77 protein-coding genes and 1 tRNA gene are annotated in these 107,866 nt (G+C 37.0%); 42 read left to right on the forward strand and 36 right to left on the reverse strand.

Features of this window, described 5'->3' with window-relative positions; translation table 11 throughout:
• The first annotated feature begins 709 nt into the window (after nt 1-709).
• Both MR054_RS13280 and MR054_RS13285 read left to right on the forward strand, forming a co-directional pair.
• A complete protein-coding gene (locus MR054_RS13280; protein WP_242158317.1) occupies nt 710-2,644 on the forward strand; it encodes a DUF8202 domain-containing protein in 1,935 nt (644 codons plus the stop codon).
• A gap of 40 nt (nt 2,645-2,684) precedes the next feature.
• Nucleotides 2,685-12,521, forward strand: a complete 9,837-nt coding sequence (locus MR054_RS13285; RefSeq protein ID WP_242158318.1) for a SpvB/TcaC N-terminal domain-containing protein — start codon at nt 2,685-2,687, stop codon at nt 12,519-12,521.
• 98 nt (nt 12,522-12,619) lie between these two features.
• On the opposite strand, the gene MR054_RS13290 is transcribed toward MR054_RS13285, so the two are convergent.
• Nucleotides 12,620-12,704: transfer RNA gene (locus MR054_RS13290), tRNA-Ser, on the reverse strand.
• Between the two features lie 153 nt (nt 12,705-12,857).
• Between MR054_RS13290 and MR054_RS13295 the strand changes: the two genes are divergently transcribed.
• Nucleotides 12,858-13,487, forward strand: coding sequence for an NAD(P)H-dependent oxidoreductase (locus tag MR054_RS13295; RefSeq protein WP_242158319.1), 630 nt, complete (start codon nt 12,858-12,860; stop codon nt 13,485-13,487).
• Nucleotides 13,488-13,616: 129 nt separating this feature from the next.
• Nucleotides 13,617-14,819 carry a DegT/DnrJ/EryC1/StrS family aminotransferase gene (locus MR054_RS13300; RefSeq protein WP_242158320.1) on the forward strand — a complete coding sequence of 401 codons (1,203 nt, stop codon included), beginning with the start codon at nt 13,617-13,619 and terminating at the stop codon, nt 14,817-14,819.
• 68 nt (nt 14,820-14,887) lie between these two features.
• Here the strand turns inward: MR054_RS13300 and ribB are convergent, their stop codons facing one another.
• From ribB to tpx, 6 genes are all read right to left on the reverse strand, one after another.
• Nucleotides 14,888-16,051: a 3,4-dihydroxy-2-butanone-4-phosphate synthase gene (gene ribB / locus MR054_RS13305; RefSeq protein ID WP_420838803.1), complete on the reverse strand. Its 1,164-nt coding sequence runs from the start codon at nt 16,049-16,051 to the stop codon at nt 14,888-14,890.
• A 16-nt stretch (nt 16,052-16,067) separates the two neighbouring features.
• A complete protein-coding gene (locus MR054_RS13310) occupies nt 16,068-18,056 on the reverse strand; it encodes an LptF/LptG family permease (protein ID WP_242158321.1) in 1,989 nt (662 codons plus the stop codon).
• A gap of 164 nt (nt 18,057-18,220) precedes the next feature.
• Complete coding sequence (gene lolA1, locus MR054_RS13315) at nt 18,221-18,862, reverse strand: outer membrane lipoprotein periplasmic chaperone LolA1 (RefSeq protein WP_242086870.1); 642 nt, start codon at nt 18,860-18,862, stop codon at nt 18,221-18,223.
• 107 nt (nt 18,863-18,969) lie between these two features.
• A complete protein-coding gene (locus MR054_RS13320; RefSeq protein ID WP_242158322.1) occupies nt 18,970-21,351 on the reverse strand; it encodes a DNA translocase FtsK in 2,382 nt (793 codons plus the stop codon).
• A 105-nt stretch (nt 21,352-21,456) separates the two neighbouring features.
• The gene (locus MR054_RS13325) at nt 21,457-21,825 is read right to left on the reverse strand and encodes a diacylglycerol kinase family protein (RefSeq protein WP_242086874.1); all 369 of its coding nucleotides are present in this window, start codon (nt 21,823-21,825) and stop codon (nt 21,457-21,459) included.
• 9 nt (nt 21,826-21,834) lie between these two features.
• Nucleotides 21,835-22,338 (reverse strand): thiol peroxidase, encoded by a 504-nt coding sequence (gene tpx / locus MR054_RS13330; RefSeq protein WP_242086876.1) that lies wholly within the window; start codon nt 22,336-22,338, stop codon nt 21,835-21,837.
• Nucleotides 22,339-22,541: 203 nt separating this feature from the next.
• Between tpx and katG the strand changes: the two genes are divergently transcribed.
• A complete protein-coding gene (katG, locus tag MR054_RS13335; RefSeq protein WP_242158323.1) occupies nt 22,542-24,719 on the forward strand; it encodes a catalase/peroxidase HPI in 2,178 nt (725 codons plus the stop codon).
• A gap of 131 nt (nt 24,720-24,850) precedes the next feature.
• Here the strand turns inward: katG and MR054_RS13340 are convergent, their stop codons facing one another.
• Together MR054_RS13340 and nhaC are read right to left on the reverse strand one after the other, a co-directional pair.
• Nucleotides 24,851-25,489, reverse strand: coding sequence for a peroxiredoxin (locus tag MR054_RS13340; RefSeq protein WP_242086880.1), 639 nt, complete (start codon nt 25,487-25,489; stop codon nt 24,851-24,853).
• 106 nt (nt 25,490-25,595) lie between these two features.
• Entirely contained in the window at nt 25,596-27,068 is a 1,473-nt protein-coding gene (gene nhaC, locus MR054_RS13345; protein WP_242158324.1) for a Na+/H+ antiporter NhaC, read from the reverse strand.
• A 99-nt stretch (nt 27,069-27,167) separates the two neighbouring features.
• Between nhaC and MR054_RS13350 the strand changes: the two genes are divergently transcribed.
• A complete protein-coding gene (locus MR054_RS13350; protein ID WP_242158325.1) occupies nt 27,168-28,190 on the forward strand; it encodes a metal-dependent hydrolase in 1,023 nt (340 codons plus the stop codon).
• A 5-nt stretch (nt 28,191-28,195) separates the two neighbouring features.
• Here the strand turns inward: MR054_RS13350 and MR054_RS13355 are convergent, their stop codons facing one another.
• Nucleotides 28,196-29,428 (reverse strand): aminotransferase class I/II-fold pyridoxal phosphate-dependent enzyme, encoded by a 1,233-nt coding sequence (locus MR054_RS13355; protein WP_242158327.1) that lies wholly within the window; start codon nt 29,426-29,428, stop codon nt 28,196-28,198.
• A gap of 155 nt (nt 29,429-29,583) precedes the next feature.
• Here MR054_RS13355 and MR054_RS13360 point away from each other — a divergent pair, with 155 nt between their 5' ends.
• Both MR054_RS13360 and MR054_RS13365 read left to right on the forward strand, forming a co-directional pair.
• Entirely contained in the window at nt 29,584-30,042 is a 459-nt protein-coding gene (locus tag MR054_RS13360) for an Lrp/AsnC family transcriptional regulator (protein WP_242158383.1), read from the forward strand.
• Between the two features lie 2 nt (nt 30,043-30,044).
• Nucleotides 30,045-30,671 carry a CPBP family intramembrane glutamic endopeptidase gene (locus MR054_RS13365; protein ID WP_242158328.1) on the forward strand — a complete coding sequence of 209 codons (627 nt, stop codon included), beginning with the start codon at nt 30,045-30,047 and terminating at the stop codon, nt 30,669-30,671.
• Nucleotides 30,672-30,682: 11 nt separating this feature from the next.
• On the opposite strand, the gene MR054_RS13370 is transcribed toward MR054_RS13365, so the two are convergent.
• From MR054_RS13370 to panB, 3 genes are all read right to left on the reverse strand, one after another.
• Complete coding sequence (locus tag MR054_RS13370; RefSeq protein WP_242158330.1) at nt 30,683-31,375, reverse strand: RluA family pseudouridine synthase; 693 nt, start codon at nt 31,373-31,375, stop codon at nt 30,683-30,685.
• Between the two features lie 123 nt (nt 31,376-31,498).
• The gene (locus MR054_RS13375) at nt 31,499-32,011 is read right to left on the reverse strand and encodes a hypothetical protein (protein WP_242158332.1); all 513 of its coding nucleotides are present in this window, start codon (nt 32,009-32,011) and stop codon (nt 31,499-31,501) included.
• Between the two features lie 165 nt (nt 32,012-32,176).
• Nucleotides 32,177-32,995 carry a 3-methyl-2-oxobutanoate hydroxymethyltransferase gene (panB, locus tag MR054_RS13380; protein WP_242158334.1) on the reverse strand — a complete coding sequence of 273 codons (819 nt, stop codon included), beginning with the start codon at nt 32,993-32,995 and terminating at the stop codon, nt 32,177-32,179.
• A gap of 118 nt (nt 32,996-33,113) precedes the next feature.
• Here panB and MR054_RS13385 point away from each other — a divergent pair, with 118 nt between their 5' ends.
• The gene (locus tag MR054_RS13385) at nt 33,114-33,575 is read left to right on the forward strand and encodes a nuclear transport factor 2 family protein (RefSeq protein WP_242158336.1); all 462 of its coding nucleotides are present in this window, start codon (nt 33,114-33,116) and stop codon (nt 33,573-33,575) included.
• A 4-nt stretch (nt 33,576-33,579) separates the two neighbouring features.
• Here MR054_RS13385 and MR054_RS13390 read toward each other — a convergent pair whose 3' ends face one another.
• On the reverse strand, nt 33,580-35,004 hold the full coding sequence (locus MR054_RS13390) for an L-serine ammonia-lyase (protein ID WP_242158337.1): 1,425 nt from the start codon (nt 35,002-35,004) through the stop codon (nt 33,580-33,582).
• A 275-nt stretch (nt 35,005-35,279) separates the two neighbouring features.
• Here MR054_RS13390 and dnaK point away from each other — a divergent pair, with 275 nt between their 5' ends.
• Nucleotides 35,280-37,196 (forward strand): molecular chaperone DnaK, encoded by a 1,917-nt coding sequence (gene dnaK / locus MR054_RS13395; protein WP_242086903.1) that lies wholly within the window; start codon nt 35,280-35,282, stop codon nt 37,194-37,196.
• 129 nt (nt 37,197-37,325) lie between these two features.
• Here dnaK and MR054_RS13400 read toward each other — a convergent pair whose 3' ends face one another.
• Nucleotides 37,326-37,826: a nicotinate-nucleotide adenylyltransferase gene (locus MR054_RS13400; protein WP_242086906.1), complete on the reverse strand. Its 501-nt coding sequence runs from the start codon at nt 37,824-37,826 to the stop codon at nt 37,326-37,328.
• Nucleotides 37,827-37,955: 129 nt separating this feature from the next.
• Between MR054_RS13400 and MR054_RS13405 the strand changes: the two genes are divergently transcribed.
• The 4 genes from MR054_RS13405 (at nt 37,956) to MR054_RS13420 (ending at nt 42,437) form a co-directional block, all read left to right on the forward strand.
• The gene (locus tag MR054_RS13405) at nt 37,956-39,185 is read left to right on the forward strand and encodes a class I SAM-dependent rRNA methyltransferase (RefSeq protein WP_242158384.1); all 1,230 of its coding nucleotides are present in this window, start codon (nt 37,956-37,958) and stop codon (nt 39,183-39,185) included.
• A gap of 55 nt (nt 39,186-39,240) precedes the next feature.
• Nucleotides 39,241-40,191, forward strand: a complete 951-nt coding sequence (locus tag MR054_RS13410) for an NAD(P)H-dependent flavin oxidoreductase (protein WP_420868348.1) — start codon at nt 39,241-39,243, stop codon at nt 40,189-40,191.
• A 26-nt stretch (nt 40,192-40,217) separates the two neighbouring features.
• Entirely contained in the window at nt 40,218-40,823 is a 606-nt protein-coding gene (locus tag MR054_RS13415) for an MSMEG_1061 family FMN-dependent PPOX-type flavoprotein (protein WP_242158338.1), read from the forward strand.
• Between the two features lie 198 nt (nt 40,824-41,021).
• Entirely contained in the window at nt 41,022-42,437 is a 1,416-nt protein-coding gene (locus tag MR054_RS13420) for a fasciclin domain-containing protein (protein WP_242158339.1), read from the forward strand.
• 122 nt (nt 42,438-42,559) lie between these two features.
• Here MR054_RS13420 and MR054_RS13425 read toward each other — a convergent pair whose 3' ends face one another.
• The 3 genes from MR054_RS13425 to MR054_RS13435 all read right to left on the reverse strand — a co-directional run bounded on the left by MR054_RS13425 (nt 42,560) and on the right by MR054_RS13435 (nt 46,715).
• Complete coding sequence (locus MR054_RS13425; protein WP_242086914.1) at nt 42,560-43,600, reverse strand: GMP reductase; 1,041 nt, start codon at nt 43,598-43,600, stop codon at nt 42,560-42,562.
• An 84-nt stretch (nt 43,601-43,684) separates the two neighbouring features.
• Nucleotides 43,685-44,065, reverse strand: a complete 381-nt coding sequence (locus MR054_RS13430; RefSeq protein WP_242086916.1) for a RidA family protein — start codon at nt 44,063-44,065, stop codon at nt 43,685-43,687.
• Nucleotides 44,066-44,078: 13 nt separating this feature from the next.
• The gene (locus MR054_RS13435) at nt 44,079-46,715 is read right to left on the reverse strand and encodes a putative LPS assembly protein LptD (protein ID WP_242158386.1); all 2,637 of its coding nucleotides are present in this window, start codon (nt 46,713-46,715) and stop codon (nt 44,079-44,081) included.
• 266 nt (nt 46,716-46,981) lie between these two features.
• Between MR054_RS13435 and MR054_RS13440 the strand changes: the two genes are divergently transcribed.
• The 8 genes from MR054_RS13440 (at nt 46,982) to bshA (ending at nt 57,610) form a co-directional block, all read left to right on the forward strand.
• Nucleotides 46,982-48,082 carry an N-acetylmuramoyl-L-alanine amidase family protein gene (locus MR054_RS13440; protein WP_242158340.1) on the forward strand — a complete coding sequence of 367 codons (1,101 nt, stop codon included), beginning with the start codon at nt 46,982-46,984 and terminating at the stop codon, nt 48,080-48,082.
• 55 nt (nt 48,083-48,137) lie between these two features.
• Entirely contained in the window at nt 48,138-49,073 is a 936-nt protein-coding gene (locus MR054_RS13445) for an MlaD family protein (RefSeq protein ID WP_242158341.1), read from the forward strand.
• 6 nt (nt 49,074-49,079) lie between these two features.
• The gene (locus MR054_RS13450; RefSeq protein ID WP_242158342.1) at nt 49,080-50,393 is read left to right on the forward strand and encodes a 4Fe-4S dicluster domain-containing protein; all 1,314 of its coding nucleotides are present in this window, start codon (nt 49,080-49,082) and stop codon (nt 50,391-50,393) included.
• A 9-nt stretch (nt 50,394-50,402) separates the two neighbouring features.
• Nucleotides 50,403-51,191 carry a (Fe-S)-binding protein gene (locus MR054_RS13455; protein ID WP_242158343.1) on the forward strand — a complete coding sequence of 263 codons (789 nt, stop codon included), beginning with the start codon at nt 50,403-50,405 and terminating at the stop codon, nt 51,189-51,191.
• Between the two features lie 45 nt (nt 51,192-51,236).
• Nucleotides 51,237-51,725, forward strand: a complete 489-nt coding sequence (locus MR054_RS13460) for an ABC transporter ATPase (RefSeq protein WP_242158344.1) — start codon at nt 51,237-51,239, stop codon at nt 51,723-51,725.
• A 153-nt stretch (nt 51,726-51,878) separates the two neighbouring features.
• Nucleotides 51,879-53,102 (forward strand): phosphoserine phosphatase SerB, encoded by a 1,224-nt coding sequence (gene serB, locus MR054_RS13465; RefSeq protein ID WP_242158345.1) that lies wholly within the window; start codon nt 51,879-51,881, stop codon nt 53,100-53,102.
• A 321-nt stretch (nt 53,103-53,423) separates the two neighbouring features.
• A complete protein-coding gene (locus MR054_RS13470; RefSeq protein WP_242158346.1) occupies nt 53,424-56,381 on the forward strand; it encodes a serine hydrolase domain-containing protein in 2,958 nt (985 codons plus the stop codon).
• Nucleotides 56,382-56,473: 92 nt separating this feature from the next.
• On the forward strand, nt 56,474-57,610 hold the full coding sequence (bshA, locus tag MR054_RS13475; protein WP_242086932.1) for an N-acetyl-alpha-D-glucosaminyl L-malate synthase BshA: 1,137 nt from the start codon (nt 56,474-56,476) through the stop codon (nt 57,608-57,610).
• 63 nt (nt 57,611-57,673) lie between these two features.
• Here the strand turns inward: bshA and MR054_RS13480 are convergent, their stop codons facing one another.
• Complete coding sequence (locus MR054_RS13480) at nt 57,674-58,168, reverse strand: hypothetical protein (RefSeq protein ID WP_242086934.1); 495 nt, start codon at nt 58,166-58,168, stop codon at nt 57,674-57,676.
• Between the two features lie 148 nt (nt 58,169-58,316).
• Here MR054_RS13480 and MR054_RS13485 point away from each other — a divergent pair, with 148 nt between their 5' ends.
• Complete coding sequence (locus MR054_RS13485) at nt 58,317-61,244, forward strand: FAD-binding and (Fe-S)-binding domain-containing protein (protein WP_242158347.1); 2,928 nt, start codon at nt 58,317-58,319, stop codon at nt 61,242-61,244.
• Between the two features lie 33 nt (nt 61,245-61,277).
• Here the strand turns inward: MR054_RS13485 and MR054_RS13490 are convergent, their stop codons facing one another.
• Nucleotides 61,278-62,123, reverse strand: a complete 846-nt coding sequence (locus MR054_RS13490; protein WP_242086939.1) for a UDP-2,3-diacylglucosamine diphosphatase — start codon at nt 62,121-62,123, stop codon at nt 61,278-61,280.
• Between the two features lie 222 nt (nt 62,124-62,345).
• Here MR054_RS13490 and aroC point away from each other — a divergent pair, with 222 nt between their 5' ends.
• The 6 genes from aroC to MR054_RS13520 all read left to right on the forward strand — a co-directional run bounded on the left by aroC (nt 62,346) and on the right by MR054_RS13520 (nt 67,193).
• Nucleotides 62,346-63,407 (forward strand): chorismate synthase, encoded by a 1,062-nt coding sequence (gene aroC / locus MR054_RS13495; RefSeq protein ID WP_242158348.1) that lies wholly within the window; start codon nt 62,346-62,348, stop codon nt 63,405-63,407.
• 148 nt (nt 63,408-63,555) lie between these two features.
• On the forward strand, nt 63,556-63,861 hold the full coding sequence (locus MR054_RS13500; RefSeq protein WP_242158349.1) for a hypothetical protein: 306 nt from the start codon (nt 63,556-63,558) through the stop codon (nt 63,859-63,861).
• 3 nt (nt 63,862-63,864) lie between these two features.
• Nucleotides 63,865-64,407: an acyl-CoA thioesterase gene (locus MR054_RS13505; RefSeq protein ID WP_242158351.1), complete on the forward strand. Its 543-nt coding sequence runs from the start codon at nt 63,865-63,867 to the stop codon at nt 64,405-64,407.
• Between the two features lie 110 nt (nt 64,408-64,517).
• Nucleotides 64,518-65,843: a dicarboxylate/amino acid:cation symporter gene (locus tag MR054_RS13510; protein WP_242158352.1), complete on the forward strand. Its 1,326-nt coding sequence runs from the start codon at nt 64,518-64,520 to the stop codon at nt 65,841-65,843.
• Between the two features lie 3 nt (nt 65,844-65,846).
• Nucleotides 65,847-66,371 carry a hypothetical protein gene (locus MR054_RS13515; protein ID WP_242158353.1) on the forward strand — a complete coding sequence of 175 codons (525 nt, stop codon included), beginning with the start codon at nt 65,847-65,849 and terminating at the stop codon, nt 66,369-66,371.
• 3 nt (nt 66,372-66,374) lie between these two features.
• On the forward strand, nt 66,375-67,193 hold the full coding sequence (locus MR054_RS13520) for a sulfurtransferase (protein WP_242158354.1): 819 nt from the start codon (nt 66,375-66,377) through the stop codon (nt 67,191-67,193).
• Nucleotides 67,194-67,199: 6 nt separating this feature from the next.
• Here the strand turns inward: MR054_RS13520 and MR054_RS13525 are convergent, their stop codons facing one another.
• The 9 genes from MR054_RS13525 to uvrA all read right to left on the reverse strand — a co-directional run bounded on the left by MR054_RS13525 (nt 67,200) and on the right by uvrA (nt 82,149).
• Nucleotides 67,200-67,889, reverse strand: a complete 690-nt coding sequence (locus tag MR054_RS13525; RefSeq protein ID WP_242158355.1) for a phosphatidylethanolamine N-methyltransferase family protein — start codon at nt 67,887-67,889, stop codon at nt 67,200-67,202.
• A gap of 225 nt (nt 67,890-68,114) precedes the next feature.
• Complete coding sequence (locus MR054_RS13530; RefSeq protein ID WP_242158356.1) at nt 68,115-69,287, reverse strand: exo-alpha-sialidase; 1,173 nt, start codon at nt 69,285-69,287, stop codon at nt 68,115-68,117.
• 354 nt (nt 69,288-69,641) lie between these two features.
• Nucleotides 69,642-70,058: a thiol-disulfide oxidoreductase DCC family protein gene (locus MR054_RS13535; protein WP_242158357.1), complete on the reverse strand. Its 417-nt coding sequence runs from the start codon at nt 70,056-70,058 to the stop codon at nt 69,642-69,644.
• 105 nt (nt 70,059-70,163) lie between these two features.
• Entirely contained in the window at nt 70,164-72,329 is a 2,166-nt protein-coding gene (locus MR054_RS13540; RefSeq protein WP_242158358.1) for an endonuclease MutS2, read from the reverse strand.
• Between the two features lie 41 nt (nt 72,330-72,370).
• Nucleotides 72,371-72,847, reverse strand: coding sequence for a hypothetical protein (locus MR054_RS13545; RefSeq protein ID WP_242086962.1), 477 nt, complete (start codon nt 72,845-72,847; stop codon nt 72,371-72,373).
• Nucleotides 72,848-73,053: 206 nt separating this feature from the next.
• Nucleotides 73,054-75,468: an alpha-ketoacid dehydrogenase subunit alpha/beta gene (locus MR054_RS13550; protein WP_242158359.1), complete on the reverse strand. Its 2,415-nt coding sequence runs from the start codon at nt 75,466-75,468 to the stop codon at nt 73,054-73,056.
• A gap of 169 nt (nt 75,469-75,637) precedes the next feature.
• Nucleotides 75,638-78,472, reverse strand: a complete 2,835-nt coding sequence (locus tag MR054_RS13555; RefSeq protein WP_242158360.1) for a gluzincin family metallopeptidase — start codon at nt 78,470-78,472, stop codon at nt 75,638-75,640.
• A gap of 130 nt (nt 78,473-78,602) precedes the next feature.
• Nucleotides 78,603-79,292, reverse strand: coding sequence for an LOG family protein (locus tag MR054_RS13560; RefSeq protein WP_242086967.1), 690 nt, complete (start codon nt 79,290-79,292; stop codon nt 78,603-78,605).
• Between the two features lie 16 nt (nt 79,293-79,308).
• The gene (uvrA, locus tag MR054_RS13565) at nt 79,309-82,149 is read right to left on the reverse strand and encodes an excinuclease ABC subunit UvrA (protein ID WP_242158361.1); all 2,841 of its coding nucleotides are present in this window, start codon (nt 82,147-82,149) and stop codon (nt 79,309-79,311) included.
• A gap of 221 nt (nt 82,150-82,370) precedes the next feature.
• Here uvrA and MR054_RS13570 point away from each other — a divergent pair, with 221 nt between their 5' ends.
• Complete coding sequence (locus MR054_RS13570; RefSeq protein ID WP_242086969.1) at nt 82,371-82,895, forward strand: hypothetical protein; 525 nt, start codon at nt 82,371-82,373, stop codon at nt 82,893-82,895.
• A 73-nt stretch (nt 82,896-82,968) separates the two neighbouring features.
• Here the strand turns inward: MR054_RS13570 and MR054_RS13575 are convergent, their stop codons facing one another.
• The 3 genes from MR054_RS13575 to MR054_RS13585 form a co-directional block, all read right to left on the reverse strand.
• The gene (locus MR054_RS13575) at nt 82,969-83,682 is read right to left on the reverse strand and encodes a hypothetical protein (protein WP_242158362.1); all 714 of its coding nucleotides are present in this window, start codon (nt 83,680-83,682) and stop codon (nt 82,969-82,971) included.
• A gap of 83 nt (nt 83,683-83,765) precedes the next feature.
• A complete protein-coding gene (gene ggt / locus MR054_RS13580; protein ID WP_242158363.1) occupies nt 83,766-85,475 on the reverse strand; it encodes a gamma-glutamyltransferase in 1,710 nt (569 codons plus the stop codon).
• Nucleotides 85,472-86,074: an acyl carrier protein phosphodiesterase gene (locus MR054_RS13585; RefSeq protein ID WP_242086974.1), complete on the reverse strand. Its 603-nt coding sequence runs from the start codon at nt 86,072-86,074 to the stop codon at nt 85,472-85,474. Before MR054_RS13585 ends, ggt begins: the two co-directional genes overlap by 4 nt.
• A 174-nt stretch (nt 86,075-86,248) precedes the next feature.
• Here MR054_RS13585 and glmM point away from each other — a divergent pair, with 174 nt between their 5' ends.
• Complete coding sequence (gene glmM / locus MR054_RS13590) at nt 86,249-87,637, forward strand: phosphoglucosamine mutase (RefSeq protein ID WP_242158364.1); 1,389 nt, start codon at nt 86,249-86,251, stop codon at nt 87,635-87,637.
• A gap of 59 nt (nt 87,638-87,696) precedes the next feature.
• Here the strand turns inward: glmM and MR054_RS13595 are convergent, their stop codons facing one another.
• Complete coding sequence (locus MR054_RS13595) at nt 87,697-88,578, reverse strand: lysophospholipid acyltransferase family protein (protein ID WP_242158365.1); 882 nt, start codon at nt 88,576-88,578, stop codon at nt 87,697-87,699.
• Nucleotides 88,579-88,639: 61 nt separating this feature from the next.
• Between MR054_RS13595 and MR054_RS13600 the strand changes: the two genes are divergently transcribed.
• From MR054_RS13600 to MR054_RS13650, 11 genes are all read left to right on the forward strand, one after another.
• Nucleotides 88,640-89,290 (forward strand): rhomboid family intramembrane serine protease, encoded by a 651-nt coding sequence (locus MR054_RS13600; RefSeq protein ID WP_242158367.1) that lies wholly within the window; start codon nt 88,640-88,642, stop codon nt 89,288-89,290.
• A 176-nt stretch (nt 89,291-89,466) separates the two neighbouring features.
• On the forward strand, nt 89,467-91,917 hold the full coding sequence (gene lon, locus MR054_RS13605) for an endopeptidase La (protein ID WP_242158369.1): 2,451 nt from the start codon (nt 89,467-89,469) through the stop codon (nt 91,915-91,917).
• A gap of 193 nt (nt 91,918-92,110) precedes the next feature.
• On the forward strand, nt 92,111-93,133 hold the full coding sequence (gene porQ, locus MR054_RS13610) for a type IX secretion system protein PorQ (RefSeq protein ID WP_242158370.1): 1,023 nt from the start codon (nt 92,111-92,113) through the stop codon (nt 93,131-93,133).
• A gap of 144 nt (nt 93,134-93,277) precedes the next feature.
• The gene (gene cmk / locus MR054_RS13615; protein WP_242158371.1) at nt 93,278-93,970 is read left to right on the forward strand and encodes a (d)CMP kinase; all 693 of its coding nucleotides are present in this window, start codon (nt 93,278-93,280) and stop codon (nt 93,968-93,970) included.
• 257 nt (nt 93,971-94,227) lie between these two features.
• Nucleotides 94,228-96,072 (forward strand): 30S ribosomal protein S1, encoded by a 1,845-nt coding sequence (rpsA, locus tag MR054_RS13620; protein WP_242158372.1) that lies wholly within the window; start codon nt 94,228-94,230, stop codon nt 96,070-96,072.
• Nucleotides 96,073-96,309: 237 nt separating this feature from the next.
• The gene (gene pyrR, locus MR054_RS13625; RefSeq protein WP_242086989.1) at nt 96,310-96,849 is read left to right on the forward strand and encodes a bifunctional pyr operon transcriptional regulator/uracil phosphoribosyltransferase PyrR; all 540 of its coding nucleotides are present in this window, start codon (nt 96,310-96,312) and stop codon (nt 96,847-96,849) included.
• A 155-nt stretch (nt 96,850-97,004) separates the two neighbouring features.
• Nucleotides 97,005-97,934, forward strand: coding sequence for an aspartate carbamoyltransferase catalytic subunit (locus tag MR054_RS13630; RefSeq protein ID WP_242086991.1), 930 nt, complete (start codon nt 97,005-97,007; stop codon nt 97,932-97,934).
• Between the two features lie 3 nt (nt 97,935-97,937).
• Nucleotides 97,938-98,270: a ribonuclease Z gene (locus MR054_RS13635; RefSeq protein ID WP_242086993.1), complete on the forward strand. Its 333-nt coding sequence runs from the start codon at nt 97,938-97,940 to the stop codon at nt 98,268-98,270.
• A gap of 65 nt (nt 98,271-98,335) precedes the next feature.
• Nucleotides 98,336-99,241, forward strand: coding sequence for a ribonuclease Z (locus tag MR054_RS13640; protein WP_242086995.1), 906 nt, complete (start codon nt 98,336-98,338; stop codon nt 99,239-99,241).
• A 27-nt stretch (nt 99,242-99,268) separates the two neighbouring features.
• The gene (pdxH, locus tag MR054_RS13645; RefSeq protein WP_242086997.1) at nt 99,269-99,916 is read left to right on the forward strand and encodes a pyridoxamine 5'-phosphate oxidase; all 648 of its coding nucleotides are present in this window, start codon (nt 99,269-99,271) and stop codon (nt 99,914-99,916) included.
• A gap of 165 nt (nt 99,917-100,081) precedes the next feature.
• Nucleotides 100,082-100,576, forward strand: coding sequence for a CAP domain-containing protein (locus MR054_RS13650; RefSeq protein ID WP_242158373.1), 495 nt, complete (start codon nt 100,082-100,084; stop codon nt 100,574-100,576).
• Nucleotides 100,577-101,131: 555 nt separating this feature from the next.
• Here MR054_RS13650 and MR054_RS13655 read toward each other — a convergent pair.
• From MR054_RS13655 to MR054_RS13665, 3 genes are all read right to left on the reverse strand, one after another.
• Nucleotides 101,132-103,048 carry an OmpA family protein gene (locus tag MR054_RS13655; RefSeq protein WP_242158374.1) on the reverse strand — a complete coding sequence of 639 codons (1,917 nt, stop codon included), beginning with the start codon at nt 103,046-103,048 and terminating at the stop codon, nt 101,132-101,134.
• 15 nt (nt 103,049-103,063) lie between these two features.
• Nucleotides 103,064-103,984, reverse strand: coding sequence for a PorP/SprF family type IX secretion system membrane protein (locus tag MR054_RS13660; RefSeq protein ID WP_242087002.1), 921 nt, complete (start codon nt 103,982-103,984; stop codon nt 103,064-103,066).
• A gap of 11 nt (nt 103,985-103,995) precedes the next feature.
• The coding region (locus MR054_RS13665) for a T9SS type B sorting domain-containing protein (RefSeq protein ID WP_242158375.1) at nt 103,996-107,866 on the reverse strand (3,871 nt) is incomplete at its 5' end.

The following is a 107,866-nucleotide window of genomic DNA, read 5'->3' on the forward strand; positions in this document are numbered from 1 at the left end:
GAAGTTGGTTGAAGCAGCATAATAAGTGAAGAACCGGAAGTTATAAACTGGTAGGAACAGTTGTTATTAAAAATAAAGCCTTTTAAATCGAAAGACTGCAAGGCTATTTGCAGAGAAAGAGGCTCCGCTGAACCTTTAATTTTATCAGTGATAGCAAGGTTTTCCTATTTTTCAAGAAGCCAAAAGGTAGCTTACAGGGTAACCGCTTTTGTAAGTCAACACATACTTTTTAAGAACTTAATAACATGGTAAATATAATTATTTTTTAAAATAATTAGTGTAATTAAAAATTCAATAAATAAATATGTAATTAATTAAACGGTTAAAATCGATTAAGTCTATCATTTTTAAATACCTCACCGAGCCTGATATTACGTTTGAATTCCTCTTAGACTCTAAGAAAAATTTCATTATTAGCATACAATTTTTTATTTATATTATTGATTTTAATTTATTTATAGCACTTTTTAAGCCCTTTATAGCACTTAAATAAACCGTTTTGTCGATTATGGGTAAGATTATTACGCTTGCATGCAAATATTTGTTACATTAAGTAGTTCATTTTCTTACCCTTATCTACAAATGAATATAGGTGTTTGTTTGGCGAAAACACTTAATTTTTCAGTTTTTTATCTCTTCCTACTTCTAATTTATTATACGGCAAATTCTAATATTAAATGTATTTGATTGTCGATTAATCCATAAGGTCATGAAATTTCAATTTTGTATCTATATTATTTCATTGCTGACACTTTGCTGCCGGGGACAATCAGATACCCAGCTTAAATTTCATCTTACAATAGAACGCCTGAATTCCTTTGAATTAGAACAAACAAAAAAAGATTCAACAAAAAATAATAAGGCTATTAGTGAAGCCTTCATGAACTTTAATCCCGTTATTTCTTTAAAGAATCCAAATAGTAATTTCCAAATTTTTAGCGATGTTGGTGACCTTTCACAGGTTACAATTTTTACAGTTTATCAATCAAAAAATATTTCTGGAAGCGAGGAATTATGGGGTATATATAATCAGGAATCGAAAATTACATTAACCACAAAAGATATTTCCTACGACGATAAAAAGTTAAGTTTTGAAGAAGGGATCAGTAGGGCACCTGTTCTCAATACCTACGTTCAATCTTACGGCAAAAGGAATGATAGTGTTGGTACAGGGAAACCGTATGTAAGTATTGGAACTTTTTCCGGTAATGATACAAAGGCGTTTCAAGGCGATTTGGCCGAAGTTTTGCTGTTTAACTGTCTTATAAGTGGTGAAAACAGGCAAACCATTGAGACGTACTTGGGATTAAAATATGGTATTACCTTGCATAATGGTATGGATTATATGTCTTCATATAAAAAGGAAATTTATGATATCGATCACAACCAAAATTATAGAAGTCGGATTGCCGGAATTGGGCGTGATGATATCACAGGATTGAACCAAAAACAATCGCGTAGTTCAGAGGAATCAGCTATGATTACCATTGGAATAGGGACGTTGGCATCCTCGAATAAGAAAAATGAAGAAAACATTACTAATGGTTGCTATTTGATTTGGGGTGATAATAATAAGGGGTCGGAAATAGTGGAAACCTCGAATTCCGGTTCATCTATACCAACTATGGATCGTGTATGGAATATTCAGGCTACAGGGGAACTAATTTCTGATTTAAGTACGAGTCTGGAATTGGATGTCTCCCAACTTAAAGATGCCAATAAAAATGATGACAACACCTATTTACTGGTAATTGACCGTAGTGGAAAGGCAACATTTCTTCCGGAAAACACCGAATATTTTGAGGCTGGTGAATCAACAGACGAAACCGTTTCTTTTAATGGATTGCATTGGGATACCGATAGTTCTGGTAGTGACGTTTTTACCTTTGGATTGAAAAAACCATTAGTAGCATCTTTGGAAACCTTCGAAGCCATTAACTGTGAAACGGGAAAAGGAAGATTAACCTTTAGCACCTCAGGTGGATTGCCACCCTATGAATATCAATTGGTGGAATCAAATTTTGTAAAAACGAGCTGGAACAGTACCCAGAATAAATTTCCCGAGCATATTTTGGATGATCTCTCTGAAGGCGAATATGTATTGGAGGTGACTGACAAAGCCGGGAATCAAACAGAAACCAATTATAACTTTGAAGCTCCTGAACCCATAAATATCGATATGGGTGCAGATAAAGAGATTCCCTGGGATACCAGAGAAATTACTCTTGATGCCACAATTAACTCAGAGGATAACATTACTTATAAATGGACCTCTGATAATGGGTTCTATAGTAATCAACCGAGTATTACAATAAGTGAACCGGGAGTTTACACGATAATCCTTACTTCGAGTCGGGGCTGTAAAGCGATAGATTCGATTAAAATCACTGAAAATAATATAACTGCCTTAAAAATATTCCCAAATCAGTCAAAAGACGGCTATTTTCATATTAAAATGAATCTTAAAGATCCTCAAAAAGTCTCAGTTTTTGTGTTTGATATGTTAGGAAGAAAAATTTCAACATTTAATTATACCGGGAAATCCTATTATGAAATAAAAGAATTCATTCCTACCTCTGGTGTTTATAACGTCATGATTCAGGCTAAAAATTTAAAAGCCAATAAAAAGTTGATAGTAGAATGACCATTGCAACCGAAATAGTATCTGATAACGAATCTAGATTATGAAGAAAAAGTACTATATATTTATGTTTTTCGGTATATTGTTTAATCTGGGGGTTCTCAAAGTGTTCTCCTTGGCTCATACTTTTTATCCCGTTGAACCAATTGCGCCATTGGAATGGTTTTATCCTTCGTCAGAACGGGAAGGCTATATAGGAGTTTTTAAAAATCTCCCACTAGACGATCCTTCCGATAACGTATTTACTGTATTCATAAAAGATTTACCCAAAGAAAATGTTGCGGTTTGGTTAACCTATGAGCTATATGGGATTGCTGATTATACTGGAATTTCACACAGTATTAATGACCAACTTGCTACAGGTGGAAGATTTGTTAGTACTTCAAATTATTGGCAACCTCAAAAGGAACGCATTAAAAAAGAATGGCTAAAGTCCGGAGAAAATCTAATAAGATTTACACTCCCTCAACAGTCAGGTTATAGCTATAAGATCCGGAAACTGGGTATTAAAATTAGAGCGATGGATACTGAAAACAGAACCATCGTAATTAATCAACCTGTTGATCGTATTTGTTCTAAAGATCAAGCCTATCTACAAGGTTTTTTAACCGGTAGAAATAGTGAAAAAGCTAAACTTTATATTGAAGGGGAGACAGTGCCTTTAATGTCTTCAGGATTTGAAACAGTTTTAAAAACACCGGATTCAGAACAAGTTTGGAGTACCATAGTAAAGGCCATTTTTCCAGATGGTGAAACTCTGGAAAAGCAGGTAACTTTTGAAAATTCCAACCGTTATAACCTGGCGAATAACATAGGTCTGCGAACATTTAAAACGAGAACAAATCGGTATATACCGGGAAAAACCTTTAATCTTGAATTGGCAGGAACCGAAGTTTCTCTTGGACCAAAAGCTTTCAGTCACTCCAAAGATTTGTCTATTCTTGCTTTAAGGGACGTAGATTATCCCTCATTGAACGCCAATATTAGAAATGTTACCAAAACCCATAATGGCTATAGATTTTTACCTTATGGAGCGACTCTAAAAGAAAAGGCAGTCATTTCAATGGGATATGATAAGCTCAAAATTCCCGATGGGTATACAGAAAATGATATACGAACTTTTTATTTTGATAATGAACTCAAAAAATGGATCGCACTAAAAAAGGTTGGATTGGATCAGGAGCGCCAGCGTATCATTTCTGAAACACATCAATTTACCGATATGATCAATGGCGTGCTAATAGTTCCGAATGCGCCTGAGACTTTAGGTTACATCCCCACAACTATGCAGAACATGAATGTGGCAAATCCTTCAATTGAGGTAAATACAATAGAACCTCCTCAGGCTAATGCCATGGGAACTGCAACACTGTCGTACCCCATTGAAATTCCGGAAGGACGTCAAGGGATTCAACCAGAAATTAATTTACAATATAGCAGTGATGGAGGTAATAATTGGCTTGGGCTAGGTTGGGATTTACAAATGGGTAGTGTAACCATTGAAACGCGCTGGGGTGTCCCTCGCTATTTGAATGATAAGGAATCGGAAACCTATTTGCTGAATGGAGAGCAACTTTGGCCGGTGGCTCATCGTAATGAATTTGTGGCAAGAACACCGGAAAAACGATTCTATAAACGTGTGGAAGGTGATTTCTCTAAAATAATTCGTCATGGCGATAATCCAACCAATTATTGGTGGGAGGTAACCAGTAAATCAGGAATACGTTTTTCTTATGGCGGTGCTTCCAAATTGGCTGGAATAGATCCAAATGCGGTATTAAGAGATGCTGATAACAACATTGCGAAATGGGCTTTGGTGGAAATGCGGGATTTAAATGGGAATTTTTGTAAATATGAGTATAGTAAAGTTCAGGATCCCGGTGTTTCCCGGGGCACTGTTCAGGGATACAATATTTATCTCAATAAAATAACCTATACTGGATTTGAGACCTCAGCAGGTAATTATGAAGTCGATTTTATAAGAGACCGGCAATTGGGGGAAGACCTCCGGAAAGATGTGTCGATAGACGCTTTACTAGGTTTTAAAATGGTTACCGCTGATTTACTTCGTAGGATTGAAATATATTTTAAAGGTGAAAAGATCCGTAGCTACGAACTCAATTATGTCGAAGGAGCCTTTTTTAAAACATTATTAAATCGAATAACCCAATTGGATGCCTCGGATAATGTTTTTAATCATCACGAATTTACTTATTACGACGATGTTAACTCTGAAAATGGATATGATCCGTATCTGCCGGATTCAAATTGGGAGGGGCCTGATGATGACGTACCCGGAAATAGGTTTCTTGATAAATCTTCTATGTTGGGTGGCTCAAGATCTGTAGGTGGAGGATTTGGAATGGCTGTTACAGTTGGACCTTTTGACGGATTGCTGTTTACTAAGGATAATACGGCCGGGGCAAATGTAGGGGCCAACCTTTCAAGATTTAACGGCTTGATTGCCTTCGTTGATATTAACGGGGACGGACTTGACGATAAGGTTTTTAAATCAAAATCTAATGCCGGGCTCTTTTTCCGACCAAATTTATCGGATAAACAAGGAAATATTGTTTTTGGTGAACCCATAGAAATATCCGGGGTTTCGGATTTTGAAGTGGGTTGGAACAATAGTGTGAACAGGGGGATAGAATCGAATTTTATTGTTCGGGCAGCCAAAGATAATGCTATTAGTACAAATGTTACCAACACTTACTTTGCTGATGTTAATGGAGATAAGTTGATGGATATTGTTAAAAGAGGAACCGTATATTTTAACCATTTAGTAAATGGGGTACCAACGTTTTCAACAACAAGTGCGGGTACGCCAAGCCCAATTTTTGCCAATAATGCCATTGATGGCGATATTGTGGAACCGGAGACTGACGAAGAAAAACAGAAGAAAATTGACGACAATCCACTGCATGATGTTATTCGGGTTTGGGAAGCACCTTACACAGGAATTGTAAATGTTTATGCACCCGTATCACTACTAAAACCTGAGGATCCTGCTGTAGTGGGTACTGAGGATGGGGTTCGCGTTGCTATTCAGCATAATGGTGCAGAACTTTGGAGTAAAATAATTAGTCCTGAGGATCTTAATCAACATCTTCCTGCTAGTGTTGCTGCCATCTCTATAACCGCAGGTGACCGAATTTATTTCAGAGTTCAATCTATCGAGAACGGTACTAATGATCAGGTGATCTGGAAACCCATAATTACTTATTTAAATTTTGGTTCACAACGCATGGATGCCAATAATCTGCCGGTTTTTCAGTTCAATTCCTATAAAGATTTTTTAATATCGGCACCCATGTCGATTGGTATGCCAATTGATGGAACGATAACCATAGAGGGCAGCTTAACAAAACCTCAGACATCCGATAATATGATATTGGAGATTGTTAAAGAAGGTAAGGGCACTGCCGAAGTGAGTACTTTAACCATTACCAAAGCGCCTATTTTAGCTCGGAAATGTAAAATAATTTTAAATGGATTAGAACATGTACTTCCTACCACTCGAGGAACGGAAAACGATGCTGCTACTGAACTAAATAAGGAAATTAACAAAATAACAGGTTACCGATCTACAGTTTCGGACAATGTCATCACTATAACCTCAGATTATTATAGAAGTGAAATTGATATGGAATTTGATCCCTACAGAGCTCCTAGTATGAAAGCGGAAGCCAAAACTACAGTTCAAGGGGAGAATGGCGATCGTAAAGTTTTTAAGCATCTGGATTTAGAATGGAATGATGTAGAGATGAATACTGATATTACCTTAGAAAATGTTAACGTAGAAAAGGATGATGATTTATTTTTCAGATTAATATCTGATACGGACCTTCCATGGCCTGAATTAGAATGGCATCCCAGAGTGTTTTATACGGCATCATCAGATCCGGATTTTGCGGAGGTGACTGACGATGAAGGCAACCCGCTTTTGGAATATTTCCCTGTTGTTGATCAGAGTATTTATAATAGGAGTATTAGTCCTACGGGATCCTGGAAAACAGTGCAAAAAGACACAATTAACGTTTTACCAAAATTACCTTTTGATATCATAATCCATTCAGATGATATTACAGTGGATGATAATGAAAATGAGATCATTTTCACTATCAAAAAGGCAAACGAGTTGGTTTACAAGGAAGAAAAAGAAGTGGTATTTGTCCCAATTCCCTTCAACGGATTAGATGCTTACAGGGTAGAATTACCTGACGATTTTTCCTCAAAAGAATTGATAGTTGATGATAACGAAGAATACTTTTTCGATTTCTACTTAAAAAATACAAAAGTGGCATTAAGTATGGTGCCTTCAGAGGTTGAATTAACTATTAAGGATAAAGTCATTCCAATTACTGCAGGAATTCATACCATCAGGGCAGATGAACCTATTTTCGGTTGTATGTATAGAGGCTGGGGACAATTTGCATATAATGGTAATCGTGACCGTGGCAAGAAAACCATAAATGAAAAGGATCTGAAATTTGATGATTCCTATTATAATGACAATTCCGATATTGACGGTACGGAATCACCAGATGATATTTTGGATAGCTTTGAGAACTCCGGGGGTAACGATCCTTCCAAAACCCTTTTTATTTATATGACTCCGGATGTGCGAAAGCATGCTTATTTAGGCTATGATGACTTAACATACGTAAAAAGGGATAGCATAAGTTCATCCAGATTAGGAATGGACGATATCAATCAGATCTCGCCTATCATTGAAGATGGTCCTGACGGTGGTACGGGAACAAAGGCTATTAGATTGGTCAATGTCACTTATAATCGAAGTTACCAGGGTGGTTTCAGACAGATTGTGGTTAACCTTAGTTTGGGGACCACTAATCAAAGCTATAATTACATGGATATGAATGCTGATGGCTATCCCGATATAGTTTCCTTGTTAAAAATTCAATATACCGAGCCTACGGGTGGCTTTCAAAAAAAGGCCTTCAGCCTGGGTTCTGATCTGAATGGCTCAGATATTACCATTCATGGTTCTCTGGGTGTCAACGGAGGAGGAGAATTAATTAATTCAAATAGATTTACAAAAGCAAAACGAGGAAATAAATCCAGTAAAACAGGAAAAAATGCGGCGGCACAAGGTACTGTAGGATTAAACGGCAGTATTAATGGGGATTCGGTAGCTTTTTCATTTATGGATATCAATAGCGACGGACTCCCTGATAAAGTGAGAGCTGATGGGAGTGTCGCTCTAAATTTAGGTTATAAGTTCAGTGATTATGAAAACTGGAATTTTCTTGGAATTAATCAAGGGCAAACTATTAGTGTAGGAGCTGGTTTAGCTGTAAATATAAGCTATGGAAGTATTGAGGCCGGATTGGGTATCACACGAAGTTGGAATATTCCCCGCTTAAATTTGCAGGATATTAATGGGGATGGGTTGTTAGATTGGATCCTGGATGATGAGATTGAGCTTCCTTTCGATCTTGATAAAGTTAAGGAATGGGACCCTGAAAAGTATAATGATTTTAAAGCGCCTTTGGATTCTATTATTCCGAAAAAAGATATCGAGGTTCGAATAAACACCGGAAATGGATTTTCGGAACGTATACCCTGGAAAAATGCAAAAAAAATCGGAAAAGAAAAAACATTAGGGTCTTCAATAAATGCGGCCTTCACAGCTTGTATTCCTATTGTGGTCCCCCCGGGAGTTCCTGTAGCTAAAGTGTGTTTTAATCCGGACGCCGACGTAAGTCGAGGATTCAGTAAAAGCACCTATAAGATTTCTGATTTTGATGGTGATGGATTCCCTGATCTATTAGCTTCGAATAGTCAAAATCACATGCAAGTCAATAAATCCACAATAGGTAGAACAAATCTTTTAAAAAAAGTTATCAGGCCTCTTGGCGCCACTTTAGTCCTTAGCTATAAAAAAGAGGGTAATACTTATGATCTTCCGGAAAGCCGTTGGACACTATCACAGGTTGAAATATTTGATGGGTTTAAAGGTGATGGCGTTGATACTTTGGTGAATACCTATGAATATGAAAATGGCAAGTATAATCGCAATGAGCGTGAGTTTTATGGTTTTGGAAGCGTCATAACCCATAATCTTGACACCCAACATAACCGCAGTATTTACAGGTCGATCATTGAAAATTACCATACGGATAATTACTATAGTAAAGGACTTTTAGCCACAATGATCGTCGAGGATGCTGAAGGCCGCAAATTCACCGAAACTGAAAGTATCTATGTTTTAAGAGATATTCATTCAGGTGAGATCGCATCAAATACCAACACGGATGATGGTGCATTTTTTCCCGCCTTAGAAAAAACCCAAATACAGTATTACGAAGGACAATCTGAACCGGAGAAAAGTTCCAGTCAGGAATATAAATATGATGCTGTTGGAAATTTGATTAAGTATACCGATTTTGGAGATGAAGGTAGCGACGACGATTATACTACATTTATAAGTTATCACCACATTCCGTCTGCTTACATTATCGATATTCCTTCCGATATTGTGGTTAAAAGTAATGGAAAAACCTATCGGAAACGAACCTCCGAAATAGACCAGAATACCGGAAAGATCACTAAGCTTAGCAACTATTTAGAAAATGGGGATAAAGCAGTTTCTGATATGACCTATGATGAATTTGGGAATTTAACTGAAATCAAACATCCTGAAAATATTGACGGTGATCGATTTTTCTATAAATACCAATATGATCCGGAGGTTTCAACTTACATTACTTCGGTTACTGATGCCTATGGTTATACGTCAAATACGGATTATGACTATCGGTTTGGTAAAATGCTGTTAAATACAGACTTCAATAATCAACCAGTCAAATATGAATTGGATGATGTGGGTAGAGCAATTAGTATTACAGGACCATTGGAACTGGCCCAGGGCAAACCCTATACCATGGCTGTGGAATACAATATCAACAGTGATGTCCCTTATGCAAGAACAAAGCATTACGATCCGCGGCATCCAAACAATGATATGGAAATCATCACTTTTATTGATGGCTTAAAAAGAATGATTCAAATAAAAAAAGATGCTTCGGTTTTTACTGATAGATCTGCCCAGGATGAAGAAAAAATGATTGTTTCTGGTATTACTGAATATGATGCTTTTAGCCGGAAAATGAAGAATTATTATCCAACTACGGAAACAAAAGGTAGTGCTACTCAGATGAGTATTATTCGTGATAATGTAAATCCTACCATATTTACTTACGATGTTTTAGACCGTATTATCCAAACAACGGATCCCGATGGTACACTATCTTTACGAAATTATGGCTTTGGAACAGATAGGGATGGAAAAATTGAATTCAGCACAAAAATTATCGATGGAAATGGTATCGTTAAAGAAAGTTTTAAAAATTTACGTCAATTAACAACTTCCGTTAGAGAACAATATAGTCAGGGTAATGACGTATGGACTAGTTACAAGTATAGCCCTGTGAATTCCCTTGTAGATATTACAGATGATCAGAAAAATCATATAATAATTAATTATGATTGGTTTGGCCGACGTACTGAGATCACCCATCCAGATTCTGGAACTACCAGTTATGTTTTTGACCTGAGCAATAATCTTATTAAAAAAACAACGGCTAATCTTAAAAAAATCGAAAGTGCGATTACATATGGCTATGAATTTGAAAGATTAACCCATATTTCCTATCCTGAAAACCCACAAAACAATGTGAGCTATACTTATGGAAAGGCTGAAGCCGAAGGAAATGGTGCCGGTCGTGTGGTGTTACAGGAAGATGCTACCGGAGTTCAGGAGTTTTACTATAATCCGTTAGGTGCCCTTAACAGAAGTATCCGTACAATTGTTATTCCCGATAAAAAACCGCTGACTTACGAAACGCGCTGGGATTACGACACCTGGGGAAGGTTACTTGAAATGACCTATCCTGATAAAGAACAGGTAACTTACAGCTATAATTTAGGAGGTAATTTAGCCTCCATGGTAGGTGATAAAGAAGGTAGAAAAAGCGATTATTTAAAACGCTTAGGATACAATAAGTTTGAACAATTGGTGTATTTGGGTTACGGAAACGGCACCGAAATGGATTACAGCTATTTTACGAATGATTTTGGTTTGCTGCAGTCATTGGAAGCCCATGATCCCAACAATCGAACGTTGATGGATAATCATTACACCTATGATGATGCTGACAATATATTACGAATTCAAAATAAGGCCACAAACAAGCGAAGTAATCTCATGGGGGGTGAAAGTGATTATAACTTAAAATATGATGATCTGTATCGTTTGACTTCAGCTTCCGGAATTCAACAAAAGGCATCTCGTGAGAACCAGTTTGAACTTGAAATGTCCTATAACAGTCTCAATAACATAACCTCAAAAAATCAAATTCAGAAATTTAAAAATCAAAAGCAAAAAGATTGGGTCACTCGTAAAAAAATGACCTTTAATTACAAATATGATTATGATGAAGATCAACCTCATGCCCCTATTCATATAGGAGATCAGACTTTTACGTATGATCTCAACGGAAATCTTACAGGTGTAATCCGGGATCAAAGTGGTCGGGAACGTAAACTGGTTTGGGATGAAGAGAACCGTATCATGGCCATCGCTGACAATGGAGCTATTTTCAGTTATGTATATGATGCCGATGATCACCGTGTCCTTAAAAGCAATGGTGGAGGTCAAATGGTAGCGATTAACGGCGATGTAAAAGCAGGAAGAGGTAGTATTGGTAATTATACGGTCTATGTAAATCCATATGTTGTAGTTCGTAATAGTATGGTTACCAAACATTATTATATGAACGGCCAGCGTATTGCTACAAAACTAGTAGAAAGCAATGAAGGCCTGCTTCAAAAAAGGGCGGGAGAAGGGAAGTCGTCACCAATTAATTATCAGGTTAAACAAGGGCAGCTTAAGGGCGGATTAGCAAAAACCTATGCGGCTCTGGGTATTCCTTTAGAAGATTGGGAAAGTGAGGAGCGATTGTCAGATTCCAATCAGGAATCCTCCGATACCAGGGGTCAAAATACAACTCAAACAACCCAACCAGGAATCCCAAATAAAAAAGGTGTCTTCATTTATTATTACCACCCAGACCACTTAGGTAATTCCACATATATTAGTGATGGGAACGGAAATGTGACCCAATATGTAAAATATCTTCCATTCGGAGAAACCTTTATTGAAGAACATGGTAATACAGAACGAACACCTTACCTATATAACGGTAAAGAACTTGATGAAGAAACAGGTTTGTATTATTATGGTGCACGCTATTATAATCCCAATACTAGCGCATGGCTATCAATTGACCCTTTGCTAGGGAATGAATATTTACAAAATAAACCTCATAAAGGGGTATTCAACCCCATTAATTTAGCAGGTTACAGCTTTGCGGGCCAAAATCCGATCAAATATACAGATCAAGAAGGTAATGAAATTGTTAAAAATTCTGTTTATGAAGGAAGCGGAATAGTGCGAATAATGGCCGATTATTTTGAAAGACAGTCAGGTAATGAAAAACCATATTCCTTCGATAAGAAAAAGAATCGATATTTTTGGTCTGGAGGACCGTTAGCAATGGAATCAGCCTTGAAAAGTGCTAAAAAGAATAATGCGATTACACTGGAAATGACATTAGAAGGTCAGAATCTCGAAAAATTGACCGAAATTCTAGGTTTTGAGGTGACTGAGAATTTATGGAAGCAATTATCATCTGGTTATGCTTCTGGAGCAACAGGAAATGTTAAGGTATTCAGACGACTTATTTTGAGAGAGGGAAATATCTGGGAGAATCAGGAAATGAATATAATTTTTAGAATAAATAAGAAGTACAGAAGGCAAGGTAAAATTCCAACAAAAATTGTAGGTAAATAGACTTGAATTAGAAAGTTTTTAGCTTATAAGATTTGACAACCTATTTACAAAATGAATATTACAAAAAACCCACATCTATTGATGTGGGTTTCTTTGTGCGGAGGAAGAGGGATTCGAACCCCCGGAGGTGTGACCCTCAACAGTTTTCAAGACTGCCGCATTCGACCACTCTGCCATTCCTCCTAAGCGGATGCAAATATAGAATGCTTTTTTAATTCTTTCAAGTAAAAAGTTAAGTTTTTCCGTAAAATAAAAAACACCTCATGCAATTATAAAATGCTATATTCTTTCCAAATAGAAGTGACAAGTCTTATTTTTGTAAAAATTTAAATGTAAATGAGTACTATTGAAAAACTAAAATGGCGGTATGCCACTAAAAAGTACGATTCTAATAAAATCCTAACGGCAAAAAAAATAAACATCTTAAAAGAGGCGTTTAATTTAACCGCCACCTCATTTGGATTGCAAACCATAAACTTGGTTATAGTTAAAGATAAAACCAAACGCCAACCGTTGTTGGAAAGTGCTTATGGACAAAAGCAAGTGGTTGAATCGTCCCATTTACTGGTTATTTGCATACAGAATAATATACAAGATCATGATGTGAATGACTATTACGATAACATTAATAATATTAGAGGGACATCCCATGAGATATTAGATCCTTATAGAAAAAGTTTAGTGAAGATGATGCGAAAAATGACGATAGAAGAACGCCAGCAGTGGTCCAAAAATCAAGCTTATATTGCTTTGGGTAACCTTATGACCGTTTGTGCCATGGAGGACATTGATTCGACCCCCATGGAGGGTTTTGATCCGGTTCAATTTGATACGATTTTAAACCTGGATAAACACGGATTAAAATCGGTATTATTACTTCCTGTGGGATACAGAGCGAGCGATGACATGTTTTCATCCTTTAAGAAAGTCCGTAAACCCCTAGAAGAATCGATTATAGAATTATAAAACTTTAAATTTGGGCGTTACCCCGTTTTAACGGGGTCGGGCTTTTAGCGTTACGCGCCGGCTCGTGGCAACGAGCAAAAGCGCGGTAACTTGCCGCAATCCCTAACGCAAAACTGTAAATAATATATTATGCCAGGATTTGAATTGTTTGGAAAACAGGAACGTAACGAAGTAAATGATGTTTTAGATAACGGTGTACTAATGCGTTACGGATTTGATGCCTACCGTAACGGACATTGGAAAGCCAAAACACTGGAGCAAGAACTTAAAAACGCGTTACAGACTAAATATGTGCAACTGGTATCAAGTGGAACAGCTGCTGTATCGGTTGCCCTGGCTTCAGCCGGAGTTGGTGCCGGAGATGAAGTTATCATGCCCACCTTTACATTTGTAGCTAGTTTTGAGGCCATTATGATGTTGGGAGCCATTCCCGTTTTAGTCGATATAGATGATACCTTGGCATTGGATCCCGGAGCTGTTGAGAAAGCCATTACGGTAAAGACCAAAGCCGTTATGGTTGTTCAAATGTGCGGTAGTATGGGGCGAATGGATGCGTTGCAAATCATTTGTAAAAAATATGGATTGCTTTTAATCGAAGATGCTTGTCAGGCAATAGGAGGGACATTTAATGGAAAACCTTTAGGTAGTTTAGGGGATTTGGGGTGCTTTTCTTTTGATTTTGTTAAAACCATTACCTGTGGAGAAGGAGGAGCAGTAATTACAAATAAGGAGGACTACTATTTAAATGCCGATCATTACAGCGATCATGGTCATGATCATATAGGCAATGATAGAGGGGCAGAAACCCATCCGTTTTGGGGCTATAATTTTAGGATCTCGGAACTTAATGCTGCCGTGGGATTGGCACAAGTTAGGCGATTGCCGGAATTCATGGAGATCCAAAAAAAGAACTATGCCATTTTGCGTGACGCCCTATCACAAATCCCTGAGATCATCTTTAGGACGGTTCCCGATGGTGGTGAGGAGAGTTATGCCTTTTTGAATTTCTATTTACCGGATCTGAAGATGGCCAATAAGAGCATACAGGCTTTAAAAGTGGCAGGTATAGATGGCTGCTTTCATTACTATAATAACCATTGGCATTATATACGAAAATGGGAGCATTTGAAGAATTTAAAATCATTGTTTCCCATTTCCAATGAGGTCAAGGAAGGGCTTACTTATTTACAAAACAGAACGTTCGAACAATCAGATGAATTTATCTCACGTAACATTTCTTGTCTTATAAAATTGTCCTGGACCGAACAGGAGGTTCGGGATAGAGCGTCAAAAATGGTTGAAGTTATTTCTCATGCCCTGAAGACGAATTAAAAGTTAATTTATCACATGGGTTGCAGTGCAACGGATTATTAATCTATCCATTTTGGATAGGCCCCCTGTTAATATCCAATAGTATTCACAATTTCCAAACCATATCCAATCATCCCAACTCGAGGCTTTTGCTCACTGTTGGTCATCAGTTTGAGTTTATGGATATTTAGGTCATGTAATATTTGGGCGCCAATGCCAAAATCTCGAGCATCCATATTTACCCTTGGCGCTTTGGTGACCTGGTTAGAAACTTGATTTTCCTTGAGGAATGTCAAACGTTTTAAGATATTCATAGATTGGGATTCTTGATTAATAAAAAGAATGGCTCCCTTACCTTCATGATTAATCACTTTAAACATAGCAGCCAATTGTGCATCTACATTATTGGTAAGAGTACCAAGAATATCATTGTTGACCAGTGTAGAATTTATTCGTGTTAACACAATTTCATCATCCTTCCATTGACCCTTCGTTAATGCTATATGTACTTGATTGTTAGTAGTTTGTTTGTAAGCTCTTAATCTAAAATGACCAAAGCGGGTTTCAATTTCAAAATCCTCTTTTTTCTCAATTAACGAATCGTGCTGCATGCGATAGGCCACTAAATCCTCAATGGAAACAATTTTTAGGTTCAATTTTTCGGCAACGTCCATCAGTTGCGGTAGACGTGCCATTGAACCATCCTCATTCATAATTTCCACAATAACACCTGCTGGATTTAAGCCAGCCAAACGAGCAAAATCTATAGCTGCTTCGGTATGTCCCGTGCGTCTCAAAACGCCTCCTTCTTTTGCGATCAGTGGAAATACATGTCCTGGTCTGGCCAATTCAAAAGGTTTTGTGTTTGAGTCTATCAATGCCTTAATGGTTTTGGCTCGGTCCTTAGCCGAAATACCTGTAGTGACCCCATTGCCCCTTAGATCTACCGATACCGTAAATGCGGTTTCCATTGGATCGGTATTGTTTCGTACCATCATGTTGAGCTCTAATTCTTTGCAACGGTTTTCAGTAAGCGGCGCACAAATTAATCCGCGACCGTGCTTCGCCATAAAATTGATCATTTCCGGAGTGACTTTATCTGCAGCAGCAATAAAATCACCTTCATTTTCCCTGTTCTCATCGTCGACTACAATAATGACTTTACCATTTCTTATATCATCAATGGCGTCATGAATGGTATTTAATATAATGGGTTTTGTTTTTTTTATGGTCATGGTGTCTTCTGAAATCATAGTGCAAAGATATTGCTTATTTTAAATTATCTAAGTAATTTAATATTAAGTCCTCTTTTACTTTAACTTTAATAAATGGAAAGGTAATCATATACAGTGGGGCACCAATGATAAGCAATACCAAATTAGGCACTTTCCTGTTAATGTCTTTGTAAAAGTTAAACAGGTTTATGGTTGACTTGATGTAATATACTATGAAAAGTATCACCGATATCATGCTTAACTGTATAGAGGCGGAAGCGAGTGAGGGTAATTTGTTATTTCTGAATACAAAAAATAAAATCAAAAGAACTATACCTATAAAATAAAGAACAATAGCAAATTTTGAGTGGTCCGTATAATGCTTCGTAATATTTTGCGTATGGTTGAAATCTTGACGGATTCTAACCCCTTTTTCGATGAGCTCTTCTGTGGTTAATCCTTTGTTAATTAAAAGTTTAATAGCTTCATGTCTTACGTTTTCATCATGTTCTAAATTTTCATGATCGTTAACGACAGCAACGAGCTCATTCATTTTGTATGACTCTAAAAACGTATAATCGACACTATCTTTGGCCTTGATCTTAAATATTTCCCTTAAAGGTTCGAGAATATTACCCATTTCAAATAATCCTCTATCTGCTGTGGCTCTTCTGGTCAAATAAACCCCTAATGGAAGCATGATGAGCGTAGAAAACCAACTCGCTAGAATGGGGTTGAAATTTCCATTTTTGGCACTATTGGTTGCAAAAATGCCAATAAAATGATAGGTTAAAAATAACAGTATGGCCACAACCATAGGGAGGCCAATACCTCCTTTTCGGATTAACGCCCCCAGTGGTGCACCAACAAAAAATAAGATGATACATGCAAAACCGAGTGCAAGTTTTTCGTGATAGGATACAATGTGCTTTTTATAAATAACATTTTCATTTTTAATGAAAGTCTCTTTGGATGTTATAATTTGCTTAGTGCTATTTACTGAATTAAATGCCGTAGTACTAATTTGAACCTTGGCTTTGGTGTCAAACAGTTCCATAAATGATCCTTGGAAAACACTGTCCTTTACTTTTTGACCATCGGATGCTTTGCTTACATTGGGTTGATTTGCAAAAGACGTGTTTCCCAATGTTTGAATACTGGTACGCTGATAAAGGTTTTTAGAAAAGGCATCGAGTTCTGTTTTCCATTTGTTGGAAAGTGAATCCATGGCTTTATCCAAACCATTAAGATTAAGCATATTGTATTTGTCGGAGTAGGATTTATCGTCAATATCCACATCGTTTAATTCAGATAAATCAATATTAATGATGTATTTTTCAAAGGTGCTTTTTGCAAATGGGTGCTTTTTTCTCTCCGATGGTTTTTTCGGGATGATATCATTATAGTAATTGCCATCGGTTAAGATTAGCTTTAATATTTTAGATGACTCCTTACCAATAAAGACACCCCTTTTTGACTTAATAAACGTGGAATTGGTGCGTCCATTAGTACCTTTAATGTGGATGACTACATTCTCAAGGTGGTTGTCATCTGTCTTTTTAGCAAATTTTATATTGTAATTACCAACAGGATTAAACTGGCCTTCTGCTAATAACATGGCGGGTTTTAATTTTGCAATATTCTTGCGTAAATTAAAAGAATTGAACTCAGACCACGGTATAACGTTATTCGCAAAAAGAAATGTGGTAAAGCCTAAAATAACTATAAAAATACTAAGCCCAGACATGGCACGTTGTAATGAAATCCCTGTAGATTTCATAGCGGCAAACTCATAGTTTTCAGCGAAGCTGCCAAAAACCATTATGGAGGACAAAAGTATGGTTAAGGGCAGTACTAATGGGATTAGTTTTGGTAAGAAATAAAAAATAAATTTAATGATTACAATTAAATCTAAGTCCTTTCCGGCCAATTCCTTTATGTATAACCAAATGGTTTGTAAAATAAAAATCAGAATGAGTATTAAAAACACACTGATAAAGGTTTTAAGATAAGTGGTCAGTATGTAGCGATCTAAAATTTTCAAACGTTTAACTTAAATAATTATCTATTCTAAAAATCTGCCGACGTTCTTATGGACCTCGAACTGTGAATAGGCCTTAGCACTTAGTTCTCAAAATAGAAATTTAAAATTGATGACTTTTATTGAGATACCTCTTAGAGTAATCCTTATTCTTTTATTAAATAACCTTAGTCTAATTTATTGATGTAATACTCTTTAAATTTATTGACATCAAAAGTAAACAAGGTTTTTGATATAGGTTCATTCGTTTGAAAAGAATTAACGGTTAGTGTTGTTTTTGTCCCATTTTTCCCAATTTGTATGAGGTTATAAATATGTTTTGTTTGGGCATCGATTCCTAATAATATACTTTTAATTTCCGAATTCGAGTCAATGGGAACAAGCTTAACATATTGGATTTTCCGGCCTCTTACGTTCTGAACAATATCAAGCGAATAGGTGTAACCATCTTCGTAAAATGAAAGCATCTTACTTGGGGTGATACTGTCTTCTTCATCACTGTTATTGGAAGAGATGGTCACCTCTTCATCTTCCGGGCTTATATTATAAGTATTTTTACCGTCATAAATTCTTGTAATTCCCAAAATGTTAAGAATGTATTTATCACCTTCCATCACCACATCGCCACGTGTTTCTTGCCTTACGTTTTCGGCGGTATTTTCTAAGACATACTTAAAATCAATGGAAACATTATCATATCCTTTCACCTTTTCGGAGACTTCTTTTAATAACGATTTGGCTTCATCCACCTGTTGTGAATAACCTTCAATGACAATGAATACAAAAAGTAGTATTAAAATATTTTTCATGGGTTTAATTTCTATAGTTACATGTTTTTGAGATCATACCACCCGATAAGTTAACCGGGGCCCTAAGGTTATCATAAAAATAATTAATGGTAACATTTTTAACCATATTACAAGATTTCATTGTCTAATAGAGCGTCCAAAGCAGCCAGATCTGGAACAAGAACTTGCCTTGCTTTACTACCTTCAAACGGACCAACTATCCCAGCAGCTTCCAATTGGTCAATAAGCCGACCGGCCCGATTATACCCCAATTTTAGCTTACGCTGTAATAACGAAGCGGAGCCTTGTTGTGCGGTGACAATAACAACGGCAGCTTCCTTAAACAACTTATCTCGATCTTCGATATCAATATCAAGACTTGTGCCACTTTCCTCACCAACATACTCTGGCAATAAATAAGCTTCGGGATACGCTTTTTGAGATCCAATGTAATCTGTAATTCGTTCGACTTCCGGAGTATCCACAAAGGCACATTGCAAACGTATTAAATCGTTACCTTGCGTGTACAGCATATCTCCACGACCAATAAGTTGATCGGCTCCCGAACCATCCAAAATAGTTCTGGAATCTATTTTCGAGGTTACTCTAAAAGCGATGCGTGCGGGGAAATTTGCCTTAATGATTCCTGTAATGACATTCACGGATGGCCGCTGTGTTGCAATAATTAAATGAATGCCTATGGCCCGGGCTAGTTGCGCTAAGCGAGCTATTGGTGTTTCAACTTCCTTCCCGGCAGTCATAATCAGGTCTGCAAATTCATCGACTATTAACACAATATAAGGCAAATATTGGTGACCTTCATTTGGATTTAATTTTCTCGCCTTAAACTTCGAATTATACTCTGCAATGTTTCTACACATTGCATTTTTAAGTAGTTCGTAGCGGTTATCCATTTCAATACACAAGGAATTAAGGGTATTGATCACTTTGGTATTATCGGTGATGATAGCCTCTTCACTATCCGGAAGTTTGGCCAGATAATGTCGCTCGATCTTATTGAACAGCGTAAGCTCCACCTTTTTGGGGTCGACTAAAATGAACTTTACTTCGGCAGGATGTTTTTTGTAGAGCAGGGAGGTCAAAACAACATTTAATCCCACTGACTTTCCTTGACCAGTTGCACCTGCCATAAGTAAATGTGGCATTTTGGCCAAATCTACTACCAGGGTTTCATTACTAATGGTTTTACCTAAAGCAATTGGTAATTGCATTTCGGAATTTTGAAACTTCTTGGATGCTATTACGGAGCGCATCGAAACCACAGTAGCATTTTTATTGGGAACCTCTATGCCGATAGTCCCTTTTCCGGGTATGGGCGCTATAATACGAATACCCAAGGCCGATAATGATAGGGCAATATCATCTTCTAAATTTTTAATTTTTGAAATGCGAATTCCGGCTTCAGGAACAATTTCATACAGAGTAACGGTTGGACCTATTGTGGCTTTTATACTGGCAATACCAATTTTATAATTGCTAAGGGTTTCAACAATTTTGTTCTTGTTTTCCTCCAGTTCCTCTTGGTTTATTTTGATCCCCTCCGTGTCATATTTTTTAAGCAAATCCAAAGGCGGATATTGGTATTTTCCCAATTCTAACGTGGGATCATAAAGACCAAAGTCTTCAACCAGTTGATTGGCCAGATTATCTGTTTCAGCATGTTCTTCCTGCACATTTTCAACTGTTATCTCTATTTGGGAATCTTCGTCTTTATCTTGAGCCACATTAACCTGTAAAGGGGCATTTGTCTTCTTAAGATTGTCTTTATTTAAAGTGAGCTCATCATCGTCTACATCGAGTTCAAAAGCCGACCGTATGGCTTCGGCCTCTTCAGATAAATTATTATCCAGAGGTACAATGGTCTCATTCTCTTTAAAGTCAGATAGTTCATCCGAAAGGTTATTTTTAGCTGACTTAAAGAATTTTGCAAAGCTTTCGAATGTCAGTTTAAATCTAATGGCTAAATAGGTAATTAAGAAGAAAAACAATACAATAATAACACCTATTTTCCCGATATAATCCTGTAAAAACGTATTGATTTCAAAACCTACAATCCCACCAAGTATATCACTTTCTTGTGCAAAGAATCCAAAAAGCGTAGACAGCCAAATAACAATTAAAGTCCCCCAAAACCAATGGGTTCGTAGCTTGGATTTGTTGATATTCATTAACACATAAATTCCGGAAAGAAAGATAAGCCCTGAAAAGATAAAAGAAGCCATTCCAAAGCCTCTGTAAATGAAAAGATCACTTAACCAGGCACCCGTTTTACTCAGCCAATTATCGGCTTTTGCATCTCTGGAAAGAAATTCATTAATGGTACTTTGGTCGGCTTCTCCAGTAAAAAAATAGGAGACAAAAGCGATGAACAAAAGGATGCCAAAAAGTACCAGAAAACTACCAAAGACAAGTTTTTGTTGACTGGACAACTTAAAACCTGGCCATTTGCGTTTTTGCCTGGATATGTTTTTAGATTTAGTTTTAGCCATTAGCGCATCAATTCAAAAATAGGTTAAAACGAGTATTCAAAAGAATTGTTTTTAAAATGCCACAAAAATACAAATTACAAATGGTTATCCTATGAGCAATAGTATTTAAAATACCTTGGGAAGGTATATCATTAAACCGATAATTGAAGCAAAAAAAGCCGCAATAAATACCGCTCCGGCAGCAATGTCTTTTATATAACCTATTTTACTGTGATATTCAGGATGAATAAAATTAGCAACTTCTTCAATAGCAGTATTTAGCGCTTCCGTACCAATGACCAGAGCAATTGCCAAAATTTGTGCCATCCATTCCGTTGTTGAAATATTGTAAATAAAACCGGCTAGAGTAATAGCAATCGCAATGCAAACCTGGATTTTGATGCTAGACTCTTTTTTTATCAGTAAAAATGCGCCGTGAAAGGCATACTTGATACTTTTTAATCGATTGACTAAGAAAGACTCTTTACTGGACATTGATATCTTTTAAGAGCCCAATGCCTCTAAAGCTGCATCGTAGTTTGGTTCTTCGACTACTTCTTGAACCTGTTCGGTGTAAAGAATTTTTCCTGTTTCATCGAGGACGATTATGGATCGTGCTAATAGGCCACGAATAGGACCATCAATATAAGTTAAATTGTATGCTTCTCCAAAGTTCCCATCTCGAAAATCGGAAAGAACTTCAACATTATCAATTCCCTCAGCACCACAAAATCTACTCATGGCGAAGGGTAAATCTTTAGAAATACATAGAATTTTTGTGTTGTCTAATTCACTTGCTTGCTTGTTAAATGCCCTTACCGATGCTGCACAAGTGCCAGTGTCTATGCTATGGAAAATATTCATGATCACCCGATGACCTTTATAGTCATTCAAGGTTTTATTTGATAAATCGGCTGCTGCTAATTCAAAATCAGGAGCTTTTTCACCAACCTTGGGCAGCTCTCCTTTTGAGTTAATTGTAGTTCCTTTTAACGATAGTATTGCCATTTTTAAAATATGTTTTAATTAGGATTTAAAAATAAGAATATTAAATCGTTTGGGGTTCGTAATTTTAAAATTATTTAAAAAGTTCAATCCTAATAAGTTTTATCAATTTTAATATAATTTATTAAGATATAATTTGAATTTTCTTAAATTATTAATTCTTATTTTTATTCGATTCGTAATTTAATTAAAATAAAACTGTATTAATGGAAAACAATAAACATTTAAATGGAACGGGTAAATGTCCATTCAGTCATGGTGCAAATACTGCCACTCAAAAATCTGTAATGGATTGGTGGCCTAATGCATTAAATCTGGACATATTACATCAGCATGATACTAAAACTAATCCATTGGGAGAAGATTTTGATTACAGAGAAGCATTAAAAACCTTAGATGTTGAAGCCTTAAAAAAAGATCTTCATGATCTTATGACAGACAGCCAGGAGTGGTGGCCTGCAGACTGGGGACACTATGGTGGTTTAATGATTCGAATGGCCTGGCATGCAGCTGGTTCATACAGAATTTCTGATGGTCGTGGAGGTGGAGGAACTGGAAACCAACGGTTTGCACCACTTAATTCATGGCCAGATAATGTTAGTTTGGATAAGGCGAGACGTTTACTATGGCCCATTAAAAAGAAATATGGTAACAAAGTAAGTTGGGCAGATCTGATTATTCTGGCCGGAAATATAGCCTATGAAAGTATGGGGTTAAAAACCTATGGTTTTGCTTTTGGTCGTGAAGATATTTGGGGACCTGAAAAGGACACCTATTGGGGTGCAGAAAAAGAATGGCTAGCCCCAAGTGATGAACGTTATGAGAATGTTGATCATCCTGAAACTATGGAAAATCCATTAGCTGCCGTACAAATGGGGTTAATTTATGTTAACCCTGAAGGTGTTAATGGTAATCCAGATCCCTTAAAAACGGGTGCTCAGGTGAGAGAGACGTTTAAAAGAATGGCCATGAATGATGAAGAGACTGTAGCCTTGACGGCAGGGGGTCATACCGTTGGTAAAACCCATGGGAATGGTGATGCCAGTATACTTGGTCCGGACCCGGAAAGTGCCGCGGTTGAGGAACAAGGATTTGGATGGTCCAATCCGACTCGAACAGGAAAGGGCAGAGACACAGTAACAAGTGGAATTGAAGGCGCCTGGACAACCCATCCTACCAAGTGGGATAATGGGTATTTTGAAATGCTTTTCAATCACGAATGGGAATCTCGCAAAAGTCCGGCTGGCGCTTGGCAATGGGAGCCTAAAACTATTGATAAAAAGGATATGCCGGTTGATGTTGAAGATCTTACTACCCCTCACAATCCCATAATGACAGATGCCGATATGGCTATGAAAATGGACCCTGTTTACAAAGAAATATCCTTGAAGTTTAAGGATGATTTTGATGCCTTTTCAGATGCATTTGCTCGTGCCTGGTTCAAATTGACCCATCGTGATATGGGACCAAAAGATCGTTGGTTTGGTCCGGATGTCCCAAAGGAAGATTTAATTTGGCAAGATCCCATTCCAAAGGGAAACAAGGAATACAATGTTGATGCCGTAAAAGCAAAAATTGCGGCTTCAGGCCTTTCCATTTCTGAAATGGTATCAACCGCATGGGATAGTGCCAGAACATTTAGGGGGTCAGACTTTAGGGGAGGGGCCAATGGAGCCCGTATTCGTCTGGCACCTCAAAAAGATTGGGAAGGTAATGAACCTTCACGATTGGCAAAAGTACTGTCAACTTTGGAGCCTATTGCTTCCGAATTCGGTATCAGTATGGCCGATACCATTGTCTTGGCCGGAAATATTGGAGTTGAAAATGCCATTAAAAATGCTGGTTTGGAAATAACAGTACCTTTTGCTCCCGGTCGTGGTGATGCCTCTAAAGAAATGACAGACGCGGAATCATTTGGGCCTTTGGAACCCTTGGCTGACGGATTTAGGAACTGGCTGAAAAAGGATTATGTTGTGAGTCCGGAAGAAATGCTGTTGGATCGAACACAATTAATGGGTTTAACCGCTCCGGAAATGACCGTTTTAGTTGGTGGAATGCGAGTATTAGGAACCAATCACGGAGGTACCAAACACGGCGTGTTTACGGAAAACGAGGGTGCCTTAACTAATGACTTTTTTGTAAATCTGACCGATATGGCTTACGAGTGGAAACCTGCGGGTAACGGCATATATAACATTAGAGATCGTCAAACAGGTGAAACTAAATGGACGGCTACCAGAATAGATTTAGTATTTGGTTCGAATTCTATTTTAAGATCGTATGCCGAGGTTTATGCACAAGATGATAACAAAGTCAAATTTGTCAGGGATTTTGTTAATGCCTGGGTTAAGGTTATGAATGCCGATCGGTTTGACTTAGATTAATGTCTTATACATACCCGTAATGTGCTTAGAGAAACGAAACTTAAACATGTTTTGAATCCCAAACCGTTATGAACGCAAAAGGCCTGTTGGTATATTTCCAACAGGCCTTTTTGTACCTTATTCCGACAAGCTTAGTTTACGTGCTTCTCTAAAAACTCGGCCACGCCTTCATGCGTGGCTTGGATGCCCGATTTTCCCTTATTCCAGTTCGCGGGACAAACTTCTCCATTTTCTTCTACAAACTGCAACGCATCAACCATCCGTAATACTTCATCCACATTTCTACCCAGGGGTAAATCATTAACAATTTGATGTCGAACGATACCCGCTTTGTCGATTAAGAACAATCCACGGTAAGCAATAAGTTCACCATCGGCCTGTAACATGTCATTTTCATCATAATAGGTTTCTCCGGCCAATACATCATAATTGGTGGAAATGGTCTTATTGGTATCCGCTATGAGAGGATAGGTAATGCCTTTAATACCACCTTGGTTTTTATCCATTTGCAACCATCCATAGTGGGATTGCTCAGTATCTGTAGAGACTGCCACCAAAGCCGTATTTCTGGCTTCAAATTCAGTTAATTTTGCTTGAAACGCGTGCAATTCTGTGGGGCACACAAAAGTGAAATCCTTGGGGTAAAAGAATAATACCACATGTTTTTTTCCTATAAATTGATCCAAGGAAAAATGAGTTACAAATTCACCGCCGTTTATGACAGCCTGTGCATTAAATTGAGGAGCTTTTTTACCTACTAATACAGCCATTTTTTTAATTAATTTAAAAGTTAAAAATTTAAAAACAGCTGCAAATATAGAGTATGGGATAGGATTGGCAACACCGGATAATTTTTATTCTCTATGGAATGATAGTTTATGCCAATTTAGTTTTTAATTGCTTAATTTTTATCTTGAAGGCAGCAAAAAATAATGTAGTAAATGGGCTTAACCAATTAAAGATCGCATACATAAAATAATCGGATACGCCAACACCTAAAACACCAGATTGATAGGCACCACAGGTATTCCAAGGAATCAAAACAGAAGTTACTGTCCCTGAATCTTCCAATGTCCGACTTAAATTTTCAGGTGCTAAGCCTCTGTCATCGAACGCATTTTTAAACATTTTTCCAGGAATAACAATTGCCAAATATTGATCGGAGGCAATGGTGTTTAAGCCTATGCAACTCAATACCGTACTTGCAAATAAACCAAAAACGGAAGTGGCTACAGTAAGCAAGGCCTTAGTCACTCTGGCAAGTGCACCAATACCATCCATAATTCCGCCAAAGATCATGGCGCTTATAATTAGGAAAATAGTCCAAAGCATACCTTGCATACCACCTGACGAAAACAGCTCATTGAGACTTTCATTATTTGTACTAATTTGAGTATCCGTTACCACGGAGCTCAATACGGCAAAGAGTTTAGAATCATTTAAACCACTTAAAACTGAAGATTGAAAAATAAAAGCAAACACTGCCGCAAAAATAACACCCAAGGCCAAGGCAACTAAAGGCTTGGTTTTCATTAAAATTAATGCTATGACAGCCAGAGGCACCAAAAATAACCATGGTGAAATCGTAAACGTTGTATCTATAGCGCTCAATAAATCGGTCAAATCTGCACGACCCGTAGTGTCGATTAAGGTGCTTAATACAGAGAAAAACACCAACGTAATTAAAATTGACGGTACCGTTGTAATCGTCATATATCGAATATGGGTGAATAGGTCGGTTCCAGCAATGGCCGGTGCTAAATTGGTTGTATCACTTAGCGGTGACATTTTATCTCCGAAGTAGGCCCCTGATATTACTGCACCGGCAATCATTCCCGTATGAATGCCCAGAGCGGTACCAATACCAACCAAAGCAATACCAACAGTGGCAGAGGTGGTCCATGAACTTCCTGTAGCAATAGATATCAAGGCACAAATAATCACACAAGCCGGTAAAAATATGGATGGATTTAATACCTGTAAACCATAATAGACCATGGCTGGGATGACACCACTAACCAGCCAGGTTCCAGCCAATGCACCAACCAATAATAAAATAAGAATAGGAATGAAAATACTTCTAAGATTTTCCCAAATTTCGGTTAACATATTGAATAATGAAACCTTGTTAAAAAATCCAACAACGGCGGCAATGATACCGCCTATTAAAAGTATGAACTGATTAGAATATTCACCCAATAATTCGCCATCCTGGAATTGAATATTGTAGAATAACAACCCCATTAAAATGAAAACAGGAATTAAGGCCTCCCATATATTTAATTCTTTGTTCTCAATTATGTTTTGATGGTCGACTTTAATTTTGGAAAGGTTACTACTGTCTTTCATGAACACCTGTTTAAACCCGTAATGTTACGATTTTCATATTAGCTGTGCAAATGAATGTGTATTGTGCTTACCTTTGCTTCCTAACTTTTCTGATAATCTATGGATTCGTTAACCCAAATTGTATTAGGAGCTGCCTGTGGAGAGGCTGTTTTAGGCAAAAAAATAGGCAATAGAGCCTTGCTATTTGGGGCCATAGGGGGTACTATTCCGGATCTAGATGTTTATGTGGGGGGATGGCTATACGGTAATGAAATAGATGCGATGTTGTTTCATCGTGGATTTATGCATTCGTTTCTCTTTTCCATTACAGCATCCTTTTTTATGGGTTGGTTTATTTTTAAATTGTATAATACGGGTAAGCGAACCCATACAACAACTCAAAAAAACTGGATACACTTATTCTTTTGGTCTCTATTTACACACCCTATATTGGATTGTTTTACACCTTATGGCACTCAAATTTTTGCTCCATTTACCAATTACAGAGTTGCCTTTAATAACATTGCTGTTGTTGATCCGGCCTATACCGTACCTTTTTTAATTGCTCTTATCGGGGTGATGTTTTTTAATAGGGCCTCGATGAAACGGCGATTGTGGTTAAAGTGGGGTATCGGTTTGAGCTCATTTTATATGTTGTTTACCATTGGCAATAAGCTTTATATTGACCATATTTTCAAAGCATCGTTGAATGAAAAGGCCATAGAATTTAATCGATTTTTAGTCCAGCCAACCCTCTTTTCTAATATACTTTGGTATGGCATCGCAGAGACCGACGATACTTATGTTGTTGCAGAGTACTCCTTACTGGATACTGGCAACAGATTTCTGAATTTTAGTAATCTTCCAAAACAACGGGACTTAAATCCTTTGCAGTATCAGGATATTATAAATTTAGCTTGGTTTAGTAACGGATATTACAGCATTTATAAAATCAATCAAAACGAATACCAATATAATGATTTACGATATCCACTTCTTGATGAGAATGATCCTAATTCTTCAGTGTTTAGTTTTGTCCTTTATCATGACGACAAACGATTAAATATGAGGCCTTTTGAGCGAAATACCGAAAAAATTAATGTGGCCATACAGTCTATTTGGAAGCGCGCAAAAGGTATTTAAATGTTTTACAGACCCAAGTTTAGGGATTGCAGATTTGGTTTGAGAATGTGCAGTTCTTCCATGCAAGTGCGCATCTTATTATAGGTGCGTTCAATATCGGCATCCAATCCAATAGAAAAACGTATAAGTCCGTCACTTAACCCCATAGTTTTTTGCTCATTTTCAGAAATTTCGGAAGAGGTTGAGGTTCCCGGAGCACTAAATAAGGTTTTATAAAATCCCAGACTAACGGCTAAATAACCAAGGTTTCTATGTTGCATGAGTTCCATCAAATCATTGGCGCGCTCAATAGTACCTACATCAATGGTTAACATACCCCCATAACCATATGGTGCATTCATCATTTTCTTAAATAAATTATGGGATGGATGCGATTCCAGTCCGGGATATACGGTTTTTAAACCATCAGCTTCAAATTTCTTAGCTAAAAACAGGGCATTTTTACTGTGTTGTTGCATTCTAATATGCAGTGTTCTCAGGTTCTTTAAAATGGAAGCAGCACGTAGGCTATCCATTGTAGACCCAAGTAGCATGGATGCACCGTCATGAACATTACGCAAACGGTTAATAAAATCTTGAGAACCACAAACTGCACCTCCAACCGTATCACTGGAGCCATTAATAAATTTGGTCAAACTGTGTACCACAACATCGGCACCTAGCTTTGCCGGAGAAATGGACAAAGGAGAAAATGTATTATCCACTACGAGCTGTAGATTGTGTTTTTTTGCAATTTTAGAGAGGGCTTTGATATCAGCAATTTCTAAAAGAGGATTGCTCACCGATTCGCAATATAAAACCTTGGTATTTTTGGTAATGGCCATTTCTACCTGCTCCACATTAGTTATGTTTACAAATGTAGTTTCAATGCCTAGTCGCGGAGCAAAGTTTTTTAGAAACGCATATGTTCCACCATAGATGGTTCTACTGGATACCACATGATCGCCTGAATGACAAAGTTGTAACAATACCGAGGTAATGGCACCCATTCCTGATGCCGAAACATTTGCTGTTTCGGTATCTTCCATGGCAGCAAGGGCTTCACCTAAATACAAATTTGAGGGTGATGAATGACGAGAATAAAGATAACAGCCATCAGCATTGCCTTCAAAGGTGTCGAACATTGTTTTGGCTGATAAAAAGGTATAGGTTGATGAATCGGAAATGGAAGGGTTAACACCTCCAAATTCACCGAAATATTGTAAATCTTGAATATGGTTTGCGGGGTTATATGCCATAACTTTCTTTATGATATTGCAAATATCGGTATATTTAGAATAAAAATCAATGATTAATATATTATAAAGAATATAAAACTATAAAAATTATAAATAGTAGATATAAATTAATATATTTGATGGTATATATACGGTTTTATGAAAAATATTCGATTATGATTTTTGATGCTATCGATAAAAAATTGCTTACTTATTTACAAGAGGATAGTAAACAGACCAACAAGGAGCTTTCACTTAAATTGAATCTTTCTGTAACTGCGGTTTACGAACGCATTAAAAAGCTGGAAAAGGAGGGCTTTATTGAAAGCTATGTGGCTCTAGTGAACAAAGAAAGAATTGATAAGGCTTTTGTGGTATTTTGTCATGTTAAATTAGTTCAACACTCACAGGAATTTGTTATAAAATTTGAAAAGGAAGTTGCCAGCTTAAATGAGGTATTGGAGTGTTATCATATTAGTGGCGATTACGATTACTTGTTAAAAGTTATTGTAAAAGATATGGCTGCATTCAGGGAATTCATGGTAAAAAAGTTAACTACGATTAACCACATAGGAAGTACACACAGCATGTTTGTTATTAACGAAGTTAAGCATTCAACCGCCATTGGCTTTTAAAAATGAATACCCTTTTTTATAAAATCATTGAGTTTTTTATCATTTTTATAGCAATGCCCATTGCCTTTATTTTTGATTATCCGATTTGGATTAAACTTAGTGTCGGACTACTTGGTTTTATATATATCATCTATATTTTAGTTACAAAGGAACAGGTAGATTTAAAAATAAATAAGGATTTAAATTGGTATTGGTTTTGGAAACAAACCTTGCTAAAGTTCTGCGCCATTTCCGTGCTAACCACAATTTTTGTTTGGTTTACCAATAAGGTTGCACTGTTTCACGTCATAATCAATAAACCCGGACTATGGCTATTCATACTTTTTGTTTACACCGTTTTATCTGTATATCCTCAAGAAATAGTTTACAGAACTTTTTTCTTTAAACGATATGCACCTCATATTAGACATAAAAAACTTTTATGGTTTACGAATGCCCTCGTATTTTCAGTAGGCCATATGTTTTTTAAGAATGAACTCGTTTTGGTACTGACCTTTTTGGGGGGATTCCTTTTCGCTATGACCTATTATAAAACCAATTCCACATTTTTGGTTTCCATTGAACATGCCATTTATGGCTGTTGGTTGTTTACGGTGGGTATGGGTGAAATGTTAGGATTTCCTCAATAAATTTTTTATGGTCAAACACAGGCATCCCAAACCGGATCTATGGGTAAAGGGGCCATAACCTTTATTGGAATATTTTTCACAGGATGTATAAATTCAATAGATCTGGCATGCAAATGAATACTTGCATCTTTATTACTGCGGTCAAATCCATATTTTAAATCGCCCTTTATGGGACAGCCAATGCTTGATAGTTGCGATCGTATTTGGTGGTGTCGGCCCGTTTCCAGGTTGATCTCGAGCAGGTAATAGTTGTCTAATTGTTTTTTGATGTGATAATGAAGAATCGCTTTTTTACTATCCTTGATCTCATTTAAATAGGCTATCGATTTATTGTTCTTAGGGTTCTTTTTAAGCCAATGGATTAAGGTGTCTTCAGGTTTTGGCGGTTTGCTTTTAACCACGGCCCAATAGGTTTTGTATATGTCTTTTGAAAGAAACAATTTATTTAAACGGGGTAGTACTTTGCTTGTTTTGGCAAATATGACGAGTCCTGTTGTAGGTCGGTCCAATCGGTGTACTACGCCTAAATAGACATTTCCCGGTTTGTTGTATTTGTTTTTGATATAGGCTTTAACGATTTCACTCAGAGGTGTGTCACCTGTTTTATCCCCTTGAACAATGTCCCCGGCACGCTTATTTACGACAATAATATGGTTATCTTCATAAAGTACGAGTAAGTTTGAAAAATTGGATACGGTCTTCATAAATTCTGAAAAAGCAAACTTATGATATTTATACAATATGGTACTGAATAATCTACCCGATTATCAAAAAAAAGAAAGGGAATACACAACGTATTCCCATCCTATTTTTAAATTAAGATTGACTTATCTTTTTGGAAGTAGGGGGCATTCAAAATACATCTCTATGGATTCAAAATCATCAAGATCTAAGTCTTCTTCCGAGCAAGCCATGGCATATTTATTGGCATCGACTCCTTCTTTTAAAAGATTCATATGCCAACGGCCACCATTGTAATCCTGATCACCTGGTTTAGAATCGGAGATTAATGGAAGTCCACCATAAAACATGGCCTCCGGCATCATGTACAATTCATCAAAATTGCCACTGGAAGGCTTAAAAGTTGCAGGTACCACAATAGCTGTAAATTCAATACAATCTACCCAAACTGGAGGGCGCTGACGTTCTGAACGCTCTGATTTGGAATTGGAGCTGGTTTTACTGGTAGGGTTTAGACCGGAGGAAACATCGGCCATGTACTGCAGAAGTTCTAAATTATTCACCTTCTGGACTGGTATGACCTCTTGAGTTTCATTGGAACACCCGGTGCACACCATTAACCACCCTGTGAGTACTAAAAAAATAACTGTAATTTTCATGTTCAATAGCTTTTTAAGATTAGTAATAGCTCAAAACTATTATATCTCATTGACTTATAATGTTAGCTATCTAACATTTACAAAAAAATATCAGCGTACTGTTTGAGTCATAATTCTTGTCAAAAGAAAGAACATGTTATGCTGGAGTATGAATAATCAATTACATTAATATTGCTCATTATTATTGGGGAAGTCCATGCTTTTTACATCGGCGACATACTGTTCCATGGCCTTGGTCATATCCTCATATAAATTCATATAACGACGCAAAAACCGCGGATGAAATTCATGTGTCATTCCAAGCATATCGTGCAGTACAAGTACCTGTCCGTCAACACCATTGCCTGCACCAATTCCAATAATGGGAATGGAAACACTTTCAGCTACCTCTTTGGCTAGTTTTGCAGGGATTTTTTCAAGTACTATACCAAAACATCCTGCTTTTTCAAGCATTATGGCATCATCTATGAGTCGTTTCGCTTCTTCTTCTTCTTTGGCACGAACCGTATAGGTTCCAAATTTATAAATGGATTGAGGGGTCAAACCCAAATGGCCCATAACGGGAATGCCAGCATTTAAGATGCGCTTAATGGACTCCTTTACTTCTTTACCACCCTCTAATTTAACCGCATGAGCTCCACTTTCTTTCATGATACGAATGGCAGAGCGTAAGGCTTCTTTTGGGTCACTTTGATAACTGCCAAAGGGTAAATCTACAACTATTAAAGCACGCTCTATAGCTCTTATTACAGACGAAGCATGGTAAATCATTTGGTCCAGGGTAATGGGTAAGGTGGTCTCATGACCGGCCATTACATTACTTGCTGAATCCCCTACTAAGATCACATCCACACCGGCACCATCAACAATTTTAGCCATGGTATAGTCATAAGCTGTTAACATGGATATCTTTTCACCATTAGCCTTCATATCCACTAGGGTTTTGACCGTAATGCGCTTGTACTCTTTTTTAGCGGTAGACATTTTAGTTAGTTTTTGATCGTTTGTAAAAATAGTAATTTAAAAATATATACTGTTAAACTTTTCTTTAAACCCATACGGCTTTATTGCCGTTGTCTTAATTTAGACCAAAACTCAAATTATGAAGCGCATCTTATACTATCTCGTTGTTTTAACAACGGCAGCAGCATTTTCTCAGGATGATGAAAACCTTAAGGTCCGTGAGACTGTCGATACTTTTTTTGAAGGGTTTCACTTGGGTGATACTACTATTATGAAATCGGTTTTAGCAGATAAGGTATTACTGCAAACTGCTTTTAAAAAGAAGGAAGGCCAGGATATTCTGGTTACCGATGATCTGCAAAAATTAATTCATGCCGTTGCCAACCGACCTGCCGATGAGAAATGGGACGAACGCCTCTTAAATTACACCATAAAAATAGACGGTAATATGGCCAATGCATGGACCCCATACGAGTTTTGGTTCAATGGTACCTTTAGTCATTGTGGTGTAAATTCCTTTCAACTGTTCAAGAATGGAGAACAATGGAAAATCATTTATTTAATGGACACCAGACGACGTAAAGGGTGCGAAAACCAGTAGTAAATTAACAATCTGTTAAATGGACTCCCACAGCAAGCCCGCCTTCACTGGTTTCTTTGTATTTGGTATTCATATCCTTCGCTGTTTCCCACATCGTTGACACCACTTTGTCAAGGGGGACTTTTACATTATGAGGATCGGTATCCAAAGCCAATTCGGCAGCGTTTATAGCTTTTATGGCACCCATGGCATTGCGCTCTATACACGGTATCTGAACCAAACCACCAATGGGATCACAGGTCAGCCCCAAATGGTGCTCCATAGCTATTTCGGCAGCTACCAAGACTTGCTCCGGGGTGCCACCCAATAATTCGCATAAGGCAGCAGCAGCCATCGCTGAGGAGACTCCAATTTCTGCCTGACACCCACCCATTGCTGCACTTATGGTCGCCCCCTTTTTAAAGATGCTACCAATTTCTCCAGCAACCAATAAGAATTGTTTAATATGTTTAAAATTCCCTTCATGATTTTCGATAACCAAATAATACATTAATACGGCTGGGATTACACCTGCACTCCCATTTGTAGGAGCTGTAACCACCCGTCCCAGGGAGGCATTAACTTCATTCACGGCCAGTGCAAAACAACTTACCCATTTTAAAATTTGCCTAAACTTTACCTCTGTTTTTCTTATGGAATTTAACCATTCCTGCGGAGAACGATAGGGGAATTCACCTTTTAAAGTGGCATAAGTATCGTAGGCCCGTCGTCTAACATTTAGACCTCCTGGTAAATGACCTTCCGTATGGCATCCATTGTACATGCATTCCAACATCGTGTTCCAAATGCGTTCAAGTTCAAAATCAATGGTGACATCATTTCTTATCGACATTTCGTTTTCCAAGACCACCTCAGAAACAGATTTAGTTAACTGACTACAATAATGAAGTAAATCTTTACCAGTTTCTATTGGGTATGGAAAAGTGCGGTAAAAAATAGCTTTATTGGCCTTGGCTCTTTTACGTTCTTCCTGTACTACAAAACCACCGCCAATGGAATAGTACGTAGCACGTGATGCTTTACCATCGATTATGGCTGAAAATCGTAAACCATTAGAATGAAAAGGTAAAAACGTTTTATGGAATACAATGTCAGTTTTTGGATTAAATCCCAAAGGACGTTCATTATTGAGCTGTAATACGTTGGTGTTTTCGATGTGAGAAATAATTTTGGGTATCTGCTCTGTCGGAATAGTTTCTGGGTCGGCACCACTTAATCCCAGCATAACCGCAGAATCGGTAGCATGGCCTTTTCCAGTGAGTGCTAAAGAACCATAAAGATCGATGGTAATGTGATTTACATTTTCAAATTTATGGGTTTTTTTCAACTCTTGGATCCATCTTTCGGCAGCACGCCATGGTCCTAAAGTATGGGAGCTCGAGGGCCCCACACCAATCTTTAACATGTCGAAAACCGAAATACATTCCATTGATTATATCATTTTGTAAGGGTTAATACGAGTTGATAAATATAAATGGATTTTATATCATCACGACGCAAAGGAATCAAGTTTATGAATGCTTTTGCGGCCATGACACAAAAAATTATCATTTTTTGCTGATTCTCAGTGTGAAACTAATTAATTACAAAGTCTTGTAATTACTAAATATGACACTGTGTCAGTTTATTTCTGTTGGCATAATCATTGACTTGTACATTACGAATTTAAAACGAAAAATCAACAATTATAAAGTATCATATATCATGAGTAAAATTATTGGAATAGATTTAGGTACAACCAACTCCTGCGTTTCTGTAATGGAAGGAAACGACCCCGTTGTAATCCCAAATGCTGAAGGGAAGCGCACAACGCCATCTGTCATTGCATTTGTTGAAGGTGGTGAAATAAAAGTTGGTGACCCAGCAAAGAGACAAGCAGTGACAAACCCAAAGAAAACCGTTTATTCTATAAAACGTTTCATGGGTAATAAATATTCTGAATCTAAAAAGGAAGCGGAACGCGTACCTTATAAGGTAGTTAAAGGCGATAATGACACGCCACGAGTGGATATTGATGGTCGGTTGTATACACCCCAGGAATTATCAGCTATGATACTTCAAAAAATGAAGAAAACTGCCGAAGATTATTTGGGTCAGGATGTAACCAGAGCAGTGATCACTGTACCAGCCTATTTTAACGATTCTCAGCGCCAAGCGACTAAGGAAGCTGGAGAAATAGCTGGATTGAAAGTAGAGCGCATTATCAATGAGCCAACAGCAGCAGCTTTGGCTTATGGATTAGATAAAAGAGGTAAGGACCAAAAAATAGTAGTGTTCGACTTCGGTGGGGGCACACATGATGTCTCCATACTTGAATTGGGTGATGGTGTTTTTGAAGTTTTATCTACAGACGGTGACACCCATTTAGGAGGTGACGATGTCGATGAAAAAGTCATTAATTGGTTGGCAGATGAATTTAAGAAAGATGAGGATATGGATTTAAGACAAGATCCAATGTCCCTTCAGCGCTTAAAGGAAGCCGCTGAAAAAGCGAAGATTGAATTATCATCTTCAACCCAAACGGAAATCAATTTACCATATATAACAGCTACGGCCAGTGGACCAAAGCACTTAGTGCGTACGTTAACACGATCAAAATTCGAACAATTAATTGACGATTTGGTGAAGCGTACCATTGCACCTTGTGAATCTGCATTAAAAGCAGCAGGTTTAAGTAAAAGTGATATTGACGAAATTATTTTGGTAGGTGGTTCAACACGTATTCCCGCTGTTCAAACAGCAGTAGAGAAATTCTTTGGTAAGTCGCCAAGTAAAGGCGTTAATCCGGATGAAGTCGTATCTCTTGGCGCTGGCATTCAGGGTGGGGTATTAACGGGTGATGTTAAGGATGTATTATTATTAGACGTTACACCGTTGTCATTAGGTATTGAAACTATGGGTAACGTGTTTACCAAATTGATAGAGGCGAACACGACTATTCCTACTAAGAAATCACAGGTGTTCTCAACTGCGGCTGATAACCAGCCTTCGGTGGAAATTCATGTATTGCAAGGAGAACGTGCTATGGCAGCTGATAACAAGACTATAGGCCGTTTCCATTTAGATGGAATTCCTCCTGCCAGACGCGGTACACCTCAGATTGAAGTAACCTTCGATATTGATGCCAATGGTATTATTAAGGTGTCAGCCGAGGATAAAGCCACAGGTAAGAAACAGGATATTCGAATCGAAGCTTCTTCAGGATTGACAGAAGAGGAAATTAAAAAAATGAAGGCAGATGCTGAAGCCAATGCAGAAGCCGACAAACAGGCTGCTGAAAAAGCACAAAAGCTTAATGAAGCGGATTCTATGATTTTCCAAACAGAAAAACAGTTGGAAGAGTTCGGCGATAAATTATCTGAAGATAAGAAAAAACCAATCCAAGATGCCCTGGAAGAATTGAAAAAAGCTTACGAATCTAAAGATCTTGGGGTAATTGAACCCGCGCTGGAAAAAATAAATGAGGCCTGGAAACTGGCATCAGAAGAGATGTACAAAGCACAAGCCGAAGCACAACAGCAAGCTGGTGCCGATGGACAGTCGGGACCTGATGCAGGTCAACAAGATAGTAAGGCTGAAGGAAGCGACGTTGAGGACGTAGACTTCGAGGAAGTGAAATAGACGTTCCTGATTCCCTTCTATAGGGTGGACATCAAGAAAATTAAATATATTGTTGCTTTGAATGTAAAAAGTGGTCATAGAAAAACGCAACCAAACTGGTTGCGTTTTTTGTGTTTCATGGTTTATTTATTATAGAAAATCACCAGTTTCATCTAATTTTACTCTAATAACTTGATCGTTGTTAGTAAGTTTAACTTTGTATTGTTTTTTCACTTTTGCCCCTTTAGAGAAATAGGTCACATGATAAACATCTTTTTCAAAATTCCAGTTTGGATAGCGTGTACCAAGAGCTTCTCGTACCTTTTTAGGTAATTTGACATCTTTAAATCTTTCGATAGTTCTTAATATTTCACCATTTTTATCGTAAGCGGCTAAAATAGCTCCATTTGGGATATAAAAGGATACAGTATAAGTGTCGTATACGTCGTTATAAAGATCGGAACTTTTTAAATCGTACATAGCCACTTGTTCTTCTAATTTCTGAACAGTTAAATCGGTATCCTCTGTATCAACAGTGCTCAGATATTTATAGTTCACTGCCGTGATTTCCACAGCAGGTAATTGCTGGTTTTGTGCATAAATTGCTAGAGATAGACTAAAACCAATGAGACCAAAAATTAATTTTTTCATGATAACAAGTTTTTAGGGTTATTCATCTAAATGTATTTTTTAAATACAGTATACACAATGATAAATATCAGCGAAATTTAGTATATCCTAAATTAATTATTTAGTTTATTTGTGAACAAAACTTTTGCAATGCTGTTTTCAGAGAAAATAAAATATAAATACAACACAAAGCGGATTGCCGTAAAATTGAATTCCAAAGGAGAACAGTTTGTTTTAAAGGGCCATCCCTGGGTGTTTTCTAATAGTATCACCAAGATTAACGATGATGCCGGAACAGGGGACCTGGTTGTTATATTTAGCCAAAATAAAAATAAGGTTATTGGGCTGGGGTTGTATGATGCTCAATCTCCTATTCGGATTAAAATGCTACATTATGGATCCAATAATGAGGTTATTAACGAGTCATTTTTCAAAAGAAGAATAGAAGATGCTTACCAAAAGCGTTTACCTCTATTAAAAACAAACACCAACAGTTATCGTTTTCTGTTTGGTGAAAATGATGGTTTTCCCGGACTAATAGCTGATGTATATGCCCAAGTTTTGGTTGTTAAATTATATTCGGAGATTTGGTTGACTTATTTAGAAATGATTTTGCAAAATTTAAAACGATTATCTAAAACTCAATGCATTGTAATTCGGTTAAGTAGAAAATTACAACATTCAAAAGCTAATAAATTCGTCGATGGTGAAGTGGTTTATGGTACTTTAGAGCATGAAGATGTAGAATTTGTAGAACATGGGGTAAAATTCTCTGCCAATGTGATACAGGGACATAAAACGGGTTATTTTTTGGATCACCGTGCCAATAGAAAGCAAGTTGGGGAATGGAGTAAAGGAAAAACCGTTTTAGATGTTTTCTGCTATACAGGAGGGTTTTCGGTTCATGCCCTGATTAATGGTGCAACAGAAGTTACGAGTTTAGATATTAGTAAGCAAGCCTTAAAGGCAGCCCAATGCAATGCTGCTTTAAATTCATATTCCGGAGAACATAAAATTATTGATGGAGATGCCTTTCAAGAATTAAATAACCTTATAAAAGTAGGGAAGACCTTTGATGTTGTTGTGATAGATCCGCCCAGTTTTGCGAAACAACATACCGAAATAGAATTAGCCAAAAAGAAATATGCACAATTAGCCCAATTAGGTGAAAAGTTAACTGCAAAGTCCGGATTGCTCGTTTTGGCATCATGTTCATCCCGAGTTTTGGCACAAACCTTTTTTGATATCAACAAACAGGTATTGAGTTCTACAAGCAGAACATTTGAGCTGATTGCTAAAACAGAACATGATATCGACCACCCCATAGGATTCCCTGAAGGAGCCTATTTAAAGTGTGCATATTACAGGTTTAAGGACTGATATTTTTTATTATGCATGCATAATATTTGTATATTTGAAGCAATTAATACGTTACATGATGTCTGTACAACTTACCGATATTCTTCATATTAAATATCCAATAATTCAAGCACCAATGTTCCTTGTTTCCAATGTTGTCATGGTAAAAGAAGCTATGAATAGTGGTATTGCAGGCTGTATTCCAGCTCTAAACTACAGGACATTGGATGAACTCCAAAATGCGATAAGAGCATTGCATGAGGCCAAGGTCGAAGGAGGCGCTTTTGGGTTTAATTTAATTGTCAACAAATCAAATGTCAAGTATAAAGCCCAATTAGAGGTATTGTGTCATGAAGGTTGCGATTTTATCATAACCTCCCTAGGTAGCCCGGAAGAAACCATCAATCAGGCCCATAAAGTAGGGATTAAGGTGTTTTGTGATGTGGTCGATTTAAACTATGCCCAAAAGGTTGAACGGCTTGGTGCCGATGCTATTATTGCTGTAAACAACAAAGCCGGGGGCCATAGGGGTGGGATGTCCCCTGAGAACCTGATTAAGATGCTAGTCGCTCATTGTAATATTCCTATTATTTCTGCTGGAGGTGTAGGGTGCAAGGCGGATATGGATAAAATGCTAAATTATGGAGCAGCAGGGGTTTCGGTGGGTAGTCCATTTATAGCTTCCGAAGAGGCCAATGTTACCGAAGCCTACAAGAAGGCTTGCGTAGATTATGGAGCCAATGATATTGTAATGACCGAGCGTATCTCCGGAACCCCTTGTACCGTGATCAATACACCTTATGTCCAGAAAATAGGAACAAAGGCAACTTGGATTGAGAAGCTATTAAACAAAAATAAATCCTTGAAAAAATGGGTAAAATTAATTCGGTTTGCCATAGGCATGAATGCAACCAAAAATGCCGCCACTAAAGCAACTTATAAAACCGTGTGGGTAGCTGGACCCAGTATAGAACATACCCATGCCATCCTTCCAGTAAAGGAAATTGTAAAAAAATTGATTTCTTAACTTTAATTTTAATCTTTATTGTACACATGAATATAACCAGTATACAAGAGCTTCGGGAATTATACGGATTTCCGAGTGGACGAGCGAAGCTTAAAGTATTGCATTCATTGGAGAAGCACAGTATTAATTTTGTCGAACAAGCACCCTTCTTAGTTTTATCAACGTATAACCGTCAAGGAAACTTAGATGCCTCTCCCAGAGGTGGGCGTCCGGGATTTGTAAAAATTCTCAATAGGAATCAATTACTTATTCCTGATGCCAGGGGTAATAATAGATTGGACAGTTTGACCAATATAATTGAAACCAAAGCCATTGGGCTTTTATTTTTTATCCCTGGAGTGGATGAAACCTTAAGAGTTAATGGTAAAGCACAAATTTCCATTCTTAAAAACCATTTAGCTCTTTTTTCAGATGAAAAAAATAAACCTAAATGTTGCATTGTAGTCACCATTGAGGAAGTATTTCTGCATTGTGCTAAAGCGTTTATGCGATCTCAATTATGGGATCCCACATCCAAAATTAAAAGGGATACTTTTCCTACTATGGGAAAAATGCTTAATGATCAAATTGGAATGGACATTAAGCCGGAGCGTCATGAGGATATGATAAAGCGATACAAAAAAGATTTATAATTACCCTATCCATTCCATCAAATGTATTTTTCATTTTTTTTAAGAACGCCCTTAGTATCTTGTGACGTAACTTAGTGGTTAATTTATGTCTTTCGACGTATTTTTTTTACCTTTCATCTTTTTGTTTAATAAAAACTTGTAAAAATTAAACAAAAATATTATGTTTAACGAATAATTTAAAATCTTAAACAAAAAGTAATGAAAACAGAGACAACAAAACCAAAACGCCCCAATCTCAATTTCAAATTACCCCTCTTTTTATTTTCCTTAATCCTACTGACATTCTCATGTAGCAATGAAGATGCTGAAATGTTAGATACTCAGGCTTTAGAACCAAACATTGTAGAGATATTAGAATCCTACAATAGAACTGCATCGAATGCCAAAATTAGTGATGATAAGTATTCGGATTCAGAACCGACCTTCGAGATTCTGAGTGTGGCCTTAGCGAAAACAAAATTGGCCAGTACGGTTTCTAAAAACAGATTAACTGTTTTTGCACCGACGGATAAGGCTTTCGAGGCCATTGGATTAAACAAAAAAAATATAGCAGAGGTTCCCGGTATTGTAGATATTCTCTTATATCATGTTGTAGGACAACCGGTTTACAGTTCGGACTTAGTTTCCGGTCCTGTGCCAACCGTTCAGGGAACAGATGTTATTGTGAATGTTGATGGAGATCAGGTGTTAATTAACAACTCCATAGTGACTACCGCTGATATTAAGGCTAGAAACGGTGTTATTCATATACTGGATAGTGTATTAATGTTACCGTCTATGAATCTTGTAGAATTGGCCATCAGTCAGAATCCGGAATTTTCTATTCTGGTTGAGGCCGTTACCAAGGCTGGCCTTGGAGAAACACTAGCCGGTGGAGGACCATTTACCGTATTTGCTCCTACAAATCAAGCGTTTGTGGATTTATTGGAAGCCACACCATTTACCAGTCTCGACGACATTCCCATGGATTTATTAACCCAAATTTTGTTATACCATGTAGTGGACGGCTATGTATTTAGCAATCAATTGTCGAATGGTTTCGTGCCAACTTTAAATGGTGCGGCTGTGCAGGTTAATTTAGACATGGCACCTATGGTGTATATCAATGACTCCAATGTGATTATGGCTAATGTGCAGGCTACTAATGGAGTGGTTCATGCCATCAATAAAGTACTCATGCCACCAACCCTTAATTTAGTTGAGTTAGCGTCTAGCTTCGATCCAGAATTTTCTCTACTTCTGGAGGCGGCTACAACAGCTGGTTTAGCCGGGGTATTAAGTGGTGAAGGTCCTTATGAACAACTTACCGTTTTCGCGCCAACCAATGCAGCTTTTCTAGAATTTTTAGGTTTGAGCGATGTAGATGAAGCCAAAACGGTGATAAGCGGTATTGATGTGGGAACATTAACCAATATATTACTCTATCACGTGGTCGAAGGACGCGTTTATTCCAGCGATTTATCAACGGGACCTGTTTCAACATTAAATGGTGATTTTGATTTGGATTTGGGATCATTAACGATTGATGGTAGTGCAATGTTAGTTCCAAGTTTATTAAATGTTCAAGCTACAAATGGAGTGGTTCATGTCATTGATGAAGTTTTAGTGCCTTAAAATCTGAATAGAAAAAGAAAAAGAAAAATAAAAATTTGATTAGTTAGTGGGTTAGTTTAGGGTATGGCTTTATTTAAAGCCATGCCCTTTTTTTGTTATGAAAGTTTAAATCTTATCGATTTCTATTCCGAATATATTTGGTTTTCTTGTTCATTTACCCGGATAAATGTAGTGCGCTTGGTAAGCTCTTTTAAGCGTGCAGCTCCTACATAAGTACAGGTACTGCGTAAGCCTCCAAGAATATCCTGAATGGTTGGTTCAACTTCTCCTTTATAAGGCACTTCCACAGTTTTTCCCTCACTTGCTCTGTAATCGGCAACACCTCCAATATGTTTGGTCATCGCGGTAGAGGAGCTCATACCATAAAATTTACGAAAGGATTTTCCATTTCGTTCAATGATTTCACCACCGCTTTCATTATGTCCGGCCAACATTCCCCCCAGCATAACAAAATCGGCTCCGGCACCAAAGGCCTTTGCAATATCTCCGGGTGACGAACAACCGCCATCACTTATAATTTGTCCACCTAATCCATGTGCTGCATCAGAGCATTCAATGATAGCCGAAAGCTGTGGGTATCCCACACCTGTTTTAACTCTGGTCGTACAAACCGATCCAGGACCAATGCCAACTTTTACAATATCCGCCCCAGATAGCAACAGTTCTTCAACCATTTCACCAGTAACTACATTCCCGGCGATAATTACTTTATTCGGATAGTTTTCTCTTGTGCGTTTAACGAAATCAGCAAAATATTCGGAGTAGCCATTTGCCACATCAATACATATAAATTGTAATGATGGCATATGTTGAAGGATGCCCTTTAACTTTTCGGAATCCGACCTGCTTATTCCGGTGCTCACAGCGATATAATTATAATACGCCTTCGGGATGTTGGATGTAAAGGTATTCCATTCTTCAACGCCATAGTGTTTATGAACAGTCGTAAATAATTTTTTCTCAGCCAAAGCTGCTGCCATATCGAAGGTGCCCACCGTATCCATATTGGCTGCCATAATAGGTATACCTTTCCAGACTAGTGGACTGTGTAGAAATTTGAATTCGCGTTCCAGAGTTACTTGCGATCTGCTTTTTAAAGTAGAACGTTTTGGACGAATCATGACATCTTTAAAACCTAACTTGATATCGTATTCAATACGCATAGAAATAAATTATATAGTAATAAATTTAGTTTTTTACGCTGAAAGAAGAAAATAATTTACAATTATTCGGAAAAGAAATCAGAATCAGTTGATGGCAATCATACTAATTTCAACATGAACGTCTTTAGGTAATCGCGCGACCTGAACTGTTTCTCGAGCGGGTGCGACAGCATGGTCAAAATAACTACCATAAACGTCATTAATAATTAAAAAATCATCCATATTACTTATAAAAATGGTAGCTTTGATGACATGCGCAAAAGTCATGTCCGCAGCTTTGAGTACCGCTTTTAAATTCTTCATCACCTGGTGGGTTTCTGATTTTATATCGTCTAAAATTAAATTTCCGCTTTTTGGATCGAGTGCTATTTGTCCGGATGTGTATAGGGTATTGTCAACCAAAATAGCCTGATTGTATGGTCCTATTGGTGCAGGTGCTAACGGTGTAGTTATTATTTTTTTCATTTTAATGAGGTATCTATAATTGTTGATCTGGTTGTCTACGTTTTTCGTATTTTAAATCTTTTAGTATACTGGACTTTATACCAATAAAGAAATTCCAGGAACTTCGGGCACTAAATGGCACCCAGCTGAAACTCATACGCCAACTTAACAAATCACGTTCAAACCTAAATTGGGTATAGGTAAATCCTTGATTTTTTAAATCATAACCAGACGACACTCCAACTGACCATTTTGGAGAAAGTTCAACATCGCCTGAAAACATGAGTGAATGGGATGAAATTTCATTTTGACGCCTACTATTATTGTAGTTTACAGCATAGGCCAACCGCAGGTTCCAGGGAATTTTGTAGTTAAATAATTCACTAGGCTTTTCTTCCTCCTCATTGTCTTCTTCAGAGGCATTTATTTGTTGGTTGGCAAAATCCAAATTTTTTGGTAAGACGTCCTCAGGCCTGTTACTTGCCTCTGGACCTTGGTCTTTTTTATTGTCTTTATTGGATAATGAATAACTCATGGTTAAATTGGCACTGGTCAACCTAAACAGACTACCACCATTGTTAATATTGAACTTATCAATTCTGTTATTATTATTATCCAAGGCATAGGGATCGAGAGTCGCACCAAAATTTACACTCATTTTGTTATTAAAAAGTTGGGTGCCTCCGCTCATTCTAACGGGACTCCACTGAAGCGAATCTCCAGCGAAATTGTAAGATGTGGAAAAATTAAGATTATTAAGGAGTACTATTTTTTTGGGCTCGGTAGCCGTGCTGTCTTTGTCCCTAACCTTAGCTTCTAAGTTATTAGAAACGGAAATACCCATGGAGCTGGAAAAATTCTTGCCTGGCACCCCAAAAAGCCCACCTTCAAATCGTGAAAATTCGACTTCACTTTCTGTTTGTCCATCCGCATTAATAACTTCAACCGTCTCATAATATTTATCGAATGCAGGATTAATATTATAACTTACCGAGGGGCGCATAACATGCCTAATAGCTTTAATCGCGCGATCTTCACCTTCTTTCTCAAAATTAAACATACCATAAATGGTGGTTCCTAAACTCGTACTAAAGTTATACGTTCTGAATGAGTCAAACCCTTTGATATCTTCAGTAACAATTTTTTCTTCCTCTGGGTCGTAATATTTATTAATAGTATTAAAGGTCCAAACCTCATTATAGTTAGTACTGGCACTAACACTAAAATATTTGAATATCTTAAAATTTGTGGCTAAAGGTATCGCGTGTTGGAAACCTGTCCTGGCATCATCAAACATTTCCTTTTTGAAGAACAATGAATCTGTTGTTTGAATCCTGTTTTCTCCCCTAACACTATATTGCAGGTTAATGTTTTGAATTATTCCTTTTTTTGAGCCCGTTTTTGGGGCTAAAGGATATATACGTCCAACACTGCCCTGAAAGGTAGGTAAAGTCATGTTTATTTGCTCGGTATTGGTATTTTGGGAATGTGTTGCTGTTACGCTAAAGTTAACCTGAGGTTCTCCTTGGAAGGTTTTGGAATAGGACACGGAAGAAGCTAAAGTGTTATTTAAAAAATTCCCGGTATTAATCTGATTAAGGGAGTTCCTGTAATACGTACTACTTCCCAGATTCACGGAGGCGGAAAATCGAGAACTTGGATTAGCTTTTGAATCCTGACTGTGCGACCATCTTAAATTATAAATGGTGTTTCTTGCATAATCTGGAAACCCACGTTCACTGGTAATTAAATTTTCGTATCGGAAACTTAAATTCCCTCTAAATTTATAACGTACCGCATAGGTGTTTTCTGCTCGGAAACCATAACTACCGTTCGTGTAATAATCGCCATATATCGCAAGATCAAAATAATCGCTAATGGCAAAATAATACCCCCCATTTTGTAAAAAATACCCCCGGTCATTTTGCTCACCGAAGCTAGGAATAATGATGCCTGAGGTTTGCTTTTCTGATTGGGGAAAGAATCCAAAAGGTAAACCAATTGGCGTTGGAACATCATAAATAAACAAATTGGCAAGACCGGTTACAATCTTTTTTTTCGGTACAACCTTAGCTTTTCTTAATTTAATATAATATTCAGGGTCTTCTAAATCCTGAGCTGTTGTGTATTTGGCATCTTTTATAAAATATACGGAGTCGTTAACGCGCTTCGTTACATTGGCTATAACTGTTCCTTCACCTTGTTCGGTAATGGAATGGTAAATAAGGGCTTTTTCCGATTTGGTATTAAATAAGATGGAATCGGGTTCAACTATGTTGCCCCCTTGTGTGAATACAGGTGCCTGTGTGTAGCCTTCAATACTATCGGTAATGCCTTTTGCGTAAACTTCATCTTTGCTCAGATCTATGGTAATACTGCCAGCCTTGATATTCATATCCCCATAGTCTATTTCCGCCTGGTTATATAAGAATAATTTTTGCTTTTTTTTGTTAAAAGAGGCATAATCGGTAGCTGTATATTTTACAATAGCAGTTAAAATCTCATTTTTAGGCTTTACAGAATCCACGACCATAGAGTCCTGTTCCTTCCTGTTTATGCCATGGTTATCAAGAATACTATCCGTTCTGATAGTGATACTTTTGGGGATGGTATCCTTTTTATTATTGACTATTTCTTTTTTAACAGGGAACTCTTGAGCGTAGCAAAGCATGTTGATAAACATGGTAAAACTTAAGGCAAAAAGTATTTTAAAGTTGTTTGTATGCAACGCGTTTAATGTATTTTTGTAAAAGTATGGCTCGGTTTTTGAATTGCCAAAATTACATATATTTTTCTGTGAATTACTTGATATTCATTTAAAAATTTTAATTATAATAGACATGGATTTAAAGTCGTTAAACGATTTCTTGGCATCGATTTTATTTAAAATCAGATGTCATTTTTAATACGACTGACTTATTTAAATAAAGCATACACATGAAAACGATAGAGTGGCGACATTTCGTATTTTTTGTAATTGCATTGACATTTTTTTCTTTTATAAGTGCTAATGCCCGATCACAAGACCATAAATTTGTAGTGGTTTTGGATGCTGGACATGGTGGCAATGACCCTGGTAATATTGGTAACGGTTTTAAGGAAAAGGACATTGCTTTAAAGATTGTTTTAATGGTAGGTAAAGAATTAGAAAAAAACCCAAATATAGAAGTCATCTATACACGAGAAAAAGATGTGTTTGTGGACTTGTTTGTAAGAGGAAAAATAGCGAATAAGGCTAATGCTGACCTCTTTGTTTCGGTGCATTGCAATGCACACGGCTCCAGTGCCCATGGTACGGAAACCTTTGTTTTAGGTACCCACCGAAATCAAACGAATTTTGAAGTGGCAAAAAAGGAAAATTCAGTAATCTTTTTAGAGGATGACTACGAAAAAAATTATCAAGGATTTGATCCCAATTCACCCGAATCTGTTATGAGTATTTTGTTGAGTCAAGAGGAATATTTGGACCAAAGTATATTATTAGCCAGTTTAATAGAGAAAAATTTTTCCGGAGGACTTAATCGCAAAAGCAGAGGGGTCAAACAAGCAGGCTTTATCGTGTTGCATCAAACCGTAATGCCCAGTGTTTTAATTGAAACAGGTTTTCTAACCTATAAAAGTGAAGGGACCTACTTGAATTCAAGAAAAGGACAATCAGAAATGTCGCAGGCCATAGTTTCGGCAGTTTTGGAATATAAAAATAGTTTAAATTCAAATATAGATTATTCATTAGAAGATTTCGGTGATGAGGTTACAATGAGCGATAATCCAAATGATGTTGTCTTCAAAGTTCAAATAGCGGCAAGTTCCAAGTCTATAGATACCGAACCGTATAATTTTAAGGGATTAAATGGGATATCTATGTACAAGGAAGGAAATCTATATAAATATTTTTATGGACAAACCTCTAGCTATGAAGCCACTAAAACGATGATCCAGGAAGCAAAAAGTAAGGGCTTTAGCTCTAGCTTCGTGGTCCCCTTTAAAGCGGGTAAAAAGATTACTTTATCGGAGGCTTTAAAAACTACAGCTAATTAGATTCATTCTTTTTAAATTTATCTTAAATTTGTTTTTCTAAAAAAGATAAATTATTTTGAAACTATCTAAAGAAATTAAAACGGCCTTACTTGTAATTTCTGGAATCTTCCTTCTTATTTACGGATTTAATTATTTAAAAGGCGAGAGTATTTTTTCCAATGAAGCCATTTATTATACTGAGTTTGATTACAATGCGTTGAGCACGTCTTCATCTGTAACCATTAAGGGTAATGCTGTGGGTAAGGTTAGCGATATTGTGTATGATTTTAAAACGGGTAAGACCAAGGTGTATTTTACGGTCGATCCTGAGTTAAAGTTTTCTAAGAATAGTAAAATGCGATTGTATGAAACTGGTTTAATGGGGGGTAATGCGCTTGCCATTATAAAAGCGAACGATTCCGAATTGGCTAAAAATGGAGATTTTATTGAATCTGAAATTCAACCCGGGCTCATATCCAGTTTAAAGAGTAATTTTTCTGGTCTTAGTTCTAATTTGGACAGCACCTTACGATCTGCAGATACTTTGCTAATAAGTTTGAATACCTTAATAACCGACGATTCTAAAAATGGAATAAAAGCGACTATATCTGAATTGAATACTACCTTAAAAGCTGTGAAAGACTTGGCCGTATCAGCCCAAACTATGGTGGATAATAATGATAATAAATTGACCAAGGTTATTGATAATTTTAATACAACCAGTGAAAATTTAGCGACATTAACCGATGACATCAAGCAAGTTGAGCTTAGTAAAACAGTTGATAATTTAGATGCAACCCTTTTAACTTTTAACACCATTTTGGGTGAAATGGAAAAAGGGAAGGGTTCCATTGGAAAACTTCTCAAAGATGAAACACTATATGATAACCTTGAAGGGGCAACAAAGGAATTGGAAGAACTTTTAAGGGATATCAAATTACATCCCAAACGGTATTTTAGAATTTTATCTAAAAAGGAAATTCCTTATACAGGAAATGAGCAGTCTAATTAAGTTGTAATGGAATATTTGCCCAATATATGTTTTGCAATAGCCCTGGTTATTGGTATTGGTTATTTTGCTAAAAATGTAAAAAAGCTTATCCGAAACATAAATCTGGGTAGGGAGGTTGACCTTAGTGATCACAAAGGACAGCGATGGAGAAATATGGCATTAATAGCTCTTGGACAAAGTAAAATGGTTAGGCGTCCGGTGGCAGGAATACTTCATATTATTGTTTATCTGGGTTTTATCATTATAAATATTGAAATCTTAGAAATAATTATCGATGGGCTTTTTGGTACCCATCGAATAGCATTGAAAATACTCCCTAGATCTATATATGGGTTTTTAATTGGGTTTTTTGAAGTTCTCGCAATTTTAGTATTTGTGGCCGTTATTGTATTTTGGATAAGACGAAATATGATTAAATTACAACGGTTTTGGAAAAGTGAAATGACAAGTTGGCCAAAAAATGATGCTAATTACATCCTGTATTTTGAAATGGTGCTCATGACTCTTTTCTTAATTATGAATGCTACCGACATTCAATTTCAAGAATTAGGTTCTGGAAATAGTATAAGTCAATTTGTTGCCATGGGGTTTTCAAATTTATCTGATGGAACTTTGCATATTATTGAAAGGTCAGCTTGGTGGTTGCATATATTGGGGATTTTTGGATTCTTAAATTATTTATATTTTTCAAAACATTTGCATATATTATTGGCCTTCCCTAATGTATTTTACGCTAAGTTAACGCCTAAGGGACAGTTTAATAATTTAGAAGCCGTAACCAGAGAAGTGAAATTAATGATGGACCCCAATGTGGATCCTTTTGCTGCTCCAATTCCTGATTCTGAAGCGGATATACCGGCCAAATTTGGAGCTAGTGATGTTCAAGATTTAAGCTGGGTGCAATTGCTCAATGCATATACCTGTACAGAATGCGGGCGCTGTACCGGTGAGTGCCCTGCCAATCAAACGGGTAAAAAACTGTCACCAAGAAAAATAATGATGGATACTAGAGATCGTCTGGAAGAGGTGGGAAAAAACATAGATTCCCACAAAGGTGAATTTAAAGATGATGGAAAGCAGTTGCTGGATGATTACATCACACGTGAAGAGCTCTGGGCATGCACGACATGTAATGCCTGTGTAGAAGCTTGTCCCGTCGGGATCGATCCATTATCTATAATTGTAGACATGCGTCGTTATTTGGTTATGGAACAGAGCGCAGCTCCTGTTGAGCTCAACAACATGATGACCAATATCGAAAATAATGGTGCACCATGGCCGTATAATCAAATGGATAGATTGAATTGGAAGAACGAATAAATACATAACATGAGTGATGGATTAAAAGTACCGACAATGGCAGATTATGTGGCTCAAGGCAAACAACCAGAGGTGTTGTTTTGGGTTGGATGTGCAGGAAGTTTTGACGATAGGGCTAAAAAAATAACAAAAGCCTTGGTCAAGTTATTAGATAAGGCTAAAGTTGAGTTTGCTGTACTTGGCACTGAGGAGAGTTGCACTGGAGATCCTGCCAAACGGGCTGGAAATGAATTTTTGTTCCAGATGCAGGCCGTAACAAATATAGAATTACTTAATGCTTATAAAATCAAAACCATAGTAACGGCGTGTCCACATTGCTTTAATACCATAAAAAATGAGTACCCCGAATTGGGTGGTCGTTATCACGTAATGCATCACACGCAATTTTTAAAAACACTGCTGGATGAAGGACGTTTAACCATTGAAGGTGGGATATACAAGGGCAGACGAATAACTTTTCATGATCCTTGTTACTTAGGTCGTGCTAATAGCGTTTATGAAGCACCGCGTAACCTAATAGAAAAATTAGAAGCGGAATTGGTTGAAATGAAAAGCTGTAAACGAAATGGCTTATGCTGTGGGGCAGGAGGGGCACAAATGTTTAAGGAAGCAGAAAAGGGTAACAAAGAGGTTAACATAGAGCGTACGGAACAAGCATTAGACACTAAGTCTGAAATTATTGCAACGGGTTGTCCGTTTTGTAATACTATGATGACGGATGGTGTCAAAGCTAAAGAGAAAGAGAAGATTCATGTTATGGACCTTGCAGAACTTATTGCCAACGCACAAGATTTGTAGTATGAGGCTCCAAGCGTTAATTCTAGATATTTGTAAGATTATATTATGTTAGTAGATTTTTATTCATTACCAGAAGAATCAAGAGTTTGGATTTACCAGGCCAATCGATCATTTACCGATGATGAGCTTCGCGAAATCCAACAGAAACTGGATATTTTTATTGAAAACTGGACCGCACATGGGAGTAATTTAAATGCGGGTTATGTTATTAAATATAAAAGATTTATAGTAATTGGATTAAATCAAAATTTAAATAAGGCAACGGGATGTTCCATTGATGCATCGGTGCATTTTATACAGGAATTGGAGAAAGATTATCATGTAGATTTATTAGATAAAATGAATGTTTCCTTCAAACAAGGTGACTATATTGCTTATAAATCGCTTTTAGACTTTAAACAAATGGCAAAAGATAAAGCGATTTCAAAACAAACCGTAGTATTCAATAATTTAGTGAACACTATTGCAGAATTCAATGACCATTGGGAAGTTCCGGCCGGTGAGAGTTGGCATAAAAGGTTTTTGAAGTCATAGAAAAGGTCATTCAGATCCTAAGTTATGCTTAAGAGACCATAAAAACCTCTGCCTGAAAATATAAATACAAATAGGAAAACTAACATTAAAAATACTTTCATAATTTAATTAGAATACCCACTTTTACAGCTTGTAAAAAGCAAAGACTACATTATGGCTAATGAAATTTTTTTATTAAATATATCTGGTCAAGATAAACCTGGTCTCACTTCCAGTTTAACGGGTGTATTGGCGGCCTATGATGCTAAAATATTGGATATAGGGCAGGCCAATATTCACGAAACCCTATCCTTAGGCATATTGTTTAAAATCGAATCAGGAAAAAAATCAGCAGCTGTCCTGAAGGACTTGCTATTTAAGGCCTATGAGCTTGGTATAAAGGCTAAATTTACGCCAATCTCTTTGAATGATTATGAACATTGGGTAAGCCTTCAGGGTAAGAATCGCTATATTGTTACCATTTTGGGCGAAAAATTGGCAGCAGAACAAATTTCAGAAGTGACAAAAATAATTTCCGAAAAGAATTTAAATATCGATTCCATAAAGCGTCTTACAGGTCGGTTATCATTGGTAAGGGAAGAGGAATATCCACGAGCGTCTATTCAATTGTCCATTCGCGGTCAAATTGATGATAAGGCCGAGTTTACTGAAAAGTTTATGCAAATTTCACATGATTTAGATGTTGACATTGCTTTTCAAGAAGATAATATCTTTAGGAGAAACAGGCGTTTAGTTTGTTTTGACATGGATTCGACACTAATACAAACCGAAGTTATTGACGAATTGGCGGAACTTGCAGGGGTTGGAGATGAGGTTAAAGCTATTACAGAAGCCGCAATGCAGGGTGAAATTGATTTTAATGAAAGTTTTATACGGCGTATGAAACTTTTAAAAGGCTTGAGTGAAGAGGTTCTGCACAATGTAGCGGTTAATCTTCCAATAACAAAAGGCGCTAGAAGACTTATTGATACTCTAAAAAGTTATGGCTTTAAAACAGCCATTTTATCAGGGGGTTTTACGTATTTTGGACATTACTTACAAAAGGAGTTTGGGATTGACTATGTTTATGCCAATCAGTTTGAAATTAAAGATGGGGTTTTAACGGGTAACCATCTCGGGGATATTGTAAATGGAGACAAAAAGGCGGAATACCTCAAAGAAATTGCTAAAAAGGAGGGGATAGACATTAGCCAGACCATAGCTGTTGGTGACGGGGCCAACGATTTGCCAATGCTTAATTTGGCTGGCTTGGGAATAGCATTTCATGCCAAGCCCAAAGTAAAAAATAATGCCCAGAGTTCCATATCCAGTATAGGATTGGATGGAGTGCTGTACTTATTAGGGTATCACGATCGTCATATTGATTTAATTGATTAGTTTTTAATTTTAATTAGAAGGAAATGCGGCTGCAATTTACAAGTTTTTTATGCAGTTAAAATAATCTTACAGTTTTAGCGCTATCCCATCTGGAAATTTGGTTTAAAAAGTATGGATTTATCCTATCATAACTATATTAGGAATACCGGTTTGAGTGCCTCAATAATTTCCACAAAGTTTAAGTTTGTAATGGATTGATTTTGTTTATAACCTTATTATAAATCTATCTTAAAGTCTTTTTATCTTCTTTGAAAAGTATTAATTTGGCAGGATTATTGTCTGGTTTCTACGGTGACAGTAAACTTTAAATATTGCTTTTTTATGCGCCACATCTATTTTGTTATCTTCTCTCTTTTCATCTCGTTATCCGCATTTTCTCAAGCCGCGAATAATCCTTTGGCAGCATCGAATGTGGAAGCACAGCACAAATGGGTAGATAGTGTATATCATTCGTTAACTTTAAAGGAAAAGATTGGACAGTTATACATGATTATGATTTTTTCCGATCAGGATGAGAAGACGAAGCAAGCCAATACCGAATTAGTTAGGAATTATAAATTAGGGGGTGTAATTTATTCATTGGGAGGACCGGTTAAGCAAGCGAAACTCAACAACGAATTACAGGCCATTTCCAAAGTTCCGTTGTTGATTGGTATGGATGCCGAATGGGGGTTAGGTATGCGTTTAGACTCCACCTATTCATTTCCATGGAATATGACCTTAGGAGCTATAAAGGACAATGCCCTTATAGAACGAACAGGTCAGTATATAGGAGAGCATTGCAAACGGTTAGGGGTGCATTTTAATTTTGCCCCTGTGGTCGATATCAATACCAATTCCAATAACCCAATAATAGGAAATCGGTCGTTTGGGGAAAGTCGTGACAATGTTACCGATAAGGCCATGGCTTTCATGAAAGGTATGCAAGGCGCTGGAGTTTTGGCCAATGCAAAACATTTTCCTGGTCATGGCGATACAGATCAGGATTCACACAAGACGCTGCCATCGGTAAGTTTTGATGAGAAACGTATAGATTCCATTGAGCTATACCCTTATAAAACACTTATTAAAGCCGGTTTATCGAGTGTTATGGTAGCCCATTTAAATGTTCCCAGTTTAGAATCCCGTTTGGGTTACCCTTCATCCTTGTCAAGGCATATCGTTACAGATATTTTAAAGAAACGCCTTGGTTTTAATGGTCTTATATTCACTGATGCCTTAAACATGAGAGGTGTTGCAGATTTAGCACTGCCTGATGTGGACGGAAATACTTCAAATGAATTTACAACTCGTGGAGCTATAGATTTAGAGGCTTTTAAGGCCGGTAACGATGTATTGCTTATTTCCGAAGATGTCCCCGAAGGGATTGCAAGAATTGAGCAGGCCTACAACAGTGGTGAAATATCAGAAGAGCGTTTATCACACTCCGTAAAAAAAGTACTTCAAGCAAAATATAAAGTTGGTCTTAATAATTACGAACCTATAGGTCTGCATAATTTAAAAGAAGATTTAAATAGACTAAAAGACGATCTCCTTTATGAAGAACTCATAGAAAATGCACTGACCATTGTAAAAAATGAGCAGAATGTGTTACCATTCCAAAACCTGGAAACCAAATCTTTTGCTTATGTAGGAATAGGTGATGACTCTGGTTCAGCGTTTTTTAATGAACTTAAAAAATACACGAAGATTCATAAAATCGAATCAGATGACTTCAAGACCTTAACCAATAAATTACAGGCCTATAATACCGTGATTATAGGATTTCATCGTTCTAACGAAAATCCTTGGAAACCCTATAAATTCAGTGAAGAGGAATTGGATTGGATAACCCAAATATCAAAATCCCATACGGTGATTTTGGATATTTTTGTTAAACCATATGCCCTCATTGACCTTAATGATGTTACAGATATTGAAGCCGTAGTGGTAAGTTATCAAAACAGTATAATCGCGCAGAAAAAGTCGGCGCAATTATTATTTGGTGCGATCCCCTCAAAAGGGATCTTACCAGTTTCAGCAGGTGATTATTTTAAAGTTGGCGATGGGGTTTTCAATAATGCTATTGAACGCTTGCGTTATGGTTTACCGGAACGTGTAGGAATGAATTCGGAGCGTTTAAATAAGATAGATTCTGTAGCGCAAATGGCGATAAAGGAAAAAATGACCCCGGGTATTCAACTTTTGATAGCTCGAAAAGGAATGGTGGTCTATAACAAGAATTTTGGAAAGCATACCTATAAAGGACGGGAAACCGTCAGCTCTGATGACATCTATGACGTGGCATCGCTGACTAAAATTTTAGCCACTTTACCACTTTTAATGGAATTAGTTGATCAAGGTATTGTCACATTGGATACTAAATTACCGGAAATTTTGCCAGAGTATAAGGACTCCAATAAGGCTAACATTACCATAAAAAGTATGTTGTCCCATTATGCCCGATTACGCCCCTGGGAACCATTTTATTACAAGACGCTGGATTCCGTAACTAAAAAACCCAGTGCAAAATACTATAGGAGGGAAAGGAGTAAAGCATTTGACTTGGAAGTCGCCAAGAACCTTTTTTTGAGAACTGATTATGAGGATTCGATTCAAGAAATAATAAAAGATTCGGAGTTGCTTAGCAGGCTTCGATATCGCTATAGTGATTTTCCGTATTATATGCTTAAGAAATTTATTGAGTATCATTACGACAGAAGATTAGATGAATTGGTTCAAAATCATTTTTATGATCCTTTGGGAGCTAATTATACCATGTATAATCCCTATCATAAAATGAGTGATAAAAAAATTGTACCCACTGAAGTTGATGACTATTACAGATATCAGGAAATACATGGTTATGTTCACGATATGGGAGCAGCAATGCAAAATGGTGTTGGAGGGCACGCCGGTATATTTAGTAATGCTAATGATGTGGCAAAAATAATGCAGTTATATTTGCAAAAAGGGTTTTATGGTGGCAAACGTTATATAAAACCTGAGACCATTGATATGTTTAATACATGCTATTACTGTAATAAAGATAACAGAAGAGGTGTAGGTTTTGACAAACCTCAACTCGAAGAGGAAGGACCTACTTGTGGATGTATATCGATGACGAGTTTTGGACATTCCGGTTTTACGGGCACTTATGCATGGGCCGATCCAGAGGAAGAAATTGTGTATGTGTTTTTGGCTAACAGAACTTATCCTAAAGCCGAAAATAATGTATTGCTAAGAGAAAATATCAGAACCATAATACAGCGTCTTATTTATGAGGCTATAGACAATTAAAAAAGTACCAAGAGTAAAAGCTTGACGCACATAAAAATTTATTGCATATATACTTCAGGCTCTTGTATGTTGAAATATTCATAACTTGTAATATGAAAATAGGAATCGTTTGCTATCCGACTTTTGGAGGAAGTGGAGTAGTAGCCACAGAGTTAGGTCTAGAATTATCTAAACGTGGACATGAAATACATTTTATTACGTATAACCAGCCGGTTCGGTTGGAATTATTGAGCAATAATGTGCACTATCATGAAGTCACCGTACCGGATTACCCATTGTTTCACTACCAACCCTATGAGCTCGCCTTATCCAGTAAGTTGGTAGATATGGTAAAACTTCACAACATTGAAATTTTACATGTTCATTATGCCATTCCCCATGCTTATGCCGCTTACATGGCTAAAAAAATGCTCCAAGAAGAAGACATCTATGTGCCTATTGTAACGACTTTGCATGGTACGGATATTACTTTGGTTGGCAGTCATCCATTTTATAAATCTGCGGTAACCTTCAGTATTAATAAATCAGATGCCGTGACTGCGGTTTCTAAAAGTTTGAAGGAAGACACCTTGCGATTATTTGATATAAAAAATGAAATTCATGTCGTACCAAATTTTATAGATTTAGATAAGCATAATTATAAATTTACGGACTGTCAACGTTCCATGTTGGCTAATGATGACGAAAAAATTATTACGCACATTAGTAATTTAAGACCAGTAAAAAGGGTACAGGATGTGATATCCGTATTTTACAATATTCAGAAAGAAATGCCTGCGAAATTAATGCTCATTGGTGAAGGACCGGAACGGGAAAGGATAGAATATAACTGTCAGAAGTTAGGTATATTGGATAAAGTGATTTTTTTTGGCAGGAGCAATGAAATTAATAAAATTCTCTATTTTAGTGATCTGTTTTTACTAACTTCAGAAACTGAAAGTTTTGGACTGGCGGCACTGGAGGCTATGGCGTCCAGTGTGCCCATAATTTCAAGTAATACGGGTGGAATACCTGAGGTCAATGTTCAAGGTGTTTCAGGATTTTTGAGCAATGTAGGGGATATCGAAGACATGACCAGTAAAGCGTTACATATTTTAAGCGATGCCCAGCGTTTAAAAACATTTAAAGAAAATGCAAGAAAAGAGTCCTTAAAATTTGATTTACACGCTATAGTGCCTCAATATGAAGCCATTTATGAAGATACACTAGCAAAATGTATGGTATTGTAGTTTTATAAGAGGATAAATAAAAAAAAGCATTCCATTATGGAATGCTTTTTTTTGTATTCATATCTAGAACTGATATCGAATTCCAAGGGCAATATCGAAATCTAAGTCATCATTAAAATCTCCAAATCCAATTTCGGGTCTAAAATCTAATGAGAGAAGTAATGGTATTTCAAAATTATACTCAATGCCAATATCTCCTGCAGCAAAGAAAAAGGTTTCGCTGTCACTAACAGTGCCACCACCAGGTATGCTATAATTGCCATCATACGAAGCCAATCCACCACCAGCACCCACATACCAGTTAAAGGTACCATCAAGAGGAAATACCCATTGATATAAACCAGCCAACTTAAAACCATCAAAATTATTACCATTTCGCCATCCTAAATCAAATTCCAAACGGTTATTATCCCCTAAGGCACGTTGGTATGACACTTCGGCACCAAAGCCATCACTATCACCAAGTCTTAAACCAAGGGCATTGTCGGCTATGGCTTGAGCGTTAGAGGTAAATGCAAATCCAATAAGAGCTATTGTTACTAAAAATACTTTTTTCATAAAATTTAAAATTTTTGTTTCGTTGTTAATATACGTTCAAAGGTTAAAAATAGTTTATTTTTAACATTGAGGTACTTTTACAAAAATAACGCCAAAAATGTAATTATCTTTAGCAACACGTTAAATTTATAAACTTTTTATTCCATATATGGGCTTAAAGTCAGATTTACAGACCTTAAGAAAAAATCTTAGCGGAGAACTGTTTTTTGATGATCTTATGCGGGCACTTTACGCTACTGATGCATCGGTTTACCGAATGTTACCCATGGCTGTAGCTTATCCAAAACATTATGATGATATTAAAAAGCTCATTCATTTTGCTAGAACGCATGAAACCTCATTAATTCCCCGTACAGCAGGGACTTCGTTAGCGGGACAATGTGTGGGCAAGGGAATTGTAGTGGATGTATCTAAGCACCTTACAAAAATTTTAGCATTTGATGCGGAGAAACAAACCGTTACTGTGCAACCCGGAGTGGTGCGTGATGTGTTGAATAATTTTTTAAGACCCCATGGACTGTTTTTTGGTCCAAACACATCCACCTCCAATCGTTGTATGATTGGAGGCATGGTGGGCAATAATTCTTCGGGGTCCACATCTATAAAGTATGGCGTGACACGGGATAAAGTATTGGAAATGCATACCATTTTGAGTGATGGTAGTGAGGTTGTTTTTGGTGAAATGACTGTAGATCAATTCCAAAAAAAAACTAAGGAAACTACTTTAGAAGGGCTCATTTATAAAAGTATTTACGACGTTTTAAAGCCAGAATCTGTTCAGCAACAAATCGTATCGAATTTTCCGAAATCTGAAATCCACAGAAGAAATACAGGATATGCCATAGACGAATTGATAAAATCTGAAGTGTTTTCTTCTTCTTTTTCTTCTAAAATGTTTAACATGTGTAAAGTCCTTTCAGGTAGTGAGGGTACTTTGGCATTTACTACACAAATCACCTTGAAACTCGATAAATTACCGCCTAGTGAAGTTATTATGATAGCGGCTCATTTTGGCAGTATAGAAAATTGTTTGAATGGTGTTGTTCCTGTCATGACCCATGATTTATTTGCTTGCGAGATGATGGATAAAACCATTTTAGACTGCACCAAAAACAATAAGACCCAGCAAGAAAATCGTGGGTTTTTGCAAGGTGATCCCAAAGCCATTTTAATGTGTGAGCTTCGCGCCAATACATTGCAAGAGGTTGAAAAAAAGGCAAAGGCATTAATTAAAACCTTAGAAGATACTGGATTAAGCTATGCCTACCCAATGCTTAAAGGCGACCACGTGGATAAGGCAAATAATTTGCGTAGTGCTGGTTTAGGGTTATTGGGGAACATGATAGGTGACAAAAAAGCGGTCGCCTGTATTGAAGATACGGCAGTTATTTTAGATGATTTATCTCATTACATTTCTGAATTCACTGCCTTGATGAAATCCTATAAGCAAGACGCGGTATATTATGCCCATGCCGGAGCAGGAGAACTCCATTTGCGTCCCATATTGAATTTAAAAAAAAATGAGGATGTTACCCTATTTAGAAAAATAACGACAGAAGTTGCGCAATTGGTTAAAAAATATAGAGGTTCTCTAAGCGGGGAACATGGTGACGGCATTGTACGCGCAGAATTCATTCCAATGATGATTGGGGACGCAAATTATCAATTATTAAAAGATATCAAAAAGGCTTTTGATAAGGATAATATATTCAATCCTGGGAAAATTGTCGATGCTTTACCTATGGATCAATCCTTACGCTATTCTGTCGATCGAGATGAGCCTGAAATCCCAACCTTTCTCGATTTTTCAAAATCACAAGGCATTTTACGCGAAACGGAAAAATGTAATGGCTCTGGTGATTGTAGAAAACTTTCTGAATTTGGAGGTGTGATGTGCCCCAGCTACAGAGCTACGCAAAACGAGAAAGATACAACACGTGCTCGAGCAAATGCATTGCGTGAGTTTTTAACAAACTCCAATAAGGACAATAGATTTAATCATAAAGAACTTACAGAAGTATTCGATTTATGCTTAAGTTGTAAGGCTTGTGCCAGTGAATGCCCCAGCAGCGTGGATGTAGCCAGCTTAAAAGCCGAATTTCAATACCAATACCAGAAGGAAAATGGGGTGTCCCTAAGGACTAAATTGTTTGCTTACAATAACCAACTGAATAAATGGTCCAGTCGGGTACCTGGAGTGGCAAATACCATCTTTTCTAATAGTTTTACGGCATATCTATTAAAGAGGATTTTTGGAATTGCCAGGAATAGAGCCTTACCGTTGATTTCCAACAGAAATTTGAAATCGTATTATACAGATTTTATAAAGAACAGGAAACCAGAAGGGTACATAAAACGTGTGTATTTGTTTAATGATGAATTCACTAATTTTTTAGACACACCTATAGGAATAGATACTTTACAACTGTTAGAAGGTTTAAATTATAGTGTGGAAATAATGGATAATGCCGAATCTGGTCGGGCCTTTTTGTCTAAAGGATTATTAGAAAAAGCCAAAGAATTTGCCAATAAAAATGTAGATCTTTATAAAGACAAAATTTCTGAAGATACACCATTAATAGGCATTGAACCTTCGGCTATTTATACATTTAAAGATGAATACTTAAAACTTGCAGACGATAAAGGTTCGGCAAAAAAGATTGCTAAAAATACTTTTCTAATAGAAGAATTTATTCAAAATGAAATAGAATTAGGCCACATTACACAGGATCAGTTCACTTTAGAGAAAAAGACCATTAAATTCCACGGGCATTGCCACCAAAAATCACTGGGGAACCAATTTTCTAGTTTTGCCGTATTAAACTTACCAAAGCATTATAAAGTTACTATTATTCCCAGTGGTTGCTGCGGTATGGCTGGAAGTTTTGGCTATGAAAAAGAACATTACGATATAAGCATGAAAATTGGAGAACATACCCTGTTCCCTGCTATAAGGAATGCTTCCAAGGGTGTCATTATTTCGGCAAATGGAACCAGTTGCAGACATCAAATAAAAGATGGGACACAACGGGAGGCCAAGCATCCCATAACGATTTTAAGAGAAGCACTTTTGTGATTTGACTGTAGGGGAAATCAAGAGATTTGCTTATTACGTATTGGAATTTTGCTCTAGAATTGTTATAGCTGCAATGAGATCATGAATTTCCATATCATCATTATCATCATCGTTAACGTAAAAAGGCGATAATTTATCTTTATTGAAATTGTATAGTTTCCAGCGTTTGAACTGATATTCCAGCGCGCTAAGGTTTTCAACCCAATCCCCGGAGTTTAAATACAAGGTCTTACCATTTCTATTTTCTTTATACTCCATCTTAGGTTGGTGTATATGACCACATACCACATAATCATATTCATGTTCAATGGCAAGGTCGGAAATTACGTTTTCGAAATCATTAATGTACTTTAAGGCACCTTTTACGTTATTCTTAATTTTTTTGGATATCGAATAACGCTCTTTTCCGCGTTTTTCCAGATACCAATTCACAAATCGGTTTAAAAGGGTTAACCAATTGTACCCATAGCCACCAAGTTTGGCCAACCATTTGGCATTTTGAATGGACACATCAAAAATATCACCATGAAAGAACCAAGCTTTTTTCCCGTCCAAATTCAAGATTTTTTTGTTTACGATTAAAATGTTACCAACATGGGTATCCGCAAATTTTCTCATCATCTCGTCATGGTTCCCAGTTACATATATAATCTCAACACCACTGGAGGCCAGGTCAATTAGTTTTTTTATGACTTTTAAATGCGATTTTGGAAAATAACGCTTACTAAATTGCCATCCATCAAAGATGTCACCATTCAAAACAAGTGTCTTTGGCTCAATGCTATTTAAATAGCTTAGTAATTCCTTGGCATGGCAGCCATAAGTACCCAAATGCACATCAGAAATAACAACAATTTCAACTTTTCGCTTTATTTTCAATGGCTATTCTTTTTGAGGTAAATAACCCCTTTTTATATTAATAAAACATTACCCCAAAATTATCTTTTTATGAGGATTGAGTTAAGGAATTGTTATTGAATTTGGATTTTACCATGTTGATTGGCCATGGTTTAACATTTTTAATCTGGGGATTCCTATTTTAAGATGAGGATTAAGCTAGATAGATTGTAAAAAAGATTTATTTTAGCAAAAAATATAATTATGGCAGGAAATTCCTTTGGAAGATGTTTTAATTTAACCACATATGGAGAATCTCACGGTCCTGCATTGGGCGGAGTCATAGATGGCTGTCCTTCGGGAATACTATTGGATTTGGATGCCATTCAACAGGAATTAAATAGAAGAAAGCCCGGACAATCGGCCATTGTCACACAACGTAAGGAACCCGATACTGTATCCTTCCATTCTGGAATTTTTGAGGGAAGAACAACGGGCACACCCATTGGTTTTGTTATTGAAAACACCAATCAAAAATCGCATGATTATAGCCACATTAAGGACAGCTACAGACCTAGCCATGCAGATTATACCTATGATCAAAAATATGGTTTCAGGGATTATCGTGGAGGTGGAAGAAGTTCAGCCCGAGAAACAGCCTGCCGTGTAGTGGCAGGTGCTATTGCCAGACAGGTATTAAGAGGGGTTGAGATTACAGCCTATGTGTCTAGGGTGGGTACCTTATCATTGGAAAAATCATATACAGAATTGGATCTCACACAAGTAGAATCCAATATGGTGCGTTGTCCGGATCCATCTATGGCAGCCAAAATGGAAGACTATATAAAAGAAGTGAGGAGTAAAGGGGATACCGTTGGTGGAATTGTGAGCTGCGTCCTAAAAAATGTGCCTGCGGGATTGGGAGAGCCCGTATTTGATAAGTTACATGCCGAGTTAGGTAAAGCCATGTTATCCATTAATGCTGTTAAGGGTTTTGAATATGGTAGTGGATTTCAAGGTAGTACCATGTATGGTAGTGAACATAATGACGCTTTTAATACGGATGGAACTACAAAAACAAACCATTCTGGAGGAATACAAGGCGGAATAAGCAATGGTATGGATATTTATTTTAATGTGGCCTTTAAACCTGTTGCTACACTGATACAGAAATATGAAACCATTGATAAAGATGGGAATATAGTTGAAATGCAAGGAAAAGGTCGTCACGACCCTTGTGTTGTTCCAAGAGCTGTACCCATTGTTGAAGCTATGGCCGCTTTGGTTCTGGCTGATTTTTACTTGATGAATAAAATATACCAGTAGCCTACATCTAACATCTATAGCCAATACAGATCTTTGTGATCAAGGATATGGGGATGTACTGCAACGCCATAGTCTTATTCAGGAATTATTTTTATCTTTCAATACAAATAATTAAAACAGTTATATATAATTCCAATTAAAATGAGGTATGGGAAAGCCAAAAACAGGCACCGTGATGCAGATGGTTCGATTTAAAACCAGTTTGTCTGAAAAAGAACTTTATGAAGTTGCTAAGAAACGTGAGCCACAATTTAAAGCCATTACCGGAATTGTACAAAAGTATTATCTAAAACTAGGAGACCACGAATACGGTGGGGTGTATGTTTGGGATACTATGGAATCACTTCAAGTATTCAAGGCATCAGAGCTGGCGGCATCCATTCAAGACGCTTATCATGTGATTGGATCTCCAACCATTGAGATCATGGATATTTTGTTTCAATTAAGAGACTAAGTCATGAGATGGATTAAACTTCTGTTCATTCTGATAAAAGCAAGATTAAGATCCCATGTGGCCGGTTCTGAAACGACATGTGTTAATTTTAGGGTTTGGGTTACCGATATAGATGTATCGGTAATGAATCATGCAGCGATCATGACCGTTTTTGAAATGGGACGAGCAGATTTCATGGTTCGAACAAATTTTTTTAAAGTGGCCACGAAAAACAAGTGGTTTTTTCCCAATCAGGCTATTCAAGTACAATTTTATAGACCATTAAAAATGTTCCAAAAGGCTAAGGTCTATACGCGAATGTCTTTTGTAGATGATACTTGGTTTTATTTTGAGCAAAAAATAATGCGAAATGGTAAACCTATTGCCGCTTGCTTCGCGAATGGACTGGCAAAAAAAGGACGTGATACCGTGCCTACTTTAGAAATTATTGAAGCTTTGGGTATAGATCCTGATAAGGTTCCCCGGCAACGACATAAACTTATCGAAGTCTTTAATGATAACAATGTAAAAATGACAGAAAAAATTGTTGATAAATGGTTTTTATGATACCTGTAAAAAGGGTCATCTTTTAGAAGCCATAAACATTTAAAGCCATTTATAATACTTATATTGCTTAAATTTTGTCTGTAAACAGGGTATTAACTAAAACGTAAATTGTGAAAAAACTGGCATTACATTGGAAGATTATTATTGGAATGGTTCTGGGAATCATTTTTGGATTCATTATGAACACATTTAATGGAGGAAAGGGATTTGTATCAGACTGGATTGCACCTTTTGGGACCATTTTTATTAATCTTTTAAAACTTATAGCTGTGCCTTTAATTTTGGCTTCTTTAATCAAAGGGATTTCAGACTTAAAGGATATTTCCAAAATAAAGTCTATGGGATTGCGTACAATTTCCATATACATAACAACAACATTAGTGGCCATTGTTATTGGTTTAAGTATTGTAAATATTATTAAACCGGGTAACGGGATGCCTAAAGACACTATTGAAAAGATTAAATTAAAATATGAAAACGATGCGGGAGTTACTGATAAATTGATGGAAGCAACGGCACAAAAAGATGCAGGACCGTTACGCGCATTGGTTGACATATTCCCAAGTAATATTTTTAAGGCATTTGCGGAGGCTTCTATGCTTCAGGTTATCTTTTTTGCTTTGTTTGTTGGAATATGTCTGCTTCTTATTGGTGAGAAAAAAGCTAAACCCTTGATTAATTTTTTTGATTCGCTGAATGAAGTGGTTATGAAAATGGTGGATTTAATCATGCTATTTGCACCATATGCTGTGTTTGCTTTACTGGCTAATGTCATTATTGCTTTTGATGATACCGAAATATTGGTAAAACTTTTATATTATGCCCTATGTGTTGTAGGAGGACTAATTTTAATGATTCTGTTTTATCTCATGCTTATTGGAGTATTTGCTAAAAAATCGCCGACATGGTTTTTAAAGGAAATAAGTCCGGCACAGCTCTTGGCCTTTTCAACCAGCAGTAGTGCAGCGACATTACCTGTTACCATGGAACGTGTTGAGGAACATTTGGGCGTAGATAAGGAAGTATCAGGCTTTGTATTACCTGTTGGAGCAACTGTTAATATGGATGGCACAAGTTTATATCAGGGTATTGCGGCTGTATTTATTATGCAAGTTATTTGGCCCGAGGGCCTAACGTTTACCAATCAGCTCGTCATTATTTTAACAGCGTTACTGGCTTCGATTGGAAGTGCAGCTGTACCTAGTGCTGGTATGGTGATGCTTGTTATCGTATTGGAATCCATTGGGTTTCCGGCCGAATTATTGCCAATAGGATTAGCACTTATTTTTGCGGTGGATAGGCCATTGGACATGTGCCGCACCGTTGTAAATGTTACCGGAGATGCAACAGTGTCCATGTTGGTCGCAAAATCTTTGGATAAAATTCATGATCCCAAACCAAAGGAATGGGATGACCACTATAATGAGGTAAAATAATAGATGAAGACCCGAACGCTTTTATACTATAATCGATTTTTTATTTTATGTTTCTTTGGTTTTATTGGATTTCATTCATTTTCCCAGGGTGATACAAGGCATGCCTTATTTGATGTCATCTCTAAATTGAGGGAAGATGTTAATCATCAATTTTTAAAAACCTTAAAACCATCTCCATCTGATTGTAATGTCATTTTTTTAAACGATACATATGCCCAAAGGGGTTGCGATTACGCCAATGAAAAATGGTCAGGAATTGAATCGGTTCCAGACGATAGTATGAAACCAAAGCATAAAACGGATAAGGTGAAAGTTTTGGCAGCCACCAAACAGGAATTAGCCGCATCAAAAACTAATGGATTACCTAAAGCGTATAATATATTAGCAAAATATATTAAAGATGATGTCGTGGTTTACGGATTTATGTATTTAAACGATGATGGTTCCGAACAAAAGACCAGAGCAGCTTTTTTTTATGTTAATGATAAATGGATTATTATTCCACGAACTTTTAAAGCCTTTGAATAACCAATGTCTAATGTAGTAATTGAACAGCCTGTTGTCCCTGTTGATTGGCTTCATGATCATTTAAATGTTGATAATCTGGTAATTCTGGATGGAACGATGAGTAAGGTGTTCGATAGATTTCAGAGTCAAATTCCCAAAGCCCGGTATTTTGACATTAAAAATAAGTTCAGTAATGTTTTGGATCCATTTCCCAATGCTTTTCCGTCAACTGAACAATTTGAAAAGGAAGCAAGGGCATTAGGCATTAATAAGAATAGTGCCATTGTGGTTTATGACGATAAGGGAATTTATTCCAGTGCCCGTGTATGGTGGATGTTCAAAGCTTTTGGACACCTAAATGTCGCTGTTTTAGATGGTGGTTTCCCGGCATGGACAAATGCAAAATACCCTGTAGAACCTATGACGCCATTTAGTGGTCCTTTAGGTGATTTTACGGCTCAACTCCAGCCGGGTAAAATGGTCTACTTTAAAGAGATGAAGACGATTTCCACAAACCAAACCCATAAAATATTAGATGCCCGTTCAGCAGCCAGATTTAACAGTCAGGAACCTGAACCACGAGCTGGTTTGCGTATGGGTACTATTCCCAATTCGGCAAACTTGCCTTACGAAGATTTATTGGAAGAAGGGGTTTTAAAACCCAATGAACAATTGCATAAGGCTTTTGAAGCACTGGTTAATAAAGATGATGAAATTGTGTTTTCCTGTGGTTCAGGAATTACAGCCTGCGTGTTGGCTCTTGGGGCAGAGCTTTCAGGTTATAAAAATATTAAAGTTTATGATGGTTCCTGGACAGAATGGGGAACCCTTGTTAAGGCATGACCTTAGTCATTTTGAGTTAGAAGAGGAGTCTTTTTGATAAATGACCTTTATATCAGGGCGTTCAGTACAGAAATAGTGTACCCATATATACAAATGACTAAATAAGGCCAAAACAAGACCAGCTTCAGATTTTAAAAGAATACCCGGAATATAGAATATTAGGAACCTAAAACTATACATTCCATTATCGGTATATTTAAATAGCCCTTGTTTTACGAAGGGTTTGTTTCCATAAACATCCGGCTGAAAATGGTCAATACCAAAAGCCCTGTCGATTCCAAAATAGGTGTATACCGAATAAAAAAGATACGTTGCCGGAATTAAAAGCAGACCTGATAAGATGTAGGAGATTGGGGTACTTACAGCAATGGTATTCTTATTGGCAACAGCAAGCAAAATGATGGAAATAGGTCGTAAAAGAATGAGTATTGCAAATCCAATTTTATACACGGTAAAAGCATGCTGTCCAAAGGTTTTTGAAATACGACGATCATATAGTTCAAGACGCCAGCATAACCATACATATAACTGATGAATAATGGGGACCAGAGTAGACCATAGTAACCACTGTGAGGTATCGATTCCCCAATGCTGCCCTTGTAATACCGAAGGGTTATTTTGAGTGTACTCATAAAGCAGTATAAGCAAAACGGCTAAAAAAAAGATATGCCAATGCTGATATTTCAATAGTTTCATAATGGTATCAATGTTATTATGCCCAATGCGTTTTCAAAACAGGTTTATTAACGTTGGTTATTAGTATGGTTTTCTTTTCTAAATGAGATCACTTTTTCTAAACATTCATGTCCAAGTTCATTTCCATTATATCCTTTTTTTTTGGTCTAAAACCAAGAATATCTGAAGTCTATTTTGGATGTCCAAATAAATCACAACAAGGTTATTGGGGAAATGTTCTTTATATTATTCATATAGCAGGCTATCAATTGGAATTCTGGTTAATTCAATATCTTCTTTATTAGTTGCATAGGAGACATAGAGGTAATGGCCCCAGACCACACTTTTTGGGTAACTATAGCCTTTTCTTTTGTACTTTCCTTCATACCTTAATGCCTGCAGATCATCGCCGCCACTTCTTAATAGGTAGGCCTTATCAAATAATTTGCCCTCCTCACTTAATGTGATAACAAGCGGAAACCTGTTTTTGTTTCCAGAAGGATTGTTTACCATATAGGCTATACCATTTGGAAGGTTACCCGCACTTTGTTTAGCTCTTGAATCGGGGGTGTCTATAATTTTAGGCATAGTCCAACTTACGCCATTATCTCGGCTCATAGAAGCAAGTTTTTTAAAGGAACTATTTTGATCACGGAAAATCATTACAATAGTGCCATCCTTTCTATAAAACCAGCTGGGTTCTATTGCTCTACTCATGTTTTTGTTATTTGTGGGCATGTTTTTTAGTTTTCCCGGTTTCCAACCTGATATGCCTAGGGGATCATCGGTATAATATGGGGTAATGATTAACCCCGGCTGCATGTGAAAGGCCGTAATAAGACGTCCGCCAGGCAATGCATGAACATCTTGTTCAATGATACCAAGGACAGGTTGTCCATGGCTATTTTTAACAGGTTTTGGTGGTTTCCAACGGATCCCATCTTTAGATGTTATATACTCGGTATAACCTTCCTTAATCCTATTGTTTTTGTTTGGCCAAATACATAAGTATGCTACAAGGGTGTTTCCATCACTCCACCATCCGCCACTGGTCTTTATACCTTGTTTCCATTTTTTTGTTAGTGCAACTGGTCTACACCAATCCCTGCCATCACTGCTTCTACTATAAAACACTTGTGTGCCTTCCTCGTCTTCATGAACTGGAGAACTTTGCCATTGTGCATAAAGCATCCCTTTAAAAGGAAACAGGACAACACCATGATTATACGTATTATCACCGTGTTTTGGAGCAAATATGGTAATCGTTTCTTGTCCAGGAGAAACCGGCAGTCCTAATGTTTCTGGTTGATCAAAACTAAACAAAGGATTCACCTTAAATATAGGATCACTGTCTTGGGCGTTTACCGCTAAGAATAAAAAAAGTAACGGTAAAAATTTAGCGCTATTTTTAAATGACATCTTGATTATTCTAAACTGAATGCTATAACCGTGCGTGTAATTCTTAATTTGAAAGATAATAAATTCAAATACAATAAATTGAATACGTTTGATAATTATGCGTTATGCGGTTCAAATGGGTTGTTGTCCATTAGGACGTTTAGCCGGTAACGAAGAGGAAGTTTTTAGTGTTTAAAAATAGATTCTTGGATTATATGAGCCTAAATTTTAAAACGTCTTAAGCCTTATAAATAACGGTGTTCTGCTGGGCTATCGAAACATGCTAAATTAGCAGGGCCTTTCGTTTCATATTCTCCGGATAGGAATCAATATAATAGAAGAGTCAATATATGTACTGGAATGCCTGCTCTGCAGTCATTCCAGAAATCTACGCTTCAATTTAGGGGTAGGTACCATACAGGTCTCTTGTTTACCAAACCATTTATACCGGTTTCTGGCAACAAAATCGTAAATCCAATTACGGATAAATTCTGGTACGATAAAAAAAATGACAGATAAGTTAATGGGGAAACCCAATTTGGACATAATTTTTAGTACCGCCGTACTTTTATAGGTTATACCCTGTTTTGGAGTATAAAGTATAATGGAATCTGTTTTTCGAGTGTCTATAATATAGGTGTTAATGAGGTCTTGACCGGCATTGCTTTGCATGGCCGCAAACATAAAGAATTCCTTTTTGTCATGCCTTATTACATAGCGAACAGCCCCGTTGCAAAGGTTACAGACCCCGTCGAACAGGATGAGCTTATTATTTTGAGGTAAAATGGTCATGATATGTGGTATAGTTTGTATAATTCAATAAACCTGAAACACATAAATTTGTGGATGTTAACCTGCCCGGTAGATGGTTGTTCAGTTGTTTATTCAATTTAGCTTTTACTTTTTCGATTCCACAAGTTCCAATTGCTCCAAGCTAACATTTGTAGTGAAGATCCCATAATTTACTACGGCTTTGTTCTTTTCAATCTTATCAATGCTGCCAACGGCACGTCCATCTTCCAGTCGAACACGATCACCAACCTTTAAAACAGGCTTAGTCTTTGGGATTTCAATGGCTCTTTTCTTGGCCTCTTTTTTTTGTTTTCTAATAATTTCTACTTTCCTCTCTACTTCTTGCTTCACCTCTCGCTCTTTCGCCTTAACCACTTTCTTATGTCTGGCTGATACTTTTTCACGCTTTGAATTTTCTATTTGGATTACCTTGAACAATTCGTTCATGAGCTCTCGTTTGCGTTGGTTTTCAAAATATTTTTCAGCCAGATCATTTACTTTTTGTCCCAAATAAATTAGGCGCTGGTTACTGTCATAAAGTTCCTGGTAGCTTTCCAGTTTCTTTTGGATCTTAGTATTAATTTCTTCAAGTTTATCGGCCTCCTGACTTTTTTTCTTTTCGTTTTGCCTTAAGGATTGCCCTGTCCTTTCCAATTTGGAACGTTCTTTTTGAAGTTTGGCAATAGTAGCATCAAAACGAACCTTGCTGCGTTCAATCTTCTTTTTGGCTCGATTGATCAAACTGTAGGGGATGCCATTTTTTTGTGCAACTTCAAAAGTAAACGAACTTCCAGCCTGTCCGACGGCCAATTTGTACATAGGTTCGAGTGTCCGTTCGTTAAAAAGCATATTGGCATTGACCATATAAGGTAATTCGGTTGCTAAAATTTTTAGGTTGGAATAATGTGTGGTTATTATCCCGAAGGCTTTTCTATGATAGAACTCCTCTAAAAAGGTTTCGGCAAGAGCACCGCCCAATTCCGGATCACTGCCCGTACCAAATTCATCTATTAAAAATAAGGTATTGGCATTGCACTTTCTTAAAAAATAGTTCATTTGCTTTAAACGGTAACTATAAGTACTTAATTGGTTTTCAATGGATTGGTTATCGCCAATGTCACTCAGAATCCTATCAAATATACAAACCTTGCTTCGTTCATGGACAGGAATCAGTAAACCGCTTTGCAACATGACCTGCAATAAACCAATGGTTTTAAGGGTAATGCTTTTACCTCCTGCGTTTGGACCAGATATAACAATAATTCGACTATTTTCTTCAAGTGTTATGGTCTGTGGAAAGGTTTGGATATCCTTTTCCAAATTAGTCAAATAAAGAAGGGGATGAAAGGCATCACGCAAATACATGGTTTTATCTTGAGAAAACTCCGGAAGAATGGCATGTATGGATTTCGCATATTTTGCTTTTGCTGAAATGACATCAATATTAATTAAAAAAGATTGATAGTCCTGAAGTAAGGGTAAAAATGGGCGAATCTGATCGGTAAGTTCCTTTAAAATTCGAATGATTTCTTTTTTCTCTTCATACTCCAAATCACTGAGTTCACGGGAGTACTGTAAACTCGTTTCCGGTTCAATATAAACAATGCTACCCGTTTTACTGCTGCCCATAACCTGACCTTTTACTTTACGTCGATACATAGCCTTAACCGCTAGCACGCGGCGGTTATCGACTACAGATTCCCTTATTTCATCCAAATAATCCATATTTTGGCAGGCGTGGAGGGCGGTTGCAAAACTTTGGTTTATCTTGCCTTTTACTTTGTTAATGGCCTGCCTAATGTCGTATAACAAGTTAGAAGCATCGTCTTTGATATCACCAAAACGATCAACAATACGATCTACTTTTTCAATTAGAACTTGAGTAACTTCAATCTTCGAAGCATAGTTGTTTAAGGTAGGGTAGTATTCCTTAAATTTCACAAAGAATAAAATAAGCGTATTAACGGTTTGTGATATTGCCGCTATTTTTTTTAAACCATGCACATCCAAAAATGTGTTTTCAATTTTAAGGAGTTGCAACTCTTTGGTTATGGCTTCAAAACCATGATTTGGGATACGGTTTTCATTGTGGAAAGATGATAGGTATTCATTGGTAAGGTTGAGTGCGATCATTAATTCATCCTCAGACCGATAGGGCAATACATGCCGCACCTGATCGTTACCTAAGGCGGTGATACATAATTCACTGACCTGTTGAAGAACAACCGGGAATTCTAAATCCTGTAATGTTTTTTGATGTATACCATTCATTTGAAGCAATCATTTTCCTAAAAGCATGTAAAGTTAAAAATTTAACGGTTTAATTCTTCTAACTTTAATTTATAATCATATTGCAAATCTTCATGAAGTGTGATTATTATCTTTTTCACTAATGCCATCTGCCGATGAAATGTATTTAGTATTTGCTGACTCCTATGGATGCTCGGGTTGAAGTCTTGCAGCTTCTTGCAAAAATACAATAGAAGTTCTACTTCAGTTTCCTTGTTTTGTGAATACCGGATATATTTTTTTACATGCCGCAATATTTTTCGAATACTTTTCCGGATGTAAAAAAAACTTGCTCTATTTATCTGCTCAAACTCATTATCCATGTAGTTTTTAATACTTTCTATGTACCCTTCCTCATGAGTGGATTCAAAAAGAAGATATGAAAGCAGTTCTTTATTTTCTTTTTTAAAACGGGACAGTCTTAGGCACAATTGCATAAGGTCTTGCTGTGAAAGCATATTTAATTCGTTTTTAATCTCAGTAAGTGTTGCGGCCTTCATAAATATTGGTGCATTTATTTATTCTATATTGGTTTCCATACAAGTCATTAATCCTTATCGGATGACAAGTTAAAGTAGTAATTTGACCTGAAGGCGTTTGTTAATTTTCAGAAAAAACGATTAATTTTTAAAAGGTATTGATTAGCATGATTTTTTCCAATAACCTTCGTCATAATAATGATGGACTACCGCAGTGATGTTGTCGCTTATCTTAATTTAGGAAAATCGGATGGATGGACTTCGTGCATTACCTCGTAAACAGCTTCGAAAATGTCTTCGGCTGAAGGTTTTGAAAAATAATCACCGTCATTTCCGTAAGCCGGTCTATGGGCTTTGGCAGTCAATGTTTTAGGTTCGCTATCCAGGTATTGGTAGGCCTTTTGAACATCCAATAATTCATTTAATATATAGGCTGAAGCACCGCCAGGCACATCTTCGTCAATAATCATGAGACGATTGGTTTTTGCTATGCTTAAGACAGTATCATGATGAATATCGAAAGGTAATAGCGATTGAATATCTATAACTTCGGCATCGATACCGACGCTGAGCAAGTCTTTGGCTGCATCCATAACAATACGCAGTGTTGATCCATACGATACCAGGGTGATATCTTTTCCTTCCTTAACCGTTTCAACAACACCAATAGGTGTTCTAATTTCCGATAGATTACTGGGCATACGTTCCTTTAAGCGGTAACCATTTAAACATTCAACAACAAGGGCCGGATCGTCACCTTCCATCAAAGTATTGTAAAATCCTGCAGCCTTTGTCATATTTCTTGGAACTAAAACAAATATCCCACGAATTAAGTTTATAATGCCGCCCATCGGCGAACCGGAATGCCATATACCTTCTAATCTATGACCTCTGGTACGAACAATTAAAGGGGCCTTTTGCATACCTTTAGTTCGGTATTGTAAAGTGGCCAAGTCGTCACTCAAGATTTGAAGTGCATATAATACGTAATCCAAATATTGTATTTCTGCAATAGGGCGTAGCCCTCTTAAGGCAAGGCCAATACCTTGACCTATAATCGTGGCTTCCCGTATACCCGTGTCACTTACCCTTAGGGCTCCATATTTATCCTGCAAACCCTCTAAACCTTGGTTAACATCCCCAATTTTACCTGTATCTTCACCAAATATAACAGCCTCGGGGTACCGATTAAATAGGGCGTCAAAATTATCCCGTATAATAATTCTGCCATCAACATTATTCAGTTCTTCATCATTGTAAATAGGATTAACCTCTTTAATGTGAACTGCTGATGTATCTGTTTCCGAATATAAATGGGAACTGAATTTGGGCTGTGTTTCTTTAAGAATACTATCAATCCATTTGGAAAGTTTGTTTTTATCGTCTGATGTTTCCCCTAGGGTATATCGCAACGTTTTCCGTGCAGTGGATACCACATCTTTTCTTGTTGGCTCATGGATTTTAGAAAAATCCTTCAACAACTTTGCTATAAATACGCTGTTATTACTTACACTCACCAAATTCCTAAGAAGTGCAATAAGTTCTTTTTGATCCTTGCGGATGGGTTCTAAAAAAGTATCCCAGGTATTTTTTTTAATCTCCCGCACTTCTTTTTTTATGGATCGTTCCAGATCCAGTAAGGATTCGTTAGTTGTAATGCCACTTTCAATAATCCATGCACGCATTTTGGAGTTACAGTCATGGTCCGTTTCCCAATCCAGACGTTCCTTACTTTTATAGCGCTCATGAGAACCAGAAGTAGAATGCCCTTGGGGCTGAGTCAATTCCTGAACGTGAATAATAACGGGGACATGCTCTTCTCTGGCAATATTAGCGGCCTCTTGATATGTTTCTACAAGGTTAGGGTAATCCCATCCCTTAACACGTAAAATTTCATAGCCCTTATTATCATTGTCTCTTTGATACCCTTTTAGTATTTCGGAAATGTTTTCTTTAGTGGTATGGTATTTTGCAGGAACCGAAATACCATATTCGTCATCCCAAATACTTATAATCATGGGGACCTGAAGGACACCAGCTGCATTAATCGTTTCAAAAAAGAGGCCTTCACTGGTGCTGGCATTTCCTATGGTACCCCAAGCAACTTCATTCCCGTTATTCGAAAATTTGCTGGCATCAATATCCTTGAGGTTTTTATAAATTTTTGATGCTTGAGCAAGACCTAATAGTCTTGGCATTTGTCCTGCAGTAGGTGAAATGTCTGCACTGGAGTTATATTGCTTGGTTAAATCTTTCCAATGGCCATTTCCATCCAGGCTATGCGTAACAAAATGGCCACCCATTTGCCTACCCGCCGACATGGGCTCCAAGCTTAAATCGGTATTCGCATACAAACCAGCAAAAAAATGATCTACGGTAAATTCACCAATGGCCATCATAAAGGTTTGGTCCCTGTAATAACCGGAACGCCAATCTCCCTTTGCAAAGGCTTTGGCCATAGCCAATTGCGGGACTTCTTTTCCGTCACCGAAGATTCCAAATTTCGCCCTGCCGGTCAACACTTCTCGACGTCCTAATAAACTACATTCCCTGCTTCTTACGGCTATGGCATAATCTTTTAAAACTTCTGCTTTGAAGCCTTCAAAAGTTATGTTGTCTTTTAAATCGGGAATGATATCCATAGTGTTGATCGAGTGGGAAGCAAATTTAGTTAAAGTTTGTTGGTTTTGCAATATTTAACTGTGTTAAATAATTGACAAATCATTAAAAAAATTAACAAAAATCATGTAATTAATTAATATAATTTAAAATATTGATCAAAAACAGATAATTATTCAATGAATAAAAAATTTAAAACCAACGTCTTCGGAATAATCCCAACAGAATTTGAGGGTCTACTGTGAATTTAATTCTAATTTTCTGATCGTAGTTGGCCTGTCCAATTTCCCAGCCAAGATTAGAGTATATGGGAAAGTAAATTTCAAAATAATCGGTTACAAGATTAACCCGAATACCGGAATCATACACAAATTTGGGATCGCTATGCCTGTTTCTTACCAAACCTATATCGCCATAAGCCAAAATATAATTCCATAAAGTAGTACTGGTGTTTATGGTTGACATCCAATGATTGGCAAAAGGTGTTTCCAGTTTTGATTTGAATCCTCCTTCGGCGTCAATATATTGTTGACTAAAGATTCCAGTGTTTTCAGATCTTCCTAAATAGGCATAGTCAAACAAATAATCGGTTGGCCTATCTAGTGCAAAACTAAAATAGTCTGATGCCGGGTCATTGTTGTTTTCAATAAAAGCACCTGCAAAAAATCGTAAATTCAATTGCCTATTACTCTCGAAAAGTTTCCTGTATTCGTAATTAATAGCCACCTTACTAAATTTTTTTGCCACTTGGAAATCTACATACCATTTGTTAAAATGAATTAAATTATCATTGGAGTGTATATACCTTGTATTAAATACACTATAATTAGGTTCTGAAGAGCTCAATATATTGTTGGGATCACTATCGCGATTAATATCAACGTATCTAAACACCAAGGATTGTCGTTTGTTAGATCTGAAATCGTTATCCTGTCTGAACAATAAAGTAACCGATGGAATGATTTGTTTAACAAACAAATCTTCTGCATAGGACGTATAACTCGCTCTTATACCATAGTTCAGGGAATACAAGTTATTATTTTCAAAATAATGGTTCATCCATATGGCACCGGCACCAGTAAGTGATTTTGATTTAAAGGAATATTTTGGTGCAATTTTATAATTAAATCGCTTTCTTAATAATGCAGTATTATAGAAACGCATACCTAGAGTAATCCCATCATAAATATTGTTAAATTCAGCAATGGGAAGCACAAATACTTGATTGTAATATGGATCCTCCACATCTTTTATAAGCCTAAACTGGAAGGGTTTATTATTAAAAAAGAACCCTTTAAGTGATTTCCAATTATCCCTTAAATTAATTTCAGGTATTAACTTTTCATAATTTAAAACCAATTTATTTGCCTCCTGTTTCGGTATCGTAAGTGTTTTACTGTGAGTAATATCTTCTACCCACATTTTGGAGATTATGCTATCGTTGTTAAGCGCATAAAGTGAAACCGGCATACTGTTATGGCGTTTATTCTTTATGGTTAGTGTAATGGAATCATCATCACTTATAATGTCTTTGATCTTAAAATCAATTTTCTTTCGTGTTTTTAAATAGTCATTAAAAAACCAGTCTATATTTTTGGGCGTTCTTGATTTTAATAACTGTTCAAAAGTTTCACCCGATGTGTTCTTTAATTTGTTGTTCATTACAAACATGGTAAGACTTTTTTCAACGACATCAGAATTGATAAAATCATCTAAATATTTTAGACCAATACCAGCCTTATATTTACTTGCAATATTGTGGTTGAATTTTAGTAGTGAATCCTTTGCCATCATTAAGGGTTGATCTCTATTGGTTCTGGCCATAACCATGTATCCGAAAACATATTTTTCATTGAAGTTCATGTCGGCGGCATGAAAGGAACGAACCCCCCAAAAATCCGCTATAGAGCCTAAAAATTTCATATTAGGGTAATGCTCATCCACATAGTTCATAAGATAAAAGATCTGAATACCATCTAATAGCCATTGATCTCTTCTTGGATTGATTAACAGGGTATTTTCGAGATAATTATGTAAAACTATTTTTAATAGTCTCAATTCATATTCAAAATGATTGGGATAGGGCTTGATAAATTTTGGTAAAAAGTTTAATCCATAAATAGGGTTTTTCAAAAAATCAATTTGTGAAACCAAAAGTTTATCATGGGGATATTCACCGAAGTTCTTTTTTATAAAATGCACGACCTTTTCGGTTATTATCGCTTTGTCAATATCTTCCAGACCTTCATCGTCAATGCTGGATACTACTGAAATCCCGTTAGATTCAATCGTCTTGAATACGGGGGATTTATTTAAATATAACTTGGTATTGATTCTATTTTTGCCACTTAATTTGGCGATACGTTGTTTCGAGGTATTTTCAAGAATTTCATCAATGTTTAATTCGCTCGCTAGATAATAGCCTTTAGGATATTCAATGTCAAGTGTTATATTGGATTTGGGAATGTACAGGTCATCCAGATTTTTGTTACTGTAATAGTGCCACTTCCCATCGTAAACAGCAGGAGTTATATACCAATACCTGAGGTTTAGATTACCTTCGGGTGTCATGCCATAGTTTGTGAACTTGTCACTTGGTATTTGTACCAAGTATTGTAAATCCAGCTGATAGGATGCATTGGGTAAGACAGGTGTGTTTAATGTTACTTTAACAACATCTATTTGATCTTTAAGTTGTTGAAAAATAACATCTTGACTAAATTGTTTTATGGAAGTAATAACCGAAAAACCACGCTCTTCATTTCTGGCCAAATGAAAATCGTTAATATATTCATCGGCAATTCTGTTAGCTAATGGGGTCTTTTTTGTAGCATAACTATTATTCCAATCGTTTAAAAAAATCGTTTGTAAAGTATCTTGGGTAGTATTGGTATAACTAATGGTTTGCGTAATGGCAATCTGCCTTTTTTCAAAATCGAATTTAGCTTTAACATCAATGTTATTTTGACTGAAAGCCAAAGTATGTATAAGAGAAATTATGAATATACTTTTGAGATTTGGCTTCAATTTTTTAACATTTAGGCTTTTAAAGATATTATTTAAGGCAGCGCAATATAGTGAAATATAAGATTATTTCAGTTTCAATCGACATGTAAGAACTCCAAAAATACATATTTATTGCAGAACAAAAACCAATTTAAAAGTTCGGGCTAAGGCGTGATTCCTTGTAAAATGAATCAAGAATATTAATGACTTCATCTTCTGAATCCACGACATGGATCAAATTTAAATCCTTAGGACTAATATTTGAGAATTTAGTTAAAAGTATATCTTTTATCCAGGCCAGTAGTCCTTCCCAATAATCTGAACCAACCAGTATAATTGGAAATTTTTCAATCTTTTTGGTTTGTATAAGGGTAAGGGCCTCAAATAGTTCATCTAATGTTCCAAATCCACCTGGCATTACTACAAATCCTTGGGAGTATTTTACAAACATAACCTTGCGAACAAAAAAATAGTCGAAATCCAAGCTCTTGTCTTTGTCAATATAAGGATTATCATTTTGCTCAAAAGGTAATTCAATATTAAGACCAACGGATACCCCTCCGCCTAAATGGGCTCCCTTGTTTCCCGCTTCCATGATTCCCGGACCACCTCCTGTTATAACACCATAGCCGGATTCTACAATTTTTCTGGCGATCCGTTCGGCTAATTTGAAATTTTTGTGGTTGGATTTTGTTCTGGCCGATCCAAAAATGGATACACAAGGGCCAATTTGACTCATTTTTTCAAATCCATTTACAAACTCACCCATGATTTTAAATATCGCCCAGGAATCGTTTGTTTTAATTTCATTCCAACCTTTGTGATGTTGTTCTTTTAGCATAGTTCGTCGTAAATTTTCAAGTTTCTAAATTTAATTCTTTTTTTAAAAACTTAGCTGTGTAACTTCTTTTATGATTTATAATGTCTTCAGGTGTGCCTTCAACCACTATTTGCCCACCTCCTTTACCACCTTCGTATCCAATATCGATGATATGATCAACGGTTTTAATGACATCTAAGTTGTGCTCTATGATCAGTACCGTATTTCCTTTATTTACCAATTTATTAAGTACTAACATAAGTACCCGTATGTCTTCAAAATGTAACCCTGTGGTTGGTTCATCTAAAATATAAAAGGTATTTCCTGTATCTCTTTTACTCAATTCGGCAGCCAATTTAATCCGCTGTGCTTCTCCACCGGAAAGTGTGGTGCTTTGCTGTCCCAAAGTAATGTAACCCAAACCTACATCTTTAATAGTCTTTAGTTTTTTATAAATTTTAGGGATATGTTCAAAAAAACCTACAGCCTCAATGATGGTCATGTCCAATACATCGCTTATCGATTTTCCTTTGTATCTGATTTCTAGAGTTTCCCTATTAAAACGTTTACCTTGACAGGTTTCACATTCTACATAAACATCTGGTAAAAAGTTCATTTCTATAACACGCAAACCACCACCCTTGCAGGTTTCACATCTACCACCGGTAACATTAAAACTAAATCGCCCGGCTTTATAGCCGCGTATCATGGATTCAGGAATTTTAGCGTACAGTGCTCTTATCTCACTGAATACACCGGTATAAGTTGCCGGGTTGCTTCGAGGCGTTCGTCCTATTGGGGACTGGTTGATATCTATGACCTTGTCAATATGCTCTAAACCTTTTATACTTTTGTAAGGCATGGGTTTTTTAACCCCATTAAAGTAGTGCGCATTCAAGATGGGATAGAGGGTCTCATTAACGAGAGTGGATTTACCACTTCCTGAAACACCAGTAACCCCAATCATTTTTCCTAATGGAAATTTTACAGAGATACTTTTTAGATTGTTGCCCGTACAGCCTTTTAATTCCAAAAACTTACCATTGCCTTCGCGTCTCTTTTTGGGAACATCGATTTGTTTATTGCCATTGAGGTAATTGGCAGTAAGGGTATTATGGGATTTTAATTCATCAGGATTCCCGATACTGATAATTTCTCCACCATGTCTACCGGCTTTGGGGCCAATATCAATCACATAATCGGCACGTTCAATCATGTCTTTATCGTGTTCAACAACGATTATGGAATTTCCAATATCTCTTAATGATATTAAGGAGTTTATTAATTTTTCATTATCCCGTTGATGCAATCCTATACTGGGTTCATCTAATATATATAATACCCCCACGAGTTGTGATCCAATTTGTGTGGCCAATCGAATGCGCTGTGCTTCTCCACCTGAAAGCGATTTTGAACTTCGGTTTAAGGATAGGTAATCCAGACCTACATCGAGTAAAAATTGTAATCTGGAATTTATCTCTTTTAATAGTTCCTCGGCAATCTTAAATTGCTTTTCCGAAAGATGGTTCTTTAAATTTTTAAACCATATTGCTAATTCGGCGATGTCAGTATGTGTAAGTTCAGCGATATTTTTTTCATTAATCTTGAAAAAAAGAGATTCCTTTTTCAGCCTTGAGCCCTCACAAACCGGGCAAGTGATTTTATCCATGTATTCCTTTGCCCATCGTTTTATAGATTTAGATTCAGCCGTTTTAAATTGGTTTTCAATGAAATTCGCAACACCTTCAAAATCAATATTGTAATTTCTTGTTACCCCCAGAGTCTTACTTTCTACCGAAAATTTTTCATGACCACCATACATGATCATTTGTTTGGCTTCTTCAGGAATGGATTTCCATGGATCAGCTAAATTGAAGTTGAACCGTTGTGCTATAGTGTTAAATTGTTTAAAAATCCAACTATTCTTTTCCGGACCATGAGGTGCCAAAGCACCATTTTTTATGGAGAGTAACTCATCAGGTATTATTTTTTTTTCATTTATCTGGTAGAGTTCACCAATCCCATTACAATGGCTACAAGCCCCTTTTGGAGAATTGAAGGAAAAATTATTGGGTTCGGGATTAGGATATGAAATTCCCGAGCTTGGACACATTAGACTTCTGCTAAAATAACGTAATTCATTGGTGTCTTGATCCATCACTAAAAGTACATCATTGCCATGATACATAGCCGTATCAATGCTTTCTTTGAGTCTTTTATCTATGTCTGATGAACCATCAATTTTTAACCTGTCAATAACGATTTCAATATCATGAGACTTATAACGATCTAAACGCATCCCCTTTACAATATCGCGAATGTCACCATCTATTCTAACCTTTACAAATCCCTGCTTACCAATTTGTTCAAAAAGTTCCCGGTAATGTCCTTTTCGAGATTGAACTACAGGTGAGAGGATGTTGATGCGCTTACCATTAAAATTTTCAAGAATAAGATGTTTAATTTGATCATCACTGTAACTTACCATTTTTTCACCTGTTTTGTAACTATAGGCCTCGCTGGCCCTTGCAAAAAGTAAGCGAAGGAAATCGTAAATTTCTGTTATGGTGCCTACTGTAGATCTTGGCGATTTACTGGTTGTTTTTTGCTCTATGGCGATTACCGGAGATAGCCCGTCAATCTTGTCAACATCCGGTCGTTCCAATCCACCAAGGAATTGTCTGGCGTAGGCAGAAAATGTTTCAATATATCGTCGTTGTCCTTCAGCATATATAGTGTCGAAAGCCAATGAGGATTTACCACTTCCAGATAACCCGGTTATAACCACCAGTTTTTCTCTAGGAATGGAAACATCAATATTCTTCAGGTTATGTACCCGTGCTCCTTTAACTTCAATATATTCGTCAAATTGCCCCATAAATTACAAAAGTGCAAAGGTACAATTTTCGACGTTAATTTTCATTCAAGATTGAATAGCTATATTTGATTATAAATCACTTAATAACATGAGTTGTACAGGGGCCTGGAGACAATTGTAATACAGGTCATTTTTAATAAAGTTTTGTATCATTGTATAGATTTAGCCATTTCAAATTAGAATACTTAAAAAAACGTAATGTCAAATGATAAAAATAAACCATGAAATTATTAGGTATAAGTTCTAGAATTGATCACCCGGAATATGGTAAAGGGGTAGTTACAAATGTCACATCGCAACATTATTGGGTAACGTTTATAGACCATGGGTTAGAAACTATAGACATAGATAGTGATTTTGAAATTATTGAAGCTGCCGATGGTGATGTAGATACGGTAAGTTTCTTTGATGTAGAAAGTAGTCTTGTAAAGATTCTAAAAAAATGGAGCGATGTTAGTGAGATCGTTCCCATCGCTGATAAATGGAAAGGTGGTACCTTGATATTACAACCAGCCGATATGTCCTTGCAGAGTAAAGAAATCCCTATAAACACGTTTTTTCATAAAATAACCATGGTTAGGGATAGATTGCGTGTCATGGAGCAACGCATAAACTCAAGTGATTTAGACGAACAGGGCAAGATAGATTTGCAGCAGTATATTACGAGAATATATGGCAGTTTAACGACGTTTAATGTATTATTTAAATCGAAATCTCATCAATTCGTAGGGCAGAGGGGATCTTAAAATCAACGTTTAGACCTTAGTTATGTCGTTTTATTGTTAACCGTAATCTATGTGCACTTCTGTGATTAACGACTCATCTTGAGGTTTTAATATCATCTATTTCAAAACCAAAAAATAAGAGTTTGTGGAATGTTGGAAGTTGGGCACCACTATTGGTTATGGTCCAATCACTCCATGATGCCTCCAAACCATCAATAGGTAATAGGGACGTCCACATTTTAAAGGCTATCGGCTTATTATTATCATCCAGTAACCATAAATACGAATCTCCGGGAGTAGACCCTCCTTTGGTGAAAGTGACAAGAAGTGCATCTGTGTTATTATATGGTACCAGTTGGCGTTTTACGCCATCCTCAAAAATTTTATAGGGGGCGATAAGCCAAAATGAGTCGTTGTTAAAATAATTAATCGCTTTAGCTATAAGTTCATTTGCCATTTCTCCATCTTTAATGAACCCATGAACATAGGCTTTATGTTTATCGGGATTATTAAAGTTCAGATTTACCCTAAAATCTTCCCACAGAACATCACAATTTTGTTTGCCTTTATGCCATTCGTAATGCCGACGATTATTAAATGTCCATTCTAAATATGTCGTTTTTTCAAAAGCCTCATGGTTTAAGGATTCAAGTATTTTATGGGCAAGGTCGTCAGCTCGTTGACCCGAATACCCTTGCGGGAGAGGTTCATTGTATTTAAAATATAAAAAACAGTAAAGTAATATACTGGGCAATGTTAAGAATACAATCACACCAACTACTATTTTTGTTATTTTTTTAAACGTCATTTTTTACCTCCAATTTAGGTTTTAACCTTTTACTTAATTTATGCTAAAGTATTAATTGTGTATGATGTAAAGAAAGAAAAATGCTAAAAACCGACTGCTGTATCATCCCCTCGACGATCTGCACCACCCTCTAACTTTTTATCCTTTAAAACAAGTATTCCATCGACTTTACCTAATACTGGAGCGTCCTCCTCGTTGATTAAGTACCCTAAATTTTCGAGATCAGTTTTAAGTTGTTTATCAAAAGAATTTGGCTCCATCATAAGTTCATCCGGTAACCATTGGTGATGAAATCGAGGTGCATCCACGGCGTCCTGCATGGTCATTTTAAACTCATGAATATTTAAAATAGTTTGTAATACCGAAGTGATTATTGTAGACCCGCCAGGCGTGCCTACAGACAGGTACAGTTCACCATTTTTTTCGACTATAGTAGGAGTCATAGAACTGAGCATTCGCTTTTCAGGGGCTATACTATTAGCCTCTGCTCCAATTAGGCCAAACATATTTGGTAAGCCGGGTTTACTGCTAAAATCATCCATTTCGTTGTTAAGGAAAAAGCCGAGCTCTGAACAATAGAGCTTCGAACCATAAGCGCCATTAAGTGTTGTTGTTGCTGATATGGCATTGCCATACTGGTCGACGATAGAATAATGGGTGGTTTCGCTACTTTCAACTATTTCTACATTTCCATGGGTTATTGTGCTCGATTTTGTTGCTCTTTTAAATGAAAAGTTTGCCATGCGCTCATTTAAATACATAGAATCTATTAATTTGGATATTGGGATGTCAACAAAATCAGGATCTCCCAAATAATAACTTCTATCGGCATAGGCCCTCCGCTCGGCCTCAGTAATAACCTGTATGGTTTTCTTGGCATTATGTCCGAATTCATGAATATCAAAAGGTTCAATCATTTTCATGATTTGCGCTAAGCAAACTCCGCCACTTGCCGGAGGTGACATTGAGATTATTTTTAAATCATCATAAGTAAAGGTCACAGGAGTACGCCATTTGGCTTCATATTTCTCAAGATCCTCTTTTGTAATAATTCCTCCATTATCTTGAATAAAGTTAACCAAAACATCGGCTGTTTTACCCTTGTAAAAACCATCTTTACCATGTGTCATTATCTCTTCTAAAGTTTTCGCTAATGCTAAGTACTTTATGGTATCGTTCGCTTTCCAGGATTTATCAAAAGGAATGGAATCTTTATTAGCCCTTGGAAATAACGGTTGGTATTTCCGGAGTCTGGTTTCTTGTTTTTGTGTGACAACAACACCTTTACGAGCTAATGCTATCACTGGTTTAAGTAGAGAATCCATGGGGAATGTTCCAAACTTTTCATGAACAGCAAATATACCTGCAACCGTCCCAGGAACTCCAACGGCCAAGGCTCCCAACGTACTTTTTTCCGGGATGATATTGCCAACAGAATCTAAATACATGTCTTTAGTAGCTGCAAGTGGAGCCTTTTCTCTATAATCAATGGCTCCAATACCACCATCATTGGTTCGGTAAACCATAAATCCACCTCCTCCTAGATTTCCTGCAAAAGGGTATGCAACCGCCAATGCCATTTCAGTAGCTATCATGGCATCGAAGGCATTGCCTCCTTTTGCAAGGATATCACTGCCAATTTTTGAGGCTTCCTTTCGGGCAGATACCACCATAGCATGGCTTGTTATAACTCCTCTTTTTGAAGGTTTTGTTATGGTGTGTTTACCCGATTCTTTGCATGAAAGGCTAATTAAAACAATCAGTATTATATATACAATTTTAGTTAAATTCATTGTGCTATCCTTAGAGTGAGTTCCTTTAGTTTACGGTTTGAAAATAAGATAAGATCATTAAAGAAGAACAAAAACTCTTTTTCAAAGAGGGTGTAAAATTCTTCCAATTCTGTAATGGCTTCATTCATGCCAGAGCGATTCATTGTTCTTCTGTTCATGCCATCCAGGACTCTTGAAATACCTTTTATGGATGCATAACTCAACAGCCAATTGTCTGCTATCAAGTACGGCATCATTTTTTTTGTACGAAGTGGTAAAATATTGTAATGGGCTTCAAGGGAATCATAAAAGTGCTGGACATAGATATTTAAGGGGATGGTACAGTATTTTTCCCAATTCTTTGCTAGAAAATGATCATAAAGAATATCGACAATTACACCCGAATAATGCCCGTATTTATCGTGTAACCGTTTGGTGCTCATTCTAACTGTTTCATGCGCATCGGTATACGTATCTATTTCACGATGTAACAAAATTCCGATTTGAATATCGTTTGGGTACTCTTTATAACTTTTCCCTTTAATACCATCGGCAATAAAGTTTCCTATGGTTACGAGATCGTTATCTCCAGAAAGGTAAATGTGTGCCAAAAAATTCATTCGTGTAATTTACAAATTAGGATTAAAGAATTCGTATTACCATGAAAAATTATTAAAATATCAGGTATTCTTTTAAGGAACACGAAAAGGCGGTTCAGGTTTTAAAAACATAGGCCAAACCGATAAAATACCATTTTCTAATTGTATATTTGAACGCTAATTAAGAGCTATTTTATGACACTTATTAAATCAATTTCAGGGATTAGGGGAACCATTGGTGGTCATGTTGGAGATAATTTAACGCCAATTGATGCAGTCAAATTTGCAGCAGCTTATGGCACATGGATTAAACAACAACGTCAGAAGGAAAATTATAAGGTTGTGGTTGGGCGTGACGCACGAATTTCCGGAAAAATGATTCAAAATTTAGTTATGAATACCTTAATTGGACAGGGGATTAATGTGGTTAATGTCGGTCTCTCGACAACACCAACTGTTGAAGTAGCTGTTCCAATGGAGCATGCCGATGGGGGAATCATACTCACCGCTAGTCATAACCCCAAACAGTGGAATGCACTTAAATTATTGAATGATAAAGGCGAGTTTCTGGATGGTGATGATGGTGCTAAAATTTTAGATATCGTTAAAGGTGATACTATGGTGTTCGCAGATGTCGATAATTTAGGAAAAATAACCAAAAATGACGCCTATTTTGATTTACATATTATTGAGGTTTTGGATTTACCCCTGGTTAATGTAAAGTCAATTGAAGAATCTAAGTTTAAAGTTGTTGTGGATGGTGTAAATTCTTCCGGTGGAATAGCAATTCCATTATTATTGGAACGTCTGGGCGTACATGTGGTAAAATTATATTGTGAGCCTAATGGCCATTTTCCTCATAACCCGGAGCCACTAAAAGAACATTTAACGGATATTTCTAATAAAGTAGTAAAGGAACGAGCCGATTTTGGAATAGTAGTAGACCCAGATGTTGATCGGTTGGCCTTTATTGATGAAAATGGTGACATGTTCGGAGAAGAATACACCTTGGTCGCTTGTGCCGATTATGTATTGAGCAGAACTCCCGGAAATACAGTAAGTAATATGAGTTCGACAAGAGCCCTTCGAGATGTAACTGAAAAATATGGTGGAAAATATGAAGCCAGTGCTGTAGGAGAGGTTAATGTGGTTAAACTTATGAAGAAGAATAATGTTGTTATTGGAGGTGAGGGCAATGGTGGAATAATTTATCCAGAATTACATTATGGTAGAGATGCATTAGTTGGAGTAGCTCTGTTTTTAAGTTTGTTGGCAGACAAAAAAATGACTGTCAGTCAATTACGAAAAACTTACCCTAGTTACTTTATGAGTAAAAAGAAAATTGAGCTCACACCGGATTTAGACGTTGATAAGGTTTTAAATGCCGTGGAAGAACACTATAGAAACGAAAAATTGACCACGATTGATGGAGTTAAAATTGATTTTGCTGAAAGTTGGGTGCACCTGCGAAAAAGTAATACTGAACCTATCATTAGGGTTTACACTGAAGCCAAAACACAAGGTGAAGCGGATACTTTAGCCAAAAGGATTATTGCTGAGATTACGGAGATCGCCAAATTATAGTGTAACCAGTAGATATTGGAATTAAAAACCGTGCCTTTTTATAAACTAATTTATAGCGTTCAACTTGGAATTTTTTTGCGGTGTTTCCATCGCTTGTGGGTCCAAAAGTAATATTCAGGAGCTTCGTAAATTTGTTTTTCAACCTCCCTTAAAAACAAGTCTGTAAGTTCATAATCTTTATGAGTTTTTGGGTTTTCAGTAAGAGTAATAACTTCGGCTTCATAATAACCGCGATTTATTTTTTTGACTTTTAAATACGCTATCGTCAAGTCCAGTTTTTTTGCCAATCGTTCTGCACCTGTAAAACAGGGAACTTTTACCCCCATAAACTCTCCCCAATAGACATCATTACTTAATCTGGGAGATTGGTCACTTAAAAAGCCAATGACACTTTTAACACCTTTATTTTCGTTTTCATTTACAGTACTTATGGTATCTTTTGTACTGATTAAAGTCGTATTAAATTTTGAGCGTATGTTTCTCACTAGTTTATCAAAATAGGCATTAGCCAATTTTTTGTAAACCCCATATCCTTTGTAATTGATATGGTTTTGTAATTCTATAGCCCATTCCCAGCTGGCATAATGACCGAACATCATAATGACACTTTTATTTAAGGACTCTAAGCGCTTTAATTCGGCTGTATTTACAATGTGAAATCGCTTTTTCATTTCATTTTTGGAAATACTCATCGTTTTAACCATTTCTAAAAACATATCACATAAATGTCTGTAAAATCGTTTTTCAATGGTCCTAATTTCCTTTTTGGTTTTATCGGGAAATACCAAGATTAAGTTATTGTGAACCACTTTTTTTCGATATCTAATGATATAGTATATCAACAAATAAAAGGCATCTGACAGCAGGTACAATAGACTAAATGGAAGTATGGAAATGAGCCACAAAAGTGGATATACCAAAATATAAATTAGAAATTGCATGAATTAGTTATAGATTTGTAGCCGCAAAGATAAATTAATTTGATTGTAAACGTTATAAGCTATGGGCAATTTAGATCTTATTACCATTATTATTATTGCAGCGAATGTTATTATATCCTATAAGGGCTTTGGTGATTTTGGTTTTTTTGAAAAATATAAATTCAATGTTGGTGCTGTTCGCAAAGGAGAACAAATCCGTTTGTTTAGTTCCGGTTTTTTACATGCGGACAATGCACACTTGTTTTTTAATATGTTTACCCTTTATTTTTTTGCTGATGTCGTTATAGGATTACTGAATGTTTATAAATTTTTAATCATCTACCTGGGCAGTTTGCTGCTGGGAAATTTATTGTCATTATATTTTCATAAAAATGAATACTATTATAGTGCTGTCGGGGCAAGTGGTGCCGTAATGGGCATTGTGTATGCCGCCATACTACTTCAACCAGGAATGAATTTATATATATTCTTTATACCTATTCCAATTCCTGCTTACATTTTTGGTATTGGTTATCTTTTGTATGCCATTTATGGTATGAAGAACCGTTTAGGAAATATTGGTCATGATGCACATTTTGGTGGAGCTGTGGGGGGGTATGTTATTACCTTGATAATGGCACCATGGTTGTTCAAAACCAATTTACTTATGATTGTTCTCTTGGCGATTCCAATCCTTATTTTACTCGCTTTAAAAAAGGCCGGTAAAATATAAATGATAAAAAGACAAAATGGTTTTCTATTAGAATGGCATAGCTATTGAATTTATATCATAGTTCAACAGTGCTGTTTTTATTTAAATATTTGAAAATCAGCATTTTAGTTATATTTAATAATTTATAAAATAGCTGTTCAATTTGTTTTTAATGACAGATTGACTTAGAAAAATACATGAAGAAATCCAATTTTATAAGGTTTGACAGTTTGTCATTGCAGGAGTTTGATGAGAATTCCGAATTAATTCCACTAATGACACCAGAAGACGAAGAAGAAATTAATAATGAAGAACTTCCTGAAACCTTGCCTATTTTATCCTTGCGCAATACGGTTCTGTTTCCAGGCGTTGTCATCCCAATCACCGCAGGAAGAGATAAATCCATTAAACTAATTAATGATGCCAATAAAGGCAGTAAGGTTATTGGGGTTGTTGCTCAAAAGGACGAATCAGTTGAAAACCCAAATGCACAGGAAATTTATGGCACTGGTACAGTGGCGAGGATATTAAGGGTACTTAAAATGCCAGATGGTAACGTGACCGTTATTATTCAAGGAAAAAAGCGATTCCAGGTGGCTGAAGTACTTACTGAAGAGCCATATATGACGGCCACAATACGGGATTTGCCAGAGGCCAAACCAGCTTTAAACAATAAGGAATTTACAGCCATAATTGAATCTATTAAGGATTTGGCTCTTCAAATTATTAAGGAGAATCCTAATATACCCAGCGAGGCCTCCTTTGCTATAAGGAATATTGAGAGTAATTCATTTCTAGTAAATTTTGTCTCTTCCAACATGAATCTTCCTGTAGAGGAAAAACAGAAATTGCTCGAAATGAACGATCTCAAAAGAAGAGCCCTTTCCACCCTTAAATATATGAATATAGAGTTTCAAAAATTGGAGCTTAGAAATGATATTCAATCCAAGGTTCAAATGGATATGAGCCAACAGCAGCGTGAGTATTTCTTACACCAGCAAATGAAAACCATTCAGGAAGAATTGGGAGGTGTGAGTCACGATCAGGAAATTGAGGAAATGAAGGTGCGTGCCAAGGAAAAACAATGGGATGAAAAAGTAGCCAAACATTTTGATAAGGAAATTGCCAAAATGCAACGCATGAATCCGCAGGTTGCAGAATATTCCATTCAAAGAAACTATTTAGACCTGTTTTTAGATTTACCCTGGAATGAGTTCAGTGAGGACCAGTTCGATTTAAAGCGTGCCATGAAAATTTTGGATAGGGATCATTTTGGTCTGGAGGATGTTAAACGCCGTATTATTGAATATCTGGCGGTATTAAAACTTCGGAACGATATGAAGTCTCCTATCTTGTGCCTATATGGTCCTCCCGGAGTTGGTAAGACCTCCCTGGGTAAATCTATCGCTGAAGCTTTAGGCAGGGAATATGTGCGTATGTCACTGGGTGGTTTAAGGGATGAGGCAGAAATTCGGGGGCACCGTAAAACTTACATCGGGGCGATGCCCGGACGTGTCATACAAAGTATCAAAAAAGCGGGTACTTCAAACCCTGTTTTCGTATTGGATGAAATAGATAAATTATCCAATTCACATCAAGGTGATCCCGCCTCGGCCATGCTGGAGGTATTGGATCCAGAACAAAACAATGAGTTTTATGACAACTTCCTTGAAATGGGATATGACCTGTCCAAAGTGATGTTCATAGCTACATCGAACAGTTTAAATACCATTCAGCCCGCATTGCTAGACCGCATGGAAATTATCAATGTAACAGGATATACCATTGAGGAAAAAGTAGAGATTGCTAAACGTCATTTATTACCCAAACAATTAAAAGAACACGGATTAAACACATCACATTTAAAAATTGGGAAACGTCAATTAGAAAAGATCGTTGAGGGTTACACGCGTGAGTCGGGTGTACGTGGTCTTGAAAAACAAATAGCAAAAATGGTACGCTATGCTGCCAAAAATATTGCCATGGAGGAGGACTATAATATTAAGGTAACCAATGAAGATATTGTCGAAGTTCTTGGCGGGCCGAAATTAGAACGTGATAAATACGAGAATAATAATGTGGCAGGTGTTGTAACCGGTTTGGCTTGGACACGTGTCGGTGGTGATATTTTGTTTATAGAATCCATCTTATCTAAAGGTAAAGGTAATTTAAGTATTACGGGTAACTTGGGTAACGTCATGAAAGAATCGGCAACCATAGCCTTGCAATACATTAAATCCAATGCTCAGATCCTTGGCATAAACCCCAATGTATTTGACAAGTATAACGTACATATTCATGTTCCTGAAGGCGCAACTCCAAAAGACGGGCCAAGTGCCGGAATCACGATGCTAACCTCTTTAGTATCCCTTTTTACACAGAAAAAAGTAAAGAAAAGTTTGGCTATGACAGGTGAGATTACATTACGTGGCAAAGTTTTGCCGGTTGGTGGTATTAAAGAAAAGATTTTAGCCGCTAAACGGGCACGGATTAAGGAAATTCTATTGTGTGAAGACAACCGACGCGATATTGAAGAAATTAAGCAGGAATACTTAAAAGGATTGACCTTTCATTACGTATCTGATATGAGTGAAGTTATAGATATTGCTATAACCAATCAAAAGGTAAAAAATGCGAAGAAGCTATAAACACTGTTTGGTGACACAACCTCGACCTTGGTCGAGGTTTTTTTGTATACTTTATTTTCTCAATTTAATTCACAATCGTTTTCTAAAACATTACTTTTAAATTATTTCTTTGAATCTAAAGGAATCTTATTCCTCTAAAATAAAAAACTGGTGCTGCCGTTTTAAGATAGATTTGTTTACTTTGCGCCTTACTATGTTAAAGAAAAGTGTCAAATGGTTTTGTATGTTGGTTGGTCTAATATCCAATGCACAAGTTGGAGGAGAGGCTACCTATCAATTCTTGAATTTGGTGTCCTCACCAAGACAAGCGGCCCTGGGTGGCAAGGTACTTACCAATGTCGATTATGATGTGACACAAGGCTTATTTAATCCGGCTACCATAAATGTAGAAATGGACAATCAATTGGCTATCAATTACATCAGTTATTTAGGAGGAATTGGTTACGGTACGGCGTCTTATGCTTACACTGTGGATCGACGAACCCAAACTTTTCATGCCGGCATGACCTATATTAATTATGGCTCTTTTGACGGTTATGATGAAAATGGTAATCCTACAGGGTCCTTTACAGGCAACGAAGCGGCTTTATCTTTTGGCTATGCACTTCAAATCGGGTATTCCGACTTCTATTTTGGGGCTAATGTAAAGTTTATAACCTCTAAACTGGAACAATATAATTCTTTGGGTATGGCATGTGATTTGGGCTTGCTTTATATCAATGAAAACCTTGATTTTCATGCAGCTTTAGCTATAAGGAATTTAGGCACACAATTAAAAACTTATGCGGGATTAAATGAACCATTACCATTTGAAGTCGATTTTGGGATGTCACAAACTTTAGAGCATGTGCCTATTCGTTGGCATGTTACCTTAGAGAATTTACAAGATTGGCCCATTGGTAGGCCTAATCCGGCAAGGACTACAAGTGATTTATCAGGTAACCAAACCGAAGAAAACATTGGGTTTTTGGGTCAGGTTATTAGACATACCATTTTAGGCGCAGAGTTATTTCCTGAAAAAGGATTTAATATACGTTTGGGGTATAATTTTCGAAGGGCAGAAGAGCTACGGATTGTAGATCAAAGAAATTTTTCCGGTTTATCGGCTGGTATTGCAATTAAAATGAATAAAATGCGCTTTAGCTACACACATGCAAAATACACAAGCGCAGCTAACGCTAATTTTTTTGGATTACAAATAGATTTAAACAGATAAGGACTATAGTTATAATGAATTTAAAAGGACTTAAAGACTTTACTGTGATAATAACGGAATTCCCTTGAATCAAATGAATTTCCTTTGGAACCTTATATGTCTTGGTATTTTATTTGAGTATTTTTGATGGATCAACACAAAATAATGGACAAAATAACAATTGCTATTGATGGATTTTCATCAACTGGTAAAAGTACAGTTGCCAAGCAATTGGCCAAACATTTGGGGTATGTTTATGTGGATTCTGGTGCCATGTACAGAGCTGTAACCTATTTTGCCATGGAACAAGGATTTATCGATAAGAATCATTTTGACGTATCAGGTTTGATATCAAAACTGAATGAAGTTAAGATTTCCCTGAAATATAATGATGAATTGGGGTATTCAGAAATGTTTTTAAATGGAGATAACGTCGAAAAAAAAATTCGTACACTAGAAGTCTCTGAAAATGTGAGTCTTGTAGCTGCTGTCCCGGAGATCCGTGCCCAATTAGTAAAGCATCAAAAAAACATGGGAGCCGAAAAAGGTGTGGTTATGGACGGACGAGATATCGGTACGGTGGTTTTTCCCAATGCTGAATTAAAATTGTTTATGACAGCTTCACCGGAAACAAGAGCAATCAGGAGATATAATGAACTTAAACAACGTGGTGATGACGTTACCTATGAGGCCGTTCTAAAAAACATTCAGGACAGGGACTTTATTGATTCCAACAGAAAGGATTCCCCTTTAGTTAAAGCGTCAGATGCAATTGAAATTGACAATTCCCATATGTCTAAGGAACAACAATTTGAGATTATCTTAAATTTGGTGAATAAGACTTTAAAATCCTCATAACCTGAAAATTTAAATAAGTAAAAAAAACAAGACTTTACACTTATTTTTTGGCATTCCATATTAGGTGTTTCATTAAAAAAACATTACTTTTGCACTCCTTTTAGCGGATTATCGGAAAATAAAAGGAAACGAGTTTAAAAATAGATAATAACACTTCTGTGTGTTAAGCGCTTAATTTTCCGAAACATGCAGAATACAAATCACAATGTTTGGGCTTATCCATAAGCATGGGTAGAACACATTGTTTAATTAACTAAATGGCTGAAAAAGCAAAACAAGCTGAGGTTGAATCAACTGAAGCAATTGAAGTAAAAACTGCTGAGGCTCCCGCAGTATCGGAAGCTCAAGCAAATCCTGAAAAATTCTTAAAAGATTTTAACTGGCACAATTATCAGGAAGGAATTGATGAAGTTGATGACAAACAACTAAAAGAATTCGAAAAACTTGTAGCAGAAAATTTTGTTGACACCTTGGATAATGAAGTGGTAGAAGGTACGGTTATACATATTACCGACCGTGATGCCATTATCGATATCAATGCAAAGTCTGAGGGTGTGATATCTTTAAATGAATTTCGTTACAATCCAAATTTAAAAGTAGGTGATAAAGTTGAGGTATTAATTGATGTTCGTGAGGATGCGACAGGGCAATTGGTATTATCTCACCGAAAAGCTCGAGTAATAAAGGCCTGGGATCGTATTAACAAAGCACACGAAACAGGAGAGATTGTTAATGGTTTTGTAAAATGCAGAACCAAGGGTGGAATGATCGTCGATGTATTTGGTATTGAAGCGTTCTTACCTGGTTCACAAATTGATGTTAAACCTATCCGGGACTACGATCAGTATGTGAATAAAACCATGGAATTCAAGGTTGTAAAAATTAATCATGAATTTAAGAATGTCGTTGTATCTCATAAAGCTTTAATTGAAGCTGATATTGAGGAACAAAAGAAAGAAATCATTGGTCAACTGGAGAAAGGACAAGTTTTGGAGGGTGTTGTTAAAAATATTACTTCATACGGTGTGTTTATTGATCTTGGAGGTGTAGATGGATTAATCCACATTACGGATTTATCTTGGTCTAGAATTAACCATCCCAATGAGATCGTAGAGTTAGACGAAAAACTTAATGTTGTGATTTTGGATTTCGATGAGGACAAGTCACGAATCCAGTTAGGACTAAAACAATTAAGCAAGCATCCATGGGAGGCTTTGGCGGATGAAGTTAAAGTAGGTGATAAAGTAAAAGGAAAGGTAGTTGTAATTGCCGATTACGGAGCCTTTATTGAAGTCGCCGATGGTGTGGAAGGATTAATCCATGTATCTGAAATGTCTTGGTCTACACACCTGCGTTCAGCTCAAGACTTTGTTTCTGTAGGTGATGAAGTTGAGGCTGTTATCTTGACTCTGGACAGGGAGGACCGTAAGATGTCTTTAGGTATTAAGCAATTAACTCCAGATCCTTGGACGGATATTACTGCTAAATACCCTGTAGGATCACACCATAAGGGTATCGTGCGTAACTTCACAAACTTTGGAGTATTTGTTGAGTTGGAAGAGGGCATTGATGGACTGATTTATATTTCAGACTTATCATGGACCAAGAAAATCAAACATCCAAGTGAGTTCTGTGCTGTAGGAGATACCTTGGACGTTGTCGTTTTGGAGTTGGATGTTGAAGGTCGTAAACTCAGTTTAGGACATAAGCAAACCACCGAAAATCCATGGGACAAATATGAAAAAGAATTTGCCTTAAATACTATTCATAAATCAAAAATTGCCGAAATAGTAGATAAAGGCGCAACCGTTGCATTTAATGAGGATATTGTAGCATTTGTGCCATCGCGTCACCTTGAGAAAGAAGATGGTTCTGCCCTTAAAAAAGGGGAAGAAGCTGATTTTAAAATCATTGAATTTAATAAGGAATTCAAGCGTGTTGTTGCTTCACATACTGCTGTATTTAAGGCAGAAGAAGCGAAAATTGTAAAGCAGGCCGCGAGAAAAGCTGAAGCTGCGGCTGCAGAGGCCAAACCAACTTTGGGTGATGCTAACGATGCTTTACAAGCGTTAAAAGATAAAATGGACGGAAAGAAAAAATAATTTTTCCCAATAAGCAAAGTCTAAGCGTTATTGTAGTGCCATCGACGGGTCTCAACAATTTTTAAAGCCTTCAATTTAATTGGAGGCTTTTTTGTTTTTTGGCCTTTAAAAAATCTTTTGCGAATGCAAGAATATATCCACGTATGTAAAAAAACCAATCACTAATAACTAATCCTCATAACCAAAATATAAAAATTTTTACCTTACCTTTGTGGTCCAGATACGTTTGGATAAAATATGAGTCAGAAAGTTTTACTTAACGCGAAAGAGGTAAACATCATTCTTCACCGATTGGCTTGTCAATTAATCGAAAAACACACAGATTTTTCCAACACCGTTTTAATAGGTTTGCAACCCAGAGGCATATATCTAGCCAATCGTATAGCTAAAATTTTAAAGGAAGATTACAACATAAGACAGATTTCTCTGGGCTATTTGGATATCACCTTTTATCGGGATGACTTTCGACGAGGGGATAAAACGTTGGCAGCCAATACCACAGAAATAAATTTTATAGTGGAAGGCAAGAACGTTGTATTTATAGATGATGTTCTGTATACTGGGAGAAGTATAAGAGCTGCATTAACTGCCATTCAGTCCTTTGGCAGACCGAATGAAATTGAACTGTTGGCACTTATTGATAGACGATTTAGTCGTCATTTGCCGATTCAACCCGATTATATGGGGAGACAGGTTGATGTCATAAATGAGGAAAAAGTAAAAGTAAACTGGATAGAAAACGATAAAGAAGATGCCGTTTATCTTATAGAAAAATAAGGATTCAGTCAGAAGTATGCGATGGAATGTATGGCTAGTACTGATTTCGATTTCTTTCCTGATAATTAAGAGAAGAGACTAAATTAAGCAAGAATAAAGAACAGTAGTTTGATTATTTAAAAGATGAGAGTAACCTTTAACCATTAACTGTAAAAATGAGTGAATTAAGTGTCGATCACTTATTAGGAATAAAATATCTGAACAAGGCAGATATTGAACTTATTTTCAATACGGCAGATCATTTTAAGGAAGTGATTAATCGACCGATTAAAAAAGTACCTTCCCTTAGGGATATTACTATTGCCAATTTATTTTTTGAAAACTCTACCCGAACGAAACTATCCTTTGAATTGGCTGAGAAACGATTATCTGCAGATGTACTGAATTTTTCTTCGGCCCAATCCTCCGTAAAAAAGGGTGAAACCTTAATAGATACTGTAAATAACATCTTATCGATGAAAGTGGATATGGTCGTAATGCGTCATCCCAGTCCGGGAGCTGGGGTGTTTTTATCCAAACATGTAAAAGCCAGTATCATTAATGCCGGTGATGGCGCCCATGAACATCCTACTCAGGCTCTTTTGGATTCATTCTCCATTAGGGAAAAATTAGGAAGCGTTAGAGGCAAAAAAGTTGTTATAGTGGGCGATATACTGCACAGTCGTGTGGCATTGTCTAACATTTATGCCTTACAACTTCAAGGGGCTGAGGTCATGGTTTGCGGACCTAAGACGTTAATTCCCAAATTTATAGATAAATTAGGAGTGATGGTTGAGACCAATTTGAGAACTGCATTAAACTGGTGTGATGTTGCAAACATGCTACGTGTACAAAACGAGCGTATGGATGTTAGCTATTTTCCATCTACAAGGGAATATACACAACAATTTGGTGTTAATAAGGTGTTGTTGGATTCACTCGACAAAGATATTGTGATCATGCATCCCGGGCCGATCAACCGGGGAGTTGAAATAACAAGTGATGTAGCCGATTCTAAGCAATCCATTATTTTGGATCAGGTACAAAATGGGGTAGCTGTTAGAATGGCAGTAATTTATTTATTGGCGTCGAAAATAAAACAGTAGATTATGATATTAGATCAAAATGAGAATATTTCTCTAATAACCCAAGAAAAAGCTTCAATAATCGAATTGGTAAAAAAAATACAGACCGTTTATCCCAAAATCAAAAACAATAATGTGATCATTACATTAACCTCAATAAAGAAGATACATACTCGAGATATTATTGAGTTTTTACAACTATCCAATACCCATAGGGCTGCCAAGCATTCATTTGTAATTGTTACCGATAAAATTGATTTAGATGAAATTCCAGATGAAATAGTGGTAGTGCCAACAATACAAGAAGCCTATGACATTATTGAAATGGAAGAAATTGAACGCGATTTAGGCTTTTAATAAGTTTGTTGTTTATGTGTTTGTCGATTTGTCAATACCGCTTTACAACATAACATACATTTTGCATGAAACTTACTATTTTAGGCTGCTATAGTGCGACACCAAGAACATTATCCAATACAACTTCACAAGTATTGGAAATAAACAATCATATGTTTTTAATCGATTGTGGAGAAGGAACTCAAGTGGAGTTACGTAGACATAAAATTAAGTTTAATCGCATCAAGCATATCTTTATTTCGCATCTTCATGGTGATCATTTTTTTGGTTTGGTAGGGTTGATTTCTACGTTTAGACTGCTAGCAAGAGAAACGGAATTACATATTTATGGACCAAAAGGAATTAAGGAGATTGTTACACTTCAAATGAAATTAGCGGATTCCTGGACGAATTATCAACTTATTTTTCATGAATTAACCTCGAACGCATCCAAACTAATCTTTGAAGATGATTTGGTTGAAGTTCATACCATTCCTTTGGATCACCGAGTCTATACCAATGGTTTTCTTTTCAAGGAAAAACCAGGAGATAGAAAACTTGATATTAAGGCTGTAGAAAACGCTAATATTGATGTAGCTTATTACAGAAAATTAAAGCAGGGTTCGGATGTAGTAAATGAAAAGGGGATACTCATAAAAAATGAATCAGTAACCTCTCAACCTAAAACCCCCAAAAGTTATGCCTTTTGTAGTGATACTGCTTATAAAGAAGACATTGTACCAATAATTAAAGAGGCATCAGTATTGTATCATGAATCTACTTTTTTAGAAAAACATTCCAATTTAGCACTTATAACAAAGCATTCTACTGCTAAACAAGCTGCAGCCATAGCGATGCAAGCTAATGTCGGCAAGTTGTTGCTCGGGCATTATTCTACAAGATATGATGGTTTAAACAGCTTTAAAACGGAAGCAGAGGAAATATTTGATGATGTTGAATTGTGCGAGGACGGTAAGGTGTTTATGTTTTAGAAAATTCCAGTAAATTGCATCACCATTATGGAAAACGATTTGAGCAACTATAGAAAGACGTATGAAAAAGGGGAACTTCGGTTAGCTGAGGTTCCTGAAAATCCCATGGAGTTATTCCAAAAATGGTTTTATGATATGGATAAATTTTTTCCAGAAGAGGAAAATAATGCCATGACGATTTCAACCATTGGATTGGATGGGTTTCCAAAAAATAGAGTCGTGTTGTTAAAGCGGTTTAACTTTGAAGGCTTTATATTTTTTACCAATTATAAAAGTGAAAAAGGAAAGGCCATTGATGCGAATTCAAATGTGTGTCTCTCCTTTTTTTGGCATAGGGCAGAACGCCAAATTGTAATTAAGGGAAAGGCCGAAAAAATTGCTGAAAATTTAAGTGATGGCTATTTCGAATCACGCCCTAGAGGAAGCCAATTGGGAGCTCTCGTTTCTAATCAGAGCGAAATTGTTAAAAGTAGATTGATTTTAGAAGAACAGCTTAAAGCTTTAGAGAAAGAGTATGAAGGGAAGGAGATACCACGGCCAAAACATTGGGGCGGTTATTTGGTTAGACCTGTTGAAATTGAATTTTGGCAAGGTCGCCCTAACCGATTGCATGATCGAATACGTTACAAACTCAAACAAGACTATAACTGGCAGATAAATCGATTATCTCCCTAAAAAAGCGTTTAAATACAACAATAGTGGCTATAAATTGTCATTTCATCGATTAAAAACATATAATATCGTTTAAAAGCAAGTTTTTAATCGATTTTAACATTTTATTAACATCATCTTCGTAGTAGGCTTATAATTTTACAGAACCAAATCTAAATTTACCTACTTATGAAGTTATTTAAACAACTGCCAGTGTTGGCAATGCTTGCTTTGTTTTGTTTTTCCTGCTCTACAGAAAATTTAGATAACGAAGCCGAAATATTGTCAAAAAGCTTGGTTACACCAGCTACAAAATCAATCGAAACTGAAATCTTAGAACTTATAAACGACCATAGGTTATCCCTTGGTTTGTCACCTCTAAATGATATGAAAGTAGTGAAATCCGTTGCCTTTTCCCATACCGATTATATGGTGGATAAAAATGTGGTTTCTCATGACAATTTCTACAAGAGAAGCACTTATTTAAAAGAAAATGCAGGGGCTGTTAAAGTATCCGAAAATGTTGCCTATGGTTATACCTCAGCTCAATCTGTTGTTAATGCATGGATAAAGAGTGAAAGCCATAAAGCCAATATTGAGGGAGACTTTAGCAATTTTGACATTTCAGCAGAACAGAATAGTGAAGGCAACTGGTATTACACCAATATATTTATAAAAAAATAATACATTACTTTTTGGAGTAATTGACGCCATAACCTGTTTAATTGCTATTGATACGCATAAAATATTAAATGGGTTATATAATAACTTTATTGTTATTGAATTTAGCTTTAGGTATAAAATCCTCTCAGTTCTGAGAGGATTTTTTATAGATGCAAATCCCTTTTTAATGTTTACCAATTATAACGACCTTTTCTGCCCTTATTAATCGTGCACAAACAAACAACCTGTATTGCTTTACTAACTGTGCGAAGTTTAACCGGTAGCATAGAGTTATCTCCAAAAAAAGGCTTTTAGGGTATGATATTAACAAAAATAGTATACGTTAATTGCATGTATTCGATTAAAATAAGCGAATATCAAAAATTGGTTCCGGATTTAAATTTAATAAGGATTCTGTCTTTTAGTTCTGTTGCAACCAAGGAGATCACACGAAAAGGGTCATGTTAATGGCTAATATCATTTGTGAATAAACCTTATTCATCCAAAGAAAAAACCACCAGGAAACTAATCCTAGTGGTTTTTCAATCACTGTTATTGAGTTTAACTTTATTGTGTTTATTGCATTTTAATAATGATGAATTCGGTACGTCTGTTCAACTGATGTTTGTTTTCCTCGCAGTTTACACTTCCGTCACATCCATTCGTCAATCTACGCTCTCCAAATCCTTCATGCGCCGTTATTCTAGATGAATCTACACCATTGGAAATAAGGTATTCATACGTGGAATTTGCCCTATCAATAGATAACTTGTCGTTATAAGTCAATGTCCCTCTTGAATCGGTGTGGGATTCTATACGAATTACCATACCAGGATAATCTTCGTTCATCAATTTAACAATCTTATCTAATTCTAAAGCAGCATCGGGACGAATATTATGTTTGTCGAAATCGAAATAAATGATACCAAGATCCGCAAGTTTAACAACGTCCCTAACAGGAGTTAACTCCAGATCAACTGTAATTGTGGTAACTGTATCCTCAATTCCTTTCGAGGTGAAACTTTTGTTATCGTCTTCATACTTCTTTTGACTGGCTGTAATCTCATAATCCACATTTCTGTCTATATTGATCTCATAATAACCTTCCTTATCAGTTTCCATATATGCAATTTGCTTACCATTACCATCCAGTAAAGTTATGATTGCATTTGGTACAGGCTTGTTGTTTACTATGTCTGTAACGGTCCCTTCGACATTCAGTAACGGTATGCGATTATACGCATAAATATCATCATCTCCTTGACCTCCAGATCGGTTGGAAGCAAAATATCCGGAAAGGCCATCAGGATTCATCGTAAATGAAAAATCATCTTTACTGGAGTTCACGGGTACACCGAGATTAATGACATCCACAATCTCACCGGCTTCATTGGCCACAGTTCCAAAAATATCAAGTAAACCCAGGCCGACATGGCCATCTGAAGAAAAGAACAAACTTCCTTCATTATTAATAAATGGCATACCTTCAGAACCTTTGGTATTTACTGTTTCACCAAGGTTTTTAGGTTCACCTAATGTTCCATCATCGTTAATATCTACAACATAAATATCTGAAGCTCCATAACCTCCGGGGCGGTCCGAAGCGAAATATAATTTTTTATTGTCAGGACTTAGGGCAGGGTGCTGGGTACTGAACTCTGAGTCGTTAATGGATAAATCTTCAATGTTGGTCCATGTGCTGTCCTTTAATGTCGCTCTATAAATTTTTACCTGGTTGATTCCTTTGTCATTACTGTCATAAACATTATTAATAAAGCTATTTCTTGTAAAATACATACTCTTCCCGTCGTTGGAAATGGTTACCGGACCATCATGATAAATGGTATTAACGTCACCTTTTAATTTCGAAGTGTGGTCTGCAGGTTCCTTACGATCTTTATCTATAACGTAAACATCCAAAAAGGGTTGCTCATTCCAGCCATACAAACGTTTGATAGAAACACCTTCATCCCTTGTTGAGGCAAAGTAGATCTTACCATCATGTTCATATGCACCAAAATCACTAAGCTTCGAATTGTGTTTAAATGTATTTAAGAAATACTGTTGTTTGGCATTAAATATATTGGTAATGAAATTGCCACGCTTCAAGAATTTACTTTTATTTACGACACCTCCGGAATCTTTAAATCGTTGCATCCATTTTTCGGATTCGTCGTAATCTTCAATACCCCTCAAGGCCTGGGCGTAATTATAGTAATATTCAATTGGAATATTTTCCTGACCAACAGCTTTCTTATAGTATTTAGCCGCATTCTTGGGATCACGCAATAGAGCATAGCAATCGGCCAAACGACGAACAGCATAATCTTCGTTATATTTGTTTTCAATAAGTTCTTGATAAACCTCTGAAGCTTTTACAAAGGAAAACTTATTAAATAAAGTATCCGCTTTTTTCTGTTTTCCATATTGCGCAGAGGCCGTAAAACTCACCGTCAATAGGATACAAACTAATATGTAATTTTTTAATTTCATGGGATGCATTTTTTATTAGAAATATCTAGGTGATTTTAATTTATTACTCATAAACTTAAATTCATAGATCAACAATACCTCATGGGTTCCGTTCGTGTAGTTATTAATGTCTGAAATGGGCTTTTCATAAGCATAACCCACCCGTAATTGTCTCGACACTTGAAAATCCGCGAAACCTCCAAACGCACCTGTTGATTCATTCAATCGGTAAGAAGCACCCAACCAAAACTTTTCATTAAACAAAAAGTTGGCTGTCATGTCGTAAGACAATGGTGCACCGTTTGTTGCTTTGATCAAATAGGATGGTTTAAACTTTAACGTATTGCTCAGATTAAATACGTAACCCCCTGTAAAGTAATAGCTCAATCGCTCAAGGGCTTCGTAACCCTCATCGCGGTTTCGATCGGTATTTAATACACGTGGAGCGGAAAGTCCAAGATACCATTTATTGGTACTCCAAAATACACCCAGTCCAACATTAGGACTCCATCGATCTTCTATACCACGAATGGTCGGATCGAAGTTTTGTGATTGGCGAAAATCAGGATCCAAACTATAGCTTGTAAACCCGCCTTTAATACCAAAAGCCAATTTACCGTCTACCCCAGTCGGGATGCTATAGGAGAAATCCCCATATAAATAGGAGAAGTTCTCAGGTCCCAAATCATCTTGTATAAACGATAAGCCTAAACCTATTCTATCATTTCGAAGTGGCGAATGTATGGAAAACGTTTGTGTTATGGGCCCACCATCAAAGCCTACCCATTGGCTTCTGTGAAGGCCAACGATACTTAATGCTTCTCTACTACCTGCATAGGCAGGGTTTATAGAAATAGTATTGTACATGTACTGCGTGAATTGCGGCAATTGCTGTGCCAATCCAAGCGTACAACTTAACAACGCTATTGCGATTATGTGATGTTTCATAAGTTTCATAGGTTAAAGTTTTATTTGGTTCCTAAGTAAACTGGTCCAGTAAATGGAGGCAATCCACTATTTTCTAAGGTTATGATATAATAATACGTTCCATTTGGGACAGTATCTGCATTACCAATGGATGATTTATGGGCTTGTCCTCTCCATTCTCCCATACCTTCACCAATAGAATAGTTTTTGCCGTCAAAGATTTGAGCGCCCCATCTATTAAAGATCTGGACTCTTATTTCAAAACCACAATCGGCAGTAATACCCGTAATATCAAAACTTTCATTATAAGTATCATCATTAGGAGTAACAGCTTTGGATATTTCAATATCTTCAGAGCTACATGGGAATACAACACAGTCATCATTTATATTAATGGTTACTTCTGTTGTTTCCAAACATCCGGTCGGACTGGTATAAGTATATCGGAATACATAGTCGCCCAAGAAATCTTGATCTCCTGTAATATCCACTAAATTTGAAGGATCGAATATAGTCCCATTAAAGTTGATGTTGTTCGTAACTCCTGAAACAAAGGTCCAGCTGGCATCATCATTGAAATCACTGATATAGTCATTTAAATTAATGTCTCCATCATCTGAACATGCTTCATCTGAAATCTGATTTAAGAACTCATCAATTGTAACAGTCACGACTTGCTCATATACCGCAGTATTGTTGCATTCATCCGTCACTTCCCAAGTTCTGATGATCTCATAACTTTCGGTAACATTAGTTGTATACATGGATGATTCCGAAAATACCACAGTTACGTTTTCTGAACAGTTATCCGCAAAGCCAAGTTCAGGTGCATCCGGAATAGCATCGCAGCTCACGTTAACTGAACTTGGGAATTCAGTTACTAATTCCGGTGCTTGATCGTCAATAACAGTGATTATTTGCACTTGATCTTCCGCGGTATTACCACAGTTATCAATTAAACTCCACGTTCTTGTAATAATACGTTCATTCGGACAGTCACCTTCGGCGATGTCATCGACATAAGTAGCTGTTAATCCGTTTGAGCAATTATCGGCTTCATCGGTAACATCTCCTGTTATTGTTAAATCTTCATTATTATCCTCACAATTTATAGTGATATCTACGGGTGCAGTGAACGTAGGCGCTATGTTATCAGAGATCGTAATGGTCTGTACCTGATCGGCAGCAGCGTTGCCACAGTTATCCGATAGGCTCCATGTTCTGGTGATGACAAAGGTCCCTTCACAAGTTCCGGCCACTGGATCGCTGTCCACATAGGTGGCCTGGAGGCCTGTAGAACAGTTATCAGCCTCGTCGGTTACGTCTCCTGTAAGCGACACATCGGTGTCGTAATTACAATCGGCATCGGTAAATATCTCAATATCTGCAGGCGCTGTAAATGTCGGTAGAATATTGTCTGATACGGTTATGGTCTGTACCTGATCGGCAGCAGCGTTGCCACAGTTATCCGATAGGCTCCATGTTCTGGTGATGACAAAGGTACCTTCACAAGTTCCGGCCACTGGATCGCTGTCCACATAAGTGGCCTGGATGCCTGTAGAACAGTTGTCGGCCTCGTCGGTCACGTCTCCGGTAAGCGACACATCGGTGTCGTAATTACAATCGGCATCGGTGAATATCTCAATATCTGCAGGCGCTGTAAATGTCGGTATTATATTGTCTGATACGGTTATGGTCTGTACCTGATCGGCAGCAGCGTTGCCACAGTTATCCGATAGGCTCCATGTTCTGGTGATGACAAAGGTCCCTTCACAAGTTCCGGCCACTGGATCGCTGTCCACATAGGTGGCCTGGATGCCTGTAGAACAGTTATCAGCCTCGTCGGTCACGTCTCCTGTAAGCGACACATCGGTGTCGTAATTACAATCGGCATCGGTGAATATCTCAATATCTGCAGGCGCTGTAAATGTCGGTATTATATTGTCTGATACGGTTATGGTCTGCACCTGATCGGCAGCAGCGTTGCCACAGTTATCCGATAGGCTCCATGTTCTGGTGATGACAAAGGTCCCTTCACAAGTTCCGGCCACTGGATCGCTGTCCACATAAGTGGCCTGGATGCCTGTAGAACAGTTGTCGGCCTCGTCGGTTACGTCTCCTGTAAGCGACACATCGGTGTCGTAATTACAATCGGCATCGGTAAATATCTCAATATCTGCAGGCGCTGTAAATGTCGGTAGAATATTGTCTGATACGGTTATGGTCTGTACCTGATCGGCAGCAGCGTTGCCACAGTTATCCGATAGGCTCCATGTTCTGGTGATGACAAAGGTCCCTTCACAAGTTCCGGCCACTGGATCGCTGTCCACATAGGTGGCCTGGATGCCTGTAGAACAGTTATCAGCCTCGTCGGTCACGTCTCCTGTAAGCGACACATCGGTGTCGTAATTACAATCGGCATCGGTGAATATCTCAATATCTGCAGGCGCTGTAAATGTCGGTAGAATATTGTCTGATACGGTTATGGTCTGCACCTGATCGGCAGCAGCGTTGCCACAGTTATCCGATAGGCTCCATGTTCTGGTGATGACAAAGGTCCCTTCACAAGTTCCGGCCACTGGATCGCTGTCCACATAGGTGGCCTGGATGCCTGTAGAACAGTTATCAGCCTCGTCGGTCACGTCTCCTGTAAGCGACACATCGGTGTCGTAATTACAATCGGCATCGGTGAATATCTCAATATCTGCAGGCGCTGTAAATGTTGGTAGAATATTGTCTGATACGGTTATGGTTTGTGTTTTTACCGTAGTATTATTACAGTCATCCTTTAACGTCCATGTTCTGGTAATCACGAAAGTACCCTCGCAAGGACCGGCAGCAATTTGATCAGCATAGGTTGCCTGAATATTAGGAGAGCATTGATCTCCTTCATCGGTTACGTCACCCACAGTGTTCACAGAAACGTCATAGTTACAATCGATGTCCGTGTATATTTGTACGTCTGAAGGTACCGTAAATTCTGGAGCAACAGTATCTTGAATGGTGAAGGTAGCATTAGTTTCACTAAAATTACCACAAGCATCCATAGCCCTAAATGTTACGCTTACGCTTCCGGTCATACCACAATCATCAGACATCACATTGCCATCAACACCATAGTTGTTAGACCAAACGATGGTTGAACAGTTATCGGTAGCTGTAGCACCGGCATTTGAATTTAACCAAGCCTCGAATTCAGCAATGTTACCTGCACCGTCACATTCTACAGTTTGGTCTGAAGCCGCTGTTGTAATTGTTGGATTTTCTGTATCCTTAATTAAATAAGTAGCTGTTGTGGTACTTGTATTGTTACATGCATCTGTGGCTGTAAATGTTACTGTTATGGCCCCATTCTCACATTGTACTGAAGTATCCATGCCATAATTATGAGTCCATGTTACAGCACTACAATTGTCGGAAGCAGAAGCTCCGGCATTGTTGTCTAGCCAAGCTTGCAATAGTGCTTGTGTATCCGTATTGGCATCACATTCGATTTCGATATTTGCAGTGTTGGTGTTATCTATTACTGGAGGAATCTCATCGCTAATAACAACTATTTGTGAACAGGAAACCGTATTACCCGACATATCAGAAATTTGATACGTTCTGGTTACAGTTTCTGGACAACTTAGATTATCACTGATTTCTGAAACTAAAGAGAAACTCGCTTCATCAATAGAACAATTATCGGATGCGCTTCCTCCTGCATTTGCGAATTCAGAATAATTAGCATAGACGGGTTGTTCTGAAATGTTACAAGTTGCAGTCAGGTCCCCAGGACATGAAATGGTTGGATTTTCATCGTCAGTTACCGTTACGGTCTGTTCACAGGTTACTGAGTTACCGGATCCGTCAGTTACGGTCCATGTTACAATAGTATCACCAAGAGCGAAAGGCTCAACAGCGTCGTTT

This window comes from Aestuariivivens sediminis (genome assembly GCF_022662105.1).
Classification (GTDB): Bacteria; Bacteroidota; Bacteroidia; order Flavobacteriales; family Flavobacteriaceae; genus Aestuariivivens; species Aestuariivivens sediminis.

Excerpts from the sequence above, each read along its gene's own strand:
- MR054_RS13300 (WP_242158320.1), top strand. The coding sequence starts at position 13,617 with ATGCCAGGATTTGAATTGTTTGGAAAACAGGAACGTAACGAAGTAAAT.
- MR054_RS13515 (WP_242158353.1), top strand. The coding sequence starts at position 65,847 with ATGAAGACCCGAACGCTTTTATACTATAATCGATTTTTTATTTTATGT.
- serB (WP_242158345.1), top strand. The coding sequence starts at position 51,879 with ATGGCTAATGAAATTTTTTTATTAAATATATCTGGTCAAGATAAACCT.
- MR054_RS13385 (WP_242158336.1), top strand. The coding sequence starts at position 33,114 with ATGAAGCGCATCTTATACTATCTCGTTGTTTTAACAACGGCAGCAGCA.
- MR054_RS13370 (WP_242158330.1), bottom strand. The coding sequence starts at position 31,375 with ATGAAGACCGTATCCAATTTTTCAAACTTACTCGTACTTTATGAAGAT.
- MR054_RS13575 (WP_242158362.1), bottom strand. The coding sequence starts at position 83,682 with ATGACGTTTAAAAAAATAACAAAAATAGTAGTTGGTGTGATTGTATTC.
- MR054_RS13595 (WP_242158365.1), bottom strand. The coding sequence starts at position 88,578 with ATGCAATTTCTAATTTATATTTTGGTATATCCACTTTTGTGGCTCATT.
- bshA (WP_242086932.1), top strand. The coding sequence starts at position 56,474 with ATGAAAATAGGAATCGTTTGCTATCCGACTTTTGGAGGAAGTGGAGTA.
- MR054_RS13295 (WP_242158319.1), top strand. The coding sequence starts at position 12,858 with ATGAGTACTATTGAAAAACTAAAATGGCGGTATGCCACTAAAAAGTAC.
- MR054_RS13460 (WP_242158344.1), top strand. The coding sequence starts at position 51,237 with ATGTTAGTAGATTTTTATTCATTACCAGAAGAATCAAGAGTTTGGATT.
- MR054_RS13350 (WP_242158325.1), top strand. The coding sequence starts at position 27,168 with ATGGATTCGTTAACCCAAATTGTATTAGGAGCTGCCTGTGGAGAGGCT.
- pyrR (WP_242086989.1), top strand. The coding sequence starts at position 96,310 with ATGAGTCAGAAAGTTTTACTTAACGCGAAAGAGGTAAACATCATTCTT.
- dnaK (WP_242086903.1), top strand. The coding sequence starts at position 35,280 with ATGAGTAAAATTATTGGAATAGATTTAGGTACAACCAACTCCTGCGTT.
- MR054_RS13410 (WP_420868348.1), top strand. The coding sequence starts at position 39,241 with ATGATGTCTGTACAACTTACCGATATTCTTCATATTAAATATCCAATA.
- MR054_RS13540 (WP_242158358.1), bottom strand. The coding sequence starts at position 72,329 with ATGAATGGTATACATCAAAAAACATTACAGGATTTAGAATTCCCGGTT.
- MR054_RS13400 (WP_242086906.1), bottom strand. The coding sequence starts at position 37,826 with ATGAAAAAATTAATTTTTGGTCTCATTGGTTTTAGTCTATCTCTAGCA.
- MR054_RS13505 (WP_242158351.1), top strand. The coding sequence starts at position 63,865 with ATGAGATGGATTAAACTTCTGTTCATTCTGATAAAAGCAAGATTAAGA.
- MR054_RS13635 (WP_242086993.1), top strand. The coding sequence starts at position 97,938 with ATGATATTAGATCAAAATGAGAATATTTCTCTAATAACCCAAGAAAAA.
- MR054_RS13485 (WP_242158347.1), top strand. The coding sequence starts at position 58,317 with ATGGGCTTAAAGTCAGATTTACAGACCTTAAGAAAAAATCTTAGCGGA.
- MR054_RS13360 (WP_242158383.1), top strand. The coding sequence starts at position 29,584 with ATGATTTTTGATGCTATCGATAAAAAATTGCTTACTTATTTACAAGAG.
- rpsA (WP_242158372.1), top strand. The coding sequence starts at position 94,228 with ATGGCTGAAAAAGCAAAACAAGCTGAGGTTGAATCAACTGAAGCAATT.
- MR054_RS13560 (WP_242086967.1), bottom strand. The coding sequence starts at position 79,292 with ATGCTAAAAGAACAACATCACAAAGGTTGGAATGAAATTAAAACAAAC.
- MR054_RS13585 (WP_242086974.1), bottom strand. The coding sequence starts at position 86,074 with ATGAATTTTTTGGCACACATTTACCTTTCTGGAGATAACGATCTCGTA.
- MR054_RS13470 (WP_242158346.1), top strand. The coding sequence starts at position 53,424 with ATGCGCCACATCTATTTTGTTATCTTCTCTCTTTTCATCTCGTTATCC.
- MR054_RS13375 (WP_242158332.1), bottom strand. The coding sequence starts at position 32,011 with ATGAAAATTACAGTTATTTTTTTAGTACTCACAGGGTGGTTAATGGTG.
- MR054_RS13650 (WP_242158373.1), top strand. The coding sequence starts at position 100,082 with ATGAAGTTATTTAAACAACTGCCAGTGTTGGCAATGCTTGCTTTGTTT.
- MR054_RS13655 (WP_242158374.1), bottom strand. The coding sequence starts at position 103,048 with ATGAAATTAAAAAATTACATATTAGTTTGTATCCTATTGACGGTGAGT.
- MR054_RS13405 (WP_242158384.1), top strand. The coding sequence starts at position 37,956 with ATGCTGTTTTCAGAGAAAATAAAATATAAATACAACACAAAGCGGATT.
- MR054_RS13415 (WP_242158338.1), top strand. The coding sequence starts at position 40,218 with ATGAATATAACCAGTATACAAGAGCTTCGGGAATTATACGGATTTCCG.
- ribB (WP_420838803.1), bottom strand. The coding sequence starts at position 16,051 with ATGATTTCAGAAGACACCATGACCATAAAAAAAACAAAACCCATTATA.
- lolA1 (WP_242086870.1), bottom strand. The coding sequence starts at position 18,862 with ATGAAAAATATTTTAATACTACTTTTTGTATTCATTGTCATTGAAGGT.
- MR054_RS13640 (WP_242086995.1), top strand. The coding sequence starts at position 98,336 with ATGAAACTTACTATTTTAGGCTGCTATAGTGCGACACCAAGAACATTA.
- MR054_RS13545 (WP_242086962.1), bottom strand. The coding sequence starts at position 72,847 with ATGAAGGCCGCAACACTTACTGAGATTAAAAACGAATTAAATATGCTT.
- MR054_RS13455 (WP_242158343.1), top strand. The coding sequence starts at position 50,403 with ATGAGTGATGGATTAAAAGTACCGACAATGGCAGATTATGTGGCTCAA.
- pdxH (WP_242086997.1), top strand. The coding sequence starts at position 99,269 with ATGGAAAACGATTTGAGCAACTATAGAAAGACGTATGAAAAAGGGGAA.
- MR054_RS13630 (WP_242086991.1), top strand. The coding sequence starts at position 97,005 with ATGAGTGAATTAAGTGTCGATCACTTATTAGGAATAAAATATCTGAAC.
- MR054_RS13425 (WP_242086914.1), bottom strand. The coding sequence starts at position 43,600 with ATGCGTATTGAATACGATATCAAGTTAGGTTTTAAAGATGTCATGATT.
- tpx (WP_242086876.1), bottom strand. The coding sequence starts at position 22,338 with ATGGCAATACTATCGTTAAAAGGAACTACAATTAACTCAAAAGGAGAG.
- MR054_RS13600 (WP_242158367.1), top strand. The coding sequence starts at position 88,640 with ATGGGCAATTTAGATCTTATTACCATTATTATTATTGCAGCGAATGTT.
- panB (WP_242158334.1), bottom strand. The coding sequence starts at position 32,995 with ATGTCTACCGCTAAAAAAGAGTACAAGCGCATTACGGTCAAAACCCTA.
- MR054_RS13500 (WP_242158349.1), top strand. The coding sequence starts at position 63,556 with ATGGGAAAGCCAAAAACAGGCACCGTGATGCAGATGGTTCGATTTAAA.
- MR054_RS13570 (WP_242086969.1), top strand. The coding sequence starts at position 82,371 with ATGAAATTATTAGGTATAAGTTCTAGAATTGATCACCCGGAATATGGT.
- porQ (WP_242158370.1), top strand. The coding sequence starts at position 92,111 with ATGTTAAAGAAAAGTGTCAAATGGTTTTGTATGTTGGTTGGTCTAATA.
- MR054_RS13530 (WP_242158356.1), bottom strand. The coding sequence starts at position 69,287 with ATGTCATTTAAAAATAGCGCTAAATTTTTACCGTTACTTTTTTTATTC.
- MR054_RS13325 (WP_242086874.1), bottom strand. The coding sequence starts at position 21,825 with ATGTCCAGTAAAGAGTCTTTCTTAGTCAATCGATTAAAAAGTATCAAG.
- MR054_RS13450 (WP_242158342.1), top strand. The coding sequence starts at position 49,080 with ATGGAATATTTGCCCAATATATGTTTTGCAATAGCCCTGGTTATTGGT.
- katG (WP_242158323.1), top strand. The coding sequence starts at position 22,542 with ATGGAAAACAATAAACATTTAAATGGAACGGGTAAATGTCCATTCAGT.
- MR054_RS13660 (WP_242087002.1), bottom strand. The coding sequence starts at position 103,984 with ATGAAACTTATGAAACATCACATAATCGCAATAGCGTTGTTAAGTTGT.
- lon (WP_242158369.1), top strand. The coding sequence starts at position 89,467 with ATGAAGAAATCCAATTTTATAAGGTTTGACAGTTTGTCATTGCAGGAG.
- MR054_RS13285 (WP_242158318.1), top strand. The coding sequence starts at position 2,685 with ATGAAGAAAAAGTACTATATATTTATGTTTTTCGGTATATTGTTTAAT.
- MR054_RS13340 (WP_242086880.1), bottom strand. The coding sequence starts at position 25,489 with ATGGCTGTATTAGTAGGTAAAAAAGCTCCTCAATTTAATGCACAGGCT.
- cmk (WP_242158371.1), top strand. The coding sequence starts at position 93,278 with ATGGACAAAATAACAATTGCTATTGATGGATTTTCATCAACTGGTAAA.
- nhaC (WP_242158324.1), bottom strand. The coding sequence starts at position 27,068 with ATGAAAGACAGTAGTAACCTTTCCAAAATTAAAGTCGACCATCAAAAC.
- MR054_RS13365 (WP_242158328.1), top strand. The coding sequence starts at position 30,045 with ATGAATACCCTTTTTTATAAAATCATTGAGTTTTTTATCATTTTTATA.
- MR054_RS13435 (WP_242158386.1), bottom strand. The coding sequence starts at position 46,715 with ATGCTTTGCTACGCTCAAGAGTTCCCTGTTAAAAAAGAAATAGTCAAT.
- MR054_RS13355 (WP_242158327.1), bottom strand. The coding sequence starts at position 29,428 with ATGGCATATAACCCCGCAAACCATATTCAAGATTTACAATATTTCGGT.
- MR054_RS13430 (WP_242086916.1), bottom strand. The coding sequence starts at position 44,065 with ATGAAAAAAATAATAACTACACCGTTAGCACCTGCACCAATAGGACCA.
- ggt (WP_242158363.1), bottom strand. The coding sequence starts at position 85,475 with ATGAATTTAACTAAAATTGTATATATAATACTGATTGTTTTAATTAGC.
- MR054_RS13550 (WP_242158359.1), bottom strand. The coding sequence starts at position 75,468 with ATGGATATCATTCCCGATTTAAAAGACAACATAACTTTTGAAGGCTTC.
- MR054_RS13480 (WP_242086934.1), bottom strand. The coding sequence starts at position 58,168 with ATGAAAAAAGTATTTTTAGTAACAATAGCTCTTATTGGATTTGCATTT.
- MR054_RS13390 (WP_242158337.1), bottom strand. The coding sequence starts at position 35,004 with ATGGAATGTATTTCGGTTTTCGACATGTTAAAGATTGGTGTGGGGCCC.
- MR054_RS13280 (WP_242158317.1), top strand. The coding sequence starts at position 710 with ATGAAATTTCAATTTTGTATCTATATTATTTCATTGCTGACACTTTGC.
- MR054_RS13525 (WP_242158355.1), bottom strand. The coding sequence starts at position 67,889 with ATGAAACTATTGAAATATCAGCATTGGCATATCTTTTTTTTAGCCGTT.
- uvrA (WP_242158361.1), bottom strand. The coding sequence starts at position 82,149 with ATGGGGCAATTTGACGAATATATTGAAGTTAAAGGAGCACGGGTACAT.
- MR054_RS13535 (WP_242158357.1), bottom strand. The coding sequence starts at position 70,058 with ATGACCATTTTACCTCAAAATAATAAGCTCATCCTGTTCGACGGGGTC.
- MR054_RS13320 (WP_242158322.1), bottom strand. The coding sequence starts at position 21,351 with ATGGCTAAAACTAAATCTAAAAACATATCCAGGCAAAAACGCAAATGG.
- glmM (WP_242158364.1), top strand. The coding sequence starts at position 86,249 with ATGACACTTATTAAATCAATTTCAGGGATTAGGGGAACCATTGGTGGT.
- MR054_RS13420 (WP_242158339.1), top strand. The coding sequence starts at position 41,022 with ATGAAAACAGAGACAACAAAACCAAAACGCCCCAATCTCAATTTCAAA.
- MR054_RS13520 (WP_242158354.1), top strand. The coding sequence starts at position 66,375 with ATGTCTAATGTAGTAATTGAACAGCCTGTTGTCCCTGTTGATTGGCTT.
- MR054_RS13440 (WP_242158340.1), top strand. The coding sequence starts at position 46,982 with ATGAAAACGATAGAGTGGCGACATTTCGTATTTTTTGTAATTGCATTG.
- aroC (WP_242158348.1), top strand. The coding sequence starts at position 62,346 with ATGGCAGGAAATTCCTTTGGAAGATGTTTTAATTTAACCACATATGGA.